This window comes from Geomesophilobacter sediminis (genome assembly GCF_016458275.1).
GTDB classification, from domain to species: Bacteria; Desulfobacterota; Desulfuromonadia; order Geobacterales; family Geobacteraceae; genus Geomesophilobacter; species Geomesophilobacter sediminis.
Genome location: NZ_JAEMHM010000023.1, coordinates 1 through 101705 on the forward strand (window position 1 = coordinate 1; position 101705 = coordinate 101705).

Sequence of the window (101705 nt, forward strand, 5' to 3'; positions counted from 1 at the left end):
CTCACCACTCCGGTATCCCTGCTCACCACTCCGGTATCCCTGCTCACCACTCCGGTATCCCTGCTCACCACTCCGGTACCCCTGCTCACCACTCCGGTATCCCTGCTCGCCACTCCGGTATCCCTGCTCACCACTCTGGTATCCCTGCTCACCACTCCGGTATCCTTGCTCACCACGCCGGTATCCTTGCTCACCACGCCGGTACCGGGCCTGTAAGGAATTTTGTGTAAATGGCGTGGTTATGATTTGGCAGTCTATCCTCGGTGCCCGGGGAAAAGGAGGAAGATGAAAGGCGGGGAAGGAGGGAATTAATTTCGGTTTGCCTGAACTGCTCTTGACCCATTGTAGCTATATGATATTAACTAGACCTCATTGGACTGCGGTACGCCACGCAAAGGAGGCTGGCACCTATGCTGAATTTCCTCGATTCCCTCGATACCTGGTTCGGGAAGCTCACTAACTTCGAACTCATCGTGCGTTTTGCGGCCATCGGAGATCTTCTGGCGGTTCACCCGGCTTACCAGGATCCTTTTCCTGATGGTCTTGCGGATGCGGCACAGATCAAGGCCATGGTTGCCTCGTTCAAAGTTAAGGTGGATGCCGCGGCCGGGCAGGACCGGGCCCGGGTGGCCGAGCGCAATAAAGCCCGCGAAGAGCTGGTCTTGGCGGTGACCCTGGTCGCCAGGTACATCGAGATTCGGGCGACCATTCGGCAGGATCCCAGCATGTTGGAGCACACCGGGTTCCGCATCAAAAGCAGGGGCTCCAAAAGCTCTGCCGCCGCCACGGTCAGCCCGGAGGTCTACAGCCTCAAGAAAGGGAATGAAGACGGGTCGGTGGTCGTGACCGCGAAAAGACACCCTGGCAAGGTTTCTTATATCATCGAGATGTGCAAGGGAGACCCGGCAAACGGCGGGATTTGGACCTACATCGGGCATTTCCTGCAGTGCAAGAACGTGATCACCAAGCTCGAAACGGCGATGAAGGTTTACTTCAGGATCAGGTACGACATCAATGGTAACCTCAGCGAATGGTCCGCTCCGGTGGGGATCATCGTCACCTAGGAAGGGCGGTTGGAAGAGCAAAGAGCCTCAACAGAAAGGGCACTCGGGTTTCGGGTGCCCTTTCTCATTGCCTGTTATTAAACCGAATAGTTCATCTGCTCCAGATCGGCAATCATCCCCGGGCCGGTCGGATTCCATCCCAGTTTCTTCCGGGTTAGGGCACTGGAGGCTGCGAGATCGGTGCTGGCGAACGTGCTCAGGAATCCGAAATGTCCCGGGGCTTCTTCCGCCGCTATTGACCGCACCGGCACCTGCAAGCCTCGCCCGATCGCCTCGGCAATTTCCCGCAGGGCGATACCTTCCTCCGCCACCGCATGGTATTTTGCTCCCGCCTCGTTTTTCTCCAGCGCAAGCCGATAGAGGCGCGCGACATCGAGAACGTGCGCTGCCGGCCACCGGGTCTGGCCCGCGCCGACATAAGCGGAGACGCCTTTTTCCCGCGCCACGTTGATCAGATAGCTTACGAACCCCTGCTTCACGGTGTTATGAACCTGAGGCAGGCGTACTATCGAAGCGCGGACCCCTTTCAGCGCGAGGGCGGTTTGTTCCGAGACGCGAGGGAACGGCGCATCCGCCGGGATCTCCATGTCCTCGGTCGCCAGCCGGCCCGGGGCAAGTAATCCCGTGCCGGAGGTGACGATCAAAGGACGATCCGAACCTGCCAGCGCGGCCCCCAAGGCCTCTATGGCCCGCTGGTCGATCTGGCAGTTTTCCTGGAATTTCGAGAAGTCGTGGATGAAGGCCAGGTGGATGACGGCATCGGATGCCGCCGCACCGCGGCGCAGACTTTCCGCGTCTTCCAGGGTGCCGCGCTTGACCTCGGCTCCCAGACTTGATACGGCGTTGGCCCCTGCGTCGGACCGGGCCATGCCCAGGACCTTATGCCCGGCCGCGATCAACTCCTGGACGACCGCGTTACCGATAAACCCCGTTGCTCCGGTGACAAAAACTCGCATAGTTTTTCTCCTGTATGATCCTCTGGTTTACATCCCGCCCGAAACTTCAATCCGCTGGGCATTCACCCATCCGTTTTCCTCGGAGAGCAGGCTGGCTATGACGGGGCCGATGTCCTCGGCGGTGCCGATGCGGCCCAGCAGGGTGTGCTCGCCGATGGCTTCTCTTTGCGCGTCGGTCCGGCCGCCGCCGAAGTCGGTGTCCAAGGCGCCGGGAGCTACGCAGTTCGCGCGAATCTTGCGCCCCGCATATTCTGCCGCGACATACCTGGTGAGGACTTCGATGGCCCCTTTCACCGCGGCGTACACGGCCACGCCGTTGGGGTAGGTGACGCGGGTCAACGCTGACGAGACGAATATCACGTGGCCGCCATCGGCCATGAGCGGGATCAGTTTCTGGGTCAGGAAAAAGACCCCTTTGAAATGGACGTCGACCAGGCCGTCGAACTGCGCCTCGGTAAGGTCCTTCATCAAGGTCCGCTGCGCGGTGCCGGCGTTGTTGACCAGGTAGTCGAAGCTCTTCTGGTTCCATTCCTTTTCGAGGGCGACGGATACCTCCCTGGCAAATGCGTCGAACGAGTCGACGCGCGCTACATCCAACGGCAACGCTACCGCTTTGCCGCCGCCGGATTTGATCTGTGCTACCACCGCCTCGGCTTCTTCCCGATGGGTGTTGTAGGTGAGAATGATTCCGGTGCCGCGCTCGGCAAGACTCAAGGCGGTGGCTTTGCCGACACCGCGGTTCCCGCCGGTAACGATTGCGATTCTCATGACGTGTTCTTCCCCCTTTTCATCAATTTCGGACGCCCATCTGGCGGCTTTTGGGCGGTATACCTTGACAAAAGGCGCCAAACGGAGGTACTCTCCGCTTAGATAAAAAACTACCGGAGACTGTCTCCGTTTGCAAGGATTTTTTACGTGGAAAGAAAAAAAGCGCCCCCCGTGGCCAAAAGAACCCGCGCCGACGCGCAGCAGAATCGCGAGCGCATCCTCGAAGTTGCCAAGGAGGCCTTTAAGACATCGGGGGCCAACGCCAGCCTCGATGACATCGCCAAACAGGCCGGAGTCGGCCCCGGCACGCTCTACCGTCATTTCCCGGCACGCGAAGATCTCTTGAAGGCGGTCTATCAGGACACCGTGGAGAAGCTCGCCGCGGCGGCGTATGACTACGCGAAGACGTTGCCTCCCGTTGAGGCGCTGCGTGCTTGGATGTTGCTGTTTGTCGACTACATTGCCGAAAAGCGCATCATCGCCACCGCACTTTCCGCCTTGGTCGGAGACCCCAAGACGGTTTTCGAGTCGAGTTATGCCCAAATCTGGGAAGCCGTTCGTGCTCTCGTCAAGCGGGCGATCGAAGCGGGCGAGATTCGGGAAGATCTGGATGCCATTGACCTGTTGCGCGCCCTGATCGGCGTTGCCTTTATCGGCACCGCACCGGACTGGGAACAAAGCGCGCGCCGACTGGTCGATATCCTCATTGCGGGATCGCGGCCCAACAACTGACGAGCGGCTCCCGAAGGGGAGGACCGGTCCCACAAAAGAAAAGGCCGATCCGGATATATATTCCGGATCGGCCTTTTGCTTTCGGATCTATCCCCCAAAAGAAGTCTGCGCAGTTACCCCCCTGAGCGAAGGGGGGCAGGGGGGATTTGATTCAATGACCCGCAGCAACCTTGCTTGCCGCAGGGGCTAAATCCCCCTAAATCCCCCTTCGCAAAGGGGGACTTGTCGGGCTTGAGTGACACGAATCATGTCGGTCTTACGGGCGCAGCATGCTGCGCCCCTACGGGTGGGAGTGGCCGGGCTCGCTAGTGGGAGGGGACCTTCAAGGCGCACAGCAGACTGAGAGATGTGATCGGACGAAAGAAGGAGTCGAGCGAGTTGGCAGAGTGCAGTAACAGAAAAGGCCTGGCAGCTTTTCCTGACCAAGCTACCGGGCCTTTTTCATTCGGGACTATCCCCCAAAAGAAGTCTGCGCAGTTACCCCCCTGAGCGAAGGGGGGCAGGGGGGATTTGATTCCATGACCCGCAGCAACCTTGCTTGCCGCAGGGGCTAAATCCCCCTAAATCCCCCTTCGCAAAGGGGGACTTGTCGGACTTGAGTGACACGAATCATGTCGGTCTTACGGGCGCAGCATGCTGCGCCCCTACGGGTGGGAGTGGCCGGGCTCGCTAGTGGGAGGGGACCTTCAAGGCGCACAGCAGACTGAGAGATGTGATCGGACGAAAGAAGGAGTCGAGCGAGTTGGCAGAGTGCAGTAACAGAAAAGGCCTGGCAGCTTTTCCTGACCAAGTTACCGGGCCTTTTTCATTCGGGACTATCCCCCAAAAGAAGGCTGCGCAGTTACCCCCCTTTGCGAAGGGGGGCAGGGGGGATTTGATTCAATGACCCGCAGCAACCTTGCTTGCCGCAGGGGCTAAATCCCCCTAAATCCCCCTTCGCAAAGGGGACTTGTCGGACTTGAGTGACACGAATCATGTCGGTCTTACGGGCGCAGCATGCTGCGCCCTTACGGGTGGGAGTGGCCGGGCTCGCTAGTGGGAGGGGACCTTCAAGGCGCACAGCAGACTGAGAGATGTGATCGGACGAAAGAAGGAGTCGAGCGAGTTGGCAGAGTGCAGTAACAGAAAAGGCCTGGCAGCTTTTCCTGACCAAGCTACCGGGCCTTTTTCATTCGGGACTATCCCCCAAAAGAAGGCTGCGCAGTTACCCCCCTTTGCGAAGGGGGGCAGGGGGGATTTGATTCAATGACCCGCAGCAACCTTGCTTGCCGCAGGGGCTAAATCCCCCTAAATCCCCCTTCGCAAAGGGGGACTTGTCGGACTTGAGGGCCCGGCAGCGGATCCCTAGGAAATCAGCGGCGTGGACTCCGCGCCGGGCTCCGCGCCCTCTTCCAGGCGGAAGCGTCCCATGATCCCCCTCAAGTCGCCGGACATGGTCACCAGCTCCTTGCCGATGGTGTTGATCTGCTGGATCGACGCGGACACCTGACGCGCCCCCTCCTGGATGTCCTGCAACGCAATCACCACCTGGCTGCTTCCGATCTGCTGCTGCTTGGTGGCCAGGGAGATCTGCTTCGCGACGTTGGTGGTGGCGGTGGCGCTGTCCACCACGTTGCCGAGCAGTTCCATGGTCTGCCCCGAGTAATCCAACCCCTCGCGGATCCCTTCGGACCCCTTCTCGGAAGCGTTCACCAGCCGCTCGACCGATTCCATGATCTCGGTGATCTTCCCCTCGGTCTGGCCCGCCGATTCCACCACGCTGTCCGCCAGGCGACGGATCTCCACCGCTACCACCCCGAACCGCTTCCCGGCTTCACCGGCGCTGGCCGCCTCCAGCGCGGCATTGAAGGCGATCAGCTTGGTCTGATGAGCGATGTCGCCGATGATCTCCATGATTTTGGTGATCTCTTTCGACTTGCGCCCCAGTGCCACGATCTCCTGAAGGCTGTTCTCGTTGTCGCGGCTGATGGCGTCCATTTTCAGGGAGAGGGTTTCCACCCCGGTCGCGCCGTCCTTGGCGTTTTGCAGGGTCCGGTCGGCGATATCCACCACCGCGTCGCTGTGATTGGCGATCTGGCTGGCGGTCGAGGAGAACTCCTCCATGGTCGCGGAGATCTCCACCATCGAGGTGGCGAGCTGGGTGGAGAACCCCACCTGTTGCTCCACGCTGTTCGACAACTTCTCGGCAAAGGTGATGACCTTTCCGGTCACCTCGGTGAGCGTGACGATGATCCGGCGCAGATTCTCGGTCATGACCTGGAACATCTGCGCCGTCTCGCCCAGTTCGTCCCGGGAGGACTGCGGCGTCTGCACGGTCAGGTCCCCGTCGGCGACCCGGACGGCCACATCCCGCACCGAGGTGATGCCCTCCCGTACCGAGAGGAAGCAGCCGATATTGAGATAGATGCCCAGCAAAAAGGCCAGGAAGGAGATGGAGAGGTAAAGGTACATCCGCATCCGGAAGGTGTGAATGCGCTGAACCAGGAGCCCGTCCAGGGCCGGCGAGACACGGTCCATTGCGGCGAAGACCGCGTCGGTGGCGCTTTGGGCGGCCTTGGAGATCTCGCGGGGCAGCGGGACGTGGCCGGTTGCGGACGTGGCGGCCGACACGCTCTTCAATAAGTACGCGGACGTTGTCTCCACGTCCTGAAAGCTGCTTTGCAGAAGCGGGGTCAGGGCCGGGTTCTTGACGCAGGCCGCGTGGATGTTCTTGTTGATGGCATCCACCAGCGTCCTGATCTGCCCGGAAAGCACGATGAGATCGGTGCGGTCGCCAACGGCGGACCGGTCTGCCGCCAGGTGGGTCGCGACCTGGTCCATGCGCGCCAGGGCATCCGCCAGCGGCGGGAGCTTGGTGGTCAGGGTGTCCATGAGGTAGTAGCTGTCGATATCCGGATCGAGGGTGAGGTTGGAATTGTCCGCTACCAGCACGATCATCTCCAGCAGCTCATCCGCCAGCGCCGTATGCGCGCTGAACGTCTGCCGCGGCGTTGCCCGGGGCCGGGCGTTCACCTCGGCCACCCTGGCCTTCAGTGACTGGAGCGATTTTCCCGTGGCCAGTTCGCCGCCAAAGAGCGACTCGGCCCGGTTCAGGTCCGCGAGGGCCCGGTCCGGAGCAGGCGTCGCCTTGCCGGGGTCGAGCGCCGCGCGACGGCTTTCCAGCAGGTACGACAGCATATTCCGGAGCGGCACGATGTAGTGGACGCCGGAGCGCTCCTTCGCCGCGAATTCCACCTGCTCGCGTATGTTGGTGACGAGGAAATATGCCAGAAGGACCAGGGGCAGGCAGAAGAAAAAGCCCGCGACCAGCATCTTGCGTGAATAGGACAGCCGTTTCATCAGCTGAATGGCGGGGGTGAAAAACATCATTGCTCGTACCTCCATATGGGCATCGACAGCCTTTGTTCCCGTTGCAGGCGTGGAAATATAACTACGGGATCATCCGGTCGTCGTTGACCATGTCCTGCCGCCTGCCTTTACCGGGTCGACTGACCCGAGGTAACCGGCGGAGGTACTGAGCAATCATCGTTGATTGTGAAAAAGTCCGCAGCCTCAGGTGGAACAGGCCGAAGCTTTGGGTAGCTTTTCGGCCGAAACACCTCGTTACTTAAGAAAATCCCATCAGCTGGCGGAAGTGAGGCAAGGGGGGAGCTGGACCCAAGGCCGTCTAGCAAAGCAAAAGGCCGATCCGGTTGGTACTGGATCGGCCTTTACTTGGGGCTTGGCGAAGGTGGATCTATTTCTGCTTGTACAGGTCGGACTCTCGATAGGCCCAGTGCTGAGCGAAGATGGCTATTACGGTCATTGCGGCGAATGCTGCCAAGGTGAGTTCAAATGGGTTGGACATGGTGCACCTCCTGAGTTATTGATCGCCTGGAGACGCTTAATGCTCGATCTGTGCCATTATGTAAAGCACGTATTTATAGCTGGTTACAGCATTCATTCTCCAATGTCGTTGTTCATCCAGAGTACAGCTATGCGTAAACAGAACAGCGAGGTCATTTCCTGAGATTGTGCCGAGGAAACACAAAATGGTTAGTAGTGACACGAACAGGGATGAATGGGATGAAGGGGATGAATGAGTCTGATCGCGCCCGGAAGGGCGCTCCCACAGAGTAAGGCTCATGTTGCTGGAATTGAGGTAGCTATCGTTTGAGAAACTATCCTCTTCGTCCTGTTCATCCCTGTTCAGATGTCATTCAATTCATCTCAAGGTTAAGGACCCCAGCCTCTCCCTGTCCGTTGCAAGCTCGCGCTCACGCACGCGACCCTTGAAGGGAGGTGGCGCTGAAGGGGAGGTTGCGCTGAAGGGGAGGGGACCTGAGGTTTGCCCTTCGTGATGCTACTTGCTACCGGGCTGGTGCGGAGTGGGGGTGAAGGATGGCGGTGCTTCGGATGCCGCGGTCGGTGAGCTCGCGGTACTTCAGGCAGTCGGCGTGGCTTCTCATGCAGTAGCGGATGATCGTCTTGACGTCGCAGGATGATATGTAACCGCAACCGACGTCGCAGTAGTCTTCATTTTTGGCGTAGTATGGACACATTTCTCTGATTGGTTCGTCGACTGCTCTTACTGGTGGATTCTCTCAGTATCACCTGTTGCTGAGACAACCTCGGTATGCCAGACCGGCCCATGCATAAGTCGTTATGCAACGGCGGATCTTCTTGCACGAGATAGCTTTCCCTGTTAGTATAACGACGATTTATTTTTTGCCGCGGTAGGATCTGGAGCGCCGGCTGACCGGCGGTTCACGCGCACGTGGTTCCCGTTTCCGACGGGCCATGAAGGAGAGCTGCTTGAAAGAGACGGATGAAAGTACCGTGGTAGTGTCGGAGAGGAAGAGGAAGACGTATGTGGTGGCCCCCCTGGTCGGCGTCTACCTTCTTTCGATGGCCTTCAATCTGTCTCAGCTTGGCGAACCGCTTGCCTTCATGGGGGCAGAATACTCCGCTGAAGCCAGCGAATCAATAATCTTTGTCAACAGCATCATCTCTTTGTACCTCATTGTCGGCATCCTCAAGCGGCAGCAAATCACTTTGTGGCTGCTCATGGTCTTCAACTTCCTGCACAGCCTCAACGGGCTTTCCAACCTCCTCATGCTGCCGGTCAAGCACATCCCCGCGGTTTCCGGGGGCATGGCGGCCGTCTACGAGTACCGCCTCAATTCCTTCTGGGTCTTTTTCCTGTTCCTGCTTTTGAACGTGATCCTGTATTTCAACCGGCAGCAGTTCGACAATAAGTCCTTTTATCTCTGGTAAGCCTTCAAAATAAAGTCCCCCTTTAGCAAAGGGGGATTAAAGCCTCAGCAGCAAATCCCCCCGGCCCCCCTTTGTCAAAGGGGGGAGCAATGGGCGTAAGGTGGGCATAGGGTGCCCATCCTGCAGCACTGTTACCGCCTTCTGCGGATCGCGCCTGGAAAGGCGCTCCCACAGTAGTAAATGGCTTTCCGATGCATATCCGCCTCAGTTATTTGGAGAGGGGTTCCTGCTTCTGCTGGTGATCGCGACAGGAATGTCGCTCCTACAATCTTGGGCGTCGGATTGCGGTTCTGATTGAATCGTTGACAAAGAAAGGGCGATGCCGGTTGGCATCGCCCTTTCTTTTAGAGTCTTATTGGCCACGAACGATATGGATCGGTCTCAACCCCATCCTCACCCTGTCCCTCCCCTTGAAAGGGAGGGGACGGTATGGCACCCGTTTCTCGGAAGGAGAGAGGGGTGTGGGGGCTTTGACAATTTCAGAACTATCGATTAAGCGGCAACTTTCTCGGCGGCAAGGACTTCCTTGGCGGGTGCCTTGTCCTTGATCCAGGCTTCGCCGACCGGAAGCTTGATGCCGGATTCGGCGTAGACGGCGACTGCCATCAGGTACAGCGCGGAGAAGGCGCAGATGAGCAGGTCGTAGGCGGCGAAGGTCCCGGCAAGGGCGCTACCGGCAAGTTCCTTCAGGTCCAGACCGATGAAGCCGAGCAGCAGGGTCAGGAAGATGAAGGCCAGGGTCGCGTGATGCTTCATGGAAGCGATGAAGAGGATGAAGGTGAAGACGGTCCAGGCAACCAGGTAGAACCCGAGGTCGTTGGCGTTGAAGGCCAGGGTCGGGTACGCCTTGACGAGCTCAGCGTTCTTGCCGAAGATCACCATGAGGCACAGGGAAATCCAGAAGGCACCATAACCGGTGAAGGCGCAGAAGCCGAAGTTGTTCCCGGTTTTGAATTCCATCAGCCCGGCGATGAGCTGCGCGGTGCCGCCGAAGCAGAGCCCGAGCCAGAGGACCGGGGCGATACCGCACCAGCCCAGGTTGTGGCACTGCAGCACCATGGTGGTGAGTCCGAAGCCGGCAAGGCCTACTACCGCGGGATTTCCAATTTTCATGTCAGTCACTTCACCCTCCTATTTTTACGTTGGTTTGTCACATCGATGACCTCTATCAGCAACTTGCATACCAGCGTTATAACATTTTGTATTCGATAAAAATAACGCGCATAAACGGGTAGTTAGCCTGCGCGATGGGAGAGGTCGGCGGATTTTTATTTTTGCATTTTTGCAAAAAAAACATCGCTGACTTGCCGGAGGCGCAGGCCGGAGTGAGGATAACCCCGCTAATTTGGGTGAATCAGCTGCCGTGTGTCGGCGTTTTGCAGATAGGCGAAAAAGGAATCGGCGATTTTTGCAAATGTGAAAAAATGTCCGGGGCAAAATTCTTATCCCCTTCATCCTCTCCATCCCTGTTGGGGGGGCGCTTCTTCCCCAGGGTTTGGAAAACAATCCTAAAGCTTTAGCCGGCTATTCCGATGTAATGGCTAGAAGGGGAGTAGCTATGATCATCAACGAAGATGTCTATAAGATTGTTGCCGAAATGGTGGTGGAAATGGTCCGTTCCGGGGACGCGGAGGCTCGCCCGGACCAGAAGGCGCCGGTAGCACCGGTTCGGAGGGGGTGACGCTATGCCGATGGTCGCCTGGGATGACGCCTACTGCGTCGGGGTCTCTGAGTTCGACGAGCACCATCAGCGCCTGGTGGAGCTCCTCAACGGTGCCTACGACAGCTTCACCTCGGGGCATTCGACGGACGCCATCGAGGCGATCCTCGAGGAGCTGTTCGATTACGCCACCTATCATTTCACCGCGGAAGAGGCGTGGCTCAAGGAGCAGGGGTACCCCGACCTGGAGTCCCACTGTGCCGAGCATGCCCGCTTTGCCGCCCAGATCCGGGAAATCGCGCGCGAGCATGCCCCCGACGAGACGGTGCGGCTCATGGAAGTCCTGACTTTCCTGAATGAGTGGTTGATCGACCACATTCTGGAGTCGGACGCCGAGTACGGGCGTTTCATGGGGACGCTTCCCGAATCCCGCCGTTAATCCCACCCGCGCCGCTTCAGTTTTTCCACCGAACAATGCAAAAGGGGCAGGACGCTCGTTGAGAGTGCCTGCCCCTTTTGCGTTCTCCTCCTTTTTACGGAACCTTTCCTCTCGTTTCGAAGCTCCAGCTCGGGAATGTCATCGTCTCGGGAAGCTCCGGCTTGTTCACCAAGCTGGAGCTTGGGAACGAGGTCTCTTGGACTGTATCGAGCGGAGTGGGGACACTGTGTGAGTCGGAGGCCGATGTGGCTCAGCTGGTCAATCAAGTGATGAATGCTAGAATCATCTCTGTTTCTCATTCTCACAGCTACAGACAAAGGAGACCACCCATGAAATCGGCTGTCGTCACGTTGTTTTTCGTCCTGCTCATGTCGGGGTCCGTTTTCGCGGCTGACACACCGGTTGCTCCCAACGGGATCGCTCTATTCAAGAATTACCGGAGCTGGCAGTTGATCGCCCCTTCCTATCGGGAGGACAAACAGCACATCCGGGTGATCCTGGGCAATCCGGCCGCGGTCCGGGCGATGAAAAACAAGACGCGGCCGATGCCGGATGGCGCCGTCTTGGCCAAGATCGCCTGGACGGTAAAGAAGCATCCGCAATTCCCGGTGGCGACCGAGCCGGCGGAGTTCGCGCAGGTCGAATTCATGGTGAAGGATTCGGTGAAATACAAGGCGACGGGCGGGTGGGGATTCGCGCGTTTCGTCGGCCCGGGGTTGAAGCCGTACGGGAAGAACGCGGATTTCGTGCAGGAATGCTTCGGCTGCCACACGCCGGTGAAGGGTAACGACTACCTCTTCACGGATTACGCTGCGGTGCCGTGAAAGAAAGCAGACCGCAGAGGGCGCGGAGGAGCGCAGAGGAAAAACTCTGACCGGGATAAAAGGGATGAAGGGGTGCTTTACCTGCAGAGGGGAAAGGGTAGGAGCGACATTGCTGTCGCGATTGAATCTCTTGAAAAAACGAGGGGGGCAGCCTGACTACCCTTGGGAGCGCTTTTCCGGGCGCGATTACCCGCAACCGCTGTCACCGCCTGCGGCGGATCGCGCCTGGAAAGGCGCTCCCACAGTGAAAAAATGGTGTTCCTCCTGAAGGAGGGCCATTCCGGTAATAAATTACGTCCCTTCCACTCGGTACTTCTGGAGCGACCTCGTTCGTCTTTTGCTGGCGAACGGGGTTAGCGGAAGCTGCCGGGTTGGACGAGGGAGATGGTTGCTACCAGCTTTCCATCGGGTGTCGCGTTTTCACACAACGGAAACCGTACTTTCACGGCCCCGAAATACCAGGCGCTTGCCGCCAGAATGATCATCCCGATCAGGATCATCCTTCTATCTCCTTGACGTTGCAGGGCTTTTTGTCTCTTTGATTCCCATCCCATCTGAGCACCTCCTCTGCCCCCCGAAGGGGTCCGCTGCGGCTGTTGCGGATTAATTAGCGGGAATCGTGCCAAGGTGAAATGGGAAATTTACTATGAATATCCATTACTTTTGCGTCCGGGAAGCGGTGTTGCCGGGGAGTTTGACGGCGGGAACCGCAAGGGGGGCGTTCCGGTGAAAAGGGAGGGAAGCCCGGCGGCAGGAGCGCGCTCCGCCGGGCTCACCTCGATGGTCTCGTGTCCTGCTACACCCGGAACCGCCGCACCAGGTCCTGCAGTTCGACGGACAGGCGGGAGAGGTCGGCGGAGGCCCGCGATATCTCCATCGAGCTCCGCGCTTCGCCCTCCACGACTTCCGAGATCTGCTGGATGTTGTTGGAAATCTCCTGGGTGGTGGCGGTCTGCTCTTCCGCGGCGGTCGCGATCTGGCTGATCTGGGTGGTCACGTCGTTGATCTTCTCCTGGATCTCTTCCAACGCCTGCCCCGATTTCGACGCTTCCCGGGTCCCCTTCTCCACCTCGCCAACCCCCTCTTCCATCACCTGTACCGCCTGCCGGGTCTCGGACTGGATGTTGCGGATCATCTCACTGATTTCCTTGGTCGCCTTTGCGGTCCGCTCGGCGAGCGCCCGCACCTCGTCCGCCACCACGGCAAACCCGCGTCCCTGGTCGCCGGCCCGGGCCGCCTCGATCGCCGCATTGAGCGCGAGCAGGTTGGTCTGATCGGCGATCTCCTCGATGGTGGCGACGATCTCGCCGATCTGGTCGGACCGGGTGCCGAGCTGTTCCACGACCGAGGCGGAGCTGCGGACCTTGTCGGCGATGCGGTTCATGCCTTCGACGGTGTTCCGGACGATGCCGGCGCCGCTGTTCGCGGTGATGCTGGCCTGGCGCGAGCTCTCCGCGGCCTGGTGACAGCTGTTGGCGATGTCCTGGCTGGTCGAGGACATCTCTTCGCTCGCGGTGGCGACGGTTTCGGCCTGGCTGACGATCTCGTGGGAGGCGGTGGCCATCTGTTCCGCGTTGGTGTTCAGCTCTCCCGAGGCCGAAGCGACCATGAGCGCGCCCTCGTTCACCTTCCCCATGATCTGGCGCAGGTTCCCCACCATCAGGCGCATCGCCCCGTAGATGCCCCCGTGCTCCGGGTTGAGCTGCACGGTCAGGTCGCCGTCGGCGACGCGGGTCGCGATCTCGGCGAGTTCTTCCGGCTCGGACCCGAGGTGGCGCAAAAGCCTTTTGGTGATGATCACGGAGGTCACCGAAATCAGCGCTACCAGGACGACGGTCACCCCGATGATCAGATAGATTCCCTGCCGGATGTGCTGCATGTTTTCGTCGGCAGTCTTGGTGACGATGGCGTCCAGGTCGTCGACGTAGTTGCCGGTTCCGACCACCCAGCCGAAGGGGGCAAAAAGCAGGGAGTAGCCCCGCTTGGGAAGGGGGGTGTCGCTCCCCGCCCTCGGGAACCAGTAGTCGGTGAATCCGCCGCCGGGCTGCTTCCCTTTCTCGATGATCTCGCGGATCAGGAACTTCCCCTTCTTGTCCTGGGTGTCGATCCGGGACTTCCCTTCCACCGGTTTTCCGAGCAGGACGACGTTCACCCCCTCGGTGGTGTCGGCCCAGAAATAGCCGTCCTTGCCGAACTTCAGGGCCCGCAGCTGGTCGGCACCGACCTTTTTCGCCTCATCCAGGGTGATCTCTCCTTTTTGGGAGCGCTCATAGACCTGCTGCAGCATGCTCACCGCAGTATCGACCTCGGATTTGGCGAGGTTGTCGAAGTCAGAGTAGAGGGATTTTTTGTATGACGATATGAAGTTATGGTATGAGCCGAGGTACTGCCTCATCGTGATCAAGCAGGTGATAAGTGCCAGCCCGACACTGCTCACCAGAACCAGGGTGAGGATCTTCATTCCGAAGGGGACTGTTGCTTTAGATTCCGACATAAGCACTCCTGTTGTTTTTCGACTCGTATGAATGAATGAGGTTTTTCTATCAGATGAATGCCAGGTTGCAAGTGCGGTACATCGCCGATGCCGCTCAAGCTTTCTTCAGGTGTTCCCTCTGTCATCTCACGGGAACCTTTTGTCAGTGCGGGCCCGGCCAATGAGGGCGCGGGATCGGGCTGTTGCGATTGATCAAATAATCCAATCATGCTACTTTGCCGGCCATTCGCGCCTTCCCGATCGGCGCGAACCGGGTCCACCTGATCCGAATCGGCGAAAACTGAAAATAGTTAAGTAAAAACAGAGAGATAAGGAAAGTGCCATGAAGCGTTTCAATGTCGCGGGGCGGCTCCTCGCCCTGGTTTTGCCTCTGCTTATTTCGGCCTGTGCCGGCGTCGAGGTCAAAAACATCGCGCCGCCCCCGCCCACGGCGAAGCTGCGGGTTTACGTCCAGGCGATCTCCGCGCAGCTGCCGCACGGCCACTGGCAAACCCCGCATGAGGAGTTCGTCGAAAAACAGGTCGCCGTCGTCGAGCGCCAACTGCGCAAGACCGGGATCTACGAACTGGTTTCGGACGAGGATGTCGAGGCGGCGCTCGGGGACCAGATGCCGACCCGGTGGCAGTTGGCCCGAAACGAGTGGGAGCTGGCGCGCCGGATCGGTCGCGCCGTTCATGCCGACTACGCCCTCATCGTGGAACGGGGGGCGCGCGGGGGGAAGGACTTTTTCTGGGAAACGGTGCTGGTGAACGTGGAGAGCGGTCGCGACTTCGGGGTGCTGATCCCGATAACAAAGACGCGCGACCGGGACGAAAACAGGCGTCTTTTCATGGCGGCGGCGCGAGCGTCCTATCCGGAACTTTTCAAGGACGCCAAGCAGGACATGCTGGCCACCGCGCTGCGCAAGGGACATCAGATGAGTGAGGCTCAGTCGCACGTCGGGCCGGACGGGGATACCTCGGTGGCCGCCCGGGCGGACCAGGAACGTCGGGAGCGCCAGGCCCGGGAACAGGCGGCGGCTCAAGAACGGGAGCGACTGGCCCGGGTGCGGGATGCAGAGGAACGGCAGCGGGTGCAGGAGGCTGAGCGGGAACGGCAGGCGAAGGAGCAAGCTGATCGGGAGCGGGCGGCCCTGGAGAAAGTTGCCCAGGAAAGGGCAGCCCTGGAGAAAGCTGCTGAAGAGAAGGCTGCGCTGGAGAAAGCTGCGCTGGAGAAGGCTGCGCTGGAGAGAAGGGCGGCTGAGGAGAGAAGGGCGGCTGAGGAGGCCGCACGGGCTAAGGTGGAGGCCGAGCGGGCCGCGCAAGCCCGGGAGGCGGCGCGCCAGGTCCAGCAGGAACAGGCGTTGCGGGGTACGGTCGTCCAAGCGGAGCCGCCGGTCGCGGAGGGGCACAGCCGAGTGGTCCAACTGGAGCAGTTGGCGCAAAAGTCGGTGCCGGCGTCCGGGGAGCGGATCGTGGTGTACGACTTCGAGGCTTCCGCCAACTACCGCCCGGTGGCCCTCATCCTGAGCGAGTCGCTTCGCGAAGAGGTGAGCAAGCTCGATGGGTTCCAGCTCTTGAACCGGGAAAACCTGGAGCAGGTGCTCCAGGAGCAGAAACTGCAGCAGTCGGGCCTGATCGATGAAAAACAGGCGGTCGAACTCGGCAAGGGTATGGCGGCGCGCCAGATCATGACGGGAAGGTTCGGCGCTTTGGGCAAAAGTGCGGTACTGCAGGCGAAACGGGTCGACGTGGAGACCTTGGGGGTGCTGGGGATGCAGTCGCTCAAGTGTCTGCAAGGGGAGGAGGAGCAGTTGCTGGACCGGATGCCGCTCTTTGCCCGGGAATTGACCAGGAAACATTAAGACGGAGACGGTGCAACGTCTTTAGTTTCATTGAAAAAGTAAAGCGGCTTCGGCGTTGGTTCCGAAGCCGTTTTTGTTTTCGGGCAATGGTTTGAAGTCCCCTTTGACCAAGACGGATATACGGAGATTTGCCGTAAAGGTTTTGACCTCCGGTCTCCCCCATCCTGCATGACTCCACCCCGGAAACCATGTGGTATGTCCCTCGGAGGGACGTTCCGTTCCCCGACGGTACACCGGTGAAAAGCGTTGCCGGCCTAACTTGTCCTTTTCTTTGGTATTTGCGTGCTGGCATGCTCCCTGCTCTTCTCCGACTGGCATTTGTGGCACCGTGGCACAATTCCCAATCGGCAAAACAGGAGAGGGCATGAAGAAGAGGTGTTTGATTGTTGACGACGATCAGTTCAGCCGCGAGTTGATGAGTCGATTGCTTGAGCCCCATTTCGATTGCCGGACGGCGGTCACCGGCGAGCACGCCTGGGAACTCATCGACGCCAACTGGCATCGCGGGGAGCCGTTTCAGCTGATCTGCTGCGAACTCGCGATGCCGGGGCTGAACGGCCACCGGCTGATCCGGAAGGTGCGTGAACTGGAAGCGTCAGTTCCGGTCGCCGGCAACAGGCGGAGCAGGATCTTCGTGGTCAGTGCCAGCAACTCCCCTTGGGATAGGGCGGAGACTGTCCTGGACGGTATCGCCGAGGGGTACATCGTGAAGCCTTGCCACCCTGCCCAACTGCGCGAGTTGCTCATCGAGAACGGACTGGTCGAACATTAGCAAGCTTTTCCGTTGCCGGGCCAGGATGCCACGGCAGTCGGGAAAACCCATCGGGGATGGTCGTGCTCCCTTTTCTGCAGAGAGGAAATTTGAATGAACAGTTCGGTAAAAATTCTGATCGTCGACGATGAACAGCTCAACCGTGAAATATTGACGATCATGCTGCATGAGCTTGGGGAGATCGTCACCGCAAAGGACGGAGCGGAGGCGCTGACGCTGCTGCAAGAGACCCCCGACGTCGATCTGGTGCTTCTTGATTTACAGATGCCGGTTCTGGACGGTTTCCAGACCCTGGACTTCCTCAAGAAACACCCTGAGTTGCGTGAGGTCCCGGTGATCGTGATAACGGCAAGCAAGTCGGAGATCACCCACACGTTGTCCCTTGGCGCCAACGACTTTCTTGCCAAGCCGTTCGACCGGGAGGAGTTGCGGCTGCGCGCGATGAACCAGGTCCGGACGAAAAAGCTTTACGATATGGCAAAAAATCTCAATGGGATCCTGGAGGCCGAAGTCCTGCAAAAAACTGCGGCGCTTCGGGAGACCCTGGCGCTGGCCCAAGATGCCGAATTTGAGATTTCCCTGCGGTTGGGGCGGGCCGCCGAGTTTCGGGATCTGGAAACCGGGATGCATACCCGCAGAATCAGCGAGATGTCAGCGGAACTGGGGAAACTGGCCGGTCTGGGGGGCGGTGACTGCGAACTTTTGCGCCGCGCCTCCCCGCTCCATGACGTTGGCAAGGTGGGGATTCCGGACCGGATCCTCAACAAGCCGGGGCCGCTTACCGACGAGGAGATGGAGGTCATGCGCCAGCACACGGTGATCGGCGGGCGCATCCTCGGTGACGCCGCGCGCTTCCCTTCGCTGGAAGCGGGGCAGCTCATCGCGATGCAGCATCACGAGAAATGGGACGGAACCGGGTATCCGCACCGCCTTGCCGGCAACGATATCCATCTCTTTTCCCGGATCGTGGCGGTCGTCGACGTATTCGACGCACTTGCCTCGGAGCGTCCCTACAAGAGGGCATTCCCCCTGGATCAGGTGGTGTCGATCATGCAGGAGCAGCGGGGGACCGCGTTTGACCCGGGCCTGCTGGACCTTTTTCTGGATCACCTGGCCGACTTCGTCCGGATCAGGGCCGACTTCCGCGATTGATCGGAGGGGTAGGGAAGAGCCCATCGGTGCAGGTTGATCTTTTCATCGTCCTTCTTTGGTTGTGACATATTCTGTCGCGGAGCCGTGGTACGGTTCAAGAAAACGAAGGAGGTGCCGCATGATCTATCTGACCACTGACGCTTTGGAGCAAGGAGTCTATTTCGATTTTCGTTCCCATCAGCCCTTGGGCAGGGGAACTGCGCCGTCCTATGTCGGCCTTCTCGGCAATGGCGTTCATGAGGTCCCGGTGCAGCTGAAAAGGTACCGGGGGAGCCTGGAAGTCATCTTCGGCAACAGCGAGCTTTTCCGCTTCGTCGATGAGGAGATGCTGCGGGGCATGGTACAGGAAGTGGTTACCGCTACCATCCACTGACGCGGCCTCTTTTTTCCAGCCGATGTATCGGATGAAGATAGGTTGCCCGCTGCGCGGGATCGCGACAGGAAGGGCGCTCCCACCGGGTAGGGGGAGGTGTCGCTTTTCTATGGTTTGCTGTCCTTTCTGGTGGGCTTGCGCTTCGGGGATCGCGTCAGGAATGTCGCTCCTTGTGGGACGATAGGGGCCTTTCCTGTGGGAGCGCCATTCCTAGCGCGAACCGCCGGAGGCGGTGACTTCGGTTGCGGGTATTCGCGCCTGGAAAGGCGCTCCCACAGGGTAGGCCAGCCGGGCAAGCCCAAGGTAAGCAGCTGCCTTCCTTCATCGGGAGATGGATCGCGACAGGAATGTCGCTCCTACAAGTCGGAGCGTCGATTGCGGATGGGTGAGGCTTGGAGCAGGTCTTTAATCGCGCCCGGAAGGGCGCTCCCACCGGGTAGGGGGACGGTGTCGCTTTCCTATGGTTTGCCGTCCTTTCTGGTGGCCTTGCGCTTCGGGGATCGCGTCAGAAATGTTGCTCCTTGTAGGACGAAAGGGGCCTTTCCTGTGGGAGTGCCATTCCTGGCGCGAACCGCCGAAGGCGGTGACTTCGGTTGCGGATATTCGCGCCTGGAAAGGCGCTCCCACAGGGTAGGCCTGCAGGGCAAGCCCAGGGTAAGCCCAGGGTAAGCAGCTGCCTTCCTTCATCGGGAGGTGGATCGCGACAGGAATGTCGCTCCTACCAGTCGGAGCGTCGATTGCGGATGGGTGAGGCTTGGAGCAGGTCTTTAATCGCGCCCGGAAGGGCGCTCCCACCGGGTAGGGGGAGGTGTCGCTTTCCTATGGTTTGCCGTCCTTTCTGGTGGCATCGCGCTTCGGGGATCGCGCCAGGAATGTTGCTCCTTGTAGGACGAAAGGGGCCTTTCCTGTGGGAGCGCCATTCCTGGCGCGAACCGCGGAAGGGGCCTTTCCTGTGGGAGCGCCATTCCTGGCGCGAACCGCCGGAGGCGGTGACTTCGGTTGCGGTTATTCGCGCCTGGAAAGGCGCTCCCACAGGGTAGGCCAGCAGGGTAAGCCCAGGGTAAGCAGCTGCCTTCCTTCATCGGGAGATGGATCGCGACAGGAATGTCGCTCCTACCAGTCGGAGCGTCGATTGCGGGTGGGATGGGCGAGGTGGGATGCTGCGGGAGCAATGGGTGCGGGGTTGACACGGGGGAAGCCGCTGTGATACCTAAAATGAACAAACTGAGTACCCGGGGGTTATCCCAGCGCGGATAACCCCTTTTTCTGTCCGCGCTCCGGCGCGGGGTTGCCACCCCGCCGCCACGGCGGCGCGACCAAAGGATGTGAGGAACCGGTGTCCAAACGCGGTAAGCAGAAGAAGTCGGAAAATGTCGAAAAACGACGGGTCCAGATGGAAGAGGCGCTCGAATGCCTCGCGGTAAAGCAGGCGGCGGAACGGGAGATGGCTTTCACCGTGAGCCGGCAGCCGAAACAGTGTACCTTTCGCCACTGCCTTCAGTTCGTCGATCCCTCCTGCACGGTATGTCCCTACTGCGGTAATCCGCTGCCGCCGGGACCGGAGCACCGGGCGGCGGTCCCGGTGCCGACACCGGCGCTGCGCAGTTACTGATCCCCACCTATTCCTCAGGACAATCCCCCCGACTCTCAGAAAAGCCCGGCCACTGAAGGAGATATCTCTCCGTGGGCCGGGTTTTCTCTTTCTGACTTCAGACAATCTGTAACGTATTGAATTTTTTTGCTTCCCTCTGAGAGAAGTTCTGCTAGATTCTGTAACAGCTTTGCGCAGTTCCTCCCCCTTGTAAGTCCCGCGCAAACCAGAGTGAGGGCATCGGTTTGTTCTTCTCCAACGGACATCCATCGATCCGGTCCAAATTGGCATCCCTGGTGCTGGTTTGCGTCGTCCCCTTCTGGTTCATCGCCGCCCTCATTTCCTTCAACGTCTACCTCTACCAGGTGGAGCAGGCCAGCCGTGAGATGCTCGTCGCCGCCCGCCAGATGTCGCAGACGGTGGATCGGGAGCTGGTGAGCGTGATATCGGCGCTTTCCGCCCTGGGGACCTCCCCCTCCGTCGCCCGCGGCGATTTCGAGGAGGTGCGGCACCAGGCGCTCGACCTCCTCAGGCTCTATCCCGATGCCGACATCATCGTCGCCGACGCTTCGGGCCAGCAACTCCTCAACTCTTTTCGCCCGTTGGGCACTCCCCTTCCCAAGCGCAACAACCCGGAGCAGGTACGGCAGGTTTTCGCCACGGCGAAGCCGGTGGTGAGCAACCTCTTCCAGGGGGCGGTCACCAAGCGGCTCCTGATTTCCATCGACGTGCCGATCCTGCGTGACGGCAGGGTGGTCTACGATCTGTCGATGACCTTCCCGGCGGCCCGGTTGTCTGCGCTCCTGGCGCGGCAGAAGCTTCCGGAGTCGTGGTATGCCTCCATCATCGACCGCAACCAGGTCGTCATCGCCCGCACCATCGGCGCCGATCGTTTCGTCGGCAGACGGACGAGTCTCCGGTTTACCCAGACCGCGTTCGGCGCCTCCGAAGGAAACGTCCGGATGAAAAACATCGAGGGGATCGACTCGGTGAGCGCGTTCAACCGCGTCGCGGCCTCGGATTGGCTCATCGCGGTGGGGGTGCCTCGGGCAACCTTGATGGCGGACATCTATCGCTGGGTCGCCTGGGTGGCCCTGGCGGCGGTCCTGATCTCCCTGACGGCGGGTGCGCTCGCCTGGGGCATCGGGCGCCGCATCGCGCAGGATCTCCAGTCGCTGGTCCAACCGGCCCTTGCCATCGGCCGCGGGGAGAGCCTGACCCTGGGCTCCGCCGGATACCTGCAGGAGACCTTTGAGGTGGCCCAGGCGCTGACCCAGGCTTCGGAGCTGCTGCAGCGCCGCGAGGCGGAGCGGGACCGGGCCGAGACCGAGCTTTCCCAGGCCCTGGTGAACCTGCAAAAGGAGACCGCGGAGCGGATCCGGGCGATCGAGGACTTGCGGGAACAGGAGCAGGTGATGATCAAGCAGAGCCGTCAGGCGGCACTGGGCGAGATGATCGGCAACATCGCGCACCAGTGGCGCCAGCCGCTCAATTCCCTGGGGCTCATCGTGCAGGGGCTGCCGCTCTACCACGAGGCTGGGCTGATCACCCGGGACCTGATGGACCAATGCGTGCATGATGCCATGGCGCACATCAACCACATGTCCCAGACCATCGAGGACTTCCGCAACTTCTTCAAGCCGGAAAAGGACATGGTCGACTTCGACGTCAACCAGGCGATCCGGCAGGCGCTCTCCCTGGTCGAGGGAAACTTCTCCTCCCAGGCGGTCGAGGTGAGTCTCGACCTCACCCCGGGACGGACCGTGCGCGGCTATCCCAACGAGTTCGCCCAGGTGCTGCTCATCCTGCTTTTGAACGCGCGCGACGAGATGATCCGCCGCCAGGTGGTGCCCGGGCGGGTCACCATCAGGACCTTCGCTGACGGCGGGCACTGCGGCATCACGGTCTCCGACAACGCCGGGGGCATCTCCGGCGACATCATCGACCGGATCTTCGAACCCTACTTCTCCACGAAGGGGGTGCAGGGGACCGGCATCGGCCTCTACATGGCCAAGAACATCATCGAAAAGAACATGAACGGAAGGCTCACCGTGCGCAACAGCGGACCGGGAGCCGAATTCACAATCGAGGTATGACATGGAAGCCAACGAAGCGGTGAAATCCGGAACGTCGATATTATTGGTGGACGATGATGCCGCTGCCCGGGACACCCTGGGGAGCCTCCTGCCGATCCGTTTCCCGGGGGTGGCGGTCTTCTCCGCGGGGGATGGGACGGAGGGGCTGGCCTCGTTCCAGGAGCACCGGCAGGACATCGTGATCACCGACCTCAGCATGGCGCGGCTGGACGGCTCCCGGATGGCTGCCGAGATCCTCAAGATCTGTCCGACCGCCACGGTCATCGCCATCACCGCCCACACCTCCGGCCCCTCTCTCTCCGACGCACGCGAGGCGGGGATTGCCCATATCCTCAAAAAGCCGCTCAATCTCAAGGAACTTTTGGGACTGTTGGAAGCCATCGTCGGGCGGTGCTAAAGGAGAGCTTTCCGCTGTCATCGTGACGCCGTTTTCTGTACAATGGACTGAACATCGCTTGGTAACGCAGACGCTTCAGACGATGAACTGTCGGGAGATGTGAAGGCAGGAGTCACAACAGCACCGGTTACGGTCTCTTCCCTTTCGTCGCCTGCATGAAAGGGGGGTCCAATGACATCCAGATACGACAAGAAGGCCGCCTCACTTGAGGATATCCTCCGGAAGCTGGAGGCCGATAGATACCACGGCAATATCACTATCCATTACACCCACGGAAAGCCGAGGAAGATTGAATACAAGACGATGGAGGATCTTGACTGAACCGGAGCTCGTCGGGCCAGATAGTGTGCCTTGGCTAATAAAATTGTTGGAAATGGGCGAAGTCCTATGGTAAGGTAACTCCCTGCCCGGGCTTCCCTGCCAAGTCCCGAGCCAAACCTGTTTTGGCTTATCGTAATAAGAGGCCGAACGTCTGCTTTCCCGCATTGCCGGGACCGACGCTCGGCCTTTTTTCGTTTGCGGAGGTGGTGTTTTTTGCCGGCGGTTCCTCCGGGCGTCCGGGCTTCGGCCGGGACCGATGCAAAAGAAGGGAAGCGGTGCAGGATATGGATTTCTTCTCCCCTGGGGAAGGATGTAATTGCGGCTGAGATGCCGATGAAATGGGGCTGGAGGAGTCACCGCATGACGTTGAAGGAGAAGAAAGCACAGTCGCTCCAGGAGATATTGAAACAGCTGGAGGAAACCAAGTATCACGGCAATATCACGATCCATTACACCCACGGCAAGCCGCGCAAAATCGAATACAAGCAGGTGGAGAATCTCGATGAGTAGGTCTCTTTCGGTGTGTACGTTTTGCGGCCGGTTTTTCCCCCGCGATCTCCGTGGGGCAGCGGCAGGGGCCAATGCGGTGTTATCCGGAATGGAGGGGTGAAATGGAAGCCGAGTCAGGGGTGAGGTCGGGCATCTCCGTGCTGGTGGTCGATGACGATGCCGGGGCGCGTGAGGCTTTGGGGCGCATTCTGCCGGTCCGGTTCCCGGGGGTGGCGGTTTTTCTGGCGGAGGACGGCGCAGAGGGGCTCGCCTCCTTTCAAAAGCACCGGCACGAGATCGTCATCACGGATTTGAGCATGTCCCGGGGCGACGGCACCTGGATGGCCGCCGAGATCCGCAAGATGAGCCCGAGGGTGGCGGTCATCGCCATCACCGCGCACACTTCCGGACCCTGTCTCGTCGAGGCGGGCAATGCCGGGATCTCGCACATTTTGAAAAAGCCGCTGAACCTCAAGGAGTTGCTGGGGATTCTGGATAAGCTGGTCGCGGCGCCACGGGGGTAAGAACCGTCGTCGCTTCTTGTTGGCGGGGTCTGATCGCGACAGCAATGTCGCTCCGAATCGAAAAACTCAGTACGGTATCTCTCCCTCCGGCGCTCTTTATTTCATACAAATCAAATCGCATCTTTCTCATAAAATCCCCTCATTCGGAACATCCAACAAAACTGTAACATTATGGACATGTCCATTATGTTACAGCCTGTGGTAACTATCTAATTTCTTAATACCAAAACGGCGGCCGGTGCGTGCCGCTGTAACAAAATGGACAGTAGCCGCTGCGGTGGCGTTTATCTGGTCAGGCTGTAACGCCTTGAATTACGGTGGCTTTTTTCTGCTTTCGGACTGGTACGCTTCTTGTTAACGAATCCTTCGTCAAACACAGGACGATGACCCGATGATCCTGTGGAAGCTTTGGAGGAGAAGGCGTGGCACTGGTCTACATTATCTGCCCACATTGCAGAAACGAGCTCCTGGTGGATGGAGATGAGCACGTCTGCGGGCGCTGCTCGTCCCGGATCGTCTTGAAAAAGGGACAGTATTCTCATTACTTCCCCGGCAACACCCCGAAGATCGATCCGGGGCCGATGGAAGCGGGGAGCGGTCCGGAACCGGCCCCGGGGTGCGCCGTATCTGACGTACCGGAAAACGGTGCGCCGGGGGGCAGCCTCCCGACGCCGCCGGCGCAGCCGCGCTGCCGGGAAAGCTTCTCCTTCCGCTTTACCGCGACCGCCAAGGAATACTTCGGCATCTGGATCGTGAACACCCTGTTGCGGATCGTCAGCCTCGGCTTCTATTCGCCGTGGGCCAAGGTCCGCCGCCGGCGCTACTTCTATGCGAACACCCTGTTGGACGGAGCTCCCTTCGACTACCTGGCCGACCCGCTCGCCATCCTGAAGGGGTGGCTGATCGCCGGTGCCTTCGTGGTCGTCTACTCGGTCTGCAACCGGAGCTATCCCGCCGTCGCCCCGTTCGTGGCGATGTTCTTCTCCGGGGTCTATCCCTGGATCCTGGTCCGCTCCCGCATGTTCAACTGCTTCAATTCGACTTACCGCAACATCCGGTTCCGCTTCACCCCCGATTACAAGGGGGCCTACCGGGAGTTTCTCTGGATGCCGCTGCTTGCGATACCGACCCTGGGGCTCATCATCCCGTACCTGCTGTGGCGCCAGAAGCGCTTCCTGGTGGAGAACACCCATTTCGGGGCCGCCTCCTTCTCCTTCGACGCGACGCCGCGTGCTTTTTACCGCCTCCTGGCGCCGGTCCTCGCCGTCGTGCCGGTCATGATCGGTTCCCTCGTCTGGATCGGCCTGGCCGCCAAGGGGGGCAAGCCGCTCGCCCATCCCGCCCTGGCCCTGGTGCCGGTGGGAACCTTTTTCCTGGCGTATTTCCTGATCCTCGTCTACGTACCGACCGTGATGGCCAACGTGGTCTGGAGCGGCACCTCGATCGGGGGGCTGCGCTTTTCTTTGAACCTGAAGGTCCGGGAGGTGACCTGGATTTATCTCAGCAACATCGTTTCCGTCGTGTTCACCTTGGGGCTCCTGGCCCCGTGGGCGGCGGTACGGATGGCGCGTTACCGCTTCGAGCGCTTCACCGTATCCGGAATCGGGGGGCTGGACAGCGTATCGGCAGGGGAGCGCCAGGAAGTGGGCGCCGCCGGTGAGGAGATCGGCGATCTCCTCGGGTTCGACTTCGGCCTATGATCCGCGGACGCGGGAAATGGTACGACGGGAAGACCTCCCGGCAGCACGAGGTGGAACTGCACCTGGATGCCGGAGCCCTGCGTGTCGTCGGGGTGGGGGTGGACCGGTGCGTCCCGGTGGGGCGTCTGCGGGTCGATCCTCGGCTGGGCAAGGCGGTGCGCGCGGTCCGTTTTCCGGACGGAGAATTGCTGGAGACGGCCGACGACGGCCTGCTCGACCATCTGGAGCGGCGGCAGGGGAGGGGGGCTTTTTTCCGGCAGGTGCACCGCTGGGAGAACAGCCCCCGCCGGGCGGTGATCGCCTTTGTGCTGCTCGCGGCCCTTTCGTTTCTGTTCGTCCGCTTCGGGATCCCGGAACTCGCCGACCGGGCTGCCGCCACCTTTCCCGCGACCACGGAAGGGCTCCTGGGACGGGAGACCCTGCAGATCCTGGATCGAACCCTGCTCGAACCGTCCCGGCTTCCCGCTGCGCGGCAGCGGCAACTGAGGCGGCTCTTCGACGGGGTTACCTCGAGCTACGCCGAGCGGGAGGGGTGGCGCTTGGAATTTCGTTCCGGCGACGTGGTCGGCGCGAATGCCTTTGCCCTCCCTGCCGGCATCGTCATCGTCACCGACAAATTGGTGCAGCTCGCCAAAAACGACCAGGAGATCGCCGGGGTGATGGCGCACGAGATCGGCCACTTGACCCGGCGGCACGCACTAAGGCACTTGCTGCGCAACTCGGCGACCGCGCTTTTGGTGGCCTCCGTCACCGGGGACATCACCTCGGTGACCTCGCTGTCGGCGACCCTGCCGACGGCACTGATCGATGCCAAGTACTCGCGCGATTTCGAGAATGAAGCTGACGACGCCGCCGTGGCGTATCTGAAGGGGATGGGGATCCCGACGCGGGTTTACGCGGACATGCTGCGGCGACTGGAGAAGGACCACGAAAAGGATTCCGGAAAAGGGGCCCGGATCGGGGAGCTTTTCCAGGACCACCCGCTGATCGAAGACCGGGTGAACCGGGTGCTGGGGCGATAGCTACCCAGCATGTTCGGCTCCACCCCGGACGCGATCGGCCGAACAAATCCCCCCTGGCCGCTTCACAAACGTGAACGCGAAGGCCTCACCAGTCGTTCGAGCGAACATCAACCCGGTTCCCCGGAAAACCCGGAAGAAAAAAAGTACTGCGCGCCTCAGCGGCCTCTGCGGTCTGCTTTGCGCCGTATTCCGCTGCCCCGATCTTCTTCTGATTAATCATGGAAAAAATGTGCACGCCGGCGGCACTCTTTCTTCCCCGCTTAATTCCTATCCGATAGACGGTTCACAACCATCGCTGATGAAACTCTTCAATATCATTTACCCATTCTCGCTTTTAGCTCCATTCTGGTCACAAGTTAAGCAACCGTAAATCCAATGAAAAATGGGGCGGTGTAGCTAATAGTCCACAGCTTTTTTCGTTGGAATCTGTTATAAGAAGGCGAACTCGCGGTCTGAGGTTGACGGACAGTTTTGCCTGCCAGGAGATCACGAAGCGGCTACAAAAAGGGGTATTCGTTTGACTATTGAAGAGGCATTCGGGGTCGTCATTCGTCGATTACGACGAGATCATGGTTTCTCCCAGGAGAAGCTGTCGGTTTACAGCGGCCTTGACCGTACCTTTATTTCCAATATCGAAGGAGGCAAGCAGCAACCCAGTCTGGTTTCCATATTCGCCTTTGCCAACGCCTTGAAAATTTCTGTCTCTGCCATCCTCCGCGAGGTCGAACTGGTTCTCGGGATGAACTCTCCGGAAACGCTGGATCCCAATGGAAAGAACGACATAATAAAGGTGTTTAATGACATGGACGCTTATCTCAATGACATCGATGCCTCATTCAAGGGATCCGAGACGATACTCTTTGCCGACGACGAGGACATGCTCCTCGAGCTCATGGAGAAATTCCTGACCGGTTGCGGGTATCGCGTGCTGACGGCGAAGGATGGTCAGGAAGCTTCCGATATCTACAAGACCCGGATGGGCGACATCAGCGTCGTGGTCCTGGACGTGCTGATGCCGGGGTTGAGCGGCGTGGAGGCATACCACGAGATCAAGAAGGTCAATCCCGATGCCCAGGTCATTTTCATCAGCGGCTATTCCGCGGATGGACTGAAGGGGCTCACCAGTCCCCGGATCCTTCAGAAGCCGTTTTCGCCGGTGGATCTCCTGCGGGAGATCAGGAGTTCCCTGGTGTAATGCCTCGCCTTCCTTCTGGGCACGGCGGTGCCGGAAGGAGTTGCCTCCCGGACCTCCCGGATTGACGGGCGCAGCAGGCTGCGCCCTTACGAGACGAACCATCCATTCTGTCCAACCGCCCGACCGCCCGCCCCCCCCCGACCCCCGACCCCGGTTTCCCCCTTTCCCTTGACTTCACTTCTGCTTCTCTCTATTGTGGGCGCCGTTTTGGTGCACATCGTTGGAGGGATCATGAAACCAATTTCGCGATGGTATTGCGCTCTCATTGCTGCCGCCCTGGTGCTGGCGTCCGGATCCGGCCACGCCGCGCCTTCCGCCGCTCCGGCGCCGGATACCCGGCCGGCGCTCGGAACGGAAGGCAAAGCCGCGGTGAGGCCGGATCCCGACCAGACCAGCCGGATCAGCGTCTCCGGCATCCTCTGCCCGACCCAGGATTCGGTGGCGCTGCAGCTGTACAACAACGCCATCGAACTCACCGCCCAGGAAAAGCTTGCCGAGGCCGAGGCGCAGTACCGGATGGCGATTGCCCGCGACGCCGGCTACTGCGACGCGATGGATAATCTCGGCCTTTTGATGCGCCGGCAGGGGAGGATCGACGAGGCCGTCACCTGGTACCAGCGTTCGCTCAAGATCAAGCCGGACAACGGCGTCGCCCACCAAAACCTCGCCGCCGGGTATCAGGCGCAGGGGAACCTGGAAGACGCCCAAGCGGAGTACGTCTGGCTGACCGAGCATCAGCCCGGGAACCCGGAGGGATTTTACGGGCTGGGGGCGTGTCTTTTGGGAGGCGGCCGGCTGGACGACGCCATTGCGCGGCTGGAGGTCGCCGAGAGGCTCTATGCCCAAATCCAATCGCCGTTGACCGTGGATGCGAAGTACCTGCTCGGGGTGGCCCATCTCAGGAAGAACGAACTCTCCCGCGCGAGGTCGTACCTGTTGCAGGTCTATCCGCAGGCGAGCGAGGAGCCGAAGCTGAACTACCTGCTCGGTCTTTGCTACCTGGACCCGGAAGGGGGGGACCAGGCGAAGGCGGCCGAGTATCTGCAGAAGGCTAAAAAGCTCGGGGTACCGCTGCCGCCGGAGGTGGAGGGGAAACTGAAGTAAGTATCAAGAAGGGGTTAGCCGGTTGCGGCTAACCCCTTCTTGCTTTCGTTGACCTACTGATGCATGGAGCGGCTCGGCATGTAGTCGTTGTGACAGACGTAGCAGTTCCAGATCCAGTAGCTGTCCCCTTGCAGCTGTTGCGGGATCACGTTGTCCGCCGGATTGGTCGAGACGTATTCGGCGTGGGTACTGTTGTGGCAGGCCTCGCAGTAAATCTGCCCGTTCATCTCCTGTTGGGGGGAGTTGCGGAAGATGGAGTTGCGGTACAAGGTCCCGGGGTTCTCCTGGTGCTTCGCGTCGTGGCAGTCGGCACAGCGCGGTTCCTCGAGCCACGGCTTGCGCCCGGCGGCCAGGGCGGTCGCCATCCCGGTCATGTCGCCGTGGCAGTCCTTGCACTCCTTGCCGGCGTGGAACATGACCCCGCGCAGGCAGTTGGTCCGGGGGCCCGGATGGCAGTTGTAGCAGTCGGGATTTTTCGGGTCGGCGCTGACGTTCACCTTGTCTTTATGGAAGCCGTGCATCGCCAGGGAGAGGTTCTTCACCCCCGGCTTGCCCGAAAGCCCCAGCGCGTTGTCGCCATGGCATTCGGCGCACAGATGGAGCTTGCCGGCGGCCTTGTCGGCGGCGAGGGTGGTCCCGTTGTAGCGGTCGTGGGTCTGCAGGATGTTGACGAAGGTGTTGGTGGCGCCGTGGCAGTTGCTGCAGTTGATCTCCGAGGAGACCGGGGCGACGACGCGGGTCGTGGCGAGGACCGAGCCGGTCCCGTTGTCGGTGACGGTGATGGTTGCGGCACCGTAGGGGTCCCAGGTCCCGTCGTCATCGTAGGGGGTGAGCGGGATGCCGGTGGCGACGAAGCCCAGGCCGTTGGCATCGGGCGCCATGTTTCCCGCCAGCGGCGAGCCGGTGATGCCGACGTTGGGGGTAACCTGCCAACCGTACTGCCGGTAGTTGTACTGCGACGAGTAGTTCCAGAAGTTGTTGTGCAGGGTCGAGTCGGTCTTTTTCGGGAACCGGTAGCTCACCGTGACGCCGCGGGTCACCAGCCCTTCGCCGCGCCGGAACACCTGGACATGGAGGGTGTTGAACGGGGGGAGGATCAAAAGGGTCGAGTAGTCGTCCTGCATGCAATGCATTCCCAGGTCGTTCCAGGCGAGGATGACGTAATCCATGCTGGCCGCCGGGATCATCGCCGACGGGGAGGCGTTGTCGTAGTTGGTGTAGGTATCGTGGCTGGCGGTCAGGGACCAGTTCATCTCGGTGGCGCCGCCCGAATTGACGGTGCAGACCCGTGATGCCGGTTCGTAGCCTGTGGCGGTTGCGACCAGGGTGCGGAAACCGCCGGGGCTCGGCAGGGTGAAAGAGCCGTTGGCATCGGTGACCACGGTCGTGGTCCCGTCGCTGATGGACACCCCGGCGACGGGGGCCCCGGTTGCTGCCGAAACCACCTTGCCGGTGATACTGCCGGTGCCGCTGCTCCCTCCGCTGCTCCCCGATCCGTTGCATCCGGGCAGCCAGCAAAGTGCGATGAGAAGAAACATTCCCCAAAGTAACGTCGCGCCTCGTTTTACCTGCTCCATCGAATACCTCCCCGTTGATACCTGATAGGTTGCCATCAGTACTTATTTGTCAGGGTAGACCTGTACAAGCGCCAATTATCAGGATGCGTGCCAAAGAGGATCGGGTCGGTTGCGGTCAATGAAAGCGTGAGGTTGCATCGCTTGCCGGTGAAGGCAGGGGATATGGAAGGGTGCGAAAAACGGATCAAATTGGTCGGAAATGGAGCGGGATGTTTGGGGGGAGGTGTAGGAGCGACATTCCTGTCGCGATCCGCCGCAGGCGGTGATTCCAGCGGTTTTTCGCGCCTGGAAAGGCGCTCCCACAGGGTAGTGTGGCTGGCTTGCTTTTTAAGGGATTAAATCGCGACAGGAATGTCGCTCCTACTTGTGAGGTCGCCTGATCCCGCAAGGATGTTTTGGGTGTGCTTGGTTCCCCCGAGGATGAAACCGCTCCTCGAAGACGGCAGAGGATTTTTACTGTGGGAGCGCCATTCCTGGCGCGAACCGCCGCAGGCGGTGCCCGCGGTTTCGGTTTTTCGCGCCTGGAAAGGCGCTCCCACAGGGTGGGGGGCTGGCTTGCCTCAGTAAAGGGAGTTGATCGCGACAGGAATGTCGCTCCTAAGGAGAGCGGACGGTACCTATTTCCTCCGCGGCATGAGGTAGTCCAGATCCTCCGGGGTCGGCTTTTGCCACTCGAAATCGACCAGGTCGGGCAGCACCACCTTGTAGCTGAGCTTCCCGTAATCCTTGAGACTGTCGGGGGCGCCGTGCTTGATCGCGTGCCAGGTCCCGGCGATCGCGATCACCTTCGCCTTGGGGGTCTTCTCCAGGTACTGCTCGATACGGTAGGCGAAGGTGTGATTGCGCAGCCCTTGGGCGGCCTCGAAGTTGGCGCGGTTCAACCGGGCCGGCCGGTTGCCGAACACCTGCTCCTGGAGCCGCTTCAAAAACTCGGCCTGGCGCGGCGCCAGGGTCCAGGGGTCTCCCGGAGGCAGCTCCTTGCGCTCCTCTTCGCTCAGCCCCTGGGGGCCGAAGCGGACCACCTTGGCGATGAGCCGTTTCGGGACGTTGAGCGCGATCATCGGGATGCGGTTGTCCCGCGCAAAGATGAAGATATCCCGGTAGAGGCGCCAGTCGTAGGACCAGTTTCGGGCGTAGATCGCTTCGAAGGCGGGCTCGTCGAGTTTTCCCCGGGTCCAGCCGTCGAGCGCCGCCTGGCTCTCGGAGGTGAACATCTCCACCCCGATGGCCAGCTGCGGGTTCTTCGCGTAAAGAGCGCGGATGAGTTCCATCTGCTTGTTATGGAGATCCGGGTCGTCGTGGGTGTCGCCGACGAAGATGACGTCGGAGCGGCCGAGCTCTTCCACGCATTTGCCCAGCTCCACCGGTTGGTGGTCGCTCATGCGCACCAGGGTGGTCGCTGCGCCAGCGCCGATGCTCGTTGCCAGGGTGAGAAAAATTCCCAAAGTCATTGCTGCGAGTGTTTTCACGAGGCTCCTCCGGAGGTAGTTCCGCGGCCAGGACAACCACGATCGGCCTGCCGTGCGGAGCTGTGATAGTAGCGCCGTTTTTGCGTAGAGATAAAGAACTATTTTCGAACCAATCCCTCGTTTCAACCAACTCCGCCGGAAACAGTAGCGCGGCCCCGTAACTCTCATTGCCGGTGCCGCGGTTAAGGCTGTGCCTGTTCCCCTGTCTTGAAAGCTCTCAATAATACGATACAAATAATACCTGTGACATGACTCTCCTGTTCCTATGAGTAAGGATCTCTCGCCAGGATGCGTCGGGTCCTTGGTCCATGAGTACCGTCGTCTGACTGCCGATAGCTGACCCCCTGCATGTCGTATCGAGTCCGTTCGCCGTACCATGGGCACCTCCTTCGGGTGGGGCGGTGGTACGGGCCGCCCGCGCCGAAATTCCGGCGGTCGCGGCCTTTCTCATCCCGGGAGGACGTGCCATGACGTTTCCGGTCCGCCTTGTCTGCCTCCTTCTCCTCGCCGCGGCCATCGGCACGGCCGGCTGCCAGCAGCACTCCAGTGAGCCGCTGCGCATCGTGAGCAGCCCCTGGGCCGGCTACGAACCCCTCTATCTCGCCCGCGACCTCGGCTACCTGGACCCCATCTCGGTGCGGATCACCGAGCTCCCCTCCGCGAACATCACCCTGGAATCCTTCAGTAACGGCTCCGCCGACATCGCCACCCTGACCCTGGACGAGACCGTGACGCTCTTGGCCAAGGGAAAGAAGCTGCGCATCCTGCTGGTCCTGGATGTCTCCAACGGCGCGGACGCGGTGGTCGCCAAGCCGGAGATCGGATCGCTCCTCGCGCTGAAGGGGAAAAGGATCGGCATGGAGAACATCCCGCTCGGGGCCTACCTTTTGAACCGGATGCTGCAGGCCGCCCAGCTCGCCCCGGAACAGGTCCAGGTGGTCCCCATGCCCGAGGACAAGCACGAGAAGGCGTACCTGCAGGGGAAAATCGACGCCGCCGTCACCATGGAGCCCTACAAGAGCAAGATCGTCCAGGCGGGCGGGGTGGTCCTCTTCGACAGCAGCCGGATTCCCGACGAGATCTTCGACGTGGTCGTGGTGCGGGAGGAAATCTACGCCAGCCGGCGCGACGACCTGTGCCGGTTGGCCCGGGAGTGGTTCCACACCCTCGACTATGTGAAGGCGAACCGCGACGAGGCCTACCGGCGCATGAGCAAGCGGATGGGGGTGGACGCGAAGACTTTCGCCGCCTCGATGGCCGGCATCAAGGTGCCGTCCCGGGAGGACAACCGGCGCCTTTTGGGGGGGCGCTCCCCCGCGCTGCTCGCTCCGGCCCAGCGCCTGGTCGACATCATGCTGCAGGCGCACATGATTCCCACCTCGGTCAACATGGCGACCGCCCTGGACCCTGAGTTCGCGGAGTGCTTGAAATGATCCGGGTCCGGCTTTCGCTGCTCATCCCGCTGCTCGTGATCCTGTCGTCGCTGGTCAGCGGGCTGCTCCTGTTCTGGATCGCCATCCACGACGCCCGCCGCTTGATCGAGAGGGAAGGGTTCAACGACCTCAACGCGACCATGACCCATCTGCAGAACATCCTCACCAGCCAGCTCACCCTGGAGAATCCCGAGGATGCCAAACTGAGCCTTTCGGTCTCCGCCCTCCATTCCGGGGTGAAAACCCTGCTCCTTGCCGACCAGAACCATGTCGTGCTGATGGCCAACCGTTACCTGTGGGAGAAGGAGCGGGCCGCCCGCGTCTCCGGCTACGACGAGCAGGCTGCGGCGCAGGTGATGCTGCGCAGCGCGAGCCGCACCGCCGCCGACCCGCAGCGCCCCCTGTTGCGCGGGTACTATCCGGTCACCCTCCGGATGGCGCCCGGCGGGGATCCCCGCATGCAAACGGGGGTCCTCTTCGTGGAGTATGACCTCACGCCGCGCCTGGCCCAGGTGCACCACGATGCCGAGGTCCAGGCCGCCACGTTCGGAGCGGTCATGGTCGCCATCGCGATCGCGGTAGCGGTGCTTTTGCACCAGCTGGTCTCGCGGCGGGTCGCGGAAATCGGCGCGGTCGCGCAACGGTTCACCCTGGGCGATGCCGAGGCGCGGGTGGGGCTGCACGGCAGCTACGAGCTGGCAGAAATCGGCAGCATCTTCGACCGGATGGCCGACAAGATCGCCGAGGACCAGCGGGCCCTGGCTGCTTCGGAACGCAAGATTTCCCTGCACCTCAAGCAGAACATCCTGGGGGTGATCGAGTGGGATCGGGAGTTCCGGGTCCGGGAATGGAACCTGGCTGCGGAAGGGATCTTCGGCTATTCGCGCGAGGAGGCGCTGGAGCGCCGGATGGCCGATCTCATCGTCGCGCCCCGGGCGGTCGTGGCGGTCGACGAGGTGTGGCGTTCGCTTTTGGCCGATACCGGCGGCGGCTACAGCATCAACGAAAACGTGACCCAGGATGGGAGGGTGCTTTTGTGCGAGTGGTTCAACACTCCGCTTCCCGACGAAGAGGGCACCGTCACCGGGGTGATGTCGCTGGTCCGGGATATCACCGAACAAAGGAAAATGGAAGAGTCGCTGCGGCAGCGGGAGGCGGAACTCAAGGAGTCACAGCGCCTGGCGCATATCGGCAGCTGGGACTGGGACGCGGAGAGCGACGTCATTTGGTGGTCCGACGAATGCTACCGCATCTACGGCTTCGACCCTACGCGCTCGCTCAGTTTCGAGGAGCACAAGCAGCTCTATACCAAGGAGAGCGCGGAGCGTCTCGATACGGCGGTCCGGTGGACGATGGAGTCCGGATCCCCCTACGAGCTCGATCTCGAGCTGGCTCATCCCAGCGCCGCGACGCGCTGGATCCTGGCCCGAGGGGAGGCGAAGCGGGACGCCTCGGGGAACCTGCGGGGGCTGCGCGGCACCGCCCTTAACATCACCGAGCGCAAGCAGGCCGAAGATGAGCTGCGCCGGATGTATCGCGACCTGGAGCAGAGCGAGGAGCGGTATCGTCTGGTTTTCGAAAGCTCGCCGGTATCCCTTTGGGAAGAGGATTTCTCCGGGGTGAAGGCGCTCTTTGACGATTTGAGACGGGAGGGGGTGGTCGAGCTCGACGCCTACCTGGAGGCCCACCCGGAGGTGCTGTCGCGCTGCGCCCAACTGGCCCGGGTGATCGAAGTCAACCGGGCCGCCGTCACGCTGCATGGGGCGCAGAGCAGGGGGGAGCTGCTCAGCGGACTGGCGGACACCTTTACCGAGCAATCCTATACCGCGTTCCGGGAGGAACTGGTCTGTCTCTGGCAGGGGGGGCGGGAGATGGTCCGCGACTCCGAGGTGAAGACGCTTGCGGGCGAGCCCCGGCAGGTGACGGTCTACTTTTCGGTATGTCCCGGGTACGAGGAGAGCCTCGGGATGGTGATCGTGTCGCTTTTCGACATCACGGCCCGCAAGCAAGCCGAAGAGGCGCTGTGGCAGCTCAATGCCGAGCTGGAAAGGAGGGTGGGGCTGCGGACTGCGGAGCTCGAGGCGAAAAACCGGGAACTGGAGCGGGTGAACCGGCTTTTCATCGGCCGCGAGCTGAGAATGGTCGAACTGAAGGAGCAGATCCGGAAGCTGGAACAGGGGTAAGCGTGCTATCGGGTCGGGGAGTGACGGGCGCAGCAAGCCGCGTCCCTGCGAGCAGGACGCGAATCGGCTTGCTCATTGATTATTGATCATGGCTCATTGAAGAGGCAGACCCGGTTTCTTCCGCCGTTCTTCGCCTGGTAGAGGGCGCAGTCGGCCTTGGAGATCTGCGCCGCCAGGTCCGACGACTCCTCCGTTACGTGCAGACCGATACTCGCGGTCACCGTGAGGGTCTGGTCGCCGGCCTGGATCGGGGTCTTCGCGATGGAGAGCCGTACCCGTTCGGCGAACTTCAGCGCGTCGTTGCGCCCGATGAGCGGCAGGAACAGGAGGAACTCCTCCCCGCCGAAGCGGACCACCAGGTCATAGGGACGGACCTGCCCCCGCAAAAGGCTCGCTACCTGCACCAGCACGACGTCGCCGACATCGTGGCCGTAGCCGTCGTTGACCTTCTTGAAGTGGTCGATGTCCAGCATCAGCACCGCCGTCGACCCGCTCTGCCTTTTGGCCAGCGCGAACAGCTTGGGTGCCTCCAGCTCGAGATGGCGGCGGTTGCTCAAACCGGTCAGATGGTCGGTGCGGGAGAGTTCGTCCAGCTGCTCCCGGGCCGCCCCGACTTCGCTCATCAGCTCGTTGAAGGTCTCGGCCAGGACCGAGATCTCGTCGTCACCGTCGATCCGTATCGAACCGCAGGAGCCGGGGTTTTTCTTCATCTGCTTGATCTGCGCCGTGAAGCTGTTCAGGTTGGCGGTGACCCGGCGGGTCAGGAACCGGACCAGGGCGACTGAGATGGCGGATACGAAAACCGCCCCGGCGACGAGGAAGAAGGAGAAGGACTTGATCTTCTCGTAGGCCTCGTCCTGGGGATACGACGCGGCGAGGATCCAGTCCGCCATCCGGAGGCGCTTCACCGAGACCACCTGGGGGATGCCGCGCGAGTTGACGGTCTCGCCGCTCCCCTCGAAGCCGGCGAGCGCCCGGTCCAGGAGCTTGTTGACCCCCGGGGGGATGTCGTGTTTCAGGATGCGGGTCTTGTCCGGGTGCAGGATCAGGTCGCGATTGCGGTCGAAGAGGTAGAGGTATCCCCGCTTGCCGATCTTGTAGCCCATCACCTCTTCCAGGAAGATGTCCTTGGTCAGGGAGATGCTCCCGGCGAGAAATCCCTGGATGCCGTTTCCCGAATCGATGGGGACTGCGATGACGATGGAGGGACTGCCGCTTTTGGGAGAGACGTAGGGCTGGGAAATGTCGGGGAGGCCGAGGCTTTCCAGGTGGGTGAGGAATTGATCCAAAAGCACCGTCTTGCTCCCCCGCCTTCCGGGGCGGAACGGGCTTTCGGCGATCAGCTGGTGCTTGCGGTCGAACAGCAGAAGGCCGTTGTCAAAGATGGATAACAGGTCGTGGTTGCTGTCGAGAAAGGCCTGCGCCCGGACCGAATCGGAGAGCGCACCGGGGGGGATCTTGTCGGCAAGCTGGGTGATGGTGAGCATGTTCGCCCCCAGCTTGTCGTCGATGCTGCGGGCGACGAGTTCGGTCAGGGCAAACTGCTGCTTCTGGATGCTTTCCCGCGCCAGCCGCGTGGAGAAAAAGACGGCACCCCAACAGCTCAAACTGGTGACGATGACCAGGTAGATGCTGATGCTGCGCGTGATTCGTCTTTGAATCCCTGTTGCCATGAACTCTCACAACCCCTTTGCCGCCAATCCGCGGGCGAGACGAAAGAGGAGGCGGTGCCTGGGACGGACGGTGAACGATGGGGTTTTTCCGGAGGATTTGATGCCGGGGGTCCGCTTGCCGGTGCGAAAATAACCGCCGGTTCGGTCCGGGATGCGTTGCGGGCGAGAGGTGACTGTAACGCGTTTTGCTTTGATAAACAAGCGCTATTGTTAGTATTTAGACGAGGTAGAGAGTTTTAATGCTAATGTTTGGTTTATGTCATGTAAACGAAGTTTTTTCATTACTTTTTATTGGCTCATTTCTGCTCTATGAGGATAGGTTCCTCTGTCGTGACAGAAAACAATGGGGCTGGCGCCTGGTGCGCCAGCCCCATTGTCTTTTTACCCGCGTCACCCTACTCGGTCAGTAGGCCCAGAACGGGCCGGTGCCCAAGGGAGAGGTGGTTCCCTCGATCCCGACGAAGACGTTGCGCCCCAGGAAGAAGGGAAGTCCCCAGTCGAACCCGCCCAACCCGGACCCGCCCAGGTCGTTGAACACGTTGTTCCCGGTGTGGAAGAGCGACGTGGCGTTGGCGACCGTGAAGTTGAGCGACAGGCTCGGGCTCCCGAAGGCCCCGGTGTTCACTGCGGAGAGGGGAGTCGCGCTCGACGGCGTGTACCAGGTGCCGGTGGAGTCGGTGGTAAAGGAAGGGTAGTCGAAGAACAGGGCGTTCGAGCCGCTGTCGATGAAGCTGTTGCTCAAGGTCGAGCCGTTGAAGGTGGTGGTGAACTCGCCCAGGCTGTCGGCCGGGAAGGTGGTTACCGAGGTGCTGCTGTTGTTGGCGCGGGTTCCGATGCCGAGGATCAGGCTTCCGCTGACCGAGGTGGCGCCGCTCGTCGAGACCGACGGCAGCTGTACCAGGACGCCGTTGTTGTCCTGGGGCAGCAGTGCCACCGGGTTTTGGACCTGGGTGGAGAGGGGCACCGTAGTCCCGGTGCAGGTGGAGCCGCTGCAGCCGTAGTACAGGCCGATGTTGGAGCTGCCCGCGCAGGCCGAGCCGCAGTCCTGGGCGAACAGGCCCACCCCGAGGATGCCGTTGAAGCCGCCGTCGGAGGGACCCAGGTCGGCGCTCTGGCAGGCGCGGGACCGGGTGCCGAAGGTCGAGTCGATCACCTGGATCGGGACCTGGACCGCGGGTTCCCCCCCCAAGGTGACGCTTGCGGTCTGCACCGGTCCCCAGTTGGAGGAGCCGTCCGCATACTGGATGCATTCGGCGAGGGACCGGGAGCCGACGGTTACCTGCGGCAGGGTGACGCTGAGCGCCTGCTTGAAGACCCGCAGCCCGGTGCTTCCGGTGTCGAGCAGGATGTCGGTTATGGTCTGGCAGTTGGAGGTGCCGGGGGTGCAGACGGTGACGCTCACGCACGGCTTGTTGGGATAGGAGCCGGACGAGCAGAGCGATCCGTTCACCGTGATGGCGACGACGTTGCTGGTGGAGCTGGTCCCGGAAACGGTGAGCTGGGTCGAAATGGAGATGGTCCCGTTGAGCGGCTGGGAGATCGCCATCGCGGCGGTGATGGTAACGGTGCCGGCGGCAACCGGCGTCGCCTTCCCGTTGGACCCGGCGGCGTTGCTGATGGTGGCAACGTTGGTATTGGAGGAACTCCAGGTGACCGAACTGGTCAGGTCCCGGGTGGTCCGGTCGGTGAAGGTTCCGGTGGCGGTGAATTGCTGCGTGCCCCCCAAGGCCAGGGTCGGGTTTGTCGGGGTGATCGCGACCGAGGTAAGGGTGGCCGCGGTGACGGTGAGCGTCGTCGATCCGACGATGCCGACGGAGCCGGCCGTGGGGGTGACGGTTGCGGTGATGGTGGTGGTCCCGACCGCGGCTGCGGTCGCCTGGCCGACCGTCCCGGCGCTGTTGCTGATGGTGGCGACCCCAGGGGCCGAGGAGCTCCAGGTGGCGATGTCGGTGACGTCCTGGGTGGTGCTGTCCGAGAAGGTCCCGCTTGCGGTGAAGTTCCGGGTCAGGCCGAGGGCGAGGCTCGAGTCGCCCGGGGCGACGGTGATCGACACCAGCGACGCCCCTGTGACGGTGAGGGTGGTCGAGGCGGTGATGTCCCCCAGGGTGGCGGTTATGGTGGTCTGGCCGACCCCGAGGCCGGTCGCCACGACCGATCCGGCGCTGCTGCCGATGGTCGCGACCGAAGTGGCCGAAGAGGACCAGGTCACGCTCCCGGTGAGGTCGGCGGTGCTGTTGTCGGTATAGGTGCCGGTGACGGTGAAGGCCTGGGTGGTGCCGAGGGCGATCTTCGGGGCCGAAGGGGCGATCGCCAGGGAGGCGAGCACCTTCACCGCGTTGCTCTTGCTGGCGGTAGATCCGCTGGAACTGCCACCGCAGCCGGCAGTTACCAGGAGCAGCAGCAGTAAAAGGAAGAACTTACCTGATCGCATCGATATTCACCCCGCTCGGTACCAGCGCCGGGGCGTAGGCCCGCCCCTGGAGCGCCCGCATGTGCCCCCATTTCTCGACCACCACGTTATCGGTGGTCACCCGCTGGCGTTTGAGTCCGCGGACCCGCTTGCCCTGCTTAAGGGCCGTCGAATATTCCCCCGCATAGCTGCCGAGGAGCTGGGTGAGGTCGGGATGCAGGTACCCCACCCAGGCGATGCCGAAGACGATCCCCGCCGGGGAGACGAACTCGCGCACCGTGGTGCCGTCGTAGGCGATTTCCTCCACGGTGTACCCCGGGCCGGAGGTGGTGGCGCGATGCGCCGCCGACAGAGCTTTGCGGTCGCTCTTGATCGAGTCGACGCTGCCACCGAGGGTAGCTCCGGCAATCGCCGGGAGGAGCAGCGCGCCGGTCAGCAGCGCGGGAAAAGCCAGGTTCGTAATCTTCATCGGAGACGCCTCCGCAGGGTCATAAGATGCTTTGTGCTATCGTTTCATTATGAATGAGCTGGGGATCCCAAATCAATGAGAATGAAAGGTGGAAAAACTCATAGGTATATTCTCACCTTGCGCCTCAGCCGAGTACGTTATGGCGGTGCCGGGAAAGCCCCGGGTAGGAGCGACATTCCTGTCGCGATGGATCGCTGTTCGACCCTGCTGCGTACACGGTGGACTCGTCTTTCCGGGCGCGAATGACGGCAACCGTTGTCACCGCCTCCTGCGGTTCGCGCCAGAAATGGCGCTCCCACCGCATCGGCGAATCGCGCCAGGGATGTCGCTCCAGAAAAGGTCCGTCGCACCGGAATAGGTTCGTCGCACCGGAAAAGGTCCGTCGCACCGGAAAAGGTCGCTCGGCAGGATCGCCACGGGGACCGGATCCGAGGCGATGGTACCGCGCCGGGCGGTAAATTTGGGTGATGCTTTGTAGGGATTTGTAAGGAAGGGAAAGAGCGGAAGGAAGCCTTGGCCCTCGCTACCCCTGCTTGTATTCGCGGGTCCGTTTTTCGAAGCAGGAAGGGCACAGCCCGTGGGTCAGGTCGATGCCGGCGTTGCGGCTCAAAAAGCTCTCCAGATTTTGCCAATATTCCTCGTCGTCGCGCACCTTGCGGCAGTCCATGCAGATCGGTACCAGATCCTGAAAGCTCGACAGCTGGGTGATGTCCTCCACGATGAGGAGGAAGGTTTCCGCATCATAGCTGCTGGTGGTGATGAGGAGCTCGATCACCTCGCCGATGGCACTGCCGCGCTGCAGCATCGCCTTCTTCCTGAGGACGCCCCCCTCCGGACAATCCAGCACCGCGTTGCGGATGACGCAGTTGCGGCAGTGCGGCCCCTTGCCGCACCCACCCGGCTCGTGGGCGTTCAGACACTTGAGGATCTCCCCGCCCAGCCGGCGGGAATACCGCACCTCTTTCAGGTCGACCCACTTGATGGCGGCGTCGTTCATCTTCCGCACCACCATGTTTCGGTCGACCAGGAACATCGGGATGGGAATGGTATTGAAAAGAAGCGCTGCGTCCTGGTGCATGGGAACTCCTCTTGGTTTTATCCGTTAACAGAGTTCTTCGGCGGTTCCTTTCGTTTTCTTTAGCGATCGATGGGAGAATGTATGGATAAGGCATCGCTCCGGCCGCGCCCGGGAAGGGAGCGGCGGCTTCGGTCGCACGCCCGACCAGCCGGCGCAGGCCGGGGTCGCCTCAGCTGATCAGGCCGCTTTTGAGGGCGTGGGTGGCGAGCTGCGCGATGCTGTGCAGCCCCAGTTTGCGCTTCACGTTCATCCGGTGCACCTCGATCATCTTGACGCTCACCCCGAGCTGGTAGGCGATCTCCTTGGTGTTGAGCCCCTGGGCGGTCATCTTCAGCACCTGCAGCTCGCGCTTGGTCAATTCGGCGGTCATCTTCGGGGGAGGGCTCGGGGCGATGCGGTGCATCATGATCTCCTGCGCCCCGGCGCAGAGGTACGGCTTGCCGCGGTGGATGGAGCGAATCGCCGCCACGAGCTCCTCGGCGGCGCAGTCCTTCACCAGGTAGGCCCGGGCGCCGGCCTCCAGGCTCTCCATGACGCAGTTCTCGTCCAGGAACATGGTCAGGATCAAAACGTTGGTGTCGGGGCGCTCGGCCAGGATGCGGCGCGTCGCCACGATCCCCCCCATGTCGGGGAGGGTCAGGTCCATGACCACCACGTCCGGGGAGAGTGCCTGCACCTTGTCGATTGCCTCGGAACCTTCACCCGCCTCGCCGATGATGTGGATGTCATCCTGGTTTTGCAGGATCGCCGAGAGCCCGTCCCTGATGATCTTGTGGTCGTCGACCAGCAGCACGTTGATGCTCATGTTCCTCTCCCCTGTGATTCGGGCTGAAGGCCCTGGTTGGTCTGCGCGGCGAGCGGCATCCTGATGCTGACCCGGGTCCCGCCGCCCGGCGCGGAATCGATCTGGAAGCTCCCTCCCAGGTGCAGGATCCGGCGCCGGACGTTGAAAAGTCCGAAACCGTCGCTTGCGGTGCCGTTGGCCGCCCGCGCCGCCGCGAAGCCGACGCCGTCGTCGGCGACGGTCACCGCGAACCGTTCCTCGACCAGCCCCACCGAAAGCCGGGCCGTCTTGGTCCCGGCGTGCTTGGCGACGTTGATCAGCAGTTCCCGCACGCTGTTGTAAACCTCCATCTGCGCCTCACGGCGGATATCTTTTTTGCGGTTGTCGTCCTGGAATTCAATCTTGAGCCCGTAGTCCTTTTCCAGCTGGCGTGCCAGCCACTTCAGCGCCGCTTCCAGGCCGGCGCTCTCCAGGATCGGGGGGGCGATCAGGTGGGTGAGCCGGCGCACCCGACCGATGGCGGTTTCCAAGAGTCCCTGGATCGTGGCCAGTTCGGCACCCTGGTTTCCGGAAAGCCCCTCCCGGGGGAGCGCCCCGAGCTTGATCCGGGCCAGGGTCAGGTCCTGTCCCAGGGTGTCGTGCAGGTCGGTCGCGATCCGGCGCCGCTCCCGCTCCTCGGCAAGCGACAGCTCCAGGGCCATGTCGCTGAGCTTTTTCTGCTGGTCCAGGAGCTGCTTCGAGGAGCGGTTGAGATCGGTGACGTCGGTACCCATGGCGAGCACGCTGCTGAGCTCCCCTTTGGGGTCCCGCTCCGGCACGAACTTGATCTGGTGGTGGATCTCCTCGTCGCCTTCGACAAAGGACATGTCGAGCAGTTCGGAACGGGCGGAGGCAAGGACCCGCTCCAGTGCCGCGACGAATTCCGGGTAGACCGCCGCATGCCCCAGTTCGCGCGGGCTTTTGCCGTACACCTCATCAAGCGACAACCCCAGCGTTCTTTCCAGGTTGGGGTTGATGTACAGGGTGCGTCCCTGCCGGTCGTAGCGCGAGATGTTCACCGGTATGTTTTCGGCCACGGTGCGGAATTTCGCTTCGCTCTCCCGAAGCGAGGTCTCCAGCCGTTTGCGCTCGGTGATGTCACGGGCCAGGGAGAGGATGTAGCGGGTGGCCCCGAACTCGAAGAGGGTGGAGGTGATCTCGACGGGGAAAACCGCGCCGGACCGGGCGCAATGGCGCGTTTCGAAACGCCGGGTGCCCATCTTCATGAGGTCGGTATAGGCCTGGGCCCTTACCTCGGGGGAATAGTCCGGGTCGATGTCGCAGACGCCGAGCCGGAGCAGTTGCTCCTTTTCGTACCCCAGCGAGCGGCAGGCTTCCTGGTTCACGTAGACGAAGTTTCCCTCCTCGTCGATCAGGAAGGCGGCTTCGCGGACCTTGTCCAGCGCCGCGCTCATCAGCGTGATCAGCTGCTGGGCCTCCCTGCGCTCGGAGATGTCCCGGGCGACGGTGAGGAGGTACTTCCCCCCGCCGTAGATGAAGATCGACGAACTCAGTTCCACCGGGAAGATCCGCCCGTCGCGGGTTCGGTGCCGCGACTCCAGCATCCCGGCGTACCCTCCGTCCGGGGTGCTCGTCAGCACTTTCTCCACCATGGCGTGGGTCACGTCGGGGTTGATGTCGGGAGGGCTCATGGTGAGGAGCTCTTCGCGGCGGTACCCCAGCGAACGGCAGGCGGCGTCGTTCACGTAGGCGAAGCGGTGGGTCTGGTCGATGACCAGAAAGGGGTCCGCGGAGCGGTTCACCGCCTCGGTGAGGATGAACAGTTCCCGCTCGATCTGCTGACGCTGCTCGTGATCGCGTACCCGCATCAGGTTCGCGTGCCCCGCCTCCGCCATCAATTGCACCAACTGGTGCAGAAAGCGGACCGTGTCGGCGACGTGGCTCCGGGAAAGCAGGGGCACCCGCTGCAGCGCGGCCAGGTACGCTTCCGTGTCGAAGCCGAACCGCTCGGCCTCGCGCCGGAACCGGGCGAGGTCCGGGGAGGAGTCCTCGTAGAAAAATTGACCGGCGAAAAAGAGCGCCAGGCGCTTGCCTTCGATCACGATCGGCATGGCGATGTTGACCATGCCGTTTTTGCAGGTACTTTCGAAGACCTCGCCGGCGAAGCTGCGCAGGGTCTCCCGGGTCTGCGGATCACCGCGCCAGCAGCGGGCGAAGCTTTCCGGATTGCTCCAATGGAAACGGGTGCAGACCTCCTCGAACCCGACTCCCAGGATCAGGTTGCCCGTTTCGTCCAGCAGGCCGCAGGCCAGCCCCGACAGGCGGGTATGCAACTGCAGCAGCCGTCTCACCTGGGCGAGATCGACCAGCTGATCGAAGGTATGTTTGGAGACTGCGGGTTCAGGCAACATAGTATGCGATCATATGCATATCCTTAAACAATTCAAGCCATTTTTGCTCATAAATTATATCACTGACTGACTGAGACACAGTCTGTGACTGTACTTCTTCTTGCAAATTCTGCGCTGAAAGTGCATAAAGTAAGGGCGTTTTTTCCGGTGCCAGACAGGGGGAGGCGCTATGTCACAAGGAGGCTTTTGCGATGGGTACTTTGGAATGGAATGATACTTTCAGCGTCAACGTAAAAGAGATCGACGAGCAGCACAAGGTCCTGCTGGGCATGATCAACAAGCTCCACGATTCCGCCAGCGCGGGGACCGACGCGCACCGTGAGATCATCCTCGGCATCCTCGCCTACGCCAAGAGCCACTTCGCCACCGAGGAAAAGTACATGCACCGGTTCCACTATCCCGATTATCACGTACACCGTGCCGAGCACCGCGCCTTTGCCGAAAAGGCCCAGGAACTGAAGCAGCGGCTGGAACACGACGCGCTGATCCTCACCCTGGAGCTGAGCAACTTCCTGCGGGACTGGCTGCGCGGGCACATCCTGGGCTCCGACAAAAGATATGCGTCCCACTTCAACGAACACGGGCTGACCTAGAGCCGTTTCGTTTTAGCGAGCACTAAAGGCCGCCGGTACCGTACCGGTGGCCTTTTTTATGGCGCGACAGGGGGGGGCGGTAGGGTGGGCGCCCCCCCTGCCCACCGTCCATCGGCCACTGTCCGTCGGCCTTGCCGGTAGGCGCGGAGGGACCACCGTGCGGCTTTCCCGGTGTGGTGGCGGTAGGGGAGGCTGGGTATAATAAGGTCTTTTACTGCGGCTGGCCCCGATCTAAAAAGCCGCGGGGGGACCGTCATGGACAAGGTCAGCGTCGTCATCACCTGCTACAACTACGGCAAGTTCGTCGCCGAGGCACTTGCCTCGGTTCGTGCCCAAACCTACCAAAACTGGGAGTGTCTCGTCGTGGACGACGGTTCCACCGACAATTCCCGCGAGATGATCGAATACTTCACGGTCAACGACCTCCGGTTCCGCTACCTCCACCAGGAAAACCGGGGGCTTTCGGCCGCGCGCAACCGCGGCATCAGCGAGGCTACCGGAGAGCTGATCCAGATCATCGACGCCGACGATCTGATCGAGCCGGGAAAGCTCGCCTCCCAGGTCCGCTTCCTCCACGAGCATCCCGAGGTGGATCTGGTCTACGGCGAGTGCCGCTTCTTTTCCGATGAAAACCGCGAGGAGCGCCGTCTTTCCATGTGGGGCCCCGAGCGTCCCTGGATGCCCAACGTTTCCGGAGCGGGACTGGAGATGATCCGCTGGCTGGTGAAGATGAACATCATGGTGGTGAGCGCGCCGCTGGTGCGCCGGTCTACCATCATCGCCGGCGGGAACTTCGACGAAACCCTGCGCTCCAACGAGGACTGGGACCTGTGGCTTCGCTGCGCGATTCAGGGTGCGCGTTTCGCCTACCTCAGCGAGCCGGATACCTACACCTTGATCCGTTACCATCCGGGAAGCCTCAGCCATAACCTTCCCAAGATGGATTCCACCTCCATCTACCTGCACCGGAAGATCCACCGGCTCCTCCCCAACCGGGAGCTCAAGAGGCAGAACCGGCTCAAGATCCGGGAGCTGCGGCACCATTACCTGCACCAGGGCTTTCTCGCCGCACTGGAGGAGATCCGGTTCCGCAGCGACTTCCGGACCGTGGCCCGGTTTTTAGGTTTCTGCGCGGCCAAGTTCGCAATCCGCCTGGCGCAGCGCGCCCGGCTCCTGCTGAAGGTGGGGTGACCCCGGTTCTTCGAGGTTGGTGCGCTCCCCTTATCGGTGCAGCAGCTTTTCCCGACGCGCCCCCTCCGGGTCGGCCCCGAACTTCTGCAGCACCGAGCGGTCCGGCAGCGGCGGCAGGGCGAAGTTCCCGGCGATCTTCCAGGCGTCCTTGAGATAGACCCAGGGGGCGAGCGCGGAGAGGGTGTAGCTGGTCTCGAGGTCGATCTTTTCCGAGCGGATCCCTACGATGGCGAGCCCTGTGCGGTCCGCCACCACCTGGTGGGAACCGGTGAAGGGGAGCGCTCCGGGATCGCCGAACTCCCAGGTCACCTGCTGTATCTGCGCCCCGTCGGGGGTGTCGTGGCATGAGACGCACGAGCGGCTTTTGCCGATCTTGTGCGAGAGCTTGTCCATCTGGATCCAGAGCAGCGCCTTGTTGTTCTCCGGAAGCCCCCCGAACAGGCCGACATACCCCCAGGCGTCGTCGGTGCGTTTGAGCTCCGGCAAGTCGAGCGGGTAGCGCCAGTGCAGCCCGGGCTTAAACGGTGCCGTCTTCTGGTTCATAACCGCCATGGGAAACGGTTTCACCGGGATCCACCGTCCGGCCTGGTCCCGGATCAGGATCGGTTCCGGGAGGTACCCGTAGTACGCCTTGAACTTGAAGTACGGGGTCGGCGTGCCGGCGACCTTGCCCGGCCCCCAGTAGGTCGCCTGGTATCCGGCCACCCGCTGGATATGGCAGGCCTCGCAGGCGAGGTTCCGGTGCCGCGAAGCGGCGTGGCTCGTGACCGCCTCCGGGTGACAGCGGCCGCAGGAGTCGCCCGCCTGCCGCTTCACCATCCCGTGCCCGAGGTTCGGGGCGCTTCTGGTGCTCTCGTGGCAATCGAGGCAGCCGACCTTCGCCTGCAGGTGGACGTCCGGCTCATTTCCTTCCGGAAAGGAGAAGGAACCGCCGAAGTATCCGGCGCCGCGCCGCCGGTCCTCGGGGCCGGCGTGGCAGATGGTGCCGCGTCCGTTGCCGTAGCAACTCTCCGACGGCGGTGTCTTGACGAAGCTGTGGGGGCCGCGCGCCGGGTCCTTCGGATCGCGCGGCTGCGGATTGAAATGGCAATCGAGGCACCCGACGTGGCAGGCGTTGCAGGTCTTCTGGTTGATCCGGCTGCTTTGCTCGGAGATGGGGACCGCCGTGGTGGCGCGCATCGTCTCGAGGTTTCCCGCGAACCAGGGCCCGCAGTTGTGGGGGCCCCGTTCGCTGAGCCATCCCCGGTATTGGCTCTGTTTGCCGTTGGTCCCCATGGTGGAGCGGGAGAATTCTCGGAACTCCCGCTCGTGACAGTTCCCGCAGCTTTTTTGCATGACGGAGAAATCCTGGGTCAGGGTTTCCCGGTTCTTGTCGTGCCAGGAGATGGCGGCCACCCCCGGGTCCCGGACCGGTTTGCCGTCCTTCAGTTTGGCGATGCCGATGCGGTTGACCGCGTTGGTGTCGTACTGCAGGGGGAGCCGCCGTGCCGAGGTGATCGTGGTCAGGCCGCGGTTGGCCACCACCAGCAGGCGCGCCATTCCCTGGTGGGCGGCGCCCGGCTCCAGGGCGGCGGCATTGCCGAGGTGACACTCGGCGCAGGTCGCCGGCATGCGCGTCTGCTCCTTCACCTCCTGCGGGTTGACGTAAAAGCCGCCGTAGCCCGCCGCTTCCATGCGCTGCCGGTTGCCGTGGCAGTCGATACAGCCATCCTGCGCCAGAGTGTTCACCGCGGTTCCTACAACCAGCACTGCTATCAGGAAGATGCGCCTCACGTGAACTCTCCTTAAAAAGGTTGTCAGCAGTCATAGCGGCAGGCAGAAAACTCACTCAGTCGCTGCAATGTAATACCAGGACGGCGCTTTTTTTCAATTTGATCGGCGACATTGTTTCTCTTTTCCGGAGAGGGTAGGTGCTCAGTGGGAAATCCCCTCACCCCGATCCTCTCCCGGAGGAAGAGGGAGCTATCGGTTTCCTTGTATGAAGAGTGACCTAATCGACTTTTTCAATGACGGGCTTTCCTTTGAGGATGCCTTGGGGGAGCTGCCAGCTCCGGGCTCCTCCGGACAGAGTATGAGGTGCATTGAACCTATGCATGAAGCTTCGACACCATACCCGGTAGCCGCCATATTGGTTGCGGCGGGGAAATCGCAGCGGATGGGGACCTGCAAGCAGCTCCTTCCCTTGGGGGAGGAAACCGTGCTTGCGCGTTGTCTGGCTGCGTTACGCGAGGGGGGCATCGCCGACATCGTGGTCGTCGTCTCTCCGGAAGGGGAGGCGGTCGCCGCCGAAGCGGCCCGTTTTGCCGTGCGGGTGGTCGTGAACCCGGACCCGGAGGCGGACATGGCTTCCTCGGTGCGGGCCGGGCGCGAAGCTCTCGCCGCCGGGGCCGGGAGCGTGGCGGTGGCTTTGAGCGACTACCCCCTGGTGCGGGGGGCGACGGTGCGGTCGCTCGTGCAGGCGGCCCGGGAGCAGAAAGGAAGGATCATCCTCCCGCTTTACGCCGGAAGGCGGGGGCATCCGCTGCTTTTGCCCCGGCCGGTACTCGATGAACTGGTCCCGGGGCGGCTGTTGCGCGACCTGGTACGCAGCGACCCGGCGCGGGTCGCCGAGGTGGCGGTGGACGATCCCGGCGTGCTCCTCGACATGGACACCCCGGAGGATTACCGGGCGATGCTGGCTTTTGCCGAGCGGACCGTCGGCACAACTCGCAGACCTTGATCTTTGATAGAGCGCGACGTTCTTTCGGTCTCCGGAGTGCTGGTCTTCTCTCTTTGGATGTCGTCTCACGTAGTTGTCGATTTTCCTTAAGCTTCGGTGATATTCAGCCGATAGAGATTTTTAACCGGAAGCGTACTTCTTCGTTATTCCTCGCCAGACCCAGAAAGGAGCGTCTCTGCAATGACTGCACTCTGGAATTTTTATCTCTGTCTCACTATCAAGACCCGCCTCATCATTCTCTGTTTCTGCTACAGCCTCTGCATTGTCGCCGCCACCATCGCCGGACGCTCTGATTCACTGCTGCTGCAGATCGGCGGCTCCGGCATGTTCATCGTCCTCGGGGCGATCTTCGGCGGCATCAACATCTGGGCCATCACCCACTCGATCGGCCGTGCCATCGGCCATCTCGAATGCATTGCCGGTGGGGACCTCAGCGGCGAGATCGTGGTCCGGCGCCGCAACGAGGTGAGCAAGATCATGGTCGCCATGAAGGAGATGGTCGGGCGGCTGACCGAGGTCCTGTGCAACATTCACGAGGCGAGCCTCCAGATGGAGCAGTCCTCCTTCCAGATCTCGGAAATCTCCGGAGAAATCTCCACGGCCAGCGTGTCGCAGCGGCAACGGGCCGCCGACGTCTCGACGGCGACCCGGGAAGTGCAGGAGATTTCCGAATCGGTCCGCGACCTGGCCGAGACGATGCGCTCCAACGCGCAGCAGACCGAGACCGAGGCCGAGGAGGGGCTCCAGGCCACCCGCGAGCACATCGACCAGATGCGCGAGACCGTTGAAGAGGTGATCCGGGCGGCGCAGGAAAACGAGGGGCTGAACCGGGTCGGCGAGCAGATCCATTCCATCATCGACGGGATCACCGACATCGCCGAACAGACCAACCTGCTGGCGCTCAATGCGGCGATCGAGGCGGCCCGTGCCGGCGAGCAGGGGCGCGGCTTCGCCGTGGTCGCCGACGAGGTGCGCAACCTCGCCTCGCGGACCGCGAAGGAGACCAAGGAGATCACCCGGATGATCGGGGAGCTCAGCTCGCAGGTGGCCCGGACCATGAAGACCATGGAGCAGGTGGTGACCCGGGTGCGCGACGGGGAGGCGAAGACCCTCAGCACCGCCGAGATCATCGAAAGCATGGTGGCGTCGGTTCGGGAGAACGCGGCGGCAAGCAACCGGATCTCCGAGGTGAGCGCGACCCAGATGGAACGCCTGCAAAGCCTGAAGGGGAGCCAGGAATCGCTTTTCTACACCATCGAGGACAACGGTTCCAAGGTCGGCGTCACCGCCACCATCAGCGCCGATCTGAACGAGGTGACCAAGGAGTTCAACCGGCTCCTGGAGACCTTCACCTTCAATACCCAGGCGATCATCGCCCCGAGCCAGAATGAGAAACGGCGCCATCCGCGGGCCCAGAACGGCCTGCTGGTGGAGGTACACCAGGAAGGGATTCTCCCCCACCTGAAGGGGGTGACCAAGGACTTCAGCCTTTCCGGGCTGCAGCTGCGGCTTTCCGGGGAGCGGGCCATTGATACCGGACGGATGGTGGAGCTCTTGATCATGCCGCCGAGCCTCTCCGTCGAGGAGTTCGGCCGGCAGGCCCCGCTGACCGTCATGGCGCGGGTGGTTTGGAGCCGCAGCGAGACCACCGGGTCGACCTGCGGGTGCGAATTCGCCAACGTAACGCCGGCTCAATTGCGCGGCATCGAATCCTGCTTTGCGCACTTCAAGAAGAACTCGCGCTTCGACCAGCTCCAAGCGGTGTCAACGTCCCTGCCGTCGGCGTACTTGTAAGCCGGCCGATCCCTACCTTGATGGCATGAATAGAAGCTCCTGTTTCGCAGTTGGCGAAGCAGGAGCTTTTTTGCGTCCGGGGACGAGCCTGGACACCCGGTGGGGAGCGCCATTTCGGGTGGGACTGGATTCCACCTCCTCAAAGGCAAATCCCCCCCAGCCCCCTTGACTCCGGTCCATACACCCTTCGCAAAGGGGGGAGCTCAAGGACCCATCGCTGCAGCTCGGGGCTCCTTGCTCTTCACTCACTCTTTGCTCATTGATTATTGCCCTGGCCGTCCTTATCTTCCCCCCTAGCCTTGGGCGAGGGAATCGTTCTATCCTACAGGGAGGCGATCGGCCCATGAGAAGGAGTACCGATATGGACGAGACGGAACGGAGCGGATTGAAACTGGTGGGTTCGGACGGGGAGTTCGGCGGCGAGGCGAACGGCAGCTGCCGGATCAAGAAGGAAGATGCCTCGGACGTGGAACTGTTGGATGCCTATTCGCGGGCGGTCATCACCGTCGTCGACACGGTCGGACCGGCGGTGGTCGGGATCGCCGTTGCCAAGCGGGGGGGCGGTCCGGAAATGAGCGGCGCCGGCACCGGGGTCCTCATCGCTCCCGACGGTTACGTCCTGACCAACGATCACGTGGTGCAGGGCTCGGACCAGGTGACGGTCACCCTGCAGGACGGCGTCACGCTCCCCGCGGCCCTGGTCGGCACCGATCCGGCCACGGACCTTGCGGTACTTAGGGCGGAAGGAGCGGGGCTCCCCTATGCCAATCTCGGCGATTCGGCTGCCTTGCGGGCCGGGCAGCTGGTGATCGCGATCGGAAATCCGCTCGGCTTCCAGTCCACCGTCTCGACCGGTGTCGTAAGCGCGCTGGGTCGGGCGTTGCGCAGCAGGGAAGGGCGGCTCATCGAAAACATCATCCAGCACACGGCGCCGCTGAACCCGGGGAACTCGGGCGGTCCGCTGGTGGATTCGCGCGGCCGCGTGGTCGGCATCAACACCGCCATCATCATGGCGGCCCAGGGGATCGGGTTCTCGGTCCCGGCCAACACGGCGCGGCTCGTGGTCTCGCAACTGCTCACCCACGGAAGGGTGCGGCGCGGCACCCTGGGGCTCGCGGCGCAGCAGCTTCCCCTGAACCGCCAACTGGCCCGTTATTACCACCTGCAGAACAAGTTTGCCGTCGAGGTGGTGGCGGTGAGCGAGCGCGGCTCGGCCTACCAGGCGGGCATCCGGCAGGGAGACCACCTGGTTTCGCTCAACGGGCAGATCGTGGAGAGCGTCGACGACGTGCACCGGATTCTGGCCGATTGGCCGATCGGCAAGGAGCTGCCGGTGGTCCTGCTGCGCGGCACGGAGCTGATGCACGTGCCGGTCACCCCGGTGGAATCGGCCGGGTAGCGGACATCAGCAGGAAGATGGGCAACGCCTGCTGGGGCGACATTCCTGTCGCGATTGACCACTGCTGTGGGAGTGCCATTCATGGCGCGAACCGCCGGAGGCGGTGACCAAGGTTGCAGTCATTCGCGCCGGGAAAGGCGCTCCTACAGGGTGAGTCGGCAGCTCCTTGTTATATGATGAGAACTGATCGCGACAAGAATGTCGCTCCTACAGTTTTTGCCTGCCGCCTTCCTGTCTCACGAAAACGGTTTGAGAATCCTGCCTCGACATCCCCTCGCTGCATCTTGCTTATCACCCTTTCTTTTTGCCTTCTGGTTTGTTGAATTCGTTCAGGATTCGTTGAACTAATGCGATTATGGTGTACTTTTGACCGTGGGCGTCAGAGGTCTTGAGGCACCGGTGTGAACCAAAGCCAGTAAGCGGCTTACGTTGTGACTGCCGAATAAATCTTTTCAGCCCGATTTGAGATAAAGCAGGAGGGTAAATGACGGACATATCAGCAAATGCGCTTCTGGATAGTCTGTTCGACGGCGTCTATTGCGTCGACGAGGAGCGACGCATCATCTACTGGAACAAAGCCGCGGAAAGGATCACCGGCTACACCGCCTCGGAGGTGATCGGCTCGCGCTGCTCCGACAACATCCTGCGCCACATCGACAACTGCGGCAACGAACTCTGCATCGGCATGTGCCCGCTCTTTGCCACCTTGCAGGACGGCAAATCCCGCGAAGCCGCCGTTTACGCCCACCACAAGGCGGGGCATCGGGTCCCGGTCCAGGTCCGCACCGCCCCCATCCTCGACGAAAACGGGGTGATGACCAGCGTGGTCGAGATCTTCACCGACAACGCGAACCAGGTCCAGATGGTCCAGGAACTGGAAAAGCTGCGCCGGGACGCCTTCAACGATCCGCTCACCGGAGTGGGGAACCGGCGCTACGGTGAGATCGCCCTCGATTCGATGACCTACGAATGGCGGATGCATTCCGTCGCTTTCGGCCTTTTGTTTGTCGACGTGGATCACTTCAAGAAGGTGAACGATCGCTGGGGGCATGACGTCGGCGACGAAGTGCTGAAGATGGTGGCACAGACGATCCGCAACGTGGTGCGGGGACTCGACATCGTGGCACGCTGGGGAGGGGAGGAGTTCATCGTGATCGTGCCCCAGGCGACACCCGAGATCCTGTCGTCCCTGGGCGAGCGGATCCGGGCCACCGTGCAGCACTGCTTCATCATGAAGGGGGCGGAAAAGGTAGAAGTTACCGTTTCGATCGGCGGCGCCGTAGCCTCCGATGACGATTCCCCGGCCAGTATCGTGGGCAAGGCCGATGCGCAGATGTACTACAGCAAGCGCCACGGCCGCAGCCGGGTGACGATTCACCAGTAGCTCTCCGGGATTTGCTGGCATCTGCCGATGAAAATCGCGCTGTTGGTCAACTTTATGCTGGATGAGGCGTTTCCTCTTAAGTATGTGCCGGCGTGAAATGGTGCCCGGCCCAATTCCAGGAGGATTGCAAACAGGGAGGTTGATATGAAGATGGGCAAGATAATCACTTTGGCACTGTGCATGATGATTGTTTCGGTTTCGGCGGCGTTTGCCGAAAGCAGCTACCTCAGTTTCAAAGGCGGCGTCTTTTTTCCCAATGCCGAGACCGACGGTCTCAACGATTTCAAGAACGGCTACAACTTCGAGGTCGCCTACGGGGTGAAGATCCACCCGAACCTCGCGCTGGAGGTCGGTACCGGGTACTACGAGTCCGAGATCAAGGATGAATTCACCAACACCTATCTGGACGCCTTCGGGACTCCCTATACCGTCACGCCTACGGTATCCGCCGTTCCAATACTGGTAACTCTAAAGGTCGTGGCACCGCTTGGCCCCGCCGCGGAGATCTATGCCGGCGCCGGCGGCGGCTATTACTACACCATGCTGGAAAACCGGGTGAAGGATCTCAACGGAGCCACCGTCGGCACCGACGAATCCTACTCGGCGAGCGCGCTGGGTTACCACTTCGTCGGCGGGGTGGATTTTAACGTCTCACCCCAGCTCTCCATCGGCGGGGAGCTGAAGTATTTCAACGTGAAACCGTCCTACGACGTCTCGGGCCACTCGCGCCAGGTCCAGTTCGGCGGGACCACCGCCAACGCCGTCGTGAAGGTCAAGTTCTAGATACTGAGGAGCTTCTTTACACCCGGCGGGCGCCGGGTGATCGCGCCTGGAAAGGCGCTCCCACAGTAATTGCCCATGCCTGGAAGTGAAAGGGCAGGCTGCTTTTTCCGGCGAACGCGGAAATGCAGCCTGCCCTATTTTGTCCCTGCTCGGCTAATCCTTATGGAGATTACCAAGCTGGAGCTTGGACGAAAAGGCTTGCGTTCCCAAGGTGGGCCTTGGGAACGCGACGGAAGCTGGAGCTTGGATGAGGCTTTGCGTTCGCACGGTGGCCCTTGGAACGAGAGGAGAACCAGGGTGGGCCCTGGGAACGGGAAGAGAGCCAGAGGCGAACGAGAGGAGAGACGGAAAAAACTAGCACGCTGCTGCCTACCCTGTGGGAGCGCCTTTCCAGGCGCGATCCGCCGGAGGCGGTGCGAACCATTAATCGCGGTGCGACCCGTTCATCGCGACCGGAATGTCGCTCCTACATACACGGCCAGGCGACACTCCCGGCATCCCCTCACGCGGCCGCGTCTATGGTTTCCCGCACCTTCCGGAGCAGCTCCATCGGCGCGACCGGCTTGAAGACGATCGGCATCTTCTCGTCCAGGAGCACCTTCTGCTGGACCAGGTCCGGTGCATAGCCGCTGGCAAAAAGGACCCTGGTCCCGGGCGCCTCTTCCCTGATCTCGTCGTACGCCTCTTTTCCCGTCTTTTTCGGCATCACCAGGTCGAACAGCAAAAGGGCGATCCGCTCCCGGTTTTCCCGGAATTTCTGCACCGCTTCCATACCATTGGTCGCCGTCAGCACCGTGTAGCCGAATTCCTCGAGCACCCCCCGGGTCAGGGTGCGGACCGTCTCGTCATCTTCGGCCAGAAGGATCGTCTCGGTACCGCGTACCTGGAAGCGCTCCGGTTCGGTGGGCCCCTCCTGGATGCTGGCGCTCAGTTGCGGCAGGTAGATCCGGAAGGTGGTCCCCTTGCCGGGCTCGCTGTACACGTTGATGAAGCCGTCGTGGTCCTTGACGATGCCGTACACGACGGCAAGCCCCAGGCCGGTCCCTTTGCCGACTTCCTTGGTGGTGAAAAACGGGTCGAAGATGTGCTCCTGGGTGGTCTTGTCCATCCCGCTTCCGGTGTCCGATACCGTGATCAGGACGTAACCCCCCGGCCGGCCGTAGCCGTGGATGGAGATGAACTGCTCATCGAAGCGGGTCGGCTCGGTGGTTATGGTGAAGATCCCGCCGGCTTCCATGGCGTCGCGGGCGTTGGTCGCGAAGTTCATCAGGACCTGCTCCAGCTGGTGCGGATCGGCCGACACCGGCATCGGCTCGGCATGGAGCGATACCCGGCACTCGACGTCTTCTCCGATGATCCGCTTCAAAAAGGTGGACGTGGTACGGATGATCTCGTTGATGTCGACGGTGCTCTTCTGGCTTACCTGCTTGCGGCAGAACAGGAGCAGGTCCTTGGTCAGGTGCGCCGCCTTTTCCGCGGCCCTAAGCATCTGGTCGATCGCATCGCGCCGGGGGTCGTCCTCGGCGCTCTGCAGCAGGGCCATGGTTCCATAACCGACGATGGCGGTCAGGATGTTGTTGAAATCGTGGGCGATTCCTCCCGCGAAGGTCCCGATGGATTCCATCTTCTGTGACTGACGCAACTGCTCTTCGAGGCGGTGGTGCTCGGTGACGTCCCGGAAATACCAGACTCGCCCGAGGTTGCGGCCGTTTTGGTCGACCATGGGGGAGGAGTACATGTCGAGGGTCCGCCCGTCCTTGAGCACCAGCTCGTCCCGACTCTTCTCCTCACCGTGCCGGTAGAGGTGTTCCAGCTTGGCCAAGAACTCGTCCGGGGCCTGGAGCTTGCCGGTAAGCGACTGCAGCACCAGTTGGTAGGCGCCGGAAGCGATCAGGTCCGGGGCCAGGTCCCAGATCTCGGCGAACCGGCCGTTGCTGGAGATGATGCGGCCGCTTCCGTCCACGGCGAGGATCCCGTCCAGGGAGGTCTCCTGCTGGGTGGACAAGAGGATGTTCTTCACCCGGAGCTCCTCCGAGGTCCGCTTCGGTTCGGATATGTCCCGTCCGATGGCGGCGGCGCCGATCACCGCGCCCGAGCTGTCGTACAGCGGCGATACGGTGAGCGAGACGTCGAACCATTCCCCGCTCTTTTTCACCCGCACCGTCTCCAGCTGGTAGATGTGCTCGCCGCGTGCCACCTTGGTCAGGATGGATTCCAGCTCGCCCTGCATCGGTGGGGGGATCAGCATCCGCACCGATTGCCCCTTCACCTCTTCCTCGGCGTAGCCGTACATGGCCGCCGCGCCGCGGTTCCAGGTGAGGATGGTGCCGTCCAGGCTCTTGCTGAAGATGGCGTCGTCGGAGGACTCGACGATGGAGGCGAGCCGGCGGATCTCCTTGATCCGCTCCAAAAGCTCGCTCTGGTAGCCGCGGATGGAGTCGCGCATCTCCGCGAACCGGTCCACCAGCTCGCCCACCTCGTCGCGCCCCCCTTTCCCCAGATCGGCATCGAAGCGCCCTTCGGCCAGATGTTTCGAGGCGCGACTCAGCGTCTTGACCGGGCGGATCACCATCCGTTCCAGGATCCAGGCGGCGCTCGCCACGAAAGCGACGATCAGGCCGAGCATCACGGTCAAAAGTTGGCGGTTTCGGTGCCTGGTCTCGGAGAGGACGGGGGCGAAGTCGACCTTGACGGTGAGGGTGCCCAGTTCCGTGCCGAGGTAACCGATGTGGCGGGTGAGGGTGCGGACGTCGTCGGAGTGGACGCCGGGGGGCGCCTTGGGCTCTTCCAGCGGGTAGAGGAGCAGGTGGTCCCGGTCCATCAGCTGGATTTCCAGCCAGTTCCCGTTCTTTTTCTTGAGGGCGTCGAGGTTTTCGTAGATGGTGTCGAGGTTGTGCCCCAAAAGCAGGGGAATCAGCCCCTCGATCACGCTGTCCAGGTGCCGCTCCGTGGCGCGCTGGTAGGTCTGCTCGATGTTTTGCAAAGACGCGGGGAGATAATGCGCGTAGAGGTAGTGAGCCAGAAGCACACTGAAAAGGGCCAGCGGGAGCAGTACCTTGCTGCGCAGGTTCATGTAGTCTCAGTCCCCTTGCGGAATCCAGTAGTGTTCCAGTCCCCAGTCGACCATCTTCAGATATTCGCGTTGCGTGGTGGGACCGATCTGCAGGAAGGGAACCTTGGCGAGAAGCTCCTTCCCCTTGGGATCGCTCCCCATCGCGATCAGCGCCTGGCGCACGATTTCGGCGTCCCGCTTGGGGACCCGGGGGTGGACGGCGACGGGGTGCGAGGGGATCGGGCGGGTCCGGTGGATGACGCGCAGGGCATCGCGCACCGCCGGCGGCTGCTCCGCGAGCGTCTTGTCGATTCCGCCTCCCGCCGCGGCCATCCCTTTCACCACGTGGAGGTACACCGAGCTGTGGGTCTTGACGTAGAGGGGGGTGATGGCGACCTGCATCTGGTCCAGATCGGCCCGCATCATGAGCGAGGCGCCGATGGCGTTGGGGGAGGGGAGGGCGACCGTCTTCCCGTTGAGCTCCCGGACCGACCGGACCGGGCCCTCCTTTTTCACCACGAGGACGCCGTGGATCTGCGTCTTGTCGCAGACCAGCGGGAGGTACCCCTGCGTCTTCCTGGTCTGGACGATGTAGTAGGGGTTCACGTAGATGAAGTCGAAGGAGCCGCGGGAGATCTCCCGGTCGAAATCCTGGATCTGGAGCGTGGTGACCAGCCGGAAGGAGAGGCCGGTCCGCCGTTCCAACTCGTCGACGATCGGCTTCCAGATCGCGTAGAGCTTACGTTGTTCGTACTGCGGCACGATGCCGATGGTGTAGCTTGACGCGGCCAGGGCGGGGGGCGCAATGTTGGGGAAAAGTATCGGCAGCAGAAACAGCAGGCAGACTACAGTCATTGCAGGGATGCCACACTTTCTCATAGCGTCCTCCTCTGCGACCCAGGCTGTTATAACTATAGACAACAATTGGCTGAAGTCTACCTGAGGGTGACTTAATATTTGAAAGCCTCGCGCACTGAGAGTTTCGAATTCGGCTCCATCGTATCTATGAGCAAAAAAGAAGGGGGGGAGCCGCACGGCTCCCCCCCTTCTTTCAGCAGCAGGACCTTTGGTGTCAGTATCTTTCGAATCCGTCCTCGGCTCCCAGGTCGAGCGCCGCCCCTGGTGCGGTCAGGCTCGGCTGCCGGGTGCGTCCGGATTTAGTTTTTTTCGGCTGCCGCAGGGGCGCCGCGGCTGCGGCGTTACGGGCCCGGGTCGTTTCCTCCAGTTGGAAAAAGTCGATGGTGCTCTGCAGCTGTTCCGACTGCGACGAGAGTTCTTCGGCAGTAGATGCCATTTCCTCCGCCGCGGAAGCGTTTTGCTGGATCACCTGGTCCAGCTGCTGGATCGCCTTGTTGATCTGTTCCGCACCGGCGTCCTGCTCTCTGCTGGCTGCGGAAATCTCCTGCACCAGTTCCGCGGTCCGCTGGATGTCGGGGAGGATGCGGTTCAGCATCTCGCCGGCCTGCTCCGCGATCTCCACGCTTGTCGAGGAGAGCTCCGAAATTTCCGCGGCGGCGCGCTGGGAGCGCTCGGCAAGCTTGCGGACCTCGCTGGCGACGACCGCGAACCCCTTGCCGTGCTCGCCGGCCCGCGCCGCCTCGATGGCGGCGTTGAGCGCGAGGAGGTTGGTCTGCCGGGCGATCTCCTCCACGATCGAGATCTTGGCGGCAATCGCTTTCATGGCGGTAACCGTCTGGGCCACCGCCTTGCCCCCCTCCTGCGCATCGGCGGCGGACTTGACGGCGATCTTTTCCGTCTGCAGGGCGTTGTCGGCGGTCTGCCGGATCGTGGAGGACATCTCCTCCATGGCCGATGACGCCTGCTCGGCCGCGGCCGCCTGTTCCGTCGCCCCCTGCGACATCGCCTCCGAGCTTGCCGACAGCTGCTGGCTCCCGGACGCCACGTTGGCCGCCGCACCCATGACATCGCTCACCACGTCGGCGAGTTTCTCCACCATCTCCGAGAGGGCGTGCATCATCTCGTCCTTGTCCGAGCGCATGGCGAGCTTCACTTTCAGGTTTCCTTCGGCGACCGCCCGTGCTCCTGCGGTGATCTGCTCGGTCGCCTGGATCAGGACGTTGAGGTTGTTCTTGATGGTGTTGAAATCACCGTTGTAGTTATCGGTGATCGGCGCCGGGAGGTCCCCCTTGCTGATCCGCTCCACGTAGTTGGCGGCGACGTTGAGCGGGTCGATCACCGCGTCGAGCGTGTCGTTCACCCCCTGGACGATCTTGCGGAAATCCCCCTGGTGCTTGCCGGCGTCGGCGCGCGTCGCCAGGCGCCCTGCCACGGCCGCGGCGGAGAGCATGTTCGCGTCGGCGATCAGTTCGTTGACCGCCCGGATTGCCTGGTTCAGGTTGTTCTTGATGGTGTTGAAGTCGCCGTTGTAGTGGTCGGTGATTTCCGGGGGAATGTCCCCCTTGCTGATCCGGTCCACGTAGGTTGCCGCCATGTTGAGCGGACCGATGACGGCGTCAAGCGTGTCGTTCACCCCCTGGATGATCTTGCGGAAATCGCCCTGGTGTTTTTCAGCGTCAGCGCGGGTTGCCAGGCGCCCGGCGACTGCGCCTGCCGACAGCTGGTTCGCGTCGGCGATCAGTTCGTTGACCGCCCGTATCGCCTGGTTCAGGTTGTTCTTTATGGCATTGAAATCCCCGTTGTAGCTGTCGGTGATCTCCGGCGGAATGTTCCCTTTCGATATCTTGTCCACGTAGTCTGCCGCCACGTTGAGCGGGCCGACCACCGCGTCGAGGGTGCCGTTGAAGCCGACGATGATGTCCCGGTAGGCCCCCTGGTGCCGGCTCGCGTCGGCGCGGGTCGACAGCTTCCCTTCCACCGCATCGGCGCAGAGCTGCCCCGCATCGGTGCAAAGGGCCTGGATGCTCTCGGCCATGGTCTGCATCGAGGTGAGGAGCTGGCCGGTCTCGTCTTTGGAGACCTCCCCGGCGCTTCCCGAAAGATCGCCCCGGGCCAGCCGGTCCGCGAGCTCCACGCCGTCGCGGAGCCTGCGGTTGATGATGCGGGCCACCCAGAAGGCGAGGAACATCCCCACGGCCACCGCAGCGGCTATGGCGCCGGCAATGAAGGTGCGGGAGCTTTGGTAGGTGGCGGCGGAATTCTTGTAGGCGGAAAGGGCCAGATCGTCGTTCAGGGCGATCTCCTTTTCCAGCGCGGCCATCGCGGCCAGGAAGGATTTGTAGGAATCGCCGCGCAGGGCGGTCAGCGCCTGCTTCTTGTCCTTGCGGGAGAGATCGATCAGGTTCTTGTGCAGCTCGATGAAGGTGACCCAGGAAGAATTGAACTGTTCGTGAAGCTTCTTCATCTCCCCGGACGGGACCAGCTTTTGATACTGGTCGTCGAGCTTCTTCAGATCGACCACTTCCTGCTGCATCCGCTTTTCATACTTGTCCATGTCCGCTGCGGATTCCGAGAGCAGGTGCTGGAACTCCGCCCGGCGGAAATCCCCCACCAGGGACTGGATCCTGCCGATGGTCCGGACCCGGGAAAGCTTGTCGGTCGCGATGTCCACCGTGGAATCGTTCACTACGGACAGCTGCCGTAGCGAAAAGATGCCTTGGACCACCGACAGCACCAGCACGACCGAAACCACCAAAACGATCTTCCCGCTGATTTTCAAATTGCTGAACCAGGCCATGTTTTGCCTCCCCACGTAATGATCCCGCCATGTTGCAGGCGGTTCCGGACTGCGGCCGTCTCCAACCGAAGTGTCGCTTCCTTAAGGTGCCAATTTAATAAGACTTTCCTGTCCCTGTTATCGGCCGTTTCCTTGCCAGCTTAAGGACGTACTTATCTGTGTTGATTATTTTCGGCTAATCAGGCGGGGCGGGGCGATGAGGAGCGGAAGCTGTCTGCCGGGGTGGTCTGCCCGCGTTTTTGCACCGGTGGCTTTTTCCGAACTCCTTTGCTAAGCTTGAACAAGAAGTTGTTGAATTATTTGTTGAACGGAGTGCGTGATGGCAACGGTCAATTTCAGTGTCCCCGACGAGATCAAGGAGCTCTTTAACGCCGCTTTTGCAGGGAAAAACCGGAGCGCGGTGATCGCCGGCTTGATGCGCGAGGCCGCCGAACGCGAGCTTGCCCTGCGCCGGCGCCGGGAAGCCGTGGCTGCGATACTCAAGGAGAGGGCTGATACACCCGTGGTTTCAACTGAGGAGGTGCTTGAGGCCGTGCAGGAGATCAGGCGATGAAGCCGGTTTTGGTGGTCGATGCCAGCGTGAGCGTGAAATGGTTTCTGTCGGCTCCTCCGGGAGAGGCTAGTGCCGCAGCAGCCCTGGCTCTGCTTGAGGCTTATTCGGAGGACCGGTTTTCCCTCTACCAACCCCCGGTCTGGCGATCCGAGGTATTGGGCGTCCTCTGCCGTTTGGCGCCACTATCGGCTTCCCGGTACGCCCAGGGGCTTCTCTCGTTCGACTATCGGTTGGCCGATGCGGACGCGGTGTACCTGAAGGCCATCGAGCTTTCGATCCAACTGGACCATCACCTCTTCGACACGATCTATCATGCCGCGGCATTGTTGCATCCCCAGGCCACATTCGTGACTGCTGACGAGAAATATCGGGCCAAGGGGGAACGTTTGGGGAGGATACTGCCGCTGGTGTCGTGGAAGGATGCTCTTTGGTAAGAAGGGCCGTCATAAACCATTTCCACGCTTGACACCTCTTGGGGCGAGGGGGTATCTTGACTCGGTTTAATTTAAATCCCGTCCGAGGGCATTCAATGAAAGGTCAAAGTCTCATCGAGTCGATCGGCTCGACCCCCCTGATTCAGATCCATTCCCTCTGCAGCAATCCCAAGGTCCGGATCATGGCGAAGCTGGAAGGGAATAACCCCGGCGGCTCCGTCAAGGATCGTCCGGCTCGGCAGATGATTCTGGCCGCCGAAAAAAGCGGCGAGCTCACCGATGACAAGGTGATCCTGGAGCCCACCTCCGGCAACACCGGCATCGCCCTGGCGATGATCGCCGCCGCGCGCGGCTACCGGATCAAGCTGGTCATGCCCGCCTGCGTCAGCGTGGAGCGGCGCAGCGTCCTGGAGGCTTACGGCGCGGAGATCGTCCTGTCGCCGGGGTGCGAGGCGACCGACGGCGCGATCCGCCTGGCACACAAGATCCTCGCCGAGGATCCGCAAACCTACTACATGCCCAACCAGTACGCCAATCCGAACAACGTACTGGCCCACTACGAGACCACCGCGCCGGAGATCTTAAGCCAGACCGACGGCGAGGTCACCCATTTCGTGGCCGGCATGGGGACCAGCGGCACCCTGATGGGGGCGGCGAAGTTCTTCCGCGAGAAGAAGCCGTCGGTCCAGGTGATCGGGGTTGAGCCGGTTTTGGGACACAAGATCCAGGGGCTCAAGAACATGCAGGAGGCGATCGTTCCGCCGATCTACGATCCGCAGGGCTACGACCGGAAACTGGTCATCGAGGACGACGACGCTTTCGAGACCGCCCGTCTGCTTGCCGCCAAATACGGTATCTTCTGCGGCATGTCCGGCGGCGCCGCCATCGCCGGTGCCCTCAAGGTGGCCTCGGAAATCGAGTCGGGGACCATCGCGGTGATCCTCCCGGACCGCGGCGACCGCTACCTCAGCACCAACCTCTTCAAGTCGATGTGCGCCCAGTGCCCCCCCTGATCGTTTCCCGTTGGCTCGAAAAGAAAGGGCGGCGCCTTACGGCACCGCCCTTTTCTGTTATGCCCCCTTTTTTTCTACTGCACTGAACTCAAATGCGCGGAAAACAGTCAGGAAGTGGAACAGATATTGCTGAACATTTACTGAAACAGATGGAATGAGACGGCTTGTGTAAAGAATGTCGACACGGTGCGTGCCGCCGGTAGCATCAGCAGACAAAGCTATTGCTAAATCCAATTGCTGCTCATGGTTGTTTGAATAATGTTCTTTGTCTGAGGGTAACCGTAGAGTATAATCGGCCCGCGATGAGCCCATCATCCAGTCAGGAGAGACGATGAAAACGCTGGCGAGAATGTTGTTACAGATTGCTGCGGTATCCGTGCTGCTGTTTGCCGGACCGGTGAATTCGCAGGCAACCCTGGTGCACCCGGTGAGCTACGACATGATGAACGGCTCGGGTGTGGCGCGCGGCGGTGAATACAACTACTGGGATGCCACCTACAGCGTGAACGGTGCGATCCCGGCCAATGCCACCGTCGACGGTGCGCAGCTGAGCGGGGGAAGCGGCAAACTCACCGACGGGGTCATCGCGGACCAGAGTCACAGCTGGGAATGGACCGACACCTCGGGGGTGGGGCACACCGACCAGAACCTGCTGGGGACCGGTCCCTACGTCGGCTGGACCTGGGGCAATCCGACCATCACGTTTCATTTCGGGCAGAAGGTGAACATCAACGACATCACCTTCTATGTGGACAATCCGGGAAACGATATTTACGGCCACCCGCGCGGCGGGGTCGCCGCACCGAACAGCATCGTCATCGGCAGCAACACCTACGACACCAATAAGCCCTCCACGGGCCAGGGACCGATGGCGATCGACATCAAGGTCGGATTGAGCGATATCGACCAACTCGTGGTGACGCTGAACCGCGATATCGCGCAAGACAAGTTCTGGCTCTTCATGAGCGAGGTAACCTTCGACGACGGCCTTTCCGATCCCGCGGCCGCGGTTCCCGAACCCTCGACCGTGGTGCTGGTGGCTGCCGGACTGGCCGGCCTGGCGATGGTGCAGTGGCGCAAAAGGAAAGCGGCGGCGCGTTGCCGGTAAGAGCGGATAGCCGGAACTGACGCAGGAGAATAAAAAAGAGACGCCCCCTTCGGTGCGTCTCTTTTTGTTTATGGGGCCCTCGTTCCCAAGGTCCACCTTGGGAAACGCACATATGGTCAAAGCTCCAGCTTTGTAATGTCCGATTGCGAAGCTGGAGCTTCGCGAGTCGGTGACGTTCCCAAGCTGGAGCTTGGGAACGAGACTACGCTTAGGCGATTAATTTGCGGATTTCGGGCGACGAATTTTCCACAAGGCCTTAACCACCGCAGAAATATCCGATGGGTACGCAACAAAGTAGAGGGCCGGCTTCAAGGTTCCCTCTCCTTCAAGGAGAGGGACAGGGTGAGGATGGGGTTCGTTCAGCTCAAGGTTTCGCCGGAAGCGTTCCCAGGTACTTCCGGTACTCCCGCAAAAGCTCGCCCGCCGCCGGCCCGGCGTCCGGGGAGAGGTAGTCGGGGACGCTGAAGGCTTCGATCCCCCCGCTGGCATATTGCGCCGCTTGCTGCAACTGCCCCTTCACCCGCGCAAACGGAGCCGGGACCGCCTTAAACGGCGCTTCCGACAGCAGCGTGAAGAGTTCCACCACCACCTGGAGCCGCTTTTGGGCATCGTCCGCGGCACCGCGCACCGCCGCCAGGTAGATCGGGAGGAGCGCGCCGGGGAGTTGGCCGGTACCGGCTCCATCCTGAAAAAGAAGTTCATCCGCCGCGCTTTCCTGCAAAAGCTCCCGCCAGAACTCACGGTAGGTTTCCGGGTCCATCCGTCCCCGGGTAAAACCGGAAATGAGCACCTCCCCCCGCGGGGTGAGCTGCTTCAGATAGGCCGAGGTCTGCGCGACGTGCCGGTACAAAAGCGTCCGTGCGGCCGGCTCGCGCCAGTTCAGGTCGTCGATCTCCTCCGGGAGGTACCACCCGGCAAAAGAGGGATAGCGCGCGGCGGTATTGACCAGTTCCCGCGCCACCCGCTCGGATTTCCAGCGCAGCCTTTTCAGGTATTCCTCACGCCGCGCCTGGTCCTTGATCTTCTCCCAGTACTGCGAATCCGCCGCCAGGCCCAGGTAGACCGTCATCTTCCGCTGCGCCGCCAGGGCCAGGATCGTCTCCACCGGCGGCTTCGGCACGGCGGCGAAGCTCCCGGTGGCAAAGAAGGCACGGTTATCCAGAAGCGACCACTGCACCACCACCCGGCGTACCCCGATCCCCTGCAGTTCGTCGAAAAGCTTCTCCCACCGGGCCGGTTCCCAATTGCCGTGCTTCTCGACGAGCTGGATGAAGGTCCCGTCCAACACGGGCTGTTTCTGCACCGCTGGGGCTGCCGGGGCGCCGGCCGGGGCCGGCTTTGCCAAAGGAGCGGCGGTTCCCAGCCTTGCCACGAAGAGCAGAAAAAGCGCGATCGCCGTCCCAGCCCGGAAGCTGCTGAACCACTTCGTCGCCGACATCATCGCCATCAGAAGTTCACCCCCACGCCGACCACCGCGGTGTCGTAGCCGCCGCGGTCGTTCCCGGTTCCCCTGCCGTAGAAGTAGCCATGCTTGTAGCTCACCGACAGGTCGACCGAACTCCGGTAGGTCTCCCCGCGCGTTTCATTGAAGAAGTACCGCAGCGAGAGGCCGGCTCCCCCCTCGGCGTAGTCGCCGCCGACCCCGTAGGGTGACTGCCAGCGCGCGTCGAGCACGAGGTAGGGGGAAAGCAAGGTGTCGGGCCGCAGGGTAAAGGCGCGTCCCTTGCGGAGTTCGGTATAGGTGGCGACGGTGTGGGCGGTGAGGTACCCGTCCAACTCCCCGTAGATGAGGTAGTAGTCGGTGCTTTTCTCCCAAGGGGTCGGTTCGAACCCGGCGCCCCGGGAGTAGAGGAGCCGGCCGAGCCAGTCGGCCATGCCGTTTCGGCCGATCCGGAAGAGCCGCTCGCCGCTGATCCAGAGGTTTTCCTCCTTGAGGAGCTTGTAACGCACTCCCAGCCCCGCCTGGGTGGAGGTCCCGTTGTAGGTGAGCCGGTCCGGATGGAGGTCGCCGAAGACCCGGCCGAACACCTCGAGGATCCGGTCGTCGATCAGGCCGATCTTCGGCGGGCGGTAGGCCGCTTCCACGCCGAGCTGGCCGTTCAGCCCCGCCACGGTGGTGCTGTTGTTGGTGACCAGGGTGGTCTGCGCCTTGCCGGCCCGGTAGGAGGCATAGGCGGTGGCGGTGAAGGTGCGGCGGAGCTTTGCCAGCTCGGAGCGGAGACGATAGGCATCCTGCTCGCGGGCGAGACTTTCCTCGGAACCGTCCGCGGCAAGCTCCGGGAGGCGCTCCAGCGCCTCGGCGAACCAGCGGTCCGCCTCTTCGTTTCGGCCCGCGTGCTCGTTGGCGTAGCCGAGTTCCTCGCGCAGTTTCACGTTGTCCGGGTTGCGTGCCGCCACCTTCTTGAACAGCGGGATGGCGTCGGTGAAGCGGTCCTCGGCGAGATAGGCATAGCCCAGCGCGAGGAGGTACTCGTCGCGCTCCGGCTCCTTTTCCCGCGCGGCGCGGAACCGGTCGATCGCCTTGGCCCGCTCCCCGGCCTTGAGGTAGAGAACGCCGAGGGCGTGGCTGCGTGCCGCGGTCGGCTGCTGTTTTCGGTTTTCCTCCAGAAGCGCCAGCGCCTCGGGGAGGTGCCCCTGCTTTTCCAGCTGGGCCGCTTTCAGGTCCTGGTATTCCAACCGGTCCTCGGGAGAAAGCTGCTTCGGGTCGACCTGATCGAGCACCGCGCCACTCTCCGTTTCTTTCCCGGCGCGCTGCAGCATGCCGGCGAGTTTCAGGTTGAGCACCGGATCCGGCCCGCCGGCCAAGGCCAGGGAGAAGGCTTGCGCCGCATTGTCGTAGGCGTGTTCTTCGGCGTAGAGATAGCCGAGGGTCGCCTCGATCCGGCGGGTAAGCTCCTTGGATTTGTCCGGCTGGCGCCGGGCGATCTGGAGGTAGTGGATGGCGACGCCGGGGCGGTCCAGTTCCTTTTGGCACAGGGCCATCTGGAGCAGGGTGGCCGGCTCCTTTGCTTCCGGGTCGGCGAGGGTGAACTGTTCCAGCGCTTCATCCCAGCGCCTTTGCTTATAACGGACCAGACCGAGATAGTAGTGCCGCTGCCGGTTTTCGCCGCACAGGCGCAGCGACGCGGCAAGGGCCGTTTCCGCCTCATCGGTCTGATTGAGTTTCAACCGGTCCTGGGCGAGCGCTTCGGCCGCCGAACAGCGATCGGCCGCTGCCGCAGCCTTTCGGGCCAGGACCTGCTGAAAGCGAGGGATGGCCGCTTCCGGTCTGCCGGCGGCGTCGTAGAGGTTCGCCAGGGTCAGGAGGGTAGCGGCAGTGTCGTCGCCCGACTGGACCAGCTGTTCGAACTGCTGCGCCGCTTCCAGGGGGTGCCGCTCCCGCTCCAGGATGACCCCTTTCTGCCGTAGCGCGTCGCGGCGCAGCGAAGGAGCGAGCGCGGCCAAGGCGAGCACCTGGTCCAGGCGGCGCAGCGATTCGGCGTGGTTGCCGCCGGCCTCCAGGAGCCGGGCCAGGCGGATCATCTCGGCCGGATCGGCCGGGCCGGAGGAGAGGGCCTTTTCCAGCTCTGCTGCCGCGGCTGCGCTCTGGCCAGCCTTCTCCAGCGCCGCACTTTTTTCCCGGTGCGCCTGAAGGGTGAGCTCGGCGGAGATCCCCGGCGTTGCCAGGGCGCGCTCCAGGCGGGAGAGCGCCTCGTCGGTCGTCCCCGCCAAGGTAAGGAGCCGGGCCTGGCGTATCAGGAGCTCCGCTCGGTGCGGGTCGCCCCCCTCGGGAAGCCCCTTTTCCAGTTCGGCCGCCGCGTCGCGGTACCGGCCGCTCTTCTCCAAGGCGAGCGCCAGGTTGGCATGGGCGTCGCGGCGCTCCTTGTCGGTCAACTCCAGGGCGAGGGCGCGTTCCAGGACCGGCACCGCCTGGGCCCACTGCTCCAGCCGGACCAGCAGGACCCCGAACCGGAACTGCGCGTCCCCATGGTTCGGGTGCCGGGCGACGAGCTGCCGGTAGGCGTGGGCGCTTTCCTTGAGATTGCCGGCAGATTCCAGCACCTGGGCGAGCTCGGCGAGCGTCTCCGCACCGGCCCGGTTCCCCTGCTGGGCGATCGCCGCTTTCAGCTGCGGGATCGCGGCGGCGTAGTCGTTGCGCTTTACGTAGAGGTTGGCCAGGAATAGCCGGTCCTGGGGAGTGGCTTTCCCGTGGCGGACCAACTGGGCCAGCCACTTCTCCGCCTCGCGCAGGTTTCCGGCGTGATAGGCGGCGTCGGCGAGGGCGCGCAGGGCGGCGCGGTTTCCGGGATCGTTGGCGGCTACCGTCTCCAAGGCGTGCCGGGCCCGGTCGGGGAGGTTCAGTTTCCTGGCCACCTCGGCCTGTTCCAGTGCGGCCGCCAGCCGCTCCGGCGCGGTGCTGGCGTGCTGTTCCGCCGCCGCGTAGGCATTAAGGGCATCGGGGAGTCGTCCCGCCTTTTGCAAAAACGATCCCGCATCGAGCCAGCGCCGGTAGGTCGGCTGCGCCTCGGCGAGCGCCACGAAGAGCCGGGCCGCCGCGGCATGGTCTTTTCCGGAGACGGCGAGATCGGCTCCCGCGGAGAGGGCGAAGATCCGGTCCTCGGAGCGGATTCCCGGGGTTGCCGCCACCTTTTCCAAAAGGGCCAGGGCCTGAACCGGATCGCCGAGCCGTCCCAGCGCCTGCGCCTTGTAAAGCGCCGCCGGGACGAAGTTGGGGAAGCGCTTCAGGACGACGTCGGACTGGGCGATCTCCTCGCGGTAGAGCCCCATCCGCTCCAAAAGCGCCACGTAGGAGAGGCGCGAGCGGATGTCCTCGGGGACCAGGGTGAGGTAGGCCTCGAATTCCGAGCGCGCTTCGGCGAGCCTGCCGGCGCGCTGCATCCGGTAGGCCCGGTCCAGGCGCGGGTAGGAGCGGTAGCGCTTGACCTCGTCCAGGACGAGCTTCTCTTCCTTGGGGCCGAGGTACTTGTGCAGGTAGTAGGCGAGGTCGGGGCGGTAGGCCGGCGTCTCGGCGGCCCCGGCCGGCGCGCCGGCGCTGAGTGCCAGCAGGAAAAGGAGAGCGGCCAACCGGGCGCCGGAGCGGGTGTGCCCCTTGCGGGATGCGCTGCGCGGGAAGGCAAAAGGGTAACGGCACTTCATGCCCGGCGCCTCCTCTGGTTGATCTCGTGCAAGAGGGCGGTGACCGTCTCCTGGGTCACCGCGCCCATTTCGGAAAGGATGTCGCCCAGCGCACGGAAACGGGTCTTTTGCAGCTTGGTGGCCCGCTCCAGCTGCTGGTCGGTGAGGAAGCCCTGGCGCACCAGGAACTCGCCCAGCCGCTCGCCGGGGTTCTGGACCTGCTGGTCGAAGGCGCTGTTCAACTCGTGGACCGTGATCATCCCCTCGTCGAGGAGGATGTCCCCCAGGCGCGCGTAGCTTTTCCTTTGCCGCTTGAGTGCCTCGCGCAGGGTCTCCGGGGTCACCAGGTTCTTTTCCAAAAGGAGCTCCCCGAGCTTGGGACGGTCGCTCTCACCCTGCTCCAGCCGCTCGTAGCCGCGCTGGATCGAGAAGGAGAGGCTGCTCTTCGCGGTGAGGCAGAGTTCGACCGGCATCGCCACCGCTTGCTCGATGGCGCTCAGCTCGTCGCGGTGCGGCAGCGCGGCGGCGGCCAGGATGAGCCGGTTTTCCTTGAGCTCGACCGGGAAGACCGAGTAGCGGACCGCGAGCTCGCGCGGCAAGAGCCGCAAAAGCTCCAGCGGCGTCTGGTACGGATCGATCTCCCGGGTGGTGATGCGCAGCTGCATCCCCAGGGTCTGCACCAGCTCGTCCTCGCTCACCAGCCCTTTTTGCATCAGGATGTCGCCCAGAAGCCGCCCGCTGCGCTTCTGTTCGGCGATCGCCTCTTCGAGCTGGGTGAAGTTGATCAGCCTGCGCTCCACGAGCATGTCGCCGATGCGCCGGCGGAAGGCGGAAAGCTCCTCCTCGGAAGGGGGGGCGTGCTGGGTGTGGTCCCACTTGATCCACTTGCCGGTGACCAGGTACTGGTAGAAGAGAAACAGCGCCCGGTTGGTGGCGAAAAAGTTGACGAAGTTGGCCCAGACGAAGTTGACCACCGACAAAAGCGCCCGCTTCAGGTCGTAAAACCGGTAGACGCAGTACATCCGGACCGCCAGGCGGAGGAACAAAAAGATCGTGGTGACCTGGATGATGTGCCAAAGGAGCGATCCCTGCTCCACCAGGGGGGGATACCGGTAGGCGTCCGGGTGGAGCCAGACCACCAGGTAGTAGCCGAGGACGAACAGGATGACCAGGTACCCCAGCATGTTCACCTGGCTGGTCAAAAGCGCCTTGCGGTCCTTGAACAGGACGTACTTGGTCAGAAAGTCACCCTCCCAGCGCAGGTTCTCCCAACCCTGCAGGGCGATCCCCGCGATCCAGCGCGACTTCTGGCGCACCGCCGCCTTCATGGTGGCCGGGAAGACGTTGCGGATGGACACCAGTTCGTCCTTCTCCACCTGGCGCGTCTTGCCGGTGAGGCGGGATTTGCGGGGGACGGTGCGCCGGATCGGGAACTTGACGAAGATGGCCCGTTCCACCCCGACCGCCTTGAGGCGCATCCCCATCTCGTAGTCTTCGGTGAGCGAGCCGAGCTTGAAGACCATGTGCTGCTCGTTGTCGCTGGAGAGGATTTCCAGCGCCTCGCGGGAGAAACCGCACCCCACCCCGGCGCAGGGGATGCCGCGGCCGAAGACTTCCCGGATCACCATGTTTTTGTGGTGGTTCTCGGCGAACTCGTCCATGTAATGGGCACGGGTGAGCTGGTACCAGTGGGCCGGCTCGAAAGGGACCACCGGGAGCTGCACCATGTTCTTGCGCGGGATCAGGTAGTTCATGAGTTTCAGCGCCAGCGGGTGGATGATGTCCTCGGCATCCTCCATGACGAAGATGGGGAACTCGAAGCCGTTGGCTTTCTCGAAGTCCTTGATTCCCCAGTAGACCCAGTTGAGGCAGTCGGCCTTGCTGGTCGGGCCGGGGTCGCGGCAGACGATGCAATGGATGTTGTCGTGCAGTTCGCGCAGCCGGGCCACCTCGCGCTGGGTGTCCAGGTCGTTGGGGTAGGTCCCGATGAAGACGTGGAAGTTCGAATAGTTGAGGGTGGCGATGGTGTTGTTGACCATCGAAAAGATGATCGCCGACTCGTTCCAGGCCGGTACCATGACGGCGATCGGCTGCTCGGGGACGGCGAGGAGTTCCTGTTCGGTCATCCGCCGGTGCCGCTTCCACACGAACAGGGCGCGGTAGATGGAACGGGTGAAGTAGATGACGTCGACGACGAGGTCGTCGATGCCGCTGACCAGGAAGATGCCGGCGACCAGGAAGAGAAGCCCCTTGAACCCGACCATGATGTACGCGAGATAGTCTACGAAGGATAAAGCCATTGATTACCTGAAACTGGCCGGCTACGGCACCAGGGTGACCGTCGGGGCCTGGAACTGCGCGGTGATGTCGTCGGCGAACTGCGTAGCGCTGTCGCCGGATGCGTGGAAATCGAGGATCTGGAAGCTGGCGGCGGGGGCGGTGACGCCGGCCGGCACTTCGCACGATAAAGTGGCAAACTCACCGGCGCCGAACGCGACCGGGCTGGTAAAGGCCAGGGTAACCGCGTTTCGGCCCGGGGAGCCGGCGGAATAGGTCCCGAACAGCGGGCGCGGAAAGAGCTGCGAGGTGACATTGGCGAAGGGGGCCGCTCCCGAAAAGCGGAATACCCCCGGCGCGGTCTGCCGCGTTCCGGTCACCGTGCGCAGCGTGACCCCTTGCGGCAGCAGCAGGGTGACGGTGATGCCCTTGGCCTGCGGCGTTTGGCCCGGCTGGGCGACCGTGGCGAGTTTCACGGCGATGGTGCTCGACCCCGAGCCTGAACCGCCGCCCCCGCAGGCACTGATCAGCGCCGCGGCGAAAAGCAGGATGATCGACGCGAGAAACCAGGCCGGCATAGCTGGGGGAGCGCCCTTACCGGTGCGAAAGGCGGTGGTCAATCGCGCCCGGAAGGGCGCTCCCACAGGGCTGGCGCTCGAGGCCCGAGATATGGACCTGCTTTCCTCCACGCCCCGATCCCCGATCCCGGACCCCAGACCCCGCTTTTTCACATTGATGGTTACCAAAGCCCTACGATCCTTTCCAGGACGGCGACGACGTCCTGCAGGTTGATCTTGGTGCGGCCGGGAGCCGGCTGCGGTTTCCCGGTGGCACGGTTCACCGGCGCCAGGATGATCCGACCCGGATCGACCGCCGGCTGCGGCTCCAGCCCTACCGCGACCCGGAAAAACTTCAGGGCGGCCGCGAGGTCGACCTTGCCGTTGTTGTTGATGTCGCCGTAGGAGTCGGTGGCGATCGGAAGGGCGCGCCCCCCGGCGACCGAGCGACCGAAGATGTCCTTGACCTGGGCGGTGACCGTGACGGTGTAGCCGGAGCCTGCGGCCAGCGGCTGGTCCGGTGTGAAGCTGGCGGTCATGGTCGCGGCGTCGTAGCTGACCGTGCCGGAGAGAACGTGGCCGGCGGCATCGGTTACGATCAGCGTCGCGGTGGTCAGGGTCGCCGGGTCGATGGGGACGGTGAAGGTCACGGTGATCGGCCGGTTGATGGGGATCGGCCCCTGCTGCCCCGCGGACGGGGTGAGGTCGTGCATCACGTAGACCTGCACGGTGTGCCTTCCCTTGGGGAGGAAGAGCCGGTACTGGCCGTAGAACGGGTAGATCGGGGCGTCGTAGGTCTGCCCGTCCACCAGGACCCGGAACGGCTCGCTGTCCAGCTTGGCGAACGCCTCGACGGTAAGGACCCCTTTCTGCCGGGGCGATTCGTAATCGGCGCTGATGCCTCCCGGCACCACCGCGGCATCGTGGAGCAGGCAACTGGCCGAGACCAGCCGGATCCCGTTGTAATACTCGCCGCGCACCAGCCGTACCGTGTGATCCCCTGTCGGCAGGAGGATGCCGTTGTCCACGCTGCTCCACCCCGGCCATTCCCTGCCGTCCAGGGAAACCCGGTCGAAATGCTCCCCTTCGAGCTTCACGGTCCGTTTCGCGGAGTAGGAGACCGTGGCCGCGTCGGGGCGGGTGACCGTGGTGTCGGCGGCCAGGGCCCACTTCAGGCGGGCGAAGTCCTCGGCCTGGACCGTGTTCTCCGAGAAGAGGGCCAGGCGGTTGCTGTCGGAGAACATGTTCTTGAGCAGCAGCGAGAATTCCTGCCCGGTCTGGATGTTGGCCGGGAAATGAAAGGCGGGGAGCCCATTGGACCCGACGTGGGACTGGGTGACGATGTTGACGTCGAACATGAGTGCGCTGGGATCAGCCTTCAGATGCGGGAATTCATTCTGGTAGGTGTTTTTGAAGTCGCCGTAGCGGTACGGATTGGAACTCCAGAACTGCCAGGGATCTTCAACCTGAACCGCGAAATCGAAGGTGTTCATGAAGCCGAGGATCGCCGGGAGATCGACGCCGGTGTCGGTAAAGCTCTTTTGGGTAACGTCGGGGTAGCTGTAGTTCTGGCTGTCCACGGCGGTCAGGATCACGTCGAGATCCGCCGCCTTCGGGTTGTGAAAAATCCCGTCGAGGAAGGTGTGGTGCAGCCCGGTCACGACGTTCTCCCGATACTGGAGAAACTGGCCCCATGCGGTCGGATCGTTGAGATAGTAATGCGGGGAGGCGGGGTCAAAGAAGACGATCGGGTCCAGACCGGAGATGGCCGCATAGTTCTGCCGGAAGTCGACGTTCATCGGGGTGAAGTACTGCAGCGAGGCCGCTTCGTTGTCGTAGTAGATCTCGGCGAGGTTGACGCCGTCCCAGTCGTAGCCGGTAAGTACGTCGTCGACGAACTGCTGGACCGACCCGAGGCAGACCGGGTTCTGCAGGTTGACCATCAGCCGCCAGAACGCATAGTTCTCGCCGGCGCCGGCGGTCTGTTCCCGGCACTCGGGTCGGGTGAACCAGAACTTCTGGCTGACGTGCGGGATTGCGAACCATGCGTAGACCTTGATCCCCCAGAGGTGACAGACGTCGATCAGGTGCTGGTACCCGAAGGTCCATTCCTGCGCGGTCTGCTCGTTGATCCAGAAGTGCCACCCGGCAGCGTAGACGGTGGTGATGCCGCGCCCGGCCCAGCCCCGCACCAGGTCCTCCACGTAGACTTTGCTCAGGTCGTAGTTCCCCGGATCGAAGTAGGCGTCGATGGAGCCGGCGGAGACGGCGGGCTTGAGGCGGAAGTGGTCCGCGAAATGGTACAGGAGGTAGGGGTGCCCCTTGGTCCCGTAGGTCGAGAAGTGGTCGTAGTAATCGGTCCCGACGTAGAGGATGGCCCCCGCCCCGTTGCGGCGCCCGATGGCGATGGGACGTCCCGTTGCCTGGTCGTAGGAAAAGACGGTGTCGCCGGCGGCGGTGTCGAAGAAATCGACCGGTTCCCCATCGGCCCAGATCTGGAACAGCTGCGGGTTCAGGTAGTCGACGAATTGGGTGACGGTGCCGCTGCCGCCGGAGTAGGAGATGCCGAGCGCCTCGCTCAAGGAGCTTTTGCCGAAGAGGAGGATCGATCCCCCTTCCTCCACATAGGAGACGACTTGCTGGACGGCATCGGCGGAGAGGGCCCGCGCCGCAGAGGACGGCAGCACCAGGATGTCGCCCACGGTGCCGGCGGCAAAGGAAGCGGCGAGGTCGTCCACGCGCTCCACGTTCAGCCCGTACACCCCGAGCATGGTAGCGAGGCTCTGCCGGTCGTTGTCCTGATCGGTGCCGGCGGCTGCGCCGGCGACCAGGGAGACTTTGGGGGTGGTCGCGACCACGGGCACGGCAGCGGCGGCCGCGACGTCGACGGTAATCTGGTTCGGGGTGCCGCCCGGGTTGTCGGCGCAGGAGAAGCTGACCGGGTAGCTCCCGGCGCTGCCGAAATCGGGGACCCAGGTGAAAAGACCGGTGGCCGGATCGAGATGGGAACCGGTGGGGAGGTTGCCGGAAGTTACCTGGGTGCAGCTTGCTGGCGCATCGGGGAACTGGACCGTGTAATGGAATAGGTCCTTCTCCTCGATGGAATACGAGGCCGCCCCCGCGGCAGAGGAGATCACCAGCACCATCAGGAACGATCCCAGCAGGGCCGGGGTATGCCAGCGCAAGGGCCTCACCGCGCCGGCTCCCCGCCGCTTTGCCGCTGTTCCAGTTCCTGCGCCACCGGCGCCATCTTGGTGGCCTCCGGCCGGGTGCCGAAGACGGAAACGACCTTGATCATGTTTCCTCTTTCCTTGCTGGGGCGAAGTATTGTCACAAGGACTCTTGGGACAGTCAGGGATCACAATCTGAAAACTAGCTTCTCTTAAAGAGAGTGTCGGATTGCTTTACACTCGTTAGCTTTTTATGCTCTATGGTGGGGCGATCATGTGTATCGTAGGAAGCGATAGTTTCGAAGTTTCAGCAAAATAACACACTTTTCCGCAAATGTCAGTAGTGAATTCTAGAGCAAAAAGTCCTCTTTGGTCCTGTATACAAAATGATTAGGCTTTGCTGAGTCAGCTTCCCTGGTATTGACACGGTCGGGAGGCACGACTATTTTGGCGGGGGCAGGGAGCGCCGCCTGGGGTGCCTGCATCGAGGCAACATCAAACTTCAATCCGGAGGCAGCATGATCCTCGGCAATCACCTTCCCGTCGTCTCTCCCTTTGTCTGCCGCTGCGTCATCGCCGCGGCCCTCGGCGCCATCTTCGGCGGGAGCTCGCTGGCATTCGCCGGCGCCCCGGTCAGCTTCCGTTTCGCGGTCACCGACGACAGCCGCGCCGAAGGTGGTTGGGCCGCGCGGGACAACGGCGTCGCCACCGTCGTGGTCAATGCCATCGCCCGGGACATTGCGGCGCAGCGGCTCGACCTGGTGCTTTTCCCGGGCGACATGGCCTCGGGGACCAACGACCCGCAGCGCGAGGAGTCGATGCTGAAGAGCTGGAAGAAGGCGATGGCGCCGGTCTACGATGCCGGGATCCCGGTCTACGTCACCCGCGGCAACCACGAGTACCGTCCCTCCCGGCACGGCGCGAAGAATCCCGATTCTCCGGTGGGCACCTTCCTGCAGAGTTTCCCCATGCCGCTCAACGGGCCGGCAGGGGAGAAGGGGCTGACCTACTCCTTCGGGTACAAAAACGCCCGGTTCATCGCCTTTGACCAGTACGCCGGGCGCCAGCCCGGTTTCGACAACACCCGCTTCGCTCCGGGAGCCAACCGCGGGCAGATGATGAACCGGTGGGTCCTGGATGAGATCGAGCGCTCCAGCTCCGGGGTGACCTTCGTGATGGGGCACGAGATGCTGACCCCTTCCAGCCACACCGATTGCCTCGCCAACGATCCGGACAGCCGCGACGCGCTGCTGCGGGCGCTGGGGAGCCACAACGGGACCTATTTCGCCGGGCACGACCATCTCTACCTGCGCGGGGTCTTCACCGATGTCGAGGGGCGCCGGGTCCCCGCTTTCGTGGTCGGCACCGGCGGGGCGGGAAACTATGACTACAAAGGGGACGGCTCCGCCGGGACCTACCCCGGGGCGCCGCGCTACCAGCTGCAGAAGGTTCTGGCGAACCGGGACAACCCCTACTTCGGATATCTCCTGGTGACGGTTTACGCCGACAACAGCTGGCGCGCCGAGTTCCGCGGCTTTCGCTTCAACAAGTGGGGCGACGCCAGCGACGTGTCCCTTTCCCCGATCACGGTGCTCGATGCGGTGACCAGCACCGAAATGGCCGCAAAATCGGTGCCGGCGAGCCGGTAGGGGAGGGCCGAGGCGCCGGGCCCGGCACCGGGCGGCGTTCATGGCGAAGAAGTCTCTTCTCTCCATCAAATGAGAGTCTCTCAGCACTCTGAGGGCAACCTGACGATTCTGAAATCTCTACCTCACCTTCCTGACATTGACTTAACTTCCTCAAGACAGTCGCTTTTTTTGCTTGTCTCCTCAAATTCCCCTGCTAATCTATTTGTCGTCCCTCGGGACAAGGTTGCTAGTAGTGTGAATGCTGGCTAATGGTAGAGTCGACCAATCCTTTTATCACATCCAATGTTGCAAATATTATGTTTGACAGAGGGAATAACATGAAAAAGTTCTTTTATGCCATCGCCGTTGCCATGCTGCTCGCCGTTGCCACTCCGGTGCTGCTTTTTGCCGGCTCCCCCGCGGACGGGGCGAATGCCTACCGCACCCTCCCCAAGCCCGGGGAGCGGGTAACCCTGGATGCGGGCCACTATTTCACCTACGGCTTCGACAAACGCCCCAAGATGGGGACCTGTATCATGCGCGTGGAGATCTTTACCCGGGACGGCAAGCGGGACACCTCCTACACCGTGATCGGCGATGTGGACATGCCGTCGATGCGCGGCGCCCATTCCACCGGTGGGCAGAAATTCTCCCTTTCCAACAAGGGGGTCTATCTCCTCCCGGTGAACATAGCCATGCCCGGGGACTGGGAGGTGCGTTTCACCTTCACCAAGAGCGGCAAGACCGTCCTGAAGGGGATCTACCTCTTCGACATGTAAGAAGGTGCCCCTCGGGGGGATGGTAAGCCCTTGAACTCCCCCCTTTGCGAAGGGGGGCGGGGGGGATTTGCCTTTAGCTGGAACCTGCAAAAAACCAAATCCCCCTAAATCCCCCTTCTCAAAGGGGGACTTCAAACCACCATCTTTGGAGCGCGGATGAAGAGAATCAGGAAAATAGTGAACTTCAGGAACCGGGCGCTGCTTTGCCTCCTTGCCCTTTTATTGCTGGTGCCATCCGTCGCCGCCTGGTCCGCTTCGGCCGATCCTAATCCGGTCCCTGCCGAGCGGCTCAAGCAGGGGGAGCGGATCTACCGCAACGGCATCCTCCCCTCCGGACAGCACGTGAAGGTGAAGGGGGACCCGGCAGCCCGCGGCACCACCTTTTCCTGTGCCAGCTGCCATCTGCGCAGCGGGATCGGGGCTTTGGAGGAAAACGTCTTCACCCCGCCGATCACCGTGAACCGGCTCTTCCAGCCGCGGCAGATCTTCTTCAAGGCGAACTACCCGGTCACCCAGCTCCGTCCCGCTTATACGGACGCCACCCTGCTCGCGGCGATCCGCGACGGGAAGGACCCCGCCGGGCGCGAGTTCAACAACGTCATGCCCCGCTATGACCTCTCCGACGCCGATGCGAAGATCCTGCTCGACTACCTCAAGAACCTTTCGGTCAACTACTCTCCCGGGGTCACCTCGAACACCCTCAAGTTCGCCACGGTGATCACCGAAGACGTCCCGCAGGAAGAGCGGGACGCCATGCTCGGGGTCCTGAACCAGTACATCGCCATCAAGAACAGCCAGTCCCGGGCCTTCGGCAGCCGGATGAACAGCCGGGGCCGGCTGATGGCCGAGAACATGCTGGGATCCAGAGACCTCACCGTCCGGCAGCTCTCCCTTTCCACCTGGGTGCTCAAGGGGGCCCCGGAGACCTGGCGGGCCCAGTTGGAGGAGCTCTACCGCAAGGAACCGGTCTTTGCCCTGATCGGAGGGATCAGCCACCGCGACTGGACGCCGGTGCACCGCTTCAGCGAGGATAACGGCCTGCCGTGCCTCTTCCCGCTCACCGATTTCCCGGCCATTACCGATTCCGACTGGTACACCCTCTACCTTTCCAAGGGGTACTACCAGGAAGGGGAGGGGGCGGCGCGCTACCTGAACGGGGAGGAGGTCGCCAAAGAGCCGAAGGTCGTGCAGCTGGTCCGGAGCTCGAACCGCGGCCGGGCCCTGGCCGCCGGTTTTCAGAAGACCTGGAGCGAGCTGGGGCACCCGGTGCCGGTGACGGTCAACATTGCGGCCGGGGAAAGGCTGGACCGGGCTCTGCTGGACAAGGTGCTGGCGCGGGAAAAGCCGGCGGTGCTTCTGGTTTGGGACGATGCGACCGCCCTTGGGGCGCTGGATTCGCTTGCCTCCCGCAAGGAGCGTCCCCGGGTGTTCCTTTCCGGGCGCTACCTCGGCAAGGGCCTGTGGAGCATCAAGGAGGAGCTGCGCGGCTTCACCTACCTCACCTATCCCTTCTCGTTTTCCCCCTACCAGCCGAAGATCGGGATGGGGCGGGTTTCGGTGCAGGGGGATTCGAAGACCGCGCTGCGCCAGGGCGAAGTGCCGCTCAAGGACCGGGTCGAGACGGTCCAGGCGCTCACCCGCGGCATGGTGGAACTGGTGACCACGGCCCTCATGGATATGCGGGACAACTACTACCGGGACGCCTTTTTGGACGTCCTCGGCGCCATGATGGACCAGTACTATCCGCTCTACGGGCGGGTCGGTTTCGGGGCCTCCCAGCGCTACGCGGCCCGGGGGTGCTACATCACCCAGCTCGGCAAGGGGGCTGATCCGCAGTTGATCAAGAAAAACGGGTGGGAACAATGAGCGGAGCGGCGATGAGACGAAAGCCCCACGATACCCGGATCGGGATGCTGCTGGCGTTGGTGCCGGCGCTGCTCCTGGTCGTCCTGGCGGCGCTGCCGGCCTTCGGCGCGGTCGGCTGCGACCTGAACGACGCGGATCGGGACGTCCCGCGGCTTTTCCCGGGGGCGACGCGTTACCAGAGCATCTACGTCAGCATTCAGAAGAAGGGGGGGGCGGCGCTGCAGCACCGGATCGAGGGGCGCCTCGGCGAGCGCCACCTGGCGCTGTATGCTCCCATCGACGTCCCCTATACCATCTACGAGATCTACAGCGGACCGAAGAAGGTGGGCTACATCCACGGGGTGAACCAGAAGGGGCAGTTCGGCGGCATCCAGGTCTTCATCGCCCAGGACCTCTCCGGCAAGGTCAAGACCTTCTACATCCAGAAGATGACCGGGCCGGCGGCGGCCAAGATGCGCGATCCCCGTTTTGCAAAACACTTCGTCGGCGTCACCCTGAAGGACTTCGACAGCTACGATCCGATCACCGGCAAGGGGACCGGCCGGCTGGCCCACGTCCCGAACCCCGCCCCGGAGATGGAGACCGATTTCTTCGGGGTGCTCAGGGGGCTCAAGAAGAACCTCGTCCTCATGGACGCCTTCATCTTTTCCGGGGGGAACCCGTGATCAGCAAGTTCCAGATCGCCTACAAGAGCCTTTTGCGCAAGAAGGTCCGCACCCTCCTCACCGTGGTCGGGATCACCCTGTCGTCGCTCGTGCTGGTGAGCCTGTTCGGCTTCAACCAGGGCTACGAGAAGGCACTCAACCACGACATCGACAACATGGGCTACCAGATCATGGTCATGGCCAAGGGGTGTCCCTACGAGGCGGCGACCCTGATGCTCCAGGGGGGGAAGGGGCTGCGTTACATGGATCCCGGCATGGTCCGGGACATCGCGAAGCGTCCGGAGGTGCAGGCGACCACCCCGATCCTGATGCAGGCCTTCTTCGATCCCAACAAGGGGGAGAGCGGCGGCATCGCTGGGTATTTCGGGGTCGACCCGTCGAGCTATCCGGCCATGAAGCCGTTTCTGCGCTTCCGCAAGGGGAGCTGGTTCGTGTCCGACACCGCCCGCGAGGTGGTGATGGGGTACGAGGCGGCCGAGCTGGAGCAGCGCGAGGTCGGCGACATGACCATGGTTCCCGAGAAGAACGTGCCGCTCAAGGTGGTCGGGATCCTGGAGCGGACCGGCACCCAGGACGACGGGACCATCTTCGTCCCGCTCAAGACCCTGCAGCAGATCGCCGGGACCGACAAGATCACTACCATCGGGATCAAGGCGAAGAAGGACGCCGACCTGGTGCGGCTGGAAAACGAGCTCTACCAGCTTCCCGACGTGCAGGTGGTGAGTTTTTCCCAGGTGAAGCAGACCATCATGAAGCTGATCGGCACCGCGCGGGTGATGGTTCTCTCCATTGCGCTGATCGCGGTCTTCATCGCGATGGTCGGGGTGGCCAACACGGTCCTCATGTCGGTCTACGAGCGCAAGCAGGAGATCGGGATCTTGAAGACCATGGGGGCGATGCCGCACGACATCTTCGTCCTGGTCTGGACCGAGACCCTCATGCTCTGCGCCGGGGGCTCCGTGGTCGGGATCATGGCCGCCATGCTTTGCAACGGGATCACCGACCTGTTCATCCGGCGCCTGCTCCCGTATGCTCCGAGCGGCGGGCTGGTGGCGATCGACTTCAGGCTCGCCCTGTATACCCTGGGGATCATCCTCGTGGTGGGGCTTTTGAGCGGGCTGTACCCGGCGTGGCAGGCAGGAAGGATGCGCCCGCTGGAATCGATCAGGAGCGAATGACATGGCCGATACCGACATCACCCTCGACGCCCGCGGCCTGAGCCGCGCCTACCGGCGCGGCAGCGAGGAAATCCTCGCCCTGGACGGCGTCACCCTCTCGATTAAGCGCGGCGAATTCGTCTCCTTCATGGGGCCGTCCGGCTCCGGAAAGACGACGCTGGTGAACCTTTTGGGGTGCCTGGACAACCCGAGCGCCGGGGAATTGCATCTGGCGGGAAAGAAGATCTTCGGGGAGGGGAAACGGCTCTCCGAGCGGGAGCTGACCGTGGTACGGCGGGAGGTGTTCGGCTACATCTTCCAGAACTTCTACCTGGTCCCGAGCCTGACCGTGCGCGAGAACGTGGCGGTGCCGCTGGCGTTCTACCGCAAGCCGGGGGCCGAGGCGGAGGTGGACCGGCTCTTGAAGCTCTTGGGGATCGAGCACCGGGCGAACCACCTGCCGCGGGAGATTTCCGGAGGCGAGATGCAGCGGGTGGCGATCGCCCGCGCCCTGGTGAACCGCCCCGAGATCCTTTTGGCCGACGAGCCGACCGGCAACCTGGACTCCCGGCGCTCCACCGAGATCGGCGAGGTGCTGCAGGAGCTGAATCGCAGTTCCGGGCTCACCATTGTGATGGTCACCCACGACCCCGGCCTGGCGAAGCTCGGCGGCCGGCACATCGAGATGCGCGACGGCCGGGCCTACGAGGGGTAGGGGCGCAGGCTTCCGCGTCGGACCGATCGGACGAATCGGTCGAATGCTAAAAGAAAAGGCCGCCTGCCTTTGGGCAAGCGGCCTTTTTTTCTGGTCGGGCTCTTTTTAGAGACCGAAGCCTTTCGGCTCCAGGGACATCACGACGGCTGTCACGCCGTGGGAAATCAGCTCCAGCGACACGAAGAGGCCGATCACCCACAGCCCGGTGACCGGCCACTGCGCCATGATCAGGAAGCCGAGGATCACGGAGAGCGCGCCTGACGCTATGGACCAGCCCCAGTAACGGTTGGTCCGGTGCTCGATCGAGAACGCCATCCGCACGAACCCGAGGGCGATCAGCGTCGCCGCCAGGAAGAAGGTGAGCTCGACGGAGCTGGCGACCGGCGTCAGGTAGATGATCGCCCCGGCAAAGAGGTACAGGACCCCCAGCAGCGCAGCCGGAAGCACGTTGCGCAACCCGTGCGCCGAGAAGCTCTGTACGAGCTGGGAGAACCCGGCGACGATACACAACCCTCCGAAGAACAACACGCTCATCAGGGTCATGACGGTGAGGTAGCCCAGCCCGATGACCCCGAGAACCGCGAACACGATGCCCATCGCGGCGAGCCAGCCCCGGTGCAACCCGGTCTCGTCATAGGCCTGCTCCGCGAAGATCCCGTGATGAAAGAAGTGGTACCCGTGCGGGGTAGTGAATCTCATACGACATCACCTCCACCCGCTATTCTACGCTCCTCGTCTCTGAGAGAAAACCGTTTAGGCCCGCCCTGCCGCAGTTAATCAAAGGGCTTCATTGTCAATTGGTAATTATTCCTTGTCAATTGCCGTCAATTGATCACTCCGCCGATCCGGTTCCAGCGCACCCGGGAGTTTTCGGAGTCCCAGGACCAGTACTTGATCATCGCCTTCCCCTTGATGTCGCTGTCGGTGACGAAGCCCCAGAAGCGGCTGTCGTAGGAGCGGTCCCGGTTGTCCCCCATCATGAAGTACGAGCCGGCCGGCACCCGGACCGGGCCGAAGTTGTCCCGGGGCGCGGCATCCCGCGGAATGATCCCGGATTCCTTGTGCACCTCGTGCGGGTTGCGGTAGGGGACCCCGTTCACGAAGACCTGCTTGTCGCGTACCTCGACCTGGTCCCCCGGCACGCCGATCACCCGCTTGATGAAGTCCTTGCTGCGGTCCTCGGGGAACTGGAATACCATGATGTCGCCCCGCTCCGGGGCGTGGATGCGCAGGATGCGCTTGTCGCTGAAGGGTAGCTTGATCCCGTACACCATCTTGTTCACGAAGAGGTGATCCCCGATGAGCAGGGTGTCTTCCATGGAGCCGGAAGGGATCTTGAAGGCCTCGACAAAGCAGTAGCGGACCACCATGGCGATCAGGAGTGCCCAAAGCAGCGATTCGATGTATTCACGGGTGGTCGATTTGGTTTTCACGGTGGCGTCCTGGGGTGCGGTGGTGGCAGATAGGTTCGACATGTCTTCTCCTGGTTGGATGAGTTCCCTAAAAAACAGGGGCGGCTTTGAGTATTCCCAGCGCGGTCCCGCCGCCGGCAAGGAGGTAGCGCAGCGGCCGGGACCAGAGCAAACGGTACAGTTGCGGCACGCGGGCCGCTTCGTAGGCATAAACCTTTTTCATGACTTTCGCGGTAAAATCCGGAGCCGGTTCATACGCTTTCATGGCCGACACCTCCAAAATGCCCTTTCCACAAGAGCCTGATCTTTTCCTTGGCCCGGAACAGCCGGGTCTTCACCGTGGCCGGTGCCACTCCCGAACGCCGCGCGATCTCTTCGAGGCTCGCCCCCTGGATGCTCATGAGAATGGTGGCGCGAAACGGTTCCGGGAGGTCCTTCAGGCAGGCCGCGAGCGCCTCCCGCTCTTCCCGGCGCAGCAGCGCTTCCTCGGCCGAGACCCCGCCGGCCGGGACCTCGTCGAGCGCCTCCGGCGCTAGCGAGTCGGTGCGGCGCAGCCGGCGCAATTCGCTGATGCAGCGGTTGCGCGCCGCGATGTAGAGCCACGCGGCGAACGGGGTGCCGCGGTCGGGATCGAAGCGGCGCAGCTCCTGGTACACGCTCAGGAACACCTCCTGCCCGATGTCCTCGGCGAGGTGGGCGTCCTGGACGATATGGAAGATGAAGGCGAGGAGGTTGCGGTGGTAACGTTCCACCAGCGTCGCGTAGGCATCGACGTCCCCCGCCTGAACCCGCCGTATCGTGATCCGGTCGTCCATCCACGCTCCCTTATTTCCGTTTCTGCTGGTTATACGCGGCAGCTGGGAAAAGGTTCCCGAAAAAATGCGACTGCCCCAGTAAACACCATCGCGGCCCGAAAATCCAGCCCGAAGCGCAGCCGCAGCCGTCGCGCTTCGGGCAACTTTCGGCTTGTCGTTCCAGCCAAGGCGTGAAATAATCACGCGTTCCCTACCGGATCCGGCTCTTCCGGCCTTCCGGAAAGACCGGCCCCACTTCAGACGCGGAGGAAGATGCAATGGACCCCAAGATGGAACGGACCGCCGCGGCGGTAGGAAAAAACGAAGAAATCGCCGACGCGCTGGATGAGCTTCTCAAGGGGCCCAACGACCGGGCCTTTGTCGTCTGCAGCTTCGACGACTGCAAATCCAACATTACCGGGCGCTGTACCGTCTATACCATCCAGAACGTGCCGCGGATGAGGACCACCGGGCCTTGTGAAGGATACGAGGCCCGCGGCGCCGACCCGGGCGGCGCGCCGAGCTGACGTTAATAATCGAACCTTCACGCTCATAGGAAGACAGAAAGAGGGGCCGGCAGTATTGCCGGTCCCTCTTTGCTTTGGTGCGCCGCGCGCCGGAGGGCGCCGACGGAGTCCGGCTATTTACGGACCTTGTACGGACGCATCATCTCGTTGTCCTCATGGTCCAGGATGTGGCAGTGCCAGACGTAACCCGGGCCGGTCGTCGGGTCAAACGGGTACAGGTTGATCCCGGCCAGGGAACGTCCCGGAATGAGGGGGGCGCTGGTAGGGGCCCAGCGCATGACGATCCGCATCACCTGTCCCGGGTTCGCCTTGCCCGTGTCCTTGAGCCCGGACTCTTCCGGGGAGGGCGGGGCAGCGTCGTTGATCAGGTACGGAGTGATGTCCGGGTTGCCCCCTACCACCGGCACCTTCTTCTGGCCGTTGGGGAGGTCGACGGTCTCGCCGGCGATCACGTAGGGAAGCGGCGGGCCGTAGGCCGGGCAGGGGTTGAGCGGATCGAGCCCGTCGCACTGGAGCGGCAGCGGCGAGCCGAACGCCTTCGCCCAGGCACCGGGGATGGTGGTGGCGGGGTTGCCGGTATCCAGCCCGATGTAGCCGTTGCCGACCCCGGTGATGGTCCCGTCGGCATCGAAGGACTGCCGGTTCAGGATCTCGAACTGCACCAGGTGGGTGTGGATCGGGTGGGCGTCACCGGTCAGGTTGATGATCTCCCACATCTCGGTGGAGCCGATCCGGGGGGTCTCGGTGATGCCGTCGGCAAAGAAGGGGGCGATGTTGGGGGACCTGGTGCCGTCCCACCGGGTGTTGTTGAGCAGGACCTCCACCGGTCCGCCCGGGCTTTCATGCTCCTTCAGGATCAGCTGGCGCACCTTGTCGATTTTCACCCCGCGGGCGAGGTTCCCCTTGCCGTCGGTCAGGCGGAGCACCGGATTGGGACGCCGGCACTCGCCGGCGGCCGGATTGCAGCTGTTGTCTCTGCCCTGCCTGCTTTGGACCTTGAACATCATGACGCTTGCCATCCCCGGCTGGTCCACCCCCGGGATCAACCCGTCCGGATACGGGACCGGCGCGTTGTTGGTGACCACGATCTCCTCGCGGGCGAGCCTGCTGAAATCGACGATGACGTCGGCCCGCTCGCCGGGGGCGATGAAGACCTGCTGCACCGGGACCGGAGCGTCGAGGTAGTTGTCGTCGGCGCCGATCTGGAAGACCGGGGCGGTGCCGAAGCTGAGCCGGAAGACCCTGGCATTGGCGCCGTTCAAAAGCCGCAGCCGGTAGCGCCGCGGTTCGACCTTCAGGTACGGCCAGGGAGCGCCGTTGACCACCGCGACGTCCCCGATGAATTCCGGGATCCAGAAGGGGTGGAGATCCGGGTTGGTCGGCGGGCCGTTCAGGTTGCTGGTAGCGACGTCGGCACCCGAGCCGTCCGGGAAGAAGAGCTGGCTGTTGGTGTCGAACTGGCGATCCTGGAAGACCATCTCGATCTCAAAGGGCCCGGAGGGGAGATTTTTCGGTTCGTTGGCCGGATCGCGGACCAGGTAGAAGGCCTCCAGCCCGCTGTAGACGTTGGTGCGGGTGGCGCCCAGGGAGTGGTCGTGGAACCAGAGGGTCCCCGGTTCCTGGCTGTTCGGGTAGGCGTAGACCGCGGTCCCGTCTCCCGCATTGTAGAGCGTGGCGTAGGCGGGCCCTTTCTTGCCGTCCTGGGTGAACCAGGCATCCGGGCCGCCGTCAAACTGGGACGGCACCTCGGCCCCGTGGAGGTGCGGCACCGAAGGGGGGGCTCCGGTGAACGGCTTGCAGCAGGGGCTATCGCTGTTTTCCGCCTTGGTGCAGTCCACCATCGCCGCCATGCACTGCAGCATCACCCCGTTGGGGTCGGCCCAGTGGATGGTCTGATCGACGGTGAGCACCCCCTGCACCAATCCGTCGGAAAAGATGTTGCCGACCAGGTTGGAGGGATTGAACTGGGGCAGCTCGTTTTGGTACTTGACCACCGTCGGCGTGTGACGCCGGATGTCGAGGGTGACGGCGGGCCAGCGTGCCGGGCCGAGGATCCTGCCGTTCTTGTCGGCGGTCTCATAGGCCCACACCCGGGTCTTCTGGACGTTCACCGCCGGGCAGGTCCCGCCCGGGTAGGGGGTCTGGTTCGGATCGGGGAGCACCTGCTGTTCGACTTCCTTCATGGTGATGGTGAGTTGGGGATGAGCCTGGGTGTCGACCCGGGGAATACCGGCAGGGCCGAACACCGGCAAAGGAACCGCAAATTTAGGAATACAATCACCGGGAAGGGCCGTCTGCGGTACCAGAACACTCGCTTGAGCACCCCCTGCGGTGGCTATGAGCAATGCTATGAGAGACAAGGTTTTCTTCAACATAAAGAATCTCCTCCTCTTACATGTTATGCAGTTGCTCCAATCATAAGCTGTGCCAATGAGGGCTTTGTCTATGTCAATGCGTTATTCGCTAGTTACCGTAGCCGGATGCCGTGAAGGTTGCGAAAAATGACTGTCAAAATCAAAATGGCCGGCCGTGCCAGGGCCTGCTGCTGCCGGTTTTCCGAGGGTGCAAAAAAAATCGCAGCTGCAAAAATCTTGGCACCCCCCCGCCCTTTTTCCCCGGGGTCACCACCCCGGCCAACGCGCGGGAAAATCTTCTGAGCCAGTGGTTCCCGCTCCTTTAAGGGGGGCGTGCGTGAGGGCGAGCTTGCAAGGGACTGGGTGCGGATGGGGTCGTTCGAGACGGGGGTTATCGGGCGCGGAGCGGGGGGAGGAATTGGCGGAGGGTGAAGTACCCCTCCCAGGGATCGCGCTCGAGGTGGATAAGCCGTTCCTTCAGGCCACGCAGGTGGAAGGCCCCCGGCGTGACGCCATCCACGAGCTCTTCCCAGGTGATCGGGACCGCGACGGGGGCTCCCGGGCGTGCCCGCAAGGAAAAGGGTTCCGCGGCATTGGCGCCGCGGCCGTTTCTCATCCAGTCGAGGTAGATCCGCTCGCCGCGCTCCTCCTTGGCGAGCTTTGCGGTCAGCCGGGACCGGAATTTCTCCTGCATCTCCGCGGAGATGCGGCGCGCAAAGCCGGTCACCTCTTTCCAGGGGGCCGCCGGAGCCAACGGGACTACCACGTAGTACCCCTTGCCGCCGGTCGTCTGGAGGAAGCTCTCCAGACCGTACCCCTGGAGATGGATCCGCAGCCGCAGGGCGGCCTCGGCGACCCGGTCCCAGGGAAAGCCGTCGGACTCGGGAGGATCGAGATCGAAGAGGAGCCGGTCCGGATGCTCCAGGTCGCTGTAGCGCGACTGCCAGGCGTGCACTTCGACCACCCCCATCCGGGCCAGGGTCAAAAGGCCTTCCTTGGAATCGACCGCGAGGTACTTTTCTTCGTGACCGGCGTCGATCGCCTTGACCGGAGCGGGGAAATTGGTGGCGTGCTTGCTGAACTTGCAGGCGTAGATGTTGGTGCGGCAGGTGATCAGGGTGAGGGGGCGGTCCTTGATGTGCGGCAGCATCCGGTCGGCCACCAGGGCGTAGTGGTTGATAATCTCCTCCCGCATGATCCGTTCGTGCGGGTAGACCGGCTGCTCCCTGGGCTCCCTGGCGCCGAAGCTGAGACGAGCGGGGGGGGCGGCAGGGGGGGAGGCCGCGGCTGCAGGTGGCACCCGTGCCGCGGTGGACGCTGTGGACGGTGTGGCCCCTTCCGCCCCGGTTGGCTCCGGTATTTCCAGGACGACTTCCCGAGCGTCCTTGTCCTCGCGCAGCCCCTTGAACGAGGCGTGGCGCAAAAGTCCCGTCCCCGAGATCTCGGTGAAGGCTACTTCGGCCACCAGTTCGGGCCGGAGCCAGTGGGGATTGCGGTACTCCACCCCGGAGGGCGGGTTGACGAAGGACGGGTCGGGCTGCTCGTAGCGGCGCAGCACCTTGATCAGGGCTTCGCTCGATCCCGCGCTGTAGCCGGTCTTGATCTTGCCGGCAAAGACCAGGTTGCCGCCGCGGTCGTAATATCCCGCCAGCAATGAACCGAAGGGGCGCCCGACCCCGGATTCGGTGTAGCCCCCCACCACGAATTCCTGGCGCTGGGCGCATTTCACTTTCAACCAGCGCCGCGACCGCCCCGAGACGTATTCCGCCTCCACCTGCTTGGAAAGCACCCCCTCCAGCTTCCGCTCGCAGGCGGCCCGGAAAAAAGCTTCTCCGCTCCCCACGACGTGGTCCACATAGCGGATCTCGTCCATCTGCGGGATCAGGTCGGCGAGCAGCGCTTTTCGCTCGGCAAGCGGGACGGAGCGCAGGTCGTATCCCTCGTAGTTCATCAGGTCGAAAACCAGGTAGACGATGCCGCGGTCGTTGCCGTTTCTGAAGGCGTTTTGCAGCGCGTGGAAATCCGTCTTCCCCTCCGGGGTAAAGACCACGATCTCCCCGTCCAGCCAGGCCCGGGTGACCGGAAGCCGGGCCGCGGCGCGGGCCAGGAGGTGGAGCCGGTCGGTGAAGTCATACCCCTTGCGGGTGAAAAAGCGGATGCCCCGTCCTTGCTTGTCGATCCGGCAGACCATGCGGAAGCCGTCGTACTTGATCTCGTGGAGCCATTCCCCACCTTCCGGGACCCGGTCCACCAGGGTGGCCGCCTGCGGCGCGATGTAATCCGGGAAACTTTCCCCCAGCGGGTGGCCGAACCCTTCCGGCTTCTCCTCGCCCCGCTCCGAGCTCCAGAGCCGGTCCCGGTCGGCGGCGATCTCCTCCAGGGTGCGCCCGGAGACGACGCTCGTCTCCTGCGCCAGTGCGTCCTCGGTGGCGGCGAATTCGTCCTCCTCCTTGATCAGGAGCCACTTCTTTTCGTCCTGCCGGATCAAAAGCCAGGTCCCGCGCAGCCTGTTTCCATGCAGCACGAAGCGCAGGCGCCCTCCGTAGTAGTCGCGCTTGCCGCCGTCGAGCGGCTCCCAGGTCCCCGTGTCCCAGATCAGAACGGTTCCCGCGCCGTAGTTTCCTTCCGGGATCACCCCTTCGAACTCGGCGTACTCCAGCGGATGGTCCTCGGTCTGGTCCGCCAGGCGGTGCTGGCTTGGGTCCAGGGAGGGGCCCTTGGGGACCGCCCAGCTTTTCAGCGCCCCGTGGAGGCGCAGGCGGAAATCGTAGTGCAGGTGGGAGGCGGCGTGCTTTTGGACGACGAAGATGTCCCCGGTCGCCGGGGCGCTCCCCGACGGTTCCGGAGTGCGGTTGAAATCCCGCTTCCGGCGGTATTCCTCCAGGGGGGGGCGGTTGTTTGAGGGGCTCATGTCTTTCCCCAACAGAGATTGGCGCCCTCCGGGCGCATCGCGCCTGGAAAGGCGCTCCCACAGGGTGGGCGGCGGTGCGTTGGTTACCCCGCTTCTCCCGCCAGTTCCCGGAATCGCTTCGCCAACTGCGGCGCCCTGGCCTCGTCCTCGTGCTTGAAGAAGATGAAGGCCTCGCTCCAGCGCTGGTCCTTGACCCGTTTGGCCCAGCGGGCGAGCTCCGCGTCGCCGTAGTCCGAGCGCCGTAGCCTCAGGTATCCGAACGGCCCGGTGGCGAGGAACGGGACCTCGATGCCGTCGTCGGTCTCGGCAAAGCAGAGTACCGCGCCGCGCTCTTTGAGGAGCCCGATGACGTCGTCATCGAACCAGGAGCGGCTGCGGAACTCGAAAGCGGCGCGGCACCCCTGCGGGAGCAACTGGAGGAAATCCCGCAGCAGGGGGAAATCCTTTTTCAGGTACGGCGGCAGTTGGAAGAGGACCGGGCCGAGCCGGTCCTGAAGGGTCCCGGCTACCTTGAAAAGGTAAGCGACCGAGTCCCCCGCGTCCTTGAGCCGTTGCTGGTGGGTGATCCGCTGCGGCGCCTTCAGCACGAATCGGAATTCCGGCGGCACTTCCGCGCGCCACTGTTCCAGAACCGATTCCCGAGGCATCCGGTAAAAGGTGTTGTTGATTTCGACGCTCCGGAACACTCCCGCGTAGTAATGCAGCATCCGCTTTTCGGCCAGGTCTTCCGGATAGAAGAGCCCTTTCCATTCCTTGTAGGCATATCCGCTGGTGCCGACGTAGAGGTTCATGGTATCTCCTTGGCCGCAGCTCCCTATGCATCCCGAGGTCTCCTGCTGCGGCGCGGGCAGTGAAGGCGGACTCTCTGTGGGAGCGCCATTCCTGGCGCGAAAAACGGTCCATCACCCCGGGGCTGGCGACTACCGCAGCATGCCGAGTCAATCCCCGTTTCAGTTAATGCTGATACAGGCCGATACATACTCTCAGGTGCCGCTTCACTGTCATTGACAATGTCAGTTTATACCGTTACGTTTCCTCATTGATTAAAATAACGCGTCAGCTCGGCAGGATGGCAGGGGAGGGGACTATGGAAGATGCTTCGGTGGTGGATATGGCGGCGCTCAAGGCCGGTCTGGCCCGGGTCCGGGCCCGGCGGCGCTATCTTTGGGCGCTGGTTATCGTGTATCTCCCCACGATGTGGCTCACCCAGCGGATCACCGGCTCCTTCGAGCAGTCGCTGCCGGTCTTCGGGATCTGGGTCGTGCTGCTGATTGTGGCCGTTGTCTTTGTCGCCAGTGTCAAATGCCCCCGCTGCGGCAACCCCTTCCATGTCAATGGAATGACAATGCTGGTCCTGCGCCGCTGCCTGCATTGCCAGCTGCACGTCACTGCCGACCGGAGCGCGGCGGTGGCGACCGAATCGGTCCCCCCGCCGCAAAAGTAAAAAAAAAAGGGGGCCCCCTTTCGGGAACCCCGCGCAATCGCAGTCCTTTTACTATCCTTTTATCCCTGTACCGCTCCAGCGTGTACTGCTGTCCTGCCTCGCTGCTTCCTGCCTCGTGCCCGTCGTCCCGATCGGCACCGTTCCCGCTAAAAGAAACCTTCGTTTCGAAAAAATCCTGAGTATCTTTAATTAAGCAACATCGGTGCCAATTCTAATGCTGGATGCCTTGCGCGGTCAGGGGCTCCTTCGGCCGGCGGCCCCTGCGATGTCCTCTTCGGTGAGGATCCCTGCGGCAGCCTTCAACTGGACCAGTCGGACCACGTTGTCGTAGAGGGCGCTTTTCAGGTCGCGCTGCGCCACCGAGTAGGCCTGTTCGGCGTTCAGAAGGTCGATCGCGGTGCGGGTCCCGATGCTGCGCCCCTTGCGCACCGCGTTGAGCTGGATCTGCGACGACGCTTCCTTCTGCTCCAGCGCCTTTACCAGGCTCACGTTGTAGGTGAGGTTGAAGTACGACTGCTTGACGTTTTCCCGCCGCTGCTCCCGGACCTGGTCCAGGATGTAGCGCCGCTCGCTCTCGTTGGCGGCCGCCCTTCGGATCCGTGCGCTGGTCTCGCCTCCCGAGTACAGGGGAAGGGTGAGGGTGGCGCCGATCTGCCATTCGTGGGTCTCGACCTGGGGCGGGAACTGGTTTCCCTTGGCGACGAGGTAGGCCGCCGAAGCGTCCATGGTCGGCAAATGTTCCGCCTTTGCCGATTTGGTCTGCAGTTCGGAGCCGGTCAGGAGTTCCCGGGCCTGCTTGATCTGCGGATCGCGCTCCTCCATCCTGGTCAGCCACCAGTCGATGTCCTCCGGCTCGGGAGTCCGCGGCTGGCGCGGCAGGTAGTCGGCGACCGTCGCAACCGGCTTGCCGACGATGCTGGAAAGCCGCTGTTCGGCAATCCGGGTCACGCTCTCGGTACGGTTCAGGTCGGCGATGACGCTGTCCAGGCGGGCCTGGGCCTCGTACACGGAGATAATGTCCCCGGTCCCGGCCTTCAAAAACGCCTGGGCCTGCTCCAGCGCCTGGCGCACCCGGGAGATCTCCTCGCGGGCGATCGCTTCGTCGGCGCGGGCTTTGAGGATGCCGAAGTAGGCGTCGACGAGCTTGGCGATCAGGTTCTGCTTCGCGGCGGAGACGCCGGCGTCCTCGCTGCGCGCGCTGGCCGCGGCGGAGGCGAGGTTGTAGATGCTGGGGACGTGCAGCAGCGGGATGCTCGCCGAGGCGCTGTAGTTGTGGCCGAAGAGGGTGATGGTCTGCGTTGAGGCGGCCCCCGGGTTGTTGTAGTAGGTTTCGTCGATGTAGTTCAGGCCGAAGCCGGCGGATACCCGCGGGTAGAAGCTGGAACGGGCGACGTCGGTGTCGGCCTGGGTGCCGGCGTAGCGGGCCTGGGAGCGCCCCAATTCCGGATCGCTCGCCTTGGCCAAAAGGTACAGGTCCCAGAGGTTCTCCGGACCCACCGGCTCCGCGGGGGGACCGGCCGGGGCGGCGGTGGCTGCCGGTGACCCGGTGGACGATGCCGACGGCCGGGTCGGAGTCGGGGCAGCGAGAACGTTAACCTGGGGGCGCGCGCCGGCGATGAAGCCGGGAGGCGTGGTCGACTGGGGCGGTGCCGGCTGCGGGGCAGGGCGCGCCGCTGCCGCGGCGGGGGCGACGGGGGGGGCCGGCTTGGCGGCGGCAACGGCCGATGCGGGGGGTGCCTCGGCAGCGTTCACCGTCAGACGAACCCCGTCGTGTCTCGGCCCCTGGTCGGGGAACAGGTAGGTGAGGCCGCGCGCGCCGGCATTCTCCCGGCGGAAGGAAAGCTTCAGCTTACCCGCCAGTTCCTGGACCACCTTCTGGGGCGGCTCGTCGCCGCGGAAGACAAGGAGGTCAACACCGAGGCTGGCGAGCAGGCGGTGGTAGGTGTAGGTTTCGTCGGCGGACAGCCCGCAGGCGACCACCACCTTGTGCGCGCCGTTGGCGGCGCCGAAAGCGGTGTCGTTGGGGAGCGGCTTTACCTGCGGGGCGACTCTGCCCAGCTGTTCGGCCACGGCGCGAGCCAGGGTGCAGGGCGGAACCCACGGCAGTGGTGCCGCGGCTGGTGCGGCCGACGCGACCTCGGCGCTGGTCATGGTGCTGAGCGCGAGGAGCGCGATCTTGGCGTAATGCTTCATCGAGTTCCTTTCCCCCGGTGGCAGTCCCCGGAGGGTTGTGGCGGTTTTAACTGGCTGGTAATCGATCTCATTGAAACTTCAGGCATATATACATTAATCATGCCGACGTCTCTTTATGACGCTATGGGTGTAAATGACCGGTATCAGGTGCTTTTTGCTGCGACGACAGGTGGGCGAGGGGAGAGGGGTACCGGGGCGGGAATCGAAATTGTGACGGCAGCCACGTCAAGGAGTTGACGTGGCGGTGGCGTCTTTCCGGATTTGTCTGGTATTTCTGCGGGTTAGGTAGCTGTGCCGCGCCTGCGGCGGGGCGCGGCACTTTCCGGGGGGACCCGTTTGGTCAAAAAGCTGACGTCTGTGGCGCGAGAAACGGTCAGCGGACCAGCTTCACCACGTAGGCGGTAGCCACGATGTTCATCGCCGTGAAGAAGAGCACCACCAGGCATATGTAGAAGAGGTACTCCCCGAAATCGGATTTGGGCGCCGCCTCGCGGGCCGCGGCCGCCTTGATCTGCTGGGCGAGGTTGTTGATCTCGGCGATGGCCCCCTTCTGGGCCTCCTTGATCCCCTCTGCGGCGGCCTGGGTCTCGGAGGCAAAGGATTCGGCGACCTGCTGGATGGTGCTCACCGCGGTGAGGCTCTGCTCCTTCAGGTCGGTCAGCATCTCGTCCTTGATCTTCTCCGAGGTTTCGACGAAGTTGCCGATGCTCGCGATGAGATCGGTGAGCATCTCGTTCTTCCCCGCCTCGGCGCCGGTGACCAGTTCGTTGATCCGGACCGCCAACTCCTCCGAGGCGCGGCTCCCACCGGTTTCGATCAGCTTTGCGATGGCGTCGGTCAGCTGGTTCAGGGAGTCGATCTGCGCCTTGAGCACCGGCTCGGTCAGGTCGTCCCCGGTATCGATCTTCCGGATCACGATGGTCTCCTGGGCGACGAGCGGGCTTGCCGGCACCGGGGCTTGCTGCGGGGGCTCGGTCTCGGCCGGCTCCGGTTCGGCGCTCACCGCTTCAGGCTCCACCTCCAGCGGCGCGGCCGGCTCCGGAGCGGGTTCGTCCAGCTCATCCGCCGCTGCCCGGGCCAGTTCCTCGGGCGGCACTGCCGGCTCTTCGGCCGCCGCCGGTTCCTCCTCCGCCGCCGGCTCCTCGGCTGCTGCCGGCTCCTCGGTTGCTGCCGGCTCCTCAGCGGAAACGGCCGGCTCCTCGGACGGGACCGCCGGCTCCGCCGCGGCGCCGCCCTGGCGCAGAGAATCCAGCGGGAAGCCGCATTCCGGGCAGGCCTCCTGGGAGAGGTCGACCGGATTGAGGCATTCCGGGCAGGTCGCCTTGCCGGCTTCGGTCGGGAAGCCGCACTCGGGGCAGAGTTCGGTCCCCTCGGGGATCTCGGAGTTGCACTCGACGCAGGTGGTGTTTGACATTGCTACCCCTTCTCACTTCATGGAAATTTTTGCGTAAACCCCGTTCAGGTACATGATCAGCACCAGCGTCACGATCAGCGATGCGATCCAGACCCACAATTTGGGAGGCCGCGCCGGGACCTCGCGGTCGCGGTGGTAGAGGTAGGCGGGGACGGCCAGGCAGAGCCAGCTCTCCCCCTTGCCGACCTCGGCTCCCCCCTTGCGGACCCGGTAGAAATCGACGTAGCAGACCAGGATGTTGATCAAAACCGTGATCCACCAGAGCTCCCCATAGTAGGCGAGCTTTCTCCGGGTAAGGGAGACGGTCGTCTCGGTGGCGACGATCTGGACGATCCCGCCCCAAAGCGGCGCGAGCGCCAGGACCCAAAGGAGATAATTCGCCGGCGCCGGTTCCGCAGCTTCGATGAGCTCCTCCGGAGCCGCCTCCACCGCCGACTCCCGGTATTCGGAGAGCAGCACCCAGTCGGCAAGTCCCGCCCTCCAGATCGGCGTCTCCGCCGCAAGGGTGCCCGAAGCGGCGAGGGTGCGGATCCGTTCCAGGCGGACCGGTCCCTGCAACCCGCCGGCGTTCACGTAGTACCATGCCTCGGCGGGGGGAAGATCGGTATCGGCCGCGATCGCCCCGGGAGCGGCGCCGTTGCCGGGGCTCGCTTTGGTGTTCCCTGCCGGATCCGGTTTCCGCTGCGGCTTCCGGGTGTCACTCGGGCGCAGTTCCGCCACCTTGGCGCGCGGCACCGACTGCTTCGCGGCGGGGGGGACCGGCGCCTCGGCCCCGGTCGCGGCTCCGCACTTGGGGCAGGTAACGGCCCGCGAAGAGATCCTGCTGGCGCATTTTTTACATGCTACTAAAGCCACCGTTGCTCCTTCGAAAACCCGGGTCCGCTACCGCGTCGTGAGCGCCTTTTGGATGTGGTGGCGCAGCGGCGCCATGATGTAGTCGAACGGCGAGTGCGGCTTGGTCCCGATCGCCACCGACGCCGACATCCCCGGCTTGATCACGTTCTTGTCCAACTGCTTGATCGAGGTCGGGTCGAACTCGAGCACCGCCGCGTAGTAGGGCTGCGGGTTGGGCGAGTTCTGCGGGATCAGCCGGTCGTCGGAGAGGTAGGTCACTTTGGCCCGGATGTCCGGCGTGTTGCGCGGGTCGAGTCCCATGATCCTCACCTCGGCCAGCTGTCCCACCGAAATCTCCCCGATGTCCTCCACCTTCACCTTCGCTTCCAGGATCAGGTGGTCCCCTACCGGGGCGATCTCCATGATCGTCTCGCGCGGCTGGACCACACCACCCACCGTGGCCACCTTGAGTCCCACCACCCGTCCGGTCACCGGAGCCCGGATCACCTGGCGCTCCAGGGTGTCGCGCAAGGGGCGCACCCGCTCCTGCTGGTCGATGCGGCGCATCGCCGACTGGCGCATCTCGTTGATCGCCCCCTGGATCCGCTCGGTGCGCAGCGCGATCATCCGCTGCTCCATCTCGGCGATCCGCTGCCGGTCGCTGGCGATGGAGGCGGAGAGCATCTCGCGCTCGCCGGCGTAGCTCGCCATCGCCCGCTGCAGGTCGAGGACCACGGTGTTGGTGACGTACCCCTGCTTCTGCAGGGTCATGTTCGCGTCGAGCTGCTGCTTGAGCGAGGCCATCTCCTGTTTCTTTGCGGCCAGCCGTTCCTGGGTCCCCCGCATCGACTCCCGGATCTCGGAGATCTGCAGCTTGATCAGCTGGACCTGGTTGCTGAACGCGGCCCGGCGCGCGGCGAAGAGCCGGTTTTCCGACTGGATGACCCGCTGCACCGCCGGATCGTTGGCCCGGTCGGTCATTGCTTTAGGGTAGGGCACGCTCCCCATGTCCTTGCTTTCGGCGTCCAGGCGCGCCATCGCGGCCACTTCGGCGAGATTCTGCTCCTCGAGCATGTTCACCAACGGCGCCACCTGGGTCGTCTCCAGCTTGATCAGGGGCTGTCCGGCCTGCACCATGTCTCCGTCCTTGACCAGGATCTCCTTGATGATCCCCCCCTCCAGGTGCTGGACCGCCTGGCGTTTGCTCTTGAAGACGATCTCGGCGGGGGCCGAAATGGCGGCACGCAGCGGCACGTAGAGGACCCAGATCAGCACTCCGGCGAAGAAGAACAGGAGGATCCCCATCCCCGCGAGGATCGCCGGGCGCGGCGACATGGCTGCCTCGCGCTCCAGCGCATCGCGGGAGCGGCTCAAGACCAGGGCGTTGGGGCCGGCGGCGGCCGGCAGCGAGTTCTCGCGCAGCTGCGGCACGGAGGCCGGTTCCGGTTGGGGTTCCTTTTTACGCAGTATTCCGAACATAGCTCGTTATCCCTGAAGCGGTCCTAGGCGGTAACCTGGGCCCGCTGTTCTCCCTGGACTTGGGTCTGATGCGCCTGGTTGAGGACGGCGTCCTTGGAGCCGAAGGCGATGGCCATGCCCTCCTGCATGACGAGGAGCTTGTCCACGTGGGCGAGAAAGCTTGGGTTGTGGGTGATCAGGATCGTGGTCTTGCCGGCGGCCTTCAACTGGAGGAGGGCGTTTACCAGGGCCTGCTCCCCGGCCGAGTCGAGGCTGGAGTTGGGCTCGTCCAAGACCAGGATCTTCGGGTTGCCGTAGAGGGCGCGGGCAAAGCCGATCCGCTGGCGCTGTCCGCCGGAGAGGATGGCGCCCCCTTCGCCGACCTGGGTGTCGTAGCCGTTGGCCATGTGGAGAATGATTTCGTGGAGCCCGGCCAGCTTTGCCGCCGCGATGACCTTGTCCGAGTCCGGCTCTTCGAGGCGGGCGATGTTTTCCGCGACGGTGCCGGCGAAAAGTTCGATGTCCTGGGGAAGGTAGCCGATATGCCGTCCCAGGCGTTCCGCAGGCCAGCTCCCCGCATCGGAACCGTCCAGGCGGATCACCCCCTGCAGCGGTTTCCAGACGTTGACGAGCAGACGCGCCAGGGTCGACTTGCCCGAGGCGCTGGCGCCGACGATCCCGAGGAACTCCCCGGCGGCAAGGGAGAACGTGACATCCCGTACCAGGACCTTGCTGGTGGCGCGGATCCCGAAGGTGACGTGCTCCACGGAGATCTGACCGGTGGGGGGGGGGAGTTCCATCAGGTGCGGCTCCCCCTCGGTCACCCGCTTGAAGAAGGCGTCGAGCCGGGTGTAGGCGGCCTTGGTTTCCAGAAGGCTCCCCCAGCCGGAGATGAGGTACTCCATCGGACCGAGCGCCTTGCCGAATAGGATGCCGCCGGCGATCATCGCTCCCGGCGTGAAACTTGGGTCCTTAAGACAAATATAGGTACCGGTAGCCATGGCCATCGACTGGATGAACTGGCGCAGGAACTTGGTGGTGCCGTTGACCGCCCCGGCGCGGGAGCTGGCCCGGGTCTGCAGCACGATGGTCCGGTCGTTGAGCCCGGACCATCGCCGGATCAGGCTCGCCTTCATCCCCATGGCGTTGACCGCCTCGGCATTGGTGACCCCGGAATTCATGAACCGCGACGCCTCCCGGTTCGCTCCGCTGGCTTCCGAGAGTTTTTGTTTGGTCAGGGAATTGCTCAGCATGGTGAGCAGCACCATGATGATCGACCCCAGCGTGAGCAGATAGAAGAGGTACGGGTTCATGACGTACAGGAGCACCATGTAGATCGGGAGCCAGGGTACGTCGAGTGCCTGCACCATCCCGTAGCCCGTGAGGAAGGTGCGGACCGTGGTGAGATCCTTCATGGCGTACCGATACTGGTCCCCCTCGGGAGAGGTCGCCTCCTCGATGGTCTTGTTGAGGACCAGCGGCGCAAGCTGCGCGTCGATGGCGTTGTTCGCGGTAACCAGGATGTGGGACCGCACGACCTCGAGAGCCCCCATCACCACCAGGGCGATGAAGAGGAGCACGATCAGAAGCCAGAGCGCCTCCTCGCTGCGGGTGTTGATGACCCGGTCGTAGAGCTGCAGCATGAAATAGGTCGGCGACAGGAGGAGTAGGTTGATGATGAGGCTGAAGAAGGCGGCGGGAACAAAGAAAGTCTTTATAAAAAACAGTTTGCTCATGGATACCTGCTGTCCTTTGGTCCTCTGGCCTCGCGGGACGGAGATGGATTCGATCGCCACTGACGGCTGCGGCCCGTTGAGCTGATCCGGAAAAGGGGCCGCGGCCCGGTGCCGGGCGTTATGATCGCGGCGCCCTTTCCGCCGGGAGTGCCGGTGTCAGAATTCCGTCGCGCAGCGCGCTTTGCAACTGGCTGAAATGACGGAACAAAAAGGCTATCCCCCGTATAAGCAATATGCAGGCCAACTGCAGTGCCTGAGGCCCAGCGCCGTGGCGTAACGCCCGGCGTGCCGGGTCCCGTTTTGGGTGGGGTGTCGTGTGGGGAAAGTTTGACTTTCGGCCGGGGGAGCGGGGGCGGCGGAGCTCTCATTATAACGATATCGTCAGAATGTGTGTGATTAAGGGGAGTTGAAAAAAATTAGCATCTTTCGTGATTTTTTTTCTTAAGTCTGCACCTTTGGCGGCCGATAACGAGAGTGTTCCCAAAAGGGTAAGGGCCGTTCCTTACCTGCAGTACGGTGAAACATCCTTGATTTTCCAGCATCTTTTTTGCCCTCGGGCAATCCAGCTCTTTCATAAACGCTTTGGTTTTATCCGCATTGCCGACGATCGACCCGGATGGTTGGTCCGACGTTACTTCCTTAAATGCGGCTGTCAAAACCTGAAAGCATGGACGCGTAAATCTCTCAAAAAACAAGGACGGGTAAGGAGAACAGGTCATGGCAACTTTTACCGGAGTACCGACGGACGTAATCGCATCCCTGAGTACGACTACCATCGCGGGGCTAACCACGGCTCAGGTGGCATCGCTTTCCACCGCTCAGGTTGCTGCCCTGACTTCGGATCAGCTGCGGGTGCTCAGCACCACCAGCATCGTCACGATGACGAGTGCCGATATCGCTGCGATCAGCAGCGATAACATCAGCGTACTTACCACGACGCAGATCAAGGTGCTCACCACGGCGGACATCACCGCCCTTGATACCGCCCACGTTCATGCCCTGACCTCGGCGCAGGTGGGGGTTCTGACGACGGCCCAGGCCAAGGCGTTGGGGGCCACCGGGGTCGGCGCCTTGGGCTCCGATCAGCTGCGTGCCCTTTCGACCGCCGATATCGCCGTCCTCTCCACGGCGCAGATCCAGGCGATCAGCACCGATAACCTGGCGACTCTGACCACCGCGGAAGTCGCGGCGCTCACCACGGCCCAGGCCCAAGCCCTCGGTGCCGCCGGGGCCGGCGCCCTGACCTCCGATCAACTGCGCGCCCTGAGCACCGCTGATATCGCGGCCTTGACCACTGCGGAAATCGCGGCGATCAGCACCGACAACATCTCGACGCTGACGACCACTCAGGTTAAAGCGCTGACCACCGCCGAGGTCCAGGCTCTCGACACCGCCCACGTCCAGGCGCTCGGGACCAACCAGGTCGCCGTCCTTTCGACCGCCCAGGCCCAGGCACTTGGCGCAGCCGGCGTCGGTGCCCTCACCTCCGATCAACTCCGTGCCCTTTCCACCGCCGACATCGCTGCCCTGACCACCGCAGAAGTCGCCGCCATCAGCACCGACAATATCTCCACCCTGACCACCTCCGAGGTCAAAGCACTCACCACCGCCCAGATCGCCGGTCTCGACACCGCCCACGTCCAAGCGCTCGGGACCAACCAGGTCGCTGTCCTTTCTACCGCTCAGGCTCAGGCACTTGGTGCGGCAGGGGTAGGCGCCCTTACCTCCGATCAGCTCCGCGCCCTGACCACCACCGACGTCGCAGCCCTGACCACCGCAGAGATCCAGGCGATCAGCACCGCTAACCTGGCGACCCTGACCACCGCGGAAATCGCGTCACTGACCACGGCTCAGGCACAGGCACTTGGCGCTACCGGCATCGCAGCGCTTGACTCCGGCCAGCTCCGTTCCCTGAGCACTCAGGATGTGGCGGCACTTACTACCGCCGAGGTAGCAGCGATCAGCACCGACAACATCTCCCTGCTGACCACCGCTCAGGTCAAGGCAATGACCACGGCGCAGATCGCCGGCCTCGACACCGCCCACGTCCAGGCCCTGAGCACCGCGGAGGTCGCGGTTCTCTCGACCGGCCAGGCTCAGGCCCTTGGCGCAGCCGGCGTCGGCGCACTTACCTCCGATCAGCTCCGTGCGCTGAACACCGCCGATATCGCAGTCCTGACCACCGCAGAGATCGCGGCAATCAGCACCGATAACATCTCCACGTTGACCACTTCCGAGGTGAAGGCCCTTACCACCGCCCAGATCGCCGGCCTCGACACCGCCCACGTTCAGGCGCTCGGGACCAACCAGGTCGCCGTTCTCTCCACTGCCCAGGCCCAGGCACTCGGTGCTGCAGGGGTTGGGGCCCTTTCCTCCGATCAGCTCCGTGCCCTTACCACCGCAGACGTCGCAGCCCTGACCACCGCCGAGATCCAGGCGATCAGCACCGCCAACCTGGCGACCCTGACCACCGCGGAAATCGCGGCACTGACCACGGCTCAGGCACAGGCACTTGGCGCAACCGGCATCGCAGCGCTTGACTCCGGCCAGCTGCGTTCCCTGAGCACTCAGGATGTGGCGGCACTTACTACCGCCGAGGTAGCGGCCATCAGCACCGATAACATCTCCCTGCTGACCACCGCACAGGTCAAGGCAATGACCACGGCCCAGATCGCCGGCCTTGATACCGCCCACGTCCAGGCCCTGAGCACCGCGGAGGTCGCGGTTCTCTCGACCGGCCAGGCTCAGGCCCTTGGCGCAGC

81 protein-coding genes are annotated in these 101705 nt (G+C 62.7%); 44 read left to right on the top strand and 37 right to left on the bottom strand.

What is annotated here, in order from left to right; translation table 11 throughout:
• Together JFN93_RS21790 and JFN93_RS21795 are read left to right on the top strand one after the other, a co-directional pair.
• Window positions 1-216 (top strand): hypothetical protein (locus JFN93_RS21790; protein ID WP_199386356.1); only part of this gene is annotated, 216 nt, incomplete at its 5' end.
• A gap of 194 nt (window positions 217-410) precedes the next feature.
• Complete coding sequence (locus JFN93_RS21795; RefSeq protein ID WP_199386358.1) at window positions 411-1064, top strand: hypothetical protein; 654 nt, start codon at window positions 411-413, stop codon at window positions 1062-1064.
• A gap of 77 nt (window positions 1065-1141) precedes the next feature.
• On the opposite strand, the gene JFN93_RS21800 is transcribed toward JFN93_RS21795, so the two are convergent.
• On the bottom strand, window positions 1142-2020 hold the full coding sequence (locus JFN93_RS21800) for an SDR family oxidoreductase (RefSeq protein WP_199386360.1): 879 nt from the start codon (window positions 2018-2020) through the stop codon (window positions 1142-1144).
• Between the two features lie 27 nt (window positions 2021-2047).
• Window positions 2048-2788, bottom strand: a complete 741-nt coding sequence (locus JFN93_RS21805) for an SDR family NAD(P)-dependent oxidoreductase (protein WP_199386362.1) — start codon at window positions 2786-2788, stop codon at window positions 2048-2050.
• A gap of 147 nt (window positions 2789-2935) precedes the next feature.
• Here JFN93_RS21805 and JFN93_RS21810 point away from each other — a divergent pair, with 147 nt between their 5' ends.
• A complete protein-coding gene (locus tag JFN93_RS21810; protein WP_199386364.1) occupies window positions 2936-3520 on the top strand; it encodes a TetR/AcrR family transcriptional regulator in 585 nt (194 codons plus the stop codon).
• Between the two features lie 1344 nt (window positions 3521-4864).
• Here the strand turns inward: JFN93_RS21810 and JFN93_RS21815 are convergent.
• The gene (locus JFN93_RS21815; RefSeq protein WP_199386366.1) at window positions 4865-6889 is read right to left on the bottom strand and encodes a methyl-accepting chemotaxis protein; all 2025 of its coding nucleotides are present in this window, start codon (window positions 6887-6889) and stop codon (window positions 4865-4867) included.
• A 187-nt stretch (window positions 6890-7076) separates the two neighbouring features.
• Between JFN93_RS21815 and JFN93_RS21820 the strand changes: the two genes are divergently transcribed.
• On the top strand, window positions 7077-7529 hold the full coding sequence (locus JFN93_RS21820; protein ID WP_199386368.1) for a hypothetical protein: 453 nt from the start codon (window positions 7077-7079) through the stop codon (window positions 7527-7529).
• Window positions 7530-7869: 340 nt separating this feature from the next.
• On the opposite strand, the gene JFN93_RS21825 is transcribed toward JFN93_RS21820, so the two are convergent.
• On the bottom strand, window positions 7870-8061 hold the full coding sequence (locus JFN93_RS21825) for a hypothetical protein (protein WP_215907836.1): 192 nt from the start codon (window positions 8059-8061) through the stop codon (window positions 7870-7872).
• 253 nt (window positions 8062-8314) lie between these two features.
• Here JFN93_RS21825 and JFN93_RS21830 point away from each other — a divergent pair, with 253 nt between their 5' ends.
• Window positions 8315-8776, top strand: coding sequence for a hypothetical protein (locus JFN93_RS21830; protein ID WP_199386370.1), 462 nt, complete (start codon window positions 8315-8317; stop codon window positions 8774-8776).
• 492 nt (window positions 8777-9268) lie between these two features.
• Here the strand turns inward: JFN93_RS21830 and JFN93_RS21835 are convergent, their stop codons facing one another.
• Window positions 9269-9889 carry an acetate uptake transporter gene (locus JFN93_RS21835; RefSeq protein WP_215907837.1) on the bottom strand — a complete coding sequence of 207 codons (621 nt, stop codon included), beginning with the start codon at window positions 9887-9889 and terminating at the stop codon, window positions 9269-9271.
• Between the two features lie 445 nt (window positions 9890-10334).
• On the opposite strand from JFN93_RS21835, the gene JFN93_RS25850 reads away from it, so the two are divergent.
• The 3 genes from JFN93_RS25850 to JFN93_RS21845 all read left to right on the top strand — a co-directional run bounded on the left by JFN93_RS25850 (window position 10335) and on the right by JFN93_RS21845 (window position 11699).
• Window positions 10335-10457, top strand: coding sequence for a hypothetical protein (locus tag JFN93_RS25850; RefSeq protein ID WP_268898852.1), 123 nt, complete (start codon window positions 10335-10337; stop codon window positions 10455-10457).
• A gap of 4 nt (window positions 10458-10461) precedes the next feature.
• Window positions 10462-10875 (top strand): bacteriohemerythrin, encoded by a 414-nt coding sequence (locus JFN93_RS21840; protein ID WP_199386374.1) that lies wholly within the window; start codon window positions 10462-10464, stop codon window positions 10873-10875.
• A 329-nt stretch (window positions 10876-11204) separates the two neighbouring features.
• Window positions 11205-11699 carry a cytochrome P460 family protein gene (locus JFN93_RS21845; RefSeq protein WP_199386376.1) on the top strand — a complete coding sequence of 165 codons (495 nt, stop codon included), beginning with the start codon at window positions 11205-11207 and terminating at the stop codon, window positions 11697-11699.
• A gap of 353 nt (window positions 11700-12052) precedes the next feature.
• On the opposite strand, the gene JFN93_RS21850 is transcribed toward JFN93_RS21845, so the two are convergent.
• Together JFN93_RS21850 and JFN93_RS21855 are read right to left on the bottom strand one after the other, a co-directional pair.
• Window positions 12053-12253 carry a hypothetical protein gene (locus JFN93_RS21850; RefSeq protein WP_199386378.1) on the bottom strand — a complete coding sequence of 67 codons (201 nt, stop codon included), beginning with the start codon at window positions 12251-12253 and terminating at the stop codon, window positions 12053-12055.
• 242 nt (window positions 12254-12495) lie between these two features.
• Entirely contained in the window at window positions 12496-14193 is a 1698-nt protein-coding gene (locus JFN93_RS21855) for a methyl-accepting chemotaxis protein (RefSeq protein WP_199386380.1), read from the bottom strand.
• 322 nt (window positions 14194-14515) lie between these two features.
• Here JFN93_RS21855 and JFN93_RS21860 point away from each other — a divergent pair, with 322 nt between their 5' ends.
• The 14 genes from JFN93_RS21860 to JFN93_RS21925 all read left to right on the top strand — a co-directional run bounded on the left by JFN93_RS21860 (window position 14516) and on the right by JFN93_RS21925 (window position 28772).
• A complete protein-coding gene (locus JFN93_RS21860) occupies window positions 14516-16036 on the top strand; it encodes a CsgG/HfaB family protein (RefSeq protein WP_199386382.1) in 1521 nt (506 codons plus the stop codon).
• A gap of 364 nt (window positions 16037-16400) precedes the next feature.
• On the top strand, window positions 16401-16808 hold the full coding sequence (locus tag JFN93_RS21865; RefSeq protein WP_199386384.1) for a response regulator: 408 nt from the start codon (window positions 16401-16403) through the stop codon (window positions 16806-16808).
• Window positions 16809-16901: 93 nt separating this feature from the next.
• Window positions 16902-17960, top strand: a complete 1059-nt coding sequence (locus tag JFN93_RS21870; protein ID WP_199386386.1) for a response regulator — start codon at window positions 16902-16904, stop codon at window positions 17958-17960.
• Window positions 17961-18078: 118 nt separating this feature from the next.
• Window positions 18079-18333 (top strand): hypothetical protein, encoded by a 255-nt coding sequence (locus JFN93_RS21875; protein ID WP_199386388.1) that lies wholly within the window; start codon window positions 18079-18081, stop codon window positions 18331-18333.
• A 1336-nt stretch (window positions 18334-19669) separates the two neighbouring features.
• Window positions 19670-19945 carry a hypothetical protein gene (locus tag JFN93_RS21880; protein ID WP_199386390.1) on the top strand — a complete coding sequence of 92 codons (276 nt, stop codon included), beginning with the start codon at window positions 19670-19672 and terminating at the stop codon, window positions 19943-19945.
• A gap of 224 nt (window positions 19946-20169) precedes the next feature.
• Window positions 20170-22020: a sensor histidine kinase gene (locus JFN93_RS21885; RefSeq protein WP_199386392.1), complete on the top strand. Its 1851-nt coding sequence runs from the start codon at window positions 20170-20172 to the stop codon at window positions 22018-22020.
• Window position 22021: 1 nt separating this feature from the next.
• A complete protein-coding gene (locus tag JFN93_RS21890; protein WP_199386394.1) occupies window positions 22022-22417 on the top strand; it encodes a response regulator in 396 nt (131 codons plus the stop codon).
• 171 nt (window positions 22418-22588) lie between these two features.
• A complete protein-coding gene (locus JFN93_RS21895; RefSeq protein ID WP_199386396.1) occupies window positions 22589-22738 on the top strand; it encodes a hypothetical protein in 150 nt (49 codons plus the stop codon).
• 360 nt (window positions 22739-23098) lie between these two features.
• A complete protein-coding gene (locus tag JFN93_RS21900; RefSeq protein ID WP_199386398.1) occupies window positions 23099-23248 on the top strand; it encodes a hypothetical protein in 150 nt (49 codons plus the stop codon).
• 101 nt (window positions 23249-23349) lie between these two features.
• On the top strand, window positions 23350-23751 hold the full coding sequence (locus JFN93_RS21905) for a response regulator (RefSeq protein ID WP_199386402.1): 402 nt from the start codon (window positions 23350-23352) through the stop codon (window positions 23749-23751).
• Window positions 23752-24173: 422 nt separating this feature from the next.
• On the top strand, window positions 24174-25451 hold the full coding sequence (locus JFN93_RS21910; protein WP_199386403.1) for a YjgN family protein: 1278 nt from the start codon (window positions 24174-24176) through the stop codon (window positions 25449-25451).
• A complete protein-coding gene (locus JFN93_RS21915; protein WP_199386405.1) occupies window positions 25448-26473 on the top strand; it encodes a M48 family metallopeptidase in 1026 nt (341 codons plus the stop codon). Before JFN93_RS21910 ends, JFN93_RS21915 begins: the two co-directional genes overlap by 4 nt.
• Window positions 26474-26990: 517 nt before the next feature.
• The gene (locus JFN93_RS21920; protein WP_199386407.1) at window positions 26991-27668 is read left to right on the top strand and encodes a response regulator; all 678 of its coding nucleotides are present in this window, start codon (window positions 26991-26993) and stop codon (window positions 27666-27668) included.
• Between the two features lie 231 nt (window positions 27669-27899).
• The gene (locus JFN93_RS21925) at window positions 27900-28772 is read left to right on the top strand and encodes a tetratricopeptide repeat protein (RefSeq protein WP_199386409.1); all 873 of its coding nucleotides are present in this window, start codon (window positions 27900-27902) and stop codon (window positions 28770-28772) included.
• A gap of 53 nt (window positions 28773-28825) precedes the next feature.
• Here JFN93_RS21925 and JFN93_RS21930 read toward each other — a convergent pair whose 3' ends face one another.
• A complete protein-coding gene (locus JFN93_RS21930) occupies window positions 28826-30349 on the bottom strand; it encodes a carboxypeptidase regulatory-like domain-containing protein (protein WP_199386411.1) in 1524 nt (507 codons plus the stop codon).
• Between the two features lie 617 nt (window positions 30350-30966).
• Complete coding sequence (locus JFN93_RS21935; RefSeq protein ID WP_199386413.1) at window positions 30967-31818, bottom strand: ChaN family lipoprotein; 852 nt, start codon at window positions 31816-31818, stop codon at window positions 30967-30969.
• 467 nt (window positions 31819-32285) lie between these two features.
• Between JFN93_RS21935 and JFN93_RS21940 the strand changes: the two genes are divergently transcribed.
• Together JFN93_RS21940 and JFN93_RS21945 are read left to right on the top strand one after the other, a co-directional pair.
• Complete coding sequence (locus JFN93_RS21940) at window positions 32286-33251, top strand: ABC transporter substrate-binding protein (RefSeq protein ID WP_199386415.1); 966 nt, start codon at window positions 32286-32288, stop codon at window positions 33249-33251.
• Complete coding sequence (locus JFN93_RS21945; RefSeq protein WP_199386417.1) at window positions 33248-35434, top strand: PAS domain S-box protein; 2187 nt, start codon at window positions 33248-33250, stop codon at window positions 35432-35434. Before JFN93_RS21940 ends, JFN93_RS21945 begins: the two co-directional genes overlap by 4 nt.
• Window positions 35435-35520: 86 nt before the next feature.
• On the opposite strand, the gene JFN93_RS21950 is transcribed toward JFN93_RS21945, so the two are convergent.
• From JFN93_RS21950 to JFN93_RS21975, 6 genes are all read right to left on the bottom strand, one after another.
• Window positions 35521-37107 (bottom strand): diguanylate cyclase, encoded by a 1587-nt coding sequence (locus JFN93_RS21950; RefSeq protein ID WP_199386425.1) that lies wholly within the window; start codon window positions 37105-37107, stop codon window positions 35521-35523.
• Between the two features lie 403 nt (window positions 37108-37510).
• Complete coding sequence (locus JFN93_RS21955; protein WP_199386435.1) at window positions 37511-39538, bottom strand: DUF3443 family protein; 2028 nt, start codon at window positions 39536-39538, stop codon at window positions 37511-37513.
• Entirely contained in the window at window positions 39525-39986 is a 462-nt protein-coding gene (locus JFN93_RS21960) for a DUF2844 domain-containing protein (RefSeq protein WP_199386436.1), read from the bottom strand. Before JFN93_RS21960 ends, JFN93_RS21955 begins: the two co-directional genes overlap by 14 nt.
• A 523-nt stretch (window positions 39987-40509) precedes the next feature.
• On the bottom strand, window positions 40510-41064 hold the full coding sequence (locus JFN93_RS21965) for a nitrogen regulation protein NR(II) (RefSeq protein ID WP_199386438.1): 555 nt from the start codon (window positions 41062-41064) through the stop codon (window positions 40510-40512).
• 169 nt (window positions 41065-41233) lie between these two features.
• A complete protein-coding gene (locus tag JFN93_RS21970; protein ID WP_199386440.1) occupies window positions 41234-41869 on the bottom strand; it encodes a response regulator transcription factor in 636 nt (211 codons plus the stop codon).
• Window positions 41866-44259, bottom strand: a complete 2394-nt coding sequence (locus JFN93_RS21975) for a PAS domain S-box protein (protein WP_199386442.1) — start codon at window positions 44257-44259, stop codon at window positions 41866-41868. Before JFN93_RS21975 ends, JFN93_RS21970 begins: the two co-directional genes overlap by 4 nt.
• Before the next feature lie 191 nt (window positions 44260-44450).
• Between JFN93_RS21975 and JFN93_RS21980 the strand changes: the two genes are divergently transcribed.
• Together JFN93_RS21980 and JFN93_RS21985 are read left to right on the top strand one after the other, a co-directional pair.
• Window positions 44451-44852, top strand: a complete 402-nt coding sequence (locus JFN93_RS21980; protein WP_199386443.1) for a bacteriohemerythrin — start codon at window positions 44451-44453, stop codon at window positions 44850-44852.
• 255 nt (window positions 44853-45107) lie between these two features.
• The gene (locus tag JFN93_RS21985) at window positions 45108-46043 is read left to right on the top strand and encodes a glycosyltransferase family 2 protein (RefSeq protein ID WP_199386445.1); all 936 of its coding nucleotides are present in this window, start codon (window positions 45108-45110) and stop codon (window positions 46041-46043) included.
• A 30-nt stretch (window positions 46044-46073) separates the two neighbouring features.
• Here the strand turns inward: JFN93_RS21985 and JFN93_RS21990 are convergent, their stop codons facing one another.
• The gene (locus tag JFN93_RS21990; RefSeq protein ID WP_199386447.1) at window positions 46074-47816 is read right to left on the bottom strand and encodes a cytochrome c3 family protein; all 1743 of its coding nucleotides are present in this window, start codon (window positions 47814-47816) and stop codon (window positions 46074-46076) included.
• Between the two features lie 316 nt (window positions 47817-48132).
• Between JFN93_RS21990 and JFN93_RS21995 the strand changes: the two genes are divergently transcribed.
• The 5 genes from JFN93_RS21995 to JFN93_RS22015 all read left to right on the top strand — a co-directional run bounded on the left by JFN93_RS21995 (window position 48133) and on the right by JFN93_RS22015 (window position 54122).
• The gene (locus tag JFN93_RS21995; protein ID WP_199386449.1) at window positions 48133-48762 is read left to right on the top strand and encodes a nucleotidyltransferase family protein; all 630 of its coding nucleotides are present in this window, start codon (window positions 48133-48135) and stop codon (window positions 48760-48762) included.
• 180 nt (window positions 48763-48942) lie between these two features.
• On the top strand, window positions 48943-50556 hold the full coding sequence (locus JFN93_RS22000) for a methyl-accepting chemotaxis protein (RefSeq protein ID WP_199386452.1): 1614 nt from the start codon (window positions 48943-48945) through the stop codon (window positions 50554-50556).
• Between the two features lie 343 nt (window positions 50557-50899).
• Window positions 50900-51955, top strand: coding sequence for a S1C family serine protease (locus JFN93_RS22005; RefSeq protein ID WP_236021896.1), 1056 nt, complete (start codon window positions 50900-50902; stop codon window positions 51953-51955).
• Window positions 51956-52439: 484 nt separating this feature from the next.
• Window positions 52440-53339, top strand: a complete 900-nt coding sequence (locus JFN93_RS22010) for a sensor domain-containing diguanylate cyclase (protein WP_199386454.1) — start codon at window positions 52440-52442, stop codon at window positions 53337-53339.
• A 144-nt stretch (window positions 53340-53483) separates the two neighbouring features.
• Entirely contained in the window at window positions 53484-54122 is a 639-nt protein-coding gene (locus JFN93_RS22015; RefSeq protein WP_199386456.1) for an outer membrane beta-barrel protein, read from the top strand.
• Window positions 54123-54624: 502 nt separating this feature from the next.
• Here JFN93_RS22015 and JFN93_RS22020 read toward each other — a convergent pair.
• The 3 genes from JFN93_RS22020 to JFN93_RS22030 form a co-directional block, all read right to left on the bottom strand.
• Window positions 54625-57195 carry a PAS domain S-box protein gene (locus JFN93_RS22020; RefSeq protein ID WP_199386458.1) on the bottom strand — a complete coding sequence of 857 codons (2571 nt, stop codon included), beginning with the start codon at window positions 57193-57195 and terminating at the stop codon, window positions 54625-54627.
• Window positions 57196-57201: 6 nt separating this feature from the next.
• Window positions 57202-58053 carry a phosphate/phosphite/phosphonate ABC transporter substrate-binding protein gene (locus JFN93_RS22025; protein ID WP_199386460.1) on the bottom strand — a complete coding sequence of 284 codons (852 nt, stop codon included), beginning with the start codon at window positions 58051-58053 and terminating at the stop codon, window positions 57202-57204.
• A gap of 193 nt (window positions 58054-58246) precedes the next feature.
• Entirely contained in the window at window positions 58247-60829 is a 2583-nt protein-coding gene (locus JFN93_RS22030; RefSeq protein WP_236021897.1) for a methyl-accepting chemotaxis protein, read from the bottom strand.
• Window positions 60830-61148: 319 nt separating this feature from the next.
• Between JFN93_RS22030 and JFN93_RS22035 the strand changes: the two genes are divergently transcribed.
• The 3 genes from JFN93_RS22035 (at window position 61149) to JFN93_RS22045 (ending at window position 62829) form a co-directional block, all read left to right on the top strand.
• Window positions 61149-61382 (top strand): hypothetical protein, encoded by a 234-nt coding sequence (locus tag JFN93_RS22035; protein WP_199386462.1) that lies wholly within the window; start codon window positions 61149-61151, stop codon window positions 61380-61382.
• Window positions 61379-61816: a type II toxin-antitoxin system VapC family toxin gene (locus JFN93_RS22040; RefSeq protein ID WP_199386464.1), complete on the top strand. Its 438-nt coding sequence runs from the start codon at window positions 61379-61381 to the stop codon at window positions 61814-61816. The genes JFN93_RS22035 and JFN93_RS22040 overlap by 4 nt, the downstream gene beginning before the upstream one ends.
• A 95-nt stretch (window positions 61817-61911) precedes the next feature.
• On the top strand, window positions 61912-62829 hold the full coding sequence (locus tag JFN93_RS22045) for a PLP-dependent cysteine synthase family protein (protein ID WP_199386466.1): 918 nt from the start codon (window positions 61912-61914) through the stop codon (window positions 62827-62829).
• A gap of 57 nt (window positions 62830-62886) precedes the next feature.
• Here the strand turns inward: JFN93_RS22045 and JFN93_RS22050 are convergent, their stop codons facing one another.
• A complete protein-coding gene (locus JFN93_RS22050; RefSeq protein ID WP_199386468.1) occupies window positions 62887-63063 on the bottom strand; it encodes a hypothetical protein in 177 nt (58 codons plus the stop codon).
• Between the two features lie 97 nt (window positions 63064-63160).
• Between JFN93_RS22050 and JFN93_RS22055 the strand changes: the two genes are divergently transcribed.
• Window positions 63161-63937, top strand: coding sequence for a PEP-CTERM sorting domain-containing protein (locus tag JFN93_RS22055; protein WP_199386470.1), 777 nt, complete (start codon window positions 63161-63163; stop codon window positions 63935-63937).
• Between the two features lie 364 nt (window positions 63938-64301).
• Here the strand turns inward: JFN93_RS22055 and JFN93_RS22060 are convergent, their stop codons facing one another.
• The 5 genes from JFN93_RS22060 to JFN93_RS22080 all read right to left on the bottom strand — a co-directional run bounded on the left by JFN93_RS22060 (window position 64302) and on the right by JFN93_RS22080 (window position 75071).
• Window positions 64302-65384 carry a DUF4434 domain-containing protein gene (locus JFN93_RS22060; protein WP_199386472.1) on the bottom strand — a complete coding sequence of 361 codons (1083 nt, stop codon included), beginning with the start codon at window positions 65382-65384 and terminating at the stop codon, window positions 64302-64304.
• Window positions 65384-69073: a tetratricopeptide repeat protein gene (locus JFN93_RS22065; protein ID WP_199386474.1), complete on the bottom strand. Its 3690-nt coding sequence runs from the start codon at window positions 69071-69073 to the stop codon at window positions 65384-65386. Before JFN93_RS22065 ends, JFN93_RS22060 begins: the two co-directional genes overlap by 1 nt.
• Window positions 69070-71352 carry a glycosyl transferase family protein gene (locus tag JFN93_RS22070; protein WP_199386481.1) on the bottom strand — a complete coding sequence of 761 codons (2283 nt, stop codon included), beginning with the start codon at window positions 71350-71352 and terminating at the stop codon, window positions 69070-69072. Before JFN93_RS22070 ends, JFN93_RS22065 begins: the two co-directional genes overlap by 4 nt.
• Before the next feature lie 21 nt (window positions 71353-71373).
• Window positions 71374-71907 carry a hypothetical protein gene (locus JFN93_RS22075; protein ID WP_199386489.1) on the bottom strand — a complete coding sequence of 178 codons (534 nt, stop codon included), beginning with the start codon at window positions 71905-71907 and terminating at the stop codon, window positions 71374-71376.
• A gap of 161 nt (window positions 71908-72068) precedes the next feature.
• Window positions 72069-75071, bottom strand: a complete 3003-nt coding sequence (locus JFN93_RS22080) for an Ig-like domain-containing protein (protein WP_199386498.1) — start codon at window positions 75069-75071, stop codon at window positions 72069-72071.
• 503 nt (window positions 75072-75574) lie between these two features.
• Between JFN93_RS22080 and JFN93_RS22085 the strand changes: the two genes are divergently transcribed.
• The 6 genes from JFN93_RS22085 (at window position 75575) to JFN93_RS22110 (ending at window position 81866) form a co-directional block, all read left to right on the top strand.
• Entirely contained in the window at window positions 75575-76705 is a 1131-nt protein-coding gene (locus JFN93_RS22085) for a metallophosphoesterase family protein (RefSeq protein WP_199386508.1), read from the top strand.
• Window positions 76706-77022: 317 nt separating this feature from the next.
• Complete coding sequence (locus JFN93_RS22090) at window positions 77023-77463, top strand: hypothetical protein (RefSeq protein WP_199386510.1); 441 nt, start codon at window positions 77023-77025, stop codon at window positions 77461-77463.
• Window positions 77464-77619: 156 nt separating this feature from the next.
• A complete protein-coding gene (locus JFN93_RS22095) occupies window positions 77620-79329 on the top strand; it encodes an ABC transporter substrate-binding protein (protein ID WP_199386519.1) in 1710 nt (569 codons plus the stop codon).
• An 11-nt stretch (window positions 79330-79340) separates the two neighbouring features.
• Window positions 79341-79994 (top strand): hypothetical protein, encoded by a 654-nt coding sequence (locus JFN93_RS22100; RefSeq protein WP_199386521.1) that lies wholly within the window; start codon window positions 79341-79343, stop codon window positions 79992-79994.
• Window positions 79991-81172 (top strand): ABC transporter permease, encoded by a 1182-nt coding sequence (locus tag JFN93_RS22105; protein ID WP_199386523.1) that lies wholly within the window; start codon window positions 79991-79993, stop codon window positions 81170-81172. The genes JFN93_RS22100 and JFN93_RS22105 overlap by 4 nt, the downstream gene beginning before the upstream one ends.
• A gap of 1 nt (window position 81173) precedes the next feature.
• Complete coding sequence (locus JFN93_RS22110) at window positions 81174-81866, top strand: ABC transporter ATP-binding protein (protein ID WP_199386525.1); 693 nt, start codon at window positions 81174-81176, stop codon at window positions 81864-81866.
• A 105-nt stretch (window positions 81867-81971) separates the two neighbouring features.
• On the opposite strand, the gene JFN93_RS22115 is transcribed toward JFN93_RS22110, so the two are convergent.
• The 4 genes from JFN93_RS22115 to JFN93_RS22130 all read right to left on the bottom strand — a co-directional run bounded on the left by JFN93_RS22115 (window position 81972) and on the right by JFN93_RS22130 (window position 84093).
• Complete coding sequence (locus JFN93_RS22115; protein ID WP_199386527.1) at window positions 81972-82565, bottom strand: HdeD family acid-resistance protein; 594 nt, start codon at window positions 82563-82565, stop codon at window positions 81972-81974.
• A 125-nt stretch (window positions 82566-82690) separates the two neighbouring features.
• Window positions 82691-83341, bottom strand: a complete 651-nt coding sequence (lepB, locus tag JFN93_RS22120; protein WP_199386530.1) for a signal peptidase I — start codon at window positions 83339-83341, stop codon at window positions 82691-82693.
• Between the two features lie 25 nt (window positions 83342-83366).
• Entirely contained in the window at window positions 83367-83543 is a 177-nt protein-coding gene (locus JFN93_RS22125; protein WP_199386532.1) for a hypothetical protein, read from the bottom strand.
• Window positions 83530-84093, bottom strand: a complete 564-nt coding sequence (locus tag JFN93_RS22130; protein WP_199386534.1) for an RNA polymerase sigma factor — start codon at window positions 84091-84093, stop codon at window positions 83530-83532. Before JFN93_RS22130 ends, JFN93_RS22125 begins: the two co-directional genes overlap by 14 nt.
• Before the next feature lie 257 nt (window positions 84094-84350).
• Here JFN93_RS22130 and JFN93_RS22135 point away from each other — a divergent pair, with 257 nt between their 5' ends.
• Entirely contained in the window at window positions 84351-84599 is a 249-nt protein-coding gene (locus JFN93_RS22135; RefSeq protein WP_199386536.1) for a hypothetical protein, read from the top strand.
• Between the two features lie 113 nt (window positions 84600-84712).
• On the opposite strand, the gene JFN93_RS25985 is transcribed toward JFN93_RS22135, so the two are convergent.
• From JFN93_RS25985 to JFN93_RS22150, 3 genes are all read right to left on the bottom strand, one after another.
• Entirely contained in the window at window positions 84713-86845 is a 2133-nt protein-coding gene (locus JFN93_RS25985) for a multicopper oxidase family protein (RefSeq protein WP_328754557.1), read from the bottom strand.
• 499 nt (window positions 86846-87344) lie between these two features.
• Window positions 87345-89864, bottom strand: a complete 2520-nt coding sequence (gene ligD, locus JFN93_RS22145) for a DNA ligase D (RefSeq protein ID WP_199386562.1) — start codon at window positions 89862-89864, stop codon at window positions 87345-87347.
• Between the two features lie 83 nt (window positions 89865-89947).
• On the bottom strand, window positions 89948-90655 hold the full coding sequence (locus JFN93_RS22150; RefSeq protein WP_199386563.1) for a DUF72 domain-containing protein: 708 nt from the start codon (window positions 90653-90655) through the stop codon (window positions 89948-89950).
• Between the two features lie 296 nt (window positions 90656-90951).
• Here JFN93_RS22150 and JFN93_RS22155 point away from each other — a divergent pair, with 296 nt between their 5' ends.
• Window positions 90952-91308, top strand: coding sequence for a hypothetical protein (locus tag JFN93_RS22155; protein WP_236021898.1), 357 nt, complete (start codon window positions 90952-90954; stop codon window positions 91306-91308).
• Window positions 91309-91542: 234 nt separating this feature from the next.
• Here JFN93_RS22155 and JFN93_RS25855 read toward each other — a convergent pair whose 3' ends face one another.
• The 5 genes from JFN93_RS25855 to JFN93_RS22180 all read right to left on the bottom strand — a co-directional run bounded on the left by JFN93_RS25855 (window position 91543) and on the right by JFN93_RS22180 (window position 98943).
• Entirely contained in the window at window positions 91543-93501 is a 1959-nt protein-coding gene (locus JFN93_RS25855; RefSeq protein ID WP_199386564.1) for a TolC family protein, read from the bottom strand.
• Between the two features lie 373 nt (window positions 93502-93874).
• Entirely contained in the window at window positions 93875-94915 is a 1041-nt protein-coding gene (locus JFN93_RS22165; RefSeq protein ID WP_199386565.1) for a zinc ribbon domain-containing protein, read from the bottom strand.
• 12 nt (window positions 94916-94927) lie between these two features.
• Window positions 94928-95770 carry a GYF domain-containing protein gene (locus tag JFN93_RS25655; RefSeq protein ID WP_199386566.1) on the bottom strand — a complete coding sequence of 281 codons (843 nt, stop codon included), beginning with the start codon at window positions 95768-95770 and terminating at the stop codon, window positions 94928-94930.
• A gap of 27 nt (window positions 95771-95797) precedes the next feature.
• Entirely contained in the window at window positions 95798-97228 is a 1431-nt protein-coding gene (locus JFN93_RS22175) for an HlyD family type I secretion periplasmic adaptor subunit (RefSeq protein WP_199386567.1), read from the bottom strand.
• Between the two features lie 23 nt (window positions 97229-97251).
• Window positions 97252-98943: a type I secretion system permease/ATPase gene (locus JFN93_RS22180; RefSeq protein WP_199386568.1), complete on the bottom strand. Its 1692-nt coding sequence runs from the start codon at window positions 98941-98943 to the stop codon at window positions 97252-97254.
• Between the two features lie 717 nt (window positions 98944-99660).
• On the opposite strand from JFN93_RS22180, the gene JFN93_RS22185 reads away from it, so the two are divergent.
• Window positions 99661-101705: hypothetical protein (locus JFN93_RS22185; RefSeq protein ID WP_199386569.1), on the top strand; the 2045-nt coding region annotated here is incomplete at its 3' end.

Coding starts and splice junctions, on each gene's coding strand:
- JFN93_RS21930 (WP_199386411.1), bottom strand. CDS start 30,349: ATGGAGCAGGTAAAACGAGGCGCGACGTTACTTTGGGGAATGTTTCTT.
- JFN93_RS22175 (WP_199386567.1), bottom strand. CDS start 97,228: ATGTTCGGAATACTGCGTAAAAAGGAACCCCAACCGGAACCGGCCTCC.
- JFN93_RS21870 (WP_199386386.1), top strand. CDS start 16,902: ATGAACAGTTCGGTAAAAATTCTGATCGTCGACGATGAACAGCTCAAC.
- JFN93_RS21825 (WP_215907836.1), bottom strand. CDS start 8,061: ATGTGTCCATACTACGCCAAAAATGAAGACTACTGCGACGTCGGTTGC.
- JFN93_RS21855 (WP_199386380.1), bottom strand. CDS start 14,193: ATGTCGGAATCTAAAGCAACAGTCCCCTTCGGAATGAAGATCCTCACC.
- JFN93_RS22095 (WP_199386519.1), top strand. CDS start 77,620: ATGAAGAGAATCAGGAAAATAGTGAACTTCAGGAACCGGGCGCTGCTT.
- JFN93_RS22060 (WP_199386472.1), bottom strand. CDS start 65,384: ATGGCGATGATGTCGGCGACGAAGTGGTTCAGCAGCTTCCGGGCTGGG.
- JFN93_RS21945 (WP_199386417.1), top strand. CDS start 33,248: ATGATCCGGGTCCGGCTTTCGCTGCTCATCCCGCTGCTCGTGATCCTG.
- JFN93_RS22000 (WP_199386452.1), top strand. CDS start 48,943: ATGACTGCACTCTGGAATTTTTATCTCTGTCTCACTATCAAGACCCGC.
- JFN93_RS21890 (WP_199386394.1), top strand. CDS start 22,022: ATGGAAGCCAACGAAGCGGTGAAATCCGGAACGTCGATATTATTGGTG.
- JFN93_RS21840 (WP_199386374.1), top strand. CDS start 10,462: ATGCCGATGGTCGCCTGGGATGACGCCTACTGCGTCGGGGTCTCTGAG.
- JFN93_RS22010 (WP_199386454.1), top strand. CDS start 52,440: ATGACGGACATATCAGCAAATGCGCTTCTGGATAGTCTGTTCGACGGC.
- JFN93_RS22065 (WP_199386474.1), bottom strand. CDS start 69,073: ATGAAGTGCCGTTACCCTTTTGCCTTCCCGCGCAGCGCATCCCGCAAG.
- JFN93_RS22015 (WP_199386456.1), top strand. CDS start 53,484: ATGAAGATGGGCAAGATAATCACTTTGGCACTGTGCATGATGATTGTT.
- JFN93_RS21795 (WP_199386358.1), top strand. CDS start 411: ATGCTGAATTTCCTCGATTCCCTCGATACCTGGTTCGGGAAGCTCACT.
- JFN93_RS22070 (WP_199386481.1), bottom strand. CDS start 71,352: ATGGCTTTATCCTTCGTAGACTATCTCGCGTACATCATGGTCGGGTTC.
- JFN93_RS22020 (WP_199386458.1), bottom strand. CDS start 57,195: ATGAACCTGCGCAGCAAGGTACTGCTCCCGCTGGCCCTTTTCAGTGTG.
- JFN93_RS21815 (WP_199386366.1), bottom strand. CDS start 6,889: ATGATGTTTTTCACCCCCGCCATTCAGCTGATGAAACGGCTGTCCTAT.
- JFN93_RS21995 (WP_199386449.1), top strand. CDS start 48,133: ATGCATGAAGCTTCGACACCATACCCGGTAGCCGCCATATTGGTTGCG.
- JFN93_RS22130 (WP_199386534.1), bottom strand. CDS start 84,093: ATGGACGACCGGATCACGATACGGCGGGTTCAGGCGGGGGACGTCGAT.
- JFN93_RS22155 (WP_236021898.1), top strand. CDS start 90,952: ATGGAAGATGCTTCGGTGGTGGATATGGCGGCGCTCAAGGCCGGTCTG.
- JFN93_RS21860 (WP_199386382.1), top strand. CDS start 14,516: ATGAAGCGTTTCAATGTCGCGGGGCGGCTCCTCGCCCTGGTTTTGCCT.
- JFN93_RS21940 (WP_199386415.1), top strand. CDS start 32,286: ATGACGTTTCCGGTCCGCCTTGTCTGCCTCCTTCTCCTCGCCGCGGCC.
- JFN93_RS21850 (WP_199386378.1), bottom strand. CDS start 12,253: ATGGGATGGGAATCAAAGAGACAAAAAGCCCTGCAACGTCAAGGAGAT.
- JFN93_RS25855 (WP_199386564.1), bottom strand. CDS start 93,501: ATGAAGCATTACGCCAAGATCGCGCTCCTCGCGCTCAGCACCATGACC.
- JFN93_RS22085 (WP_199386508.1), top strand. CDS start 75,575: ATGATCCTCGGCAATCACCTTCCCGTCGTCTCTCCCTTTGTCTGCCGC.
- JFN93_RS21875 (WP_199386388.1), top strand. CDS start 18,079: ATGATCTATCTGACCACTGACGCTTTGGAGCAAGGAGTCTATTTCGAT.
- JFN93_RS21865 (WP_199386384.1), top strand. CDS start 16,401: ATGAAGAAGAGGTGTTTGATTGTTGACGACGATCAGTTCAGCCGCGAG.
- JFN93_RS21985 (WP_199386445.1), top strand. CDS start 45,108: ATGGACAAGGTCAGCGTCGTCATCACCTGCTACAACTACGGCAAGTTC.
- JFN93_RS21955 (WP_199386435.1), bottom strand. CDS start 39,538: ATGCGATCAGGTAAGTTCTTCCTTTTACTGCTGCTGCTCCTGGTAACT.
- JFN93_RS22135 (WP_199386536.1), top strand. CDS start 84,351: ATGGACCCCAAGATGGAACGGACCGCCGCGGCGGTAGGAAAAAACGAA.
- JFN93_RS21925 (WP_199386409.1), top strand. CDS start 27,900: ATGAAACCAATTTCGCGATGGTATTGCGCTCTCATTGCTGCCGCCCTG.
- JFN93_RS22005 (WP_236021896.1), top strand. CDS start 50,900: ATGAGAAGGAGTACCGATATGGACGAGACGGAACGGAGCGGATTGAAA.
- JFN93_RS22110 (WP_199386525.1), top strand. CDS start 81,174: ATGGCCGATACCGACATCACCCTCGACGCCCGCGGCCTGAGCCGCGCC.
- JFN93_RS22040 (WP_199386464.1), top strand. CDS start 61,379: ATGAAGCCGGTTTTGGTGGTCGATGCCAGCGTGAGCGTGAAATGGTTT.
- JFN93_RS21960 (WP_199386436.1), bottom strand. CDS start 39,986: ATGAAGATTACGAACCTGGCTTTTCCCGCGCTGCTGACCGGCGCGCTG.
- JFN93_RS21900 (WP_199386398.1), top strand. CDS start 23,099: ATGACGTTGAAGGAGAAGAAAGCACAGTCGCTCCAGGAGATATTGAAA.
- JFN93_RS22125 (WP_199386532.1), bottom strand. CDS start 83,543: ATGAAAGCGTATGAACCGGCTCCGGATTTTACCGCGAAAGTCATGAAA.
- JFN93_RS21950 (WP_199386425.1), bottom strand. CDS start 37,107: ATGGCAACAGGGATTCAAAGACGAATCACGCGCAGCATCAGCATCTAC.
- JFN93_RS21965 (WP_199386438.1), bottom strand. CDS start 41,064: ATGCACCAGGACGCAGCGCTTCTTTTCAATACCATTCCCATCCCGATG.
- JFN93_RS22030 (WP_236021897.1), bottom strand. CDS start 60,829: ATGGCCTGGTTCAGCAATTTGAAAATCAGCGGGAAGATCGTTTTGGTG.
- JFN93_RS21800 (WP_199386360.1), bottom strand. CDS start 2,020: ATGCGAGTTTTTGTCACCGGAGCAACGGGGTTTATCGGTAACGCGGTC.
- JFN93_RS22075 (WP_199386489.1), bottom strand. CDS start 71,907: ATGCCGGCCTGGTTTCTCGCGTCGATCATCCTGCTTTTCGCCGCGGCG.
- JFN93_RS21970 (WP_199386440.1), bottom strand. CDS start 41,869: ATGAGCATCAACGTGCTGCTGGTCGACGACCACAAGATCATCAGGGAC.
- JFN93_RS22025 (WP_199386460.1), bottom strand. CDS start 58,053: ATGAGAAAGTGTGGCATCCCTGCAATGACTGTAGTCTGCCTGCTGTTT.
- lepB (WP_199386530.1), bottom strand. CDS start 83,341: ATGTCGAACCTATCTGCCACCACCGCACCCCAGGACGCCACCGTGAAA.
- JFN93_RS22035 (WP_199386462.1), top strand. CDS start 61,149: ATGGCAACGGTCAATTTCAGTGTCCCCGACGAGATCAAGGAGCTCTTT.
- JFN93_RS22115 (WP_199386527.1), bottom strand. CDS start 82,565: ATGAGATTCACTACCCCGCACGGGTACCACTTCTTTCATCACGGGATC.
- JFN93_RS22045 (WP_199386466.1), top strand. CDS start 61,912: ATGAAAGGTCAAAGTCTCATCGAGTCGATCGGCTCGACCCCCCTGATT.
- JFN93_RS21895 (WP_199386396.1), top strand. CDS start 22,589: ATGACATCCAGATACGACAAGAAGGCCGCCTCACTTGAGGATATCCTC.
- JFN93_RS22180 (WP_199386568.1), bottom strand. CDS start 98,943: ATGAGCAAACTGTTTTTTATAAAGACTTTCTTTGTTCCCGCCGCCTTC.
- ligD (WP_199386562.1), bottom strand. CDS start 89,864: ATGAGCCCCTCAAACAACCGCCCCCCCCTGGAGGAATACCGCCGGAAG.
- JFN93_RS22100 (WP_199386521.1), top strand. CDS start 79,341: ATGAGACGAAAGCCCCACGATACCCGGATCGGGATGCTGCTGGCGTTG.
- JFN93_RS21915 (WP_199386405.1), top strand. CDS start 25,448: ATGATCCGCGGACGCGGGAAATGGTACGACGGGAAGACCTCCCGGCAG.
- JFN93_RS22090 (WP_199386510.1), top strand. CDS start 77,023: ATGAAAAAGTTCTTTTATGCCATCGCCGTTGCCATGCTGCTCGCCGTT.
- JFN93_RS22165 (WP_199386565.1), bottom strand. CDS start 94,915: ATGTCAAACACCACCTGCGTCGAGTGCAACTCCGAGATCCCCGAGGGG.
- JFN93_RS21805 (WP_199386362.1), bottom strand. CDS start 2,788: ATGAGAATCGCAATCGTTACCGGCGGGAACCGCGGTGTCGGCAAAGCC.
- JFN93_RS21980 (WP_199386443.1), top strand. CDS start 44,451: ATGGGTACTTTGGAATGGAATGATACTTTCAGCGTCAACGTAAAAGAG.
- JFN93_RS21905 (WP_199386402.1), top strand. CDS start 23,350: ATGGAAGCCGAGTCAGGGGTGAGGTCGGGCATCTCCGTGCTGGTGGTC.
- JFN93_RS22150 (WP_199386563.1), bottom strand. CDS start 90,655: ATGAACCTCTACGTCGGCACCAGCGGATATGCCTACAAGGAATGGAAA.
- JFN93_RS22055 (WP_199386470.1), top strand. CDS start 63,161: ATGAAAACGCTGGCGAGAATGTTGTTACAGATTGCTGCGGTATCCGTG.
- JFN93_RS21835 (WP_215907837.1), bottom strand. CDS start 9,889: ATGAAAATTGGAAATCCCGCGGTAGTAGGCCTTGCCGGCTTCGGACTC.
- JFN93_RS21975 (WP_199386442.1), bottom strand. CDS start 44,259: ATGTTGCCTGAACCCGCAGTCTCCAAACATACCTTCGATCAGCTGGTC.
- JFN93_RS21845 (WP_199386376.1), top strand. CDS start 11,205: ATGAAATCGGCTGTCGTCACGTTGTTTTTCGTCCTGCTCATGTCGGGG.
- JFN93_RS25850 (WP_268898852.1), top strand. CDS start 10,335: ATGATCATCAACGAAGATGTCTATAAGATTGTTGCCGAAATGGTGGTG.